Annotated in this window: 95 protein-coding genes, 1 tRNA gene and 4 pseudogenes (2 of these 100 cut by a window edge); 28 read left to right on the top strand and 72 right to left on the bottom strand. The window is 62.2% G+C overall.

What is annotated here, in order from left to right; translation table 11 throughout:
• The 3 genes in view from ACVIYL_RS24435 to ACVIYL_RS24425 are tightly spaced (at most 50 nt apart) and all read right to left on the bottom strand, a layout consistent with a single transcriptional unit that may run on beyond the window.
• On the bottom strand, window positions 1–1138 hold the 5' portion of the coding sequence (locus ACVIYL_RS24435; RefSeq protein ID WP_456780074.1) for an aldehyde dehydrogenase family protein. The gene continues 248 nt to the left of window position 1, outside the view; 1138 of the gene's 1386 nt are visible here — the first part of the coding sequence; it begins with the start codon at window positions 1136–1138; its stop codon lies off the left edge, out of view.
• Between the two features lie 34 nt (window positions 1139–1172).
• Window positions 1173–2540, bottom strand: coding sequence for a glutamine synthetase family protein (locus ACVIYL_RS24430; RefSeq protein ID WP_456780073.1), 1368 nt, complete (start codon window positions 2538–2540; stop codon window positions 1173–1175).
• A 50-nt stretch (window positions 2541–2590) separates the two neighbouring features.
• A complete protein-coding gene (locus ACVIYL_RS24425; RefSeq protein WP_456780072.1) occupies window positions 2591–3934 on the bottom strand; it encodes an aspartate aminotransferase family protein in 1344 nt (447 codons plus the stop codon).
• Between the two features lie 352 nt (window positions 3935–4286).
• On the opposite strand from ACVIYL_RS24425, the gene ACVIYL_RS24420 reads away from it, so the two are divergent.
• The 3 genes from ACVIYL_RS24420 (at window position 4287) to ACVIYL_RS24410 (ending at window position 7012) form a co-directional block, all read left to right on the top strand.
• On the top strand, window positions 4287–5108 hold the full coding sequence (locus ACVIYL_RS24420) for a DeoR/GlpR family DNA-binding transcription regulator (RefSeq protein ID WP_092083044.1): 822 nt from the start codon (window positions 4287–4289) through the stop codon (window positions 5106–5108).
• A 13-nt stretch (window positions 5109–5121) separates the two neighbouring features.
• Window positions 5122–6153, top strand: a complete 1032-nt coding sequence (locus ACVIYL_RS24415; protein ID WP_253607666.1) for a helix-turn-helix domain-containing protein — start codon at window positions 5122–5124, stop codon at window positions 6151–6153.
• 67 nt (window positions 6154–6220) lie between these two features.
• A complete protein-coding gene (locus ACVIYL_RS24410) occupies window positions 6221–7012 on the top strand; it encodes an inositol monophosphatase family protein (RefSeq protein ID WP_456780071.1) in 792 nt (263 codons plus the stop codon).
• A gap of 26 nt (window positions 7013–7038) precedes the next feature.
• On the opposite strand, the gene ACVIYL_RS24405 is transcribed toward ACVIYL_RS24410, so the two are convergent.
• Window positions 7039–7995, bottom strand: a complete 957-nt coding sequence (locus ACVIYL_RS24405) for a phosphotransferase (protein WP_456780070.1) — start codon at window positions 7993–7995, stop codon at window positions 7039–7041.
• Window positions 7992–8948: a phosphotransferase family protein gene (locus tag ACVIYL_RS24400; RefSeq protein ID WP_063790183.1), complete on the bottom strand. Its 957-nt coding sequence runs from the start codon at window positions 8946–8948 to the stop codon at window positions 7992–7994. The genes ACVIYL_RS24405 and ACVIYL_RS24400 overlap by 4 nt, the downstream gene beginning before the upstream one ends.
• A 201-nt stretch (window positions 8949–9149) precedes the next feature.
• On the opposite strand from ACVIYL_RS24400, the gene ACVIYL_RS24395 reads away from it, so the two are divergent.
• The gene (locus ACVIYL_RS24395; protein ID WP_456780069.1) at window positions 9150–10556 is read left to right on the top strand and encodes an amidase; all 1407 of its coding nucleotides are present in this window, start codon (window positions 9150–9152) and stop codon (window positions 10554–10556) included.
• 4 nt (window positions 10557–10560) lie between these two features.
• Here ACVIYL_RS24395 and ACVIYL_RS24390 read toward each other — a convergent pair whose 3' ends face one another.
• From ACVIYL_RS24390 to ACVIYL_RS24375, 4 genes are all read right to left on the bottom strand, one after another.
• Window positions 10561–12381 carry an ABC transporter ATP-binding protein gene (locus ACVIYL_RS24390; protein ID WP_229158481.1) on the bottom strand — a complete coding sequence of 607 codons (1821 nt, stop codon included), beginning with the start codon at window positions 12379–12381 and terminating at the stop codon, window positions 10561–10563.
• 1 nt (window position 12382) lies between these two features.
• A complete protein-coding gene (locus tag ACVIYL_RS24385) occupies window positions 12383–13300 on the bottom strand; it encodes an ABC transporter permease (RefSeq protein WP_253607664.1) in 918 nt (305 codons plus the stop codon).
• A 2-nt stretch (window positions 13301–13302) separates the two neighbouring features.
• Complete coding sequence (locus ACVIYL_RS24380; RefSeq protein ID WP_092083050.1) at window positions 13303–14283, bottom strand: ABC transporter permease; 981 nt, start codon at window positions 14281–14283, stop codon at window positions 13303–13305.
• Window positions 14284–14383: 100 nt separating this feature from the next.
• Window positions 14384–15946: an ABC transporter substrate-binding protein gene (locus ACVIYL_RS24375; RefSeq protein WP_057020614.1), complete on the bottom strand. Its 1563-nt coding sequence runs from the start codon at window positions 15944–15946 to the stop codon at window positions 14384–14386.
• A gap of 341 nt (window positions 15947–16287) precedes the next feature.
• Between ACVIYL_RS24375 and ACVIYL_RS24370 the strand changes: the two genes are divergently transcribed.
• The 3 genes from ACVIYL_RS24370 (at window position 16288) to ACVIYL_RS24360 (ending at window position 20412) form a co-directional block, all read left to right on the top strand.
• Window positions 16288–17097 carry an HAD-IIA family hydrolase gene (locus ACVIYL_RS24370; RefSeq protein WP_456780068.1) on the top strand — a complete coding sequence of 270 codons (810 nt, stop codon included), beginning with the start codon at window positions 16288–16290 and terminating at the stop codon, window positions 17095–17097.
• Window positions 17097–18077, top strand: a complete 981-nt coding sequence (locus tag ACVIYL_RS24365; RefSeq protein WP_456780067.1) for a phosphotransferase enzyme family protein — start codon at window positions 17097–17099, stop codon at window positions 18075–18077. The genes ACVIYL_RS24370 and ACVIYL_RS24365 overlap by 1 nt, the downstream gene beginning before the upstream one ends.
• A 175-nt stretch (window positions 18078–18252) precedes the next feature.
• The gene (locus ACVIYL_RS24360; protein ID WP_456780066.1) at window positions 18253–20412 is read left to right on the top strand and encodes a N,N-dimethylformamidase beta subunit family domain-containing protein; all 2160 of its coding nucleotides are present in this window, start codon (window positions 18253–18255) and stop codon (window positions 20410–20412) included.
• A gap of 363 nt (window positions 20413–20775) precedes the next feature.
• Here the strand turns inward: ACVIYL_RS24360 and ACVIYL_RS24355 are convergent, their stop codons facing one another.
• Window positions 20776–21819: a CapA family protein gene (locus ACVIYL_RS24355; protein ID WP_456780065.1), complete on the bottom strand. Its 1044-nt coding sequence runs from the start codon at window positions 21817–21819 to the stop codon at window positions 20776–20778.
• A 52-nt stretch (window positions 21820–21871) separates the two neighbouring features.
• On the bottom strand, window positions 21872–23170 hold the full coding sequence (locus tag ACVIYL_RS24350) for an MFS transporter (RefSeq protein WP_456781883.1): 1299 nt from the start codon (window positions 23168–23170) through the stop codon (window positions 21872–21874).
• Window positions 23171–23429: 259 nt separating this feature from the next.
• On the opposite strand from ACVIYL_RS24350, the gene ACVIYL_RS24345 reads away from it, so the two are divergent.
• Both ACVIYL_RS24345 and ACVIYL_RS24340 read left to right on the top strand, forming a co-directional pair.
• On the top strand, window positions 23430–24323 hold the full coding sequence (locus tag ACVIYL_RS24345; RefSeq protein WP_456780064.1) for a LysR substrate-binding domain-containing protein: 894 nt from the start codon (window positions 23430–23432) through the stop codon (window positions 24321–24323).
• Between the two features lie 917 nt (window positions 24324–25240).
• Entirely contained in the window at window positions 25241–26551 is a 1311-nt protein-coding gene (locus ACVIYL_RS24340) for a patatin-like phospholipase family protein (protein ID WP_456780063.1), read from the top strand.
• Window positions 26552–26619: 68 nt separating this feature from the next.
• Here ACVIYL_RS24340 and ACVIYL_RS24335 read toward each other — a convergent pair whose 3' ends face one another.
• The 4 genes from ACVIYL_RS24335 to nagA form a co-directional block, all read right to left on the bottom strand.
• The gene (locus ACVIYL_RS24335) at window positions 26620–29979 is read right to left on the bottom strand and encodes an adenylate/guanylate cyclase domain-containing protein (protein WP_456780062.1); all 3360 of its coding nucleotides are present in this window, start codon (window positions 29977–29979) and stop codon (window positions 26620–26622) included.
• A 228-nt stretch (window positions 29980–30207) separates the two neighbouring features.
• A complete protein-coding gene (locus ACVIYL_RS24330) occupies window positions 30208–30633 on the bottom strand; it encodes a YybH family protein (RefSeq protein ID WP_253607656.1) in 426 nt (141 codons plus the stop codon).
• Between the two features lie 301 nt (window positions 30634–30934).
• A complete protein-coding gene (locus ACVIYL_RS24325) occupies window positions 30935–31096 on the bottom strand; it encodes a hypothetical protein (protein ID WP_225159615.1) in 162 nt (53 codons plus the stop codon).
• A complete protein-coding gene (gene nagA, locus ACVIYL_RS24320) occupies window positions 31097–32272 on the bottom strand; it encodes an N-acetylglucosamine-6-phosphate deacetylase (RefSeq protein ID WP_456780061.1) in 1176 nt (391 codons plus the stop codon).
• Window positions 32273–32391: 119 nt separating this feature from the next.
• Here nagA and ACVIYL_RS24315 point away from each other — a divergent pair, with 119 nt between their 5' ends.
• From ACVIYL_RS24315 to ACVIYL_RS24305, 3 genes are read left to right on the top strand one after another with little or no spacing between them, the layout of a single operon-like run.
• Entirely contained in the window at window positions 32392–33330 is a 939-nt protein-coding gene (locus tag ACVIYL_RS24315) for a BadF/BadG/BcrA/BcrD ATPase family protein (RefSeq protein WP_076834256.1), read from the top strand.
• Between the two features lie 19 nt (window positions 33331–33349).
• Window positions 33350–34306 (top strand): N-acetylmuramic acid 6-phosphate etherase, encoded by a 957-nt coding sequence (locus ACVIYL_RS24310; protein WP_456780060.1) that lies wholly within the window; start codon window positions 33350–33352, stop codon window positions 34304–34306.
• A gap of 11 nt (window positions 34307–34317) precedes the next feature.
• Window positions 34318–35316: an SIS domain-containing protein gene (locus tag ACVIYL_RS24305; protein ID WP_456780059.1), complete on the top strand. Its 999-nt coding sequence runs from the start codon at window positions 34318–34320 to the stop codon at window positions 35314–35316.
• A 237-nt stretch (window positions 35317–35553) separates the two neighbouring features.
• On the opposite strand, the gene ACVIYL_RS24300 is transcribed toward ACVIYL_RS24305, so the two are convergent.
• The 10 genes from ACVIYL_RS24300 to ACVIYL_RS24255 form a co-directional block, all read right to left on the bottom strand.
• Window positions 35554–35937 carry a hypothetical protein gene (locus tag ACVIYL_RS24300; RefSeq protein ID WP_456780058.1) on the bottom strand — a complete coding sequence of 128 codons (384 nt, stop codon included), beginning with the start codon at window positions 35935–35937 and terminating at the stop codon, window positions 35554–35556.
• 409 nt (window positions 35938–36346) lie between these two features.
• Window positions 36347–38089, bottom strand: coding sequence for a nitrilase-related carbon-nitrogen hydrolase (locus ACVIYL_RS24295; protein ID WP_456780057.1), 1743 nt, complete (start codon window positions 38087–38089; stop codon window positions 36347–36349).
• Between the two features lie 22 nt (window positions 38090–38111).
• The gene (gene urtE, locus ACVIYL_RS24290) at window positions 38112–38810 is read right to left on the bottom strand and encodes an urea ABC transporter ATP-binding subunit UrtE (RefSeq protein WP_092083063.1); all 699 of its coding nucleotides are present in this window, start codon (window positions 38808–38810) and stop codon (window positions 38112–38114) included.
• Window positions 38807–39556 carry an urea ABC transporter ATP-binding protein UrtD gene (gene urtD / locus ACVIYL_RS24285; RefSeq protein WP_253607648.1) on the bottom strand — a complete coding sequence of 250 codons (750 nt, stop codon included), beginning with the start codon at window positions 39554–39556 and terminating at the stop codon, window positions 38807–38809. The genes urtE and urtD overlap by 4 nt, the downstream gene beginning before the upstream one ends.
• Window positions 39557–39558: 2 nt before the next feature.
• Window positions 39559–40716, bottom strand: a complete 1158-nt coding sequence (gene urtC / locus ACVIYL_RS24280; RefSeq protein WP_438073212.1) for an urea ABC transporter permease subunit UrtC — start codon at window positions 40714–40716, stop codon at window positions 39559–39561.
• Window positions 40717–40721: 5 nt separating this feature from the next.
• A complete protein-coding gene (gene urtB, locus ACVIYL_RS24275) occupies window positions 40722–41615 on the bottom strand; it encodes an urea ABC transporter permease subunit UrtB (RefSeq protein ID WP_253607646.1) in 894 nt (297 codons plus the stop codon).
• Between the two features lie 77 nt (window positions 41616–41692).
• Window positions 41693–42943 (bottom strand): transporter substrate-binding domain-containing protein, encoded by a 1251-nt coding sequence (locus ACVIYL_RS24270; protein WP_456780056.1) that lies wholly within the window; start codon window positions 42941–42943, stop codon window positions 41693–41695.
• A gap of 343 nt (window positions 42944–43286) precedes the next feature.
• Window positions 43287–43877 carry an ANTAR domain-containing response regulator gene (locus tag ACVIYL_RS24265; protein WP_092083068.1) on the bottom strand — a complete coding sequence of 197 codons (591 nt, stop codon included), beginning with the start codon at window positions 43875–43877 and terminating at the stop codon, window positions 43287–43289.
• 15 nt (window positions 43878–43892) lie between these two features.
• On the bottom strand, window positions 43893–45044 hold the full coding sequence (locus ACVIYL_RS24260) for a transporter substrate-binding domain-containing protein (protein ID WP_253609930.1): 1152 nt from the start codon (window positions 45042–45044) through the stop codon (window positions 43893–43895).
• 196 nt (window positions 45045–45240) lie between these two features.
• Window positions 45241–46131 (bottom strand): LysR family transcriptional regulator, encoded by an 891-nt coding sequence (locus ACVIYL_RS24255; protein WP_456780055.1) that lies wholly within the window; start codon window positions 46129–46131, stop codon window positions 45241–45243.
• Window positions 46132–46240: 109 nt separating this feature from the next.
• Here ACVIYL_RS24255 and ACVIYL_RS24250 point away from each other — a divergent pair, with 109 nt between their 5' ends.
• Complete coding sequence (locus tag ACVIYL_RS24250) at window positions 46241–47905, top strand: GMC family oxidoreductase (RefSeq protein WP_456780054.1); 1665 nt, start codon at window positions 46241–46243, stop codon at window positions 47903–47905.
• A complete protein-coding gene (locus ACVIYL_RS24245; RefSeq protein WP_456780053.1) occupies window positions 47902–49401 on the top strand; it encodes a CoA-acylating methylmalonate-semialdehyde dehydrogenase in 1500 nt (499 codons plus the stop codon). The genes ACVIYL_RS24250 and ACVIYL_RS24245 overlap by 4 nt, the downstream gene beginning before the upstream one ends.
• Window positions 49402–49974: 573 nt before the next feature.
• On the opposite strand, the gene tenA is transcribed toward ACVIYL_RS24245, so the two are convergent.
• From tenA to ACVIYL_RS24215, 6 genes are all read right to left on the bottom strand, one after another.
• The gene (tenA, locus tag ACVIYL_RS24240) at window positions 49975–50649 is read right to left on the bottom strand and encodes a thiaminase II (RefSeq protein WP_092083090.1); all 675 of its coding nucleotides are present in this window, start codon (window positions 50647–50649) and stop codon (window positions 49975–49977) included.
• A gap of 722 nt (window positions 50650–51371) precedes the next feature.
• Window positions 51372–52154 carry a C13 family peptidase gene (locus ACVIYL_RS24235; RefSeq protein WP_456780052.1) on the bottom strand — a complete coding sequence of 261 codons (783 nt, stop codon included), beginning with the start codon at window positions 52152–52154 and terminating at the stop codon, window positions 51372–51374.
• A gap of 139 nt (window positions 52155–52293) precedes the next feature.
• Complete coding sequence (locus ACVIYL_RS24230) at window positions 52294–53061, bottom strand: DeoR/GlpR family DNA-binding transcription regulator (RefSeq protein ID WP_456780051.1); 768 nt, start codon at window positions 53059–53061, stop codon at window positions 52294–52296.
• A 151-nt stretch (window positions 53062–53212) separates the two neighbouring features.
• Window positions 53213–54211, bottom strand: a complete 999-nt coding sequence (gene pdxA, locus ACVIYL_RS24225) for a 4-hydroxythreonine-4-phosphate dehydrogenase PdxA (RefSeq protein ID WP_456780050.1) — start codon at window positions 54209–54211, stop codon at window positions 53213–53215.
• On the bottom strand, window positions 54208–55515 hold the full coding sequence (locus ACVIYL_RS24220; protein ID WP_456780049.1) for a four-carbon acid sugar kinase family protein: 1308 nt from the start codon (window positions 55513–55515) through the stop codon (window positions 54208–54210). The genes pdxA and ACVIYL_RS24220 overlap by 4 nt, the downstream gene beginning before the upstream one ends.
• 29 nt (window positions 55516–55544) lie before the next feature.
• The gene (locus ACVIYL_RS24215) at window positions 55545–56585 is read right to left on the bottom strand and encodes a 2-keto-3-deoxygluconate permease (RefSeq protein ID WP_225164475.1); all 1041 of its coding nucleotides are present in this window, start codon (window positions 56583–56585) and stop codon (window positions 55545–55547) included.
• 454 nt (window positions 56586–57039) lie between these two features.
• On the opposite strand from ACVIYL_RS24215, the gene ACVIYL_RS24210 reads away from it, so the two are divergent.
• Together ACVIYL_RS24210 and ACVIYL_RS24205 are read left to right on the top strand one after the other, a co-directional pair.
• Complete coding sequence (locus tag ACVIYL_RS24210) at window positions 57040–57507, top strand: hypothetical protein (RefSeq protein ID WP_456780048.1); 468 nt, start codon at window positions 57040–57042, stop codon at window positions 57505–57507.
• Window positions 57504–57743 carry a hypothetical protein gene (locus ACVIYL_RS24205; protein WP_456780047.1) on the top strand — a complete coding sequence of 80 codons (240 nt, stop codon included), beginning with the start codon at window positions 57504–57506 and terminating at the stop codon, window positions 57741–57743. The genes ACVIYL_RS24210 and ACVIYL_RS24205 overlap by 4 nt, the downstream gene beginning before the upstream one ends.
• A gap of 57 nt (window positions 57744–57800) precedes the next feature.
• Here the strand turns inward: ACVIYL_RS24205 and ACVIYL_RS24200 are convergent.
• The 3 genes from ACVIYL_RS24200 to ACVIYL_RS24190 form a co-directional block, all read right to left on the bottom strand.
• Window positions 57801–57890: transfer RNA gene (locus ACVIYL_RS24200), tRNA-Ser, on the bottom strand.
• 238 nt (window positions 57891–58128) lie between these two features.
• Window positions 58129–58764: a hypothetical protein gene (locus ACVIYL_RS24195; RefSeq protein ID WP_456780046.1), complete on the bottom strand. Its 636-nt coding sequence runs from the start codon at window positions 58762–58764 to the stop codon at window positions 58129–58131.
• A gap of 543 nt (window positions 58765–59307) precedes the next feature.
• Window positions 59308–59583 carry a DUF2285 domain-containing protein gene (locus ACVIYL_RS24190; RefSeq protein ID WP_253589667.1) on the bottom strand — a complete coding sequence of 92 codons (276 nt, stop codon included), beginning with the start codon at window positions 59581–59583 and terminating at the stop codon, window positions 59308–59310.
• An 89-nt stretch (window positions 59584–59672) separates the two neighbouring features.
• On the opposite strand from ACVIYL_RS24190, the gene ACVIYL_RS24185 reads away from it, so the two are divergent.
• From ACVIYL_RS24185 to ACVIYL_RS24175, 3 genes are all read left to right on the top strand, one after another.
• Window positions 59673–59906 carry a helix-turn-helix domain-containing protein gene (locus ACVIYL_RS24185; protein WP_253589666.1) on the top strand — a complete coding sequence of 78 codons (234 nt, stop codon included), beginning with the start codon at window positions 59673–59675 and terminating at the stop codon, window positions 59904–59906.
• Window positions 59907–60769: 863 nt separating this feature from the next.
• Window positions 60770–62128, top strand: coding sequence for an integrase arm-type DNA-binding domain-containing protein (locus tag ACVIYL_RS24180; protein ID WP_456780045.1), 1359 nt, complete (start codon window positions 60770–60772; stop codon window positions 62126–62128).
• A gap of 635 nt (window positions 62129–62763) precedes the next feature.
• Window positions 62764–63312 carry a LuxR C-terminal-related transcriptional regulator gene (locus tag ACVIYL_RS24175; RefSeq protein ID WP_456780044.1) on the top strand — a complete coding sequence of 183 codons (549 nt, stop codon included), beginning with the start codon at window positions 62764–62766 and terminating at the stop codon, window positions 63310–63312.
• Here ACVIYL_RS24175 and ACVIYL_RS24170 read toward each other — a convergent pair.
• Window positions 63309–63974, bottom strand: a complete 666-nt coding sequence (locus ACVIYL_RS24170; protein WP_456780043.1) for a hypothetical protein — start codon at window positions 63972–63974, stop codon at window positions 63309–63311. The two genes, ACVIYL_RS24175 and ACVIYL_RS24170, sit on opposite strands and share 4 nt — an antisense overlap.
• Window positions 63967–67668, bottom strand: a complete 3702-nt coding sequence (locus tag ACVIYL_RS24165) for an eCIS core domain-containing protein (RefSeq protein ID WP_456781882.1) — start codon at window positions 67666–67668, stop codon at window positions 63967–63969. The genes ACVIYL_RS24170 and ACVIYL_RS24165 overlap by 8 nt, the downstream gene beginning before the upstream one ends.
• Here ACVIYL_RS24165 and ACVIYL_RS24160 point away from each other — a divergent pair.
• Window positions 67589–67828, top strand: coding sequence for a hypothetical protein (locus tag ACVIYL_RS24160; RefSeq protein ID WP_456781984.1), 240 nt, complete (start codon window positions 67589–67591; stop codon window positions 67826–67828). The genes ACVIYL_RS24165 and ACVIYL_RS24160 overlap by 80 nt on opposite strands.
• Before the next feature lie 319 nt (window positions 67829–68147).
• Here the strand turns inward: ACVIYL_RS24160 and ACVIYL_RS24155 are convergent, their stop codons facing one another.
• The 23 genes and pseudogenes from ACVIYL_RS24155 to ACVIYL_RS24045 all read right to left on the bottom strand — a co-directional run.
• Window positions 68148–68864, bottom strand: coding sequence for a hypothetical protein (locus tag ACVIYL_RS24155; RefSeq protein ID WP_456780042.1), 717 nt, complete (start codon window positions 68862–68864; stop codon window positions 68148–68150).
• Between the two features lie 33 nt (window positions 68865–68897).
• The gene (locus ACVIYL_RS24150) at window positions 68898–70430 is read right to left on the bottom strand and encodes a hypothetical protein (RefSeq protein WP_456780041.1); all 1533 of its coding nucleotides are present in this window, start codon (window positions 70428–70430) and stop codon (window positions 68898–68900) included.
• 19 nt (window positions 70431–70449) lie between these two features.
• On the bottom strand, window positions 70450–72615 hold the full coding sequence (locus ACVIYL_RS24145; RefSeq protein WP_456780040.1) for a phage tail protein: 2166 nt from the start codon (window positions 72613–72615) through the stop codon (window positions 70450–70452).
• Window positions 72612–74501 carry a putative baseplate assembly protein gene (locus ACVIYL_RS24140; protein WP_456780039.1) on the bottom strand — a complete coding sequence of 630 codons (1890 nt, stop codon included), beginning with the start codon at window positions 74499–74501 and terminating at the stop codon, window positions 72612–72614. The genes ACVIYL_RS24145 and ACVIYL_RS24140 overlap by 4 nt, the downstream gene beginning before the upstream one ends.
• A complete protein-coding gene (locus ACVIYL_RS24135; protein ID WP_456780038.1) occupies window positions 74501–79558 on the bottom strand; it encodes a hypothetical protein in 5058 nt (1685 codons plus the stop codon). Before ACVIYL_RS24135 ends, ACVIYL_RS24140 begins: the two co-directional genes overlap by 1 nt.
• Complete coding sequence (locus tag ACVIYL_RS24130) at window positions 79555–79986, bottom strand: GPW/gp25 family protein (RefSeq protein ID WP_456780037.1); 432 nt, start codon at window positions 79984–79986, stop codon at window positions 79555–79557. Before ACVIYL_RS24130 ends, ACVIYL_RS24135 begins: the two co-directional genes overlap by 4 nt.
• Window positions 79987–79994: 8 nt before the next feature.
• Window positions 79995–80291, bottom strand: coding sequence for a PAAR domain-containing protein (locus tag ACVIYL_RS24125; protein WP_456780036.1), 297 nt, complete (start codon window positions 80289–80291; stop codon window positions 79995–79997).
• Window positions 80291–80929: a phage baseplate assembly protein V gene (locus ACVIYL_RS24120; RefSeq protein WP_456780035.1), complete on the bottom strand. Its 639-nt coding sequence runs from the start codon at window positions 80927–80929 to the stop codon at window positions 80291–80293. The genes ACVIYL_RS24125 and ACVIYL_RS24120 overlap by 1 nt, the downstream gene beginning before the upstream one ends.
• A complete protein-coding gene (locus ACVIYL_RS24115; protein WP_456780034.1) occupies window positions 80926–82032 on the bottom strand; it encodes a phage late control D family protein in 1107 nt (368 codons plus the stop codon). Before ACVIYL_RS24115 ends, ACVIYL_RS24120 begins: the two co-directional genes overlap by 4 nt.
• Window positions 82010–82678, bottom strand: coding sequence for a CIS tube protein (locus tag ACVIYL_RS24110; RefSeq protein WP_456780033.1), 669 nt, complete (start codon window positions 82676–82678; stop codon window positions 82010–82012). The genes ACVIYL_RS24115 and ACVIYL_RS24110 overlap by 23 nt, the downstream gene beginning before the upstream one ends.
• Window positions 82679–82687: 9 nt before the next feature.
• Complete coding sequence (locus ACVIYL_RS24105) at window positions 82688–83779, bottom strand: hypothetical protein (RefSeq protein ID WP_456780032.1); 1092 nt, start codon at window positions 83777–83779, stop codon at window positions 82688–82690.
• A 2-nt stretch (window positions 83780–83781) separates the two neighbouring features.
• Window positions 83782–84186, bottom strand: coding sequence for a phage tail protein (locus ACVIYL_RS24100; RefSeq protein ID WP_456780031.1), 405 nt, complete (start codon window positions 84184–84186; stop codon window positions 83782–83784).
• A 23-nt stretch (window positions 84187–84209) separates the two neighbouring features.
• Window positions 84210–84413 (bottom strand): DUF6760 family protein, encoded by a 204-nt coding sequence (locus ACVIYL_RS24095; RefSeq protein ID WP_456781881.1) that lies wholly within the window; start codon window positions 84411–84413, stop codon window positions 84210–84212.
• On the bottom strand, window positions 84389–84796 hold the full coding sequence (locus ACVIYL_RS24090; protein WP_456780030.1) for a hypothetical protein: 408 nt from the start codon (window positions 84794–84796) through the stop codon (window positions 84389–84391). Before ACVIYL_RS24090 ends, ACVIYL_RS24095 begins: the two co-directional genes overlap by 25 nt.
• A gap of 27 nt (window positions 84797–84823) precedes the next feature.
• Window positions 84824–85258 carry a phage tail protein gene (locus tag ACVIYL_RS24085; RefSeq protein ID WP_456780029.1) on the bottom strand — a complete coding sequence of 145 codons (435 nt, stop codon included), beginning with the start codon at window positions 85256–85258 and terminating at the stop codon, window positions 84824–84826.
• Between the two features lie 13 nt (window positions 85259–85271).
• Window positions 85272–86843 (bottom strand): phage tail sheath family protein, encoded by a 1572-nt coding sequence (locus ACVIYL_RS24080; RefSeq protein ID WP_456780028.1) that lies wholly within the window; start codon window positions 86841–86843, stop codon window positions 85272–85274.
• Window positions 86844–86876: 33 nt separating this feature from the next.
• The gene (locus ACVIYL_RS24075) at window positions 86877–87809 is read right to left on the bottom strand and encodes a hypothetical protein (RefSeq protein WP_456780027.1); all 933 of its coding nucleotides are present in this window, start codon (window positions 87807–87809) and stop codon (window positions 86877–86879) included.
• 15 nt (window positions 87810–87824) lie between these two features.
• The gene (locus ACVIYL_RS24070; RefSeq protein ID WP_456780026.1) at window positions 87825–88565 is read right to left on the bottom strand and encodes a hypothetical protein; all 741 of its coding nucleotides are present in this window, start codon (window positions 88563–88565) and stop codon (window positions 87825–87827) included.
• Complete coding sequence (locus ACVIYL_RS24065; protein ID WP_456780025.1) at window positions 88565–89146, bottom strand: Pvc16 family protein; 582 nt, start codon at window positions 89144–89146, stop codon at window positions 88565–88567. The genes ACVIYL_RS24070 and ACVIYL_RS24065 overlap by 1 nt, the downstream gene beginning before the upstream one ends.
• A 7-nt stretch (window positions 89147–89153) precedes the next feature.
• A complete protein-coding gene (locus ACVIYL_RS24060; RefSeq protein ID WP_456780024.1) occupies window positions 89154–91700 on the bottom strand; it encodes an ATP-binding protein in 2547 nt (848 codons plus the stop codon).
• A 286-nt stretch (window positions 91701–91986) separates the two neighbouring features.
• Complete coding sequence (locus ACVIYL_RS24055) at window positions 91987–92814, bottom strand: S8 family serine peptidase (RefSeq protein ID WP_456780023.1); 828 nt, start codon at window positions 92812–92814, stop codon at window positions 91987–91989.
• Between the two features lie 496 nt (window positions 92815–93310).
• Window positions 93311–95100: pseudogene (locus tag ACVIYL_RS24050) on the bottom strand (chloride channel protein).
• Window positions 95101–95534: 434 nt separating this feature from the next.
• Window positions 95535–95763, bottom strand: a pseudogene (locus ACVIYL_RS24045) (type VI secretion protein); the annotation flags it as partial.
• Window positions 95764–96728: 965 nt separating this feature from the next.
• Between ACVIYL_RS24045 and ACVIYL_RS24040 the strand changes: the two are divergent.
• A complete protein-coding gene (locus tag ACVIYL_RS24040; protein ID WP_456780022.1) occupies window positions 96729–96911 on the top strand; it encodes a hypothetical protein in 183 nt (60 codons plus the stop codon).
• Entirely contained in the window at window positions 96908–97219 is a 312-nt protein-coding gene (locus ACVIYL_RS24035; RefSeq protein ID WP_456780021.1) for a hypothetical protein, read from the top strand. Before ACVIYL_RS24040 ends, ACVIYL_RS24035 begins: the two co-directional genes overlap by 4 nt.
• A gap of 130 nt (window positions 97220–97349) precedes the next feature.
• Here ACVIYL_RS24035 and ACVIYL_RS24030 read toward each other — a convergent pair whose 3' ends face one another.
• Both ACVIYL_RS24030 and ACVIYL_RS24025 read right to left on the bottom strand, forming a co-directional pair.
• Entirely contained in the window at window positions 97350–97919 is a 570-nt protein-coding gene (locus tag ACVIYL_RS24030; RefSeq protein ID WP_456780020.1) for a DUF2285 domain-containing protein, read from the bottom strand.
• 369 nt (window positions 97920–98288) lie between these two features.
• The gene (locus ACVIYL_RS24025) at window positions 98289–98561 is read right to left on the bottom strand and encodes a DUF2285 domain-containing protein (RefSeq protein ID WP_456780019.1); all 273 of its coding nucleotides are present in this window, start codon (window positions 98559–98561) and stop codon (window positions 98289–98291) included.
• Between the two features lie 206 nt (window positions 98562–98767).
• Between ACVIYL_RS24025 and ACVIYL_RS24020 the strand changes: the two genes are divergently transcribed.
• Entirely contained in the window at window positions 98768–99016 is a 249-nt protein-coding gene (locus tag ACVIYL_RS24020) for a helix-turn-helix domain-containing protein (RefSeq protein ID WP_456780018.1), read from the top strand.
• 184 nt (window positions 99017–99200) lie between these two features.
• Here ACVIYL_RS24020 and ACVIYL_RS24015 read toward each other — a convergent pair whose 3' ends face one another.
• The 5 genes and pseudogenes from ACVIYL_RS24015 to ACVIYL_RS23995 form a co-directional block, all read right to left on the bottom strand.
• A complete protein-coding gene (locus tag ACVIYL_RS24015; RefSeq protein ID WP_456780017.1) occupies window positions 99201–99512 on the bottom strand; it encodes a DUF736 domain-containing protein in 312 nt (103 codons plus the stop codon).
• A 738-nt stretch (window positions 99513–100250) separates the two neighbouring features.
• Complete coding sequence (locus ACVIYL_RS24010) at window positions 100251–101144, bottom strand: ArdC family protein (protein WP_456780016.1); 894 nt, start codon at window positions 101142–101144, stop codon at window positions 100251–100253.
• A gap of 532 nt (window positions 101145–101676) precedes the next feature.
• Entirely contained in the window at window positions 101677–101865 is a 189-nt protein-coding gene (locus ACVIYL_RS24005; RefSeq protein WP_076830891.1) for a hypothetical protein, read from the bottom strand.
• 70 nt (window positions 101866–101935) lie between these two features.
• On the bottom strand, window positions 101936–102154 hold the full coding sequence (locus tag ACVIYL_RS24000; protein ID WP_143271099.1) for a hypothetical protein: 219 nt from the start codon (window positions 102152–102154) through the stop codon (window positions 101936–101938).
• 193 nt (window positions 102155–102347) lie between these two features.
• Window positions 102348–102593, bottom strand: a pseudogene (locus ACVIYL_RS23995) (cell envelope biogenesis protein TolA); the annotation flags it as partial.
• A 153-nt stretch (window positions 102594–102746) separates the two neighbouring features.
• On the opposite strand from ACVIYL_RS23995, the gene ligD reads away from it, so the two are divergent.
• Window positions 102747–103694 carry a non-homologous end-joining DNA ligase gene (gene ligD / locus ACVIYL_RS23990; protein ID WP_456780015.1) on the top strand — a complete coding sequence of 316 codons (948 nt, stop codon included), beginning with the start codon at window positions 102747–102749 and terminating at the stop codon, window positions 103692–103694.
• Window positions 103695–103770: 76 nt separating this feature from the next.
• On the opposite strand, the gene ACVIYL_RS23985 is transcribed toward ligD, so the two are convergent.
• The 3 genes from ACVIYL_RS23985 to ku all read right to left on the bottom strand — a co-directional run bounded on the left by ACVIYL_RS23985 (window position 103771) and on the right by ku (window position 105949).
• Window positions 103771–104235 (bottom strand): metallophosphoesterase family protein, encoded by a 465-nt coding sequence (locus tag ACVIYL_RS23985; RefSeq protein WP_141340651.1) that lies wholly within the window; start codon window positions 104233–104235, stop codon window positions 103771–103773.
• Window positions 104232–104735 carry an NUDIX domain-containing protein gene (locus ACVIYL_RS23980; protein WP_456780014.1) on the bottom strand — a complete coding sequence of 168 codons (504 nt, stop codon included), beginning with the start codon at window positions 104733–104735 and terminating at the stop codon, window positions 104232–104234. Before ACVIYL_RS23980 ends, ACVIYL_RS23985 begins: the two co-directional genes overlap by 4 nt.
• Window positions 104736–105016: 281 nt before the next feature.
• The gene (gene ku / locus ACVIYL_RS23975) at window positions 105017–105949 is read right to left on the bottom strand and encodes a non-homologous end joining protein Ku (protein ID WP_456780013.1); all 933 of its coding nucleotides are present in this window, start codon (window positions 105947–105949) and stop codon (window positions 105017–105019) included.
• Between the two features lie 145 nt (window positions 105950–106094).
• Between ku and ACVIYL_RS23970 the strand changes: the two genes are divergently transcribed.
• From ACVIYL_RS23970 to ACVIYL_RS23955, 4 genes and pseudogenes are all read left to right on the top strand, one after another.
• Window positions 106095–106490 carry a hypothetical protein gene (locus tag ACVIYL_RS23970; RefSeq protein WP_456780012.1) on the top strand — a complete coding sequence of 132 codons (396 nt, stop codon included), beginning with the start codon at window positions 106095–106097 and terminating at the stop codon, window positions 106488–106490.
• 48 nt (window positions 106491–106538) lie between these two features.
• Window positions 106539–106988 (top strand): annotated as a pseudogene (locus ACVIYL_RS23965) (hypothetical protein).
• 3 nt (window positions 106989–106991) lie between these two features.
• Entirely contained in the window at window positions 106992–107717 is a 726-nt protein-coding gene (locus ACVIYL_RS23960; protein WP_456780011.1) for an SOS response-associated peptidase, read from the top strand.
• 331 nt (window positions 107718–108048) lie between these two features.
• Window positions 108049–108915, top strand: coding sequence for a DUF6615 family protein (locus tag ACVIYL_RS23955; protein WP_456780010.1), 867 nt, complete (start codon window positions 108049–108051; stop codon window positions 108913–108915).
• Window positions 108916–109145: 230 nt separating this feature from the next.
• Here ACVIYL_RS23955 and ACVIYL_RS23950 read toward each other — a convergent pair whose 3' ends face one another.
• The 3 genes from ACVIYL_RS23950 to ACVIYL_RS23940 all read right to left on the bottom strand — a co-directional run.
• Entirely contained in the window at window positions 109146–110012 is an 867-nt protein-coding gene (locus tag ACVIYL_RS23950) for a DUF5677 domain-containing protein (RefSeq protein WP_456780009.1), read from the bottom strand.
• A 185-nt stretch (window positions 110013–110197) separates the two neighbouring features.
• Window positions 110198–110938: a hypothetical protein gene (locus ACVIYL_RS23945; protein WP_456780008.1), complete on the bottom strand. Its 741-nt coding sequence runs from the start codon at window positions 110936–110938 to the stop codon at window positions 110198–110200.
• Window positions 110925–115343: the 3' portion of a hypothetical protein gene (locus ACVIYL_RS23940; RefSeq protein WP_456780007.1), read on the bottom strand. The gene runs 171 nt beyond the window's last position; only the last 4419 of its 4590 coding nucleotides appear in the window; its start codon lies off the right edge, out of view; its stop codon occupies window positions 110925–110927. Before ACVIYL_RS23940 ends, ACVIYL_RS23945 begins: the two co-directional genes overlap by 14 nt.

Raw genomic sequence — 115343 nt, 5'->3', positions numbered from 1 at the left:
CCTCCTGATCGGAGGAGACCTTCATGAGACCGACCGCAGGCCCGAAGCTCTCCTCCATCATCACCTGCATGGAGTGATCGACGCCGACCAGGACCTGAGGCATCAGATAGGCCGTACCGATCTTGTCCGCCGGGAACCGGGCCGGATCGATCAGAGGCTGCGCGCCTTTTGCGACGGCCTCGCCGATGTGGGCGCGGACGGTATCGGCAAAGCGTGTCGCCGCCATCGGGCCGAGCGTCGTGTCCTGCGACAGCGGGTTGCCGAGCCGGTAGCGCGCGGTCAGGCCGGCAAAGGCGTCTACAAAGGAGTCATAGATCCGCTCATGCACGTAAATCCGCTCGATGCCGCAGCAGCATTGGCCGGAGTTGTAGAAGGCGCCGTCCACGAGCTGCTCGACCGCGAAATCGAAATCGGCATCTGGCCGCACATAGGCCGGATCCTTGCCGCCGAGCTCTAGCCCGAGGCTGATGAATGTCCCGGCCGCCGCTCGCTCGACGGCCCGGCCGCCGGCGACCGAACCGGTGAAGTTCACATGGTCGACCGAGCGCGATGAGATCAGCTCACTGGTCATGACATGGTCGAGCGTGAGCGTCCTGAACACCCCCTTGGGCAGGCCGACCCGGTCCAGTGCCGCCTGGAAGCGCTCACCGACCAGCAGGGTCTGCGCGGCATGCTTCAGGATCACGGCGTTGCCGGCCAGCAGCGCCGGCACGATGGTGTTGGCCGCGGTGAGATAGGGATAGTTCCAGGGCGCGATCACCAGCACGATGCCGGCAGGAACGCGCTTGATCATGCGGCGGAAGCCGGGCTGCCCGGTCGGCACGATCGGCGCCAGCGCTTCATCGCTGAGCTCGACCAGCACGCGGACCCGCTCCTCCAGGCTGCGCAGTTCGCCGCCATAGCGCACCGGCCGGCCCATCTGCATCGCGAGCTCCGGAACGATCTCGTCGTTCTGCGCCCGCATCTCGTGCAGGAAGGCGAGCATCATGGCCTTGCGCTCGGCGAGCGATATGCTCGACCATTCCTGCTGCGCTTTCCGTGCTTGCGCGAGAGCCGCGGCGACCTCGGCACCCGTTGCGACGGGCCGCCGGGCAACCTCGCTGCCGTCGACCGGCGAAATGCAGACGATATCGTTCACGTGATGTCACTCGTTTTGGAAGGGAGGATCCGTCTCAAATGATCTCGAAGTAGCGAGCGAGCTCCCAGTCGGTGATGGCCTTGCGGAACTCGCGCTCCTCCCACTGCCGCGTCATCGCGTAGTGATCGACGAAGACGTCACCAAACAGATTGCGCGCCGCCTGCGAGGCGACCAGCCGGTCGGCCGCCTCCGACAACGTGCGCGGAAACGCGCGCTCGGGCGGATGCTTGCGCTCATAGGCGTTGCCGATGATCGGCTCGTCCGGTTCGATCCTGTGCTCGATTCCCCAGAGGCCCGATCCGAGCGCGGCCGCGATCGCCAGATACGGATTGATGTCGGCGGCAGCGACGCGGTACTCGACGCGCTGGCTGGCCGGCTTGCCGGGAATGACGCGCAACGCGCAGGTCCGGTTCTCGATTCCCCAGGTCGCGTCGGTCGGTGCCCAGAAGCCGGGGATCAGGCGCGAGTAGCTGTTCACGGTCGAGGCCACCATCGCGAGCAGCTCCGGAAGCAGCGCCTGCTGGCCGCCGACGAACCAGCGCATGGTGTCGGACATGTCGCCGGGCCTGCCGCTCTGGTGAAACACCGGCTTGCCGTCTCGGTCGCGCAGCGACAGATGCAGATGCCCGGATTGTCCGGGATAGGCGTTCGACCATTTGGCCATGAAGGTGAGCATCTTGCCCTGACGCTCGGCCCAGACCTTGGAGAAGGTCTTGAACAGCACGGCGCGGTCGGCGGCCGCGAGCGCATCGGTGTATTGGATCGCGGCCTCCAGCACGCCGGGTCCGGTCTCGGTGTGCAGGCCTTCGACCGGCATGTCCATCTCGTTGCAGAGCTTGAGCAGCGAGCGATGAAATTCGGACTCGACGGAGGCGCGCAGCATGGAATAGCCGAACCAGCCCGGCGTGAGATTCCTCAAGCCGCGAAAGCCCTTCTCGCGCACGCTGTGCGGCGTCTCGTCGAACACGAAGAACTCGAACTCCGCGGCCACGGACGGCGAGAATCCCATGCCCTCGGCGCGGTCAATGACGCGCCGCAGCAGCCGGCGCGGACACACCCCCGCCGCGGCGCCCTCGAATTCACCGAGGAAGAACAGCATGTTCTCTTCCGTCGGCACATTGCGGCAGGTCGAAGGATCGATGCGCGCGGTCGCGTCGGGAAAGGCCGTATGCCAGCCGGTGAATGCACAATTGTCGTACATCTGGTCGTTGGAGTCCCAGCCGAACACGATGTCACAGAAGCTGAAGCCGGCCTCCAGCGCGCCGACGAACTTGTCGCGCGCGAGATATTTTCCGCGAATGACGCCGTCGAGATCGACGATGCCGAGCTTGACGTGGGAGAGGCCCCGCTCCTCGACAAGGGCCTTCGCCTCGGCGATAGTTCGTACGCTTCTTGCATCCATGATCTTCAAATCTTCGGCTTCTGTGGCATCGCGGGCTATCGGCGATCGCGTCACGACGCGGCCACCTCGCGCAACTCCTCGTCGCACGCGGTGATGAACATGTCGGCGTGGTCCTTGCCGAAGCACAGCGGCGGACGAATCTTGAGCGTGCTGCCGAACGGACCGGCAGCACCGATCAGGATGCCGCGCCGGCGCAGGCGATTGATCAGCAGGCTAGCGAGCTCCGGTGCGGGCTCCTTGCTGTCGCGGTCGCGCACCAGCTCGAGCCCGATGAACAGGCCGGCACCACGAACGTCTCCGATGGTCATGTGGCGATTGCCGATCTCGCGCAATCCATCCATCAGGTGACGGCTGACCTCGCGCGCACTCTGCATCAAGCCCTCGTCCTCGATGACGTCGAGCACGGCAAGGCCTGCGGCCGCGGCCACCGGGTTGCCGCCGAAGGTGTTGAAGTACTTCACTTCCGCGGCAAAGCGATCGAGCAGCGCGGCGCGCATGGCGACGCCTCCCATCGGAAAGCCGTTGCCCATGGGCTTGCCCATCGTGACGATGTCGGGGACGACGCCATGGCGCGCGAAGCCCCACATCGCCGCCCCGGTTCGTCCGAAGCCTGGCTGCACCTCGTCGGCGATGAACAGTCCCTGACGTTCGTGCACGAGCTTCACGGTGGGGGCCAGGAAGCCGGCAGGGTCGGCATAGATGCCATCGCTCGAAAAGATGGTGTCCACCAGCAGCGCAGCAAAGCCGAAGCCGCTTCGCTCGAGATCGGTGATCGCTGCGGCAACGCTGTCGGCAAAGCGCTGGCCGGGATCGCCGACCGGATTGCGATACATCTCGGGTGCGGGAACTGCCCGCACGTGGGGCGGCAGCGGCTGACCGGGACGCGAGGACGGCGAGACATCGGTCACTGCGGCGCTATTGCCGTGATAGGCGGTCTCCGTGACAATGAAGCCCAGCCGCCCGGTTGTCACTTTCGCGACCCGTAGCGCAAGGTCATTCGCCTCGCTGCCGGTGCAAGTCAGGACCAGATGATCGATCCCGCGCGGAAACGTCGCCAGGAGACGCTCCGCATAGCCATCGACGACGTCGTTGAGATAGCGTGTGTGCGTGCTGAGCAGGCCGGCCTGACGGCTTATCGCCTCGACAACGCGCGGATGCGAATGCCCGACCGACGGGACGTTGTTGTAGAGATCGAGATAGCGCCGGCCATCGACGTCGAACATATAGACGCCTTCGGCGCGCGCCATCCTGATCGGCTCCTGATAGAACAGCACCGAGGCTTTTCCGAACGAACGCAGGCGTCGTTGCACCGCCTCGCCGAGCGCTGGGTCGATTGACGACACCCGGCTCTGATCGAAGGCGTTCAACGCCAGAATCGCTTTCTCCTGCTGCATCGCCTGCCTTCCCTTTGGCCCGCGGCCTGCGCGGACCAAAGCCGTCCCCTGCGGCGATCATTCCCCGGCCGTTCCACCGCGACCTTGGATCTATGTGCGAATCCCCACAACTGAAAAGCAGATTGCAGGCAAGAGACACCAGAACGTCAGACATGCGCTCCGCATTCCAAAGCTATACTTCATATGTTTCAGTGTCTTATGTGATCGCCATGATTCCTTTGCGAATTCCATAGGCAGCACGGCGCCCAAAAAATGAGGAATATGCCACACAATTGATGTGGACTCACAACATCACTTGGGGAACGATCATGGCACGGACGCTGGAGAGGTTTGCAGCCGGAGAGACAGCGGAATGACGAGTGACGCCCCTGCTGCGGCCGACAAGCGGCCACGAAAGGCCGACGGCGACCGCCTCTCGAAGCTCGCGCGCCACAAGCACATCATCTCGCAACTCACCGCCGCGCCGACGCTGCGGGCTTCCGAGCTCGCCGCCGTGCTCGGCGTCTCCGGCGAGACCATCCGGCGCGATCTGATGGAGCTTCAGGAGCAGAAGCTCATCAACCGCACCTATGGCGGAGCGTCCCGTCCCTTCGCGCTCGAGCCGGCGCTGACCGATCGCAAGGCGATCATGATCGCCGAGCGCGAGGCGATGGCCGCGGTGATCGCCGACCTGATCCTGCCGAACGAGGTGTTGATGCTCGGCGCCGGCGCGACCACGTTTCACATCGCGCGACGGCTGGCCTCACGCGCGCACGACATCACCGTGATCACCCATGATTACGCCATTGCGGCCGCGCTAGCCGTCAATCCGTCGATCCGCGTGCTCTGCTGTCCCGGCCGCTATCACCCCACCGAAGGTTATGTGTTCGGCACGCAGACGATCGCGAACATCAACAGTTATGAAGCCAACCGCGCCATCGTGAGCGCGACCGGCATCAGCGCGCGCGGCGCGAATGATGCCGACGATGAGGCCGGTGCCATCTATGGCGCGATGGCCAAGCGCGCCGCAGAAGCCATCCTGGTGGCCGATCACGGCAAATTCGACCAGCGTGCGCTCACCGTCTTCGCACATTGGACCGATATCGATCGCCTGGTTACCGATCGGCAGCCAGAGGGAGCTCTGGCAACCGCTCTCCGTGAAGCCGGAACGGAGATCATCGTTGCGCAACCCTGAGAAAGGCCCAGCCATGGCACGCCTGACATCTGTTGCTTCCCGCGAGGAACACACCGGCCTTCATGCTGGCAACGACAAGGGCCCCGGTCCCACGCAGGATTGGCGGACCCGGATCGGACGCCTCGATCTCGAACTCGTCGGGCCGGACCACGCCTTTGCCCGCAACTGGGAACGCGTTGCCTGCATCCACGATGCCGCCTATGTGCTGGTGTTTCCGCAGACAGGATGCGTCGCATTCAGCCAGGACAGCCGCAACGGGATCGCACGTCCCGGCGAATATGTCCTGCTCAGCGAGCTCGCCTTCTACGAATTGTCGTCTGACAAGACCGCGCGCTTCCTGATGTTGCGGATTCCGGCCGCCGAGCTGCGCGGCCGGCTCGTCTCGGTTGAAGATCACATCAGTCGCCGCTTCAAGCCAAACGAACAGATGACGCACCTGCTGGCGGGCATGATCCGCAGCGTGGCCGAACTGTTCGTCGCCTCGCCGCCGCCGAACCCCCAGGCGCTCGCGACCGAAATGATCAGCTTCGTCGCGCTGACCATCGGATCGGAGGATCGCGGCGCCGCAACCGATGTGCGCAACGCGCGCTATCACCTGCGCCGCCGGATCGTCGACTTCATCGAGGGCCATCTCGGTGACCAGTCGTTGTCGCCGAAGAAGATCGCGGCGTCGAGCCGCATCTCGCTCAGTTATTTGTACAGCCTGTTCAACGACAACGAGACCACGGTCAGCCAGTTCGTCCAGACCAAGCGGCTGCAGCGGGCGTATGAAATCCTAGTCGCCGATCCGAAGGGCCGGCGGACCGTCTCGGAGGTCGCCTACGAAGTCGGCTTCAAGAACGTGTCGCATTTCTCCCGCTGCTTCAGCCGGCACTTCAAGGTGGCGCCGCGCGACGTTCGCCAGGCGCCCGTGTCGGCGCCGCAGCCGGCCGCTGGCGTGCGCTCGCCGCAGCCGAGGAGCCCTGCCGCCCGAGTGGCGCGGCGCAACGGATTCGACTCCCCCTATTGGGAGATCGACAAGCAGTCGGTCCACGAGACCGCGTAACGCCCCATCCCAAGGCAAGGCGTCGTGCGTCCCGCGACGTCGGCGCGCCTCCCGCCCGGAGCGACCATTGGACGACATTCAAGACAGATTATCCGCAAGCGAGCTCGCTTCGTTCTTCAACGAGCTTGCCGACGTGGCCGGACGGATCGCCGTGACGCACTTCCGTTCCCGCGTCGATTTCGAGCGCAAGCTGGACCTGACGCCGGTCACGATCGCCGATCGTGCGATCGAAATGGAGCTACGGCAGCTGATCGGTTCGCGCTTCCCCGATCACGGCATCCTCGGCGAGGAGATGGGATCGACGGCCGGGGACCGCTACACGTGGTATCTCGATCCGATCGACGGAACGAAGAGCTTTATCTCCGGCATGCCGCTGTTCGGCACGCTCGTCGCGCTCGCCGACGAGAGAGATGGATCGATCACCGCCGGCATGATCGATATGCCCGCGCTGGCCGAGCGGTGGTACGGCACCCGGCAAGGCACCACCTTCAACGGCAAGCTGGCAAGGGTGAGCCGCACCACGCGACTGGAAGACGCGCAGATCTACACGTCATCGCCGGACTTCTTCACGCCGAGCGACTGGGCCCGCTACGATGCGCTCAGCCAGAAGGCCATGTTCCGGCGATTTGGCGGCGACTGCTACCAATATGGCCTGCTCGCATCCGGCCACTGCGATCTCGTGGTCGAAACCTCCCTCAAGTCGTTCGACTTCATGCCGCTGATTCCGGTGGTCGAGGGCGCTGGCGGCATCGTCCGCGACTGGCAGGGGCGGCCGCTGTCGCCGGAATCCGATGGCCGGATCATCGCGGCCGCGAACGACAGCCTGCTCGAGCAGGCGCTCGCGATCCTCAATCAATAACTGCGGAAGCCCTCCTGTCGCGCGGCTCAGACGAGCCGCAACCAGCCATCCCAGCGGGGATCGTACATCACGTCGCGGGCACGCATGTATTTCCAGACGCCGTACTTCTGATAGTCGAAATCCCAGTCCTTGAGCTTCCTGTTCACGACCGCCCATGACGCCCATTTCAGGTCGGCGAGCGCCCGGTTGAGTATCACGCGCGCGACCATCTGCGGCCGCACCTCGCCCAGATATTGCTCGATCAGGGCCTCCGTCAGATGCTCGTCGAAGAACATCTCGGCGAACAGGACGCCGAGCTCATAGCTACGCTCGTTGTTGGAAGCGAACTCATAGTCGATCAGCTTCATCGGCCTTGGGGCGCCTGATTCCGCCGAGATCAGGAAATTGCCCGGCATCGGATCGTTGAAGCACGGCACGAGATCGAGACCCGACGCCAGGAACGCCGACTTGGCCTGATTGTAGCGATGCATCAGCCAGGGCATGTCCTGCGGGAAATGCGCGCCGAGCTCCCTGCCCTGCTCGATATGTTCCTCGATCATGTCGAAGATGGTCTTGGTCTGGCCGAGCTTCGGGCCGGCATGCAGGCGGCGGTAAAGGTCGAGAACGTCGGCCTGGATGGCGGCATCGCTGAAATCGGCATTGGTGCAGGCGCGATAGCCTTCGAGGAACTCGCTGATCTCGAGCCCGTCCGTGGCGTCGAAAAAGATCACCTCGGGCGCAACGCCCATGGCGTGGGCATTGCGCGCAGCCTCGTTGGCGGTCACGCGATCGATGAACATCTCCGAGCCCTCGCCGGGCACCTTGATGAAGTAGCGCCGTCCATCGCCGGATATCTCGACCAGCCAGTTCTGATTCATGAGGCCGCCGACCAGCGGGGTATAGGCCGCCCCCTTGCCGTGCCATTGCGGCACGCGGGCGATCGCTGCCTCGATATTGCGCTCGTGGACTGTCGCTCCCTCGCCGAGCTTCCTGCGGACAGTCATGCGATCCTCCGAAGCATCTCGCCAAAGCGCGGCTCCCGGACCGTCATGCGGCAACGTACGAAGCGCCAGCTGGCGAACTTGTAAAACTCAAAGGTGTTGCGCGCCGACCGCGCGGCGAGCACGGCGCCGATCAGGCCCCAGCGCAGATCATCCGCCATGCCGTAGATGCGGGCGCGGCTGAATGCGCGCTCGTCGAATCCGCCGGCGTTGCGGCTGAAGGCGTCGCGCGCCTCCGGCTCCTGCGCGAAGGCTTCGACGAGGAAGCTGCCGAGGTCCTCCAGCGGGTCGGCCGTCGTGGCGCGATCCCAATCGATCAGGCGAACCTCGCCGGTGTCGCTGATCAGGATGTTCGAGACATTGCCATCGCCATGGATTGGCACCGGTTTGATGTCGAGTTTCCTCAAGGCATCGGCCGCAAAACGCAGCTCCTTGACCAGCCATTCCGCATCAGACGGCAGTTGCGCCTTCGCGGCCTTTGCCGCCTCGTAGAAATGCTCGATCTCGTCGAAGACTCCCATGCGCCGCGGCAGAGGCGCCCCTGCCTGGAACAGGCGCCGCGCCGCGATGACCGCGTCGACGATCTTCGGCTCCAGCATCCGCTCCAGCGTGCCGACCCGCCAGCCACGGTTGAGATCTTCCATGACCAGAAGTCCCGCGTCCGGATCCGCCGCAAGCACCTTGGGACCGATACCGAGATCGGATGCGCGCCGGGCCGCTTCGAACGCGCAGGCAACGTCGATGTAGAGCTTGGCATCCACATCCATGTTCTTGATGAAGATGCTCTCGCCGCTTCCGTTCCTGGTGGCGCGCCAGGGAGCGCCGTCGACCCCGCGCCAGCTTGGCGAGGCGAGGACCGGAATGGCGGGCTCGATCACGATATCGCCCGTCCCCCATCCCGGGAGCCCGGCAATGTAGTTCCGGACCGTGGCGATTTGCGTTCCAGATTGGCTCATGACGACTTCTGATCTCTCGCGGATGTCGTTCGGCCCGCCTGTCGCGGGCCTCCCGGTTTGATGACAAATTCGATCAAGACAGATGCAAAAGGGATGCCTCGCACTCCACCAAATCATGCCCTTACGGCAGCGGCACTACCCCGACAGGGGCGACTTTCGCTATCCGGACACTGATCCAGAACGCCATTTGTCGAGGCCAAGATGTCTGCTGCGGAACTGATCGGGATGAGCCTTGCGGGGCTGACGGAGGCCTACGCATCGCGCGCATTGTCGCCGGTGGAGGTGTTGCGAACCGTGCTCGGCCATGCCGAGGCGGTCAATCCCGCGATCAATGCGCTGTTCTGCTTCCGTCCGGAGCAAGCCATCGCAAGCGCGCAAGGCTCGGAAGCGCGATGGAAGGCGGGAGCCGCGCTGGGTCCGCTCGACGGCGTCCCCATGACGGTCAAGGACAGCGTCGCCATGATCGGCTGGCCCTATTTTCACGGCATCGGCGCCAACCGTGCCCTGCCGCCGTCCAACTACGATTCGCCGCCGGCGATCGCGCTCCGCGAGGCCGGCGCGGTGATCTTTGCCAAGACCACGATGCCGGATTGCGGCCTGATGGCGTCGGGCATCAGCTCGCTGCACGGCGTTACCCGCAACCCCTGGGGGCTCGCCTGGAATACCGGCGGCTCGTCGGCCGGCGCAGGCGCCTCCGTCGCCGCTGGCGCCGGCTATGTTTCCGTCGGCACGGATATCGCGGGCTCGGTCCGCCTTCCGGCCGCCCATTGCGGACTGGCCGGACTGAAGCCGACCCATGGCCGTGTGCCGCATTTGCCGGCCGACACCATGCGCATGGCAGGCCCGATGGGTCGCAGCGTGGATGATATCGCGCGCCTGCTGACCGTGCTGACGCGGCAGGACGAGCGCGACACCTGGAGCCTGCCCGCCGATGGCGTGCGCTATCACGAGCATCTGAAGCGCGACGTGAAGGGACTGAAGATCGGCGTCCTCACCGACATGGGCTTCGGCATGAAGGCCGAAGCTACGGTTCGCAGCGCGGTCGATGCGGCCGGCAAGCTGCTCGCCGGCGCCGGCGCGATCGTCGAGCCGTTCACCTCTCCGCTCACCGACGACGCCTATGCGCCGATCGACCTGTTCCTCCAGGTGCGCGGCTATCTCGAATATGCATCGCTGCCGCCGCATGGCGACACCGCACGCGACATCAATCCCTACGTTCGCGCATGGTGCCTTGGCGGGGCGAAACATTCGGGCGCCGACCTCTACCGGGCGCTGGGCCGGATCGCCAAGATGAAGGCGGCGCTGCTCGCGGCCTTCGAGGGCTGGGACTATGTCATCGCCCCGACGCTGCCGGTGGTGAATTTCCCGGCCGAGGAGCCCGGCGTGTCGCGTGAGACGCCGCTCGCGCACACGCTGTTCACCGCCATGTTCAACCAGACCTGCCAGCCCGCCTCCACCGTCTGCATGGCATTCGATTCCCGCCATCTACCGATCGGCGTCCAAGTGACCGGGCACCGCTTCGACGATCTCGGCGTGCTGCAGGTGACCAAGGCGCTGGAGGACATGCGCTCGTTCGCGATGGACTGGCCCTTCAAGCCACGGCCCTGAGCGCTCAGGCCGCGGCCTGCGCCGGCTCGCCGTCGAGAAGGTGGCAGGCGGCGAAGCGCCCCGGCGCGTGTTCGACCAGCTTCGGCGTCTCCAGCCGGCAGCGGCCGAACGCCTTCGGGCAGCGCGAGGCAAAGCTGCATCCCGCCGGGATATCGATCGGGCTCGGCGGCTCGCCCTCCAGCAAGAAGTCCGCCGGGTTGAACGGCTTCTCCTCCAGCGTCGGGGCGGCCGAGAGCAATGCCTTGGTGTAGGGATGCTGGGGATCGAAGAACAGCTCGCGGTTGTCGGCGATCTCGACCATCTCACCGAGATACATCACGGCAATGCGCGTGCAGACCCTGCGCACCATTGCAAGATCATGGGAGATGAAGACATAGGTGAGGTCGTTCTTCTCCTGCAGCTTCGAGAACAGGTCGATCAGCCTTGACTGCTCGCGTTGATCCAGCGCGGACAAGGTTTCGTCGAGGATCAGCAGCTTGGGATCGAGGATCAGGGCACGCGCGATCGAGATGCGCTGGCGCTCGCCGGTGGAGAGCGTGTTCGGGAGCTGGTCATAGAGCTCGGCGGCAAGACCGACCTCGGCCATCGCTGCGATGACCCGGCTGCGCAGGTCCGCGCGGGCGACATTGCCGCGGATCAGCAGGCTCTCTTCGATCATGCGGCCGACGGTGGTGCGCGGCGGCAGCGCGTTGTACGGATCCTGCAGCAGCAGCTGGAATTCGCTGCGGGTGCGGATCAGCTCGCGCGGCGACAACGCCCCGAGCGACGTGCCGTTGAGGACGATGCTGCCGTTGTCGGGAACCTCCAGCCAGGCCAGCAGGCGCGTGAGGGTCGACTTGCCGCAGCCGGATTCCCCGACGATGCCGAAATTCTCGCGCGGCATGATGTCGAGCGTTACGCCGCGCACCGCCTGCACGTTGCTGTAGGTATTGAACGTCCCCCGCTTGCGCGCGCGATAGGTCCGAACAACGTGCTCCACCTTCATCAGCGGCACTTCGTCTTGCGCCTTGCGGCGGGCCAGCGGGCCCTCGGTGGTCGCCCACATGCGCGGCACACTGGCAATGGCCTTGCGCGTGTAGTCGGTCTGTGGCGAGGCGAGCAGGCCGGCAAACGCTTGCTGCTCGACGAACCGGCCCTGATGGAGCACGGCCGTGCGGTCGCCGAACTGGCCAAGCGTGGGCAAGGAAGACGACAGATAGATTGTCGCCATCCTGTGGCGCAGGCACAGGTCGTGGAGCAGCGCCACGATCTGTGCCGCGATGGTGACATCGAGCGGCTGGGTAATGTTGTCGGCGATCAGGACGGCGGGCTCGGCGCAGATCGCGTCCACGATCATCGCGCGCTGCATCATGCCGCCGGAAAATTTTGCCGGGTAGTCCCAATAGCGCTCCTTCGGCGATGGAATCCGGACCTCGCCGAGGAGCTGCACGACCCGCTCGCGGCATTCGCGCGGATTCCATTCGGGCCTGACGCTGTGCAGCTTTTCCGCGATCTGGGTCCCGACCGGTATCGTCGGATCGAGCGAGCTTTGCGGCTTGGAGCCGATATAGGCGATGTCGCGGCCGATCCGCACCTCGCGCGCCCCGGCGCCGAGAATGTCGTGGCCGGCGAACGTGACCCGTCCGGAGCGATACGCCAGACTTTCCGGCAGCCAGTTCGCCAATGCGCGGCTGAGCACGGTCTTGCCGGCGCCGCTTTCGCCATAGATGCCGAAGATCTCCGACGTGTTGAGGCGGAAGGAGATGTGATCGAGGATCGGTGCGGCGCCCGGCGCCGAAGCACCGACCGTGAGGTCGTCGACCTCCAGAATGAGCGAGAGATCCATCTCAGAGACCCCCATAGATGCGGTTGCGCGCCTTCTCGAGCGCCGACCCCATCAGGTTGATCGAGGTAAGCGCGATAGCCAGGAACACGCCCGGCGTGGTCGCGATCCACCAGGCATTGATCAGGTATTTGCGGGAGTCGGCGATGATGCTGCCGAAGCTCGGCGTCGGCGGCTGGATGCCAAGCCCCAGGAAGCCGAGGATCGCTTCGAAGATCATCATGCGTGCGACGTCGAGCACGGCGACGAATGCGATCGGCGGCAGGATGTTCGGCGCGGCGAACAGAAACAGGATCCGCCAGTCCCCGGCGCCGAGCACGCGCAGGCCGCGGACATATTCCTTGCCGCGCTCGGTGACCGCGGCGCTGCGCGCCACGCGCGCGTAGAGCGGCCAGCCGGACAGCGCCAGCACGCTTATGATGGTCGGCACCGTCGGCCGCGACACGCCGAGAATGGTGATCGCCAGGATGATCATCGGAATCGACAATTGGGCATCGGTGATCCGCATGATGACGGTGTCCCACCATTTGCCCTTGAAGCCGGCGAACAGGCCAAGGCCGCAGCCGATGACAAAGATGAGCAGGACCGTGACGACGCCGACCAGCAGCGAATAGCGCAGGCCGATCAGGCTGCGCATCAGCATGTCGCGGCCGAGCTGATCCGTGCCCAGCGGATGATCCCAGGTCCATTTGTCACCGAGAAAGACCGGCGACATGAACTTGTCCTTCACCACCATCTTGGTCGCACTGATCGAGGACACCTCGGGATAGATGGCCGAGGCCAGCACCAGCGCCATGAAGATGAAGAAACCGATCTTGAAGCTCGGCATGCGCCAGGCGGCGGCCATGATGCGGCGGTTGACGGAACGGATTGGGGCCGCCGGCAAGGCGGGCTCCTCGGCGATGATCGTGGTGGCCGTCATGCTCAGATCTCCACGCGGGGATCGACCAGATAGGCGACCAAATCCACGATGATATTGATGAAGACAAAGACGGCGCTGGTCGTGATGGCGATGCCCTGGATGACCGGAAAGTCGCGCCCGACGACAGAGACCACGGTCAGATTGCCGAGGCCAGGATAGTCGAAAATGTATTCGATTACGAGAACGCCGCCGATCAGCGTCGAAAGCTGGATCCCGAGCAGGTTGACTAGCGGAACTGCCGCGTTGCGCAGGGCGTGCGAATAGACGATGCGGCGGCGAGACAGGCCGCGCACCCGTGCCTCATCGATGAACGGCGCTTGCATGACCTCGCCGAGCGAGGTCGTCAGCGTGCGGATGATGAAGGGGGCGATCTCCACCGCGAGCACGAAGGCCGGCAGGATGACATAGGAAAATCCCTGGTAACCGAGCGCCGGCAGCAGCTTCAGCTTCACCGACAGAAACAGGATCAGAACGATCGCGAGCCAGAAATTCGGAATCGAGACGAACAGCGACTGCATTCCGAACGCCAACGCATTCTGCCAACGATGCTGGTGCAGCCCGCCCGCGATGCCGATCGGAAACGACAGCAGCAGCGCGAACACGAGCGCCATTCCGCCCAGTTGCAGCGTGAACGGCAGGCGTTCGAGGATGAGATCGATCACCGGCGCCATATCCGACTTGGTCGGGTCAACATACTGCCCGCCGGTCGCGATCATGCCGCTGCGCGGCCGCAAATAGGATTGCCCGAGATCGCCCTGTACCAGCCCGCGCATGTACCGACCATATTGCACGATGATGGGGTCGCGCAGCCCCATCTTGGTCGCGACCTTCTCGACCACGTCGGCCGGCGCCATGCCGCCGACGATCAGGCGCACGGGATCGCCCGGCACCACGCGCAGCAGCGTGAAGATGATCAACGACGTGATGAAGACGATCAGGATGCCCTGCGCGATCCGCTTGACCAGGAATTCCAGGATCAACATCGAGAAGAGCTACCCTTGCAATTCATGAGGACCAGACCCGACCAGTCCGGCCTGCGTTCGCGAACCGGCAGGCCGGGCGTACCCGGCCTGCCGAGCATCATCATGCCAATGTTGCCTTGGTCATGTCCTGCATGCCGTTCGGATAGATGTACAGACCATCCAGCTTCTTGCTGTAGGCATGGATGAAGACCGAGGTGAACAACGCGAGCGCCGGGGCCTTCTTGGCGATGGTCGGCAGCGTCTCGGTCTGCAGGATCTTCTTGCGCTCCTCGATTGTCGTGGCGTTGCGCTCCTTGTCCAGCACCGCGTCGATGTCCTTGTCGACGATGCCGGTGATGCGCTTGGAGGAGGAGTGGAAGTGGGTGCGCAGGACGAGATCCGGCTCGGGCGAGCCGGTGCACCAGCCGCAGTCGATCATGTTGCCCTCACCGCCGCCGGGCTTGTCGTAAAGCAAATTACCCCACGCCGCGACTTCGAGCGTCTGCAGATTGACCTTGAACCCCTGCTCCTGGAGCATGCCGGTAATCAACTCGGCATATTCCTTCGTCTTCGGATAGAAGCCGACCGACGTGTAATAGGTGAGCTCGGGCAGGCCCTGGCCTTTGGGGAAGCCGGCCTCCGCGAGCAGCTTCTGCGCCTTGTCCGGATCGAATTCAGGATAGTCGGCCACCTCGGCATAGCCGAACTTGACCGGCGAGATGTGCGCCTTGGAATAGATGCCGGAGACGCCGAGCACGTCGAGCACCTGCTTGCGGTCGATCGAGTAGCATGCGGCGAGGCGAATGCGCGGATCGTCGAACGGTTTCTTCGAGCAGCGGAAGAACAGGTATTTGTTCTCGACCGAAACCGCCTTGTGGATGCTGAAGCGGGCATCCTTCGAGATGGTCTCGACCTGCTCCTGCTCGAGCCGCTCGATGATGTCGGCCTCGCCGTTCAACAGCGACAGCGTGCGCGTCGTGGTGTCACCGACGAAGTGATACTCGACACCCGGGATCTTCGCTGCGCCGAGGAAGAAGTCGGGATTGGCGGCGAGAACGGTGGTGTCGCCTTTCTGCTCGACATATTTGTAGGGGCCCGTGCCGTTCATGCGCGCCGAGAGCTGCGCCTTATTGGCAACGTCCTTGGCCGACATGATCGGCAGGAAGGACGACAGGTAATAGTAGAGCGTCGCCGGATAGCCCTGCACCTTCGTGTTAATGTGGCAGGTGTAGTCGTCGACGACGTCGACGGTGACGAGACCGGGGTACCACTGCGCCGGACGATCGGGTTGGCAGCCATATTCATAGGTCGCCTTGACGTCGGCCGCTGTGAACGGGGTTCCGTCATGAAATTTGACGCCCTTTCTGAGTTTCACCTCCATCGTATAGGTGTCGATGGGCTTCATCGATTCAGCCAGCTCGAAGATCAGCTCGTCCGGCTTCTCCGGCCGCATCGGCGCCCGCGTCAGGTAGCCGAACACGAAGCCCTCGACGATGAGCTGGCCGAGATTGGTATGGGTGGTTGGGTCCCAGTTGCCGGTCAGCGCTTCCGCGCCGAGAAAGCGCAGTGTCTTGCCTTCGGCGGCAAAGGCGGAATTCACAAGAAAGTCGGGATTGACCCGCCCGAAGCCGAACGCCGCGGCCCCGGCCAATCCCCCTAACATCAAGTCTCTGCGGTTGATCATATGGTAATCCCTCGATGATTTCGGCAACGCTGAAACTGCTCTCGAGGCCGCAAGGCACTCAGCCGTTTCGATCGTCTTGCACAAATCGTGGCTTTCACGCCTGCAAAGCCTAGACCAAAGGCCGCAATCGCCCGATTCCTGCTGCTCCACGATTCCGTTGCTGACACTCCCGGGGCGCCGCAGTCGCGCACGGAGATTTTCCGCTCCCGGAAGCATGGCGCACAACGGCAAGGCAAGGACGCCTTTCCAATGTGCAGCACACAAATCATGGATGCACAGAGCAGCAACGCCATGCAGGCAACCATATGATCACGCTCGCGGAACTGAACGGAATCCCAGCATTGGAACAGCGCATTGCTCCGGCCAACCATCCCATTCGCGGCGTCATCTCGGATCTCGACGGCGTCGCCTATCGCGGCGACACTCCGATCGACGACTCCGTCAAGGCGTTTCGCGGATGGAGCGAGCGGGGCCTGCCCTATGCGTTCGTCACCAACAATTCGACGAAATCCGCCGCGCAATTTGCCGCCAAGCTGAGCCGCATCGGCATTCCGGCCGAACCGTCACAGGTCTTCACGACGATTTCGGCGGTCACGTCCCTGCTCGAACGGCGCTGGCCGCGCACCACGCCCGTGTTTGCGATCGGCGAACGACCACTGCTCGAGGCGATCGAGGACAGTGGCTATCACCTGACCGACGTCGAACCCAAGATCGTCGTGCTCGGATTCGATGCCACGCTCGACTACGCCAAGCTGCGCACCTCGGTCAGGGCCGCACTCGCCGGCGCAACCATCATCGCCACCAATCCCGATGTCCTGACGCCGGTTCATGACGGCTACGATCCCTGCGTCGGCGTGATCACGGCCGCGGTTGCAGCAGCCGTTCCCAATACGAAGCCGATCGTGCTAGGCAAGCCGCAACCGTTCCTGATCGAACAGGCGCTGGCGCATCTCGGCACCGCCCGGCATGAGACCGTCATGGTCGGCGACCAGATCGGCACCGATATCGCAGCAGGAAAGGCCGCCGGCATGCGGTCGATCCTGCTCAACAGCGACGTCCCTTTCAATACGGTGGCGGACGTCGTTCCCGATCGCATCATCGAGAGCCTTCTTGACCTCGCGGACCCCGAGACGGTCGGTTGGCCGCGATGATGACTCCCGGCCTCATCGAGAGCATGCAGGCCTCTCTTGCCGCGAGCCTGCCGCGCTGGGGACTATCATCGCAATCGACGCTCGCCTTTCTCAGCCATTCCGAGAACACCACCTTTCTCGCGCAAGATCCGGCCGCTCGGCAAAAACTCGTGTTGCGCGTGCAGCGGCCCGGCTATCACTCACCTGACGAGATTGCGTCCGAGCTCGCCTGGATCGACGCCGTGATCGCAGACAACGTGGTGCTCACGCCGCGCCCGGTCGCCGATCGGGAGGGACACCTGTTATGCCCCATTCCCCTGAGTGGCGCGACACGACACGTCGTTGCATTCGAATTCCTCAGCGGCAAGGAGCCGGACGCCTCGGACGATCTGGCCACCTGGTTCGGCAAGCTCGGCGCGACCAGCGCGCGGCTTCACGCGCACAGCCGCCGATGGACAATGCCATCAACGTTCCAGCGCAAGGTCTGGGATTTCGATGCCATGCTGGGCCGCCGGCCACTATGGGGTGACTGGCGCGCCGGTCTTGGCCTGCGCGACGATGGCCGCAGGCTACTGCAGAGGGTCGCCGACGAACTTGAACGGCGCGTCGAGGCTTACGGACGGGGCGAGCAGCGGTTTGGCCTCGTTCACGCCGACCTCCGCCTCGCCAACCTGCTCGTCGAAGGCGACCGGCTCGGCGTCATCGACTTCGACGATTGCGGCTTCTCGTGGTTCTTCTATGACTTCGCCGCGGCCGTCAGCTTCATCGAGCACGAGCCGGTGATGGACCTGCTCCAGCAGTCGTGGCTTGCGGGATACCGGACCGTCGCACCGGTCTCGCACGACGACGAGGCCATGCTGCCTGCGTTCGTGATGCTCAGGCGCATGCTGCTGACGGCCTGGCTCGCTTCGCATTCGGACACCGAAACCGCGCGACGCCTGGGTACGGGCTACACCGACGGAACGGTCGCGCTCGGCGACCGGTTCCTGCACGGATCGTGACGCGGACTTTCGGGACCAGCCGCGGCGCGCCTGTCCGTTTCTCCAGTGTTGTTGCTCCCGGACTCCAGAATGCCGCAACAGATGTTTCCCCGCCGGCTTTGATCCGCGAATGATGGGCGCGCTCGGACATTGCGCGTCCGAAGCGGACTTAACCAGCGAGCGTGGGCGGCGTCAGATGGATATCCAGGCTTATTTCGAGGAGTGGTCCTGCGAGCCCGGCGATGTCGTCCGGCTCGCGATCAGCACGCCGCACGCCACCGTCCGCGCAAGCCTCGTGCGACTGGTCTCGGGTCCCGGGCGCGACGAAGCGATCGAGGGCAAGGTGGTCGATTTCTCGTCGGTGCTCGACCGCACCGTTTCCGGCGGCGTGCAATCCACGGTGATCGGCTCACACGCCGAATTTCCGCTTCCCTCACCGATCAACGATGCGGCGATCAGCGTCCATTGCTGGGCATGGCCGACCGTGCCCGAGCGGAGCGCGCCCCAGGCCATCTGGTCGATTGGCGACGTCGCGCTCGTCATCATCTCAGGCGGTCTTGCGCTTCGAATGGGCAGCGCAACGCTCGCAGTCTTGCCGGATGCGATCATCGCCAAACACTGGTATTCGATCCTGACTACCATCGGCGACGGCGAGGTCTGCATCGACCTCAGGCGTCTTGATGCCAAGGTTGGGGCACAACGCACGCTCCGCGCGGCAACCGGCGCGACGGCAAATGCGGCAACGCTCCTGCTCGCGGCGGCCGGCATCGGCCGGTCCGGGTCGCCGCTGGAGCCATATAATGGCAAGATCGACTCGCCAACGCTGCACCTCGCGAAGCCATCCGCCGAGATGATCGCCGCATGGCACGCGGGGAAGACTCCCACGCAGCCGGCATGGGCAGCATGGAAACTCGGCAGGGACTTCGCGTCGGAGACGATTGAGCCGGACGCTGGAGGCGAACAGGGGCACCTTGTCAACGGCGTCGAGCGCGGTGTGACCGGACGCAACTGGGACGGGCGAAGCGACTCCTTCGTCGAAGTTCCCGAGCAGTACTGTGCGCTGCAATTCCACGACGACGACATGGTGGATGCCGGCTGGAGGTATAATCTCGAATTCCGCCTGCCGGAGGACCTTCAAAGCGGAGTCTACGCAGTTCGGCTCGAGGCCGGCGGACGCCGCAATCATTTTCCGCTGTTTGTCAGACCGGTCCTGGGCACCTCGGCACCCGTGCTGTTCCTGGTGCCGACCAACACCTATCTGGCCTATGCGAACGACCACCTGGCTTCGCTCGATTTCTCATCGGTGATGCCTCATGACAAGGTGGTGCCCGAGGACGAACAGTACCTGTTCTCACATCCCGAGCCGGGCCGCTCCTGCTACGATACCCATGCCGACGGAACGCCGGTTCGCTATTCGGGCCGCAGACGACCGCTGTTCAACGTCCGCCCTGGTTTTCCGAACTGGCTAACGGGCTCATACCGTCACTTTCCCGTCGACATGTACATCGTCGAATGGCTGGAGCACCTCGGCATCGAATATCATGTCGCAACCGACGAGGATTTCGAACGTGGCGGCCGCAACCTGGCCGACCGGTACGCGGCGATCGTCACGGGCTCGCACCCGGAATACTGGACACGAACCGGCCTCGATATCCTCGACGGATACCTGCATGACGGCGGACGGGTCATGTATCTTGGCGGCAACGGCTTCTACTGGGTAACGAGCCGGCTCGGTGCAAAGCCCTGGGTCATCGAGGTGCGCCGCGACAACAGCGGCACGCGCTGCTGGGATGCCCCCTATGGCGAACGGACCCATGTTGCGACGACTGAAGCCGGCGGCATCTGGCGCACGCGCGGCCGCGCCCCGAACAAGATGCTAGGCGTGGGCTTCGCATCGGAGGGATGGTCGAAGGGCTGCGGCTATCGGCGTCTGGAGGCGAGCTACAATTCGCCCGCCGCGAAATTGTTCGACGGCATCACTGAGGAAATCGTCGGCGATTACGGCTATGTGCTGGGTGGAGCGGTGGGAGACGAGGTCGACAGGTACGACGTTACGCTCGGAAGTCCCGAGCATGCCTATGTGCTCGGGACTTCGACCGGGCTTGGCAACGAGTATCAGCTCGTCATCGAGGATCTCACTCTTTCGCTCCCGGATCAGGGAGGCGCACAGCGGCCTGACGTGGTGAGATCGGACATGGTCCTGTTTCCGATCGATGGAGGCGGCTGGGTGTTTTCGGTCGGCTCCATCGCCTATGCCGGCGCCCTGGCCTGGAACGGCTGCGACAACGGTCTTTCGCGCCTGACGGCGAATATACTCAGGGCCTTCACCGGCAAGGAGCCGGTGCTCGGAGCATGAGACCGTCAGTGCGACTTCGCCCCTGAAACGAAAGGTCAACGGCCCTCGTTCGGCCACTCATACGTTCTGGTTGCAGGTTTGAGTGCAAGAAGATCAACATCTTACTGGACACTCGTTGTCGCCCAGCGCGGCGACCGCACAGATACGTGCTTCTTTTTCGCGCGCAAGTTCACAAAGACGACGAGCATCGCATGGCGAGTGCGATACGGTGGTACATGGAAGATCCAGGGCTTTTCCGCCCAAGGAGAATGTTTGACAGGCGGCAGGCACTTTCCTCGCAGTCAGGAGCGAGGCCTCTTGCTCCCCTGATTGGATATCGCTCGGCAAAACAACGGCTCGGGGGAGTCAGCAGCCGCGTTAACCTTACATACCCTCAAGCCGCAGGTGAGTGGCCCTCGACAAGACGATTGAGTCTCCGAGTTTCCTGCTCAGCTGCTCGAAACGACCGAGAATGTCCTTGCCCGCGTCGGTGTCTGCACTATGTACGCAGATATCGTTGTGCTCGTTGCGACGGACCGGTAGTAATTCAATTTCGGTGATCTTCTTCCCCGCGATCAAGCACCGCAGCGCCAGACCATCGAGATGACGGCCGCGCATAACGTCCCAGTCGAACGCAAAATTGCCAAGGCTGTAGAAGATCGGTTTACCCTGATAGATTTCGCCGGCCTGGACCACATGCGGATGGTGGCCGAACACCATGTCTGCCCCCACGTCGATGGCGGCTCGGGCTATTTCGCGCTGATATGCGACTGGCTCCTCTTTGGACGACACGCCCCAATGGCATGAAAGGATCACAAGGTCGACCTTGGTCCGCAGAGCGCGGACATCGTCCCGCATGGCCTCGAGTTCGTCGGCGTCTGCGAATGTATGCGTGATCGGCTCAGCACCCGGCATTTCCAGCGCGCGCGGGCCCGGCTCATAGGCGGCGTGGGCCTTGATGGTGGCGCATCCGGGGCTGTTGGCTGACGCGGCGTGATTGCTCGGCCAGAACACTGATGTGTAGCTCAAGAAGCCGAGACGAACCCCGTTCTTCTCGATGATTACCGGCTTCCTGGCCTCGGCCAGCGTTTCGCCAACGCCACAGTGGAGGATCCCCGCCGAATCCAGCGCCTTGACGCTGGCGACGGCGGCGCTCGCGGGATAGGCGACGTTGCTGGCGCAGCTCACGCCGACATAGCCCGCCTTCTTGAGCGCCGGACCTACCTTGGCGCCCGAATGGCGCCAACCCTTCTTGTGCGGGATATCGGGCCGCGCGGGATCGGTCGAGGGCTCGGCAAGCGGGCCTTCCAGCTGTCCGAACAAGACATCGGCCGATGTCAGCATGTCACGCACATTGACGAATGCGCTGAAAGGATCTTCGCGGTTCTGGATGTTGGTATCGCCCAAGATGAGCAGCGTTTGATCCATGTGCAGTTCCTTTTTCGTGAGCTCTGGTGTGGATGTCGGGATTGCGATCAGATCAGGCCGCGCTTTCAGCGGAGCGCGATGTTGTCACCGCCGCTTCGCCATCGCGCGCTGGCGCGATCGATTCCAGGGAGCGCTGGTTGGTTTCGATACCGAACAAGAGAATACCAAGCGCTAACAGCAGATAAAGCGACGCAATGGCGTAGAGCACTGATGGGAGACCATAATTGTCATAGAGCGACACAACCATGTAGGGCGATGCGATGACAGCAATCCGCCCCGTCATTTGGGCGATGCCAGAGCCGCGGAAGCGATATTCGGTTGCAAACAACTCCGGCGTGTAGCCGCCGAGACCGAAGCCGATCATCAGGCTCATGCCGCCCTGCAACAGGAAGCCAAAGATCAGCACCCAGGCGGGGTCGGTCTGCTGCGAATACGCCAGCGCGAACACGCCACACCATAAGGCCGCAAACATGGTGCCGCGACGGCGTCCAATCCAGTCGGAGGTCAGCATGCCGACCAGCGGCCCGAGCGAACTGCCCAGCGCCATGACGGTCGCAAAGCTGAGCGACTTCGTGACACTCAGCCCCTGTTTGACGAAGAAGGTCGGCACCCAATAGGAGAAGCTGTAGGAACCGACCAGGCAGGTGATGCAAACCGCCATCGCGAGCAAGGTGCGGGTGACGACGCCGCGCGAGAACAGGATGGAGATCGGTACCCAGGCCGGCGCAGGCGCGGCCACTGATGTCACCGGCGGGAGAGGCCCCGCCTTCGAGGCCTCAGCTTCGATATCCTGCATGATCTTTTCGGCTTCTTCATAACGGCCGCGCGCTTCGAGCCAGCGCGGCGACTCCGGAAGCTTGCGGCGCAGGAACCAGACCCATAATGCGCCGCAACCGCCGATCAGATACATCGGCCGCCATCCCAGTGCCGGAATGACGAATAGTCCGGTAAAATTCACAGCGAATGTCGATGCCATCGACACCACGCTGATCAGGCCAAGCGCCCATCCGCGCCGTTGCGGCGGCACAAACTCGCTGACCATGCCGTAACCGCAGACATATTCTGCGCCGATCCCTACTCCCATGAAGAAACGCATCGCCATCAGCCAGGTCATCGAGGGCGCGAGCATCGAGAGCAGGCACATGCTGCCGAAAATCAGAAGATTGAACTGATAGGCAAAACGCCGGCCGAACCGGTCACCGACCAACCCCGTCATCAGCGCGCCAATGGCGAGGCCGGCAAAGGTGATGGAAATGTAGTGGGCATTGGTCTCCATGTTCGACCAGCCCTCCTTAACGAGGGCGCCCAACACGCCGGCGGCCATCTGGTTGTCGAAACCGTCGAAGAACATCCCGAGGCCGATCAGGCTGAGAATCCGCCACTGGAATGCGCCCATCGGGAGCCGGTCAAGCCGGCCCGCGGCGTTAACGGGGGTGGTCATAGAAAGCGTTTCTCCCGCAAGTAGCGGCGTTCAGCGCCGCTTATGCGGGCAAAATAAGCGGAATGCTTTGGGCCGAGTATGCTAATTTACTCATCACGACGATGACTTATCTTCAGAGCAACACAGAGAATGCGGCGCGGACGCGATCAGCCCTCAGTGGGAGGCGCTGATGGCCCGAAAATTGCCCCCGCTGAATGCACTTCGCGTCTTCGAGGTCGCCTCCCGCTCCGAGAACTTCACCCACGCCGCCAAAATACTCAACGTCTCGCAGGGCGCCGTCAGCCGGCATATCGCCCAACTCGAAGCCTTCCTTGGCCTGCGCCTGTTCGTCCGTAATCAACGCGACGTCAAGCTGACGACGCAGGGCGAACAGTACGCGCAGGCCATTGCCGAAGCCTTTGATCGCATCGAACTCGCGACCCAGGTCAGCCGCCGGGACAAGCAGAATCGCGTGGTGCGGATACGGCTGTTTCCCACGGTGGCGATGAAATGGCTGGTCAAGCGGCTCGCGCGCTTCCATACCCTTTACCCAAGCATCAATGTGCAGGTCACGATCGCCAACGATCTCGTCGATGTGAGCGCTGGCGAGGTGGACTTCACCATCCAGACTCCCGCCATTCCAAAGCCCGGCGTGCGTTACGACACGCTGTTTCCGATCGAGCTGCTGCCGGTTTGTAGCCCCGCCGAATTCAACAAGCATCCACCCGTGCACGATTCACGAGAGCTGCTCGACCGTACGTTACTTCATTCAATGAAGCGCCCGCACGATTGGCGGATCTGGTTTGAGGCGGCGGACGTCACACCCGGGAGCTTTCGCGAAGGACTGTCGTTCGGCAATTCCTCGCTAGCCTATCAAGCGGCGATCGACGGGCTCGGCATCGCGGTGGCGCATCTGGAACTGGTCCAGGACGATCTCAAAGCGGGGCGACTATTGGCGATCCATCCGCTGGTGGCACGAACCGCCGACAGTTACCACCTCGTCGGCCGCGAAACCGACGTTGGCAGGCCGGAGATTGCTGCATTCCGCGACTGGCTGCTGTCCGAAACCAGGACACAGAATTGACGTTTCTCCATCGGCAAGATCTTGTTCTGCCATTGTCAAATCAGCATCGCTGCGAGCTCGCCGACGGCGCTTGGATCGCCATTTGCCTTGGCGACGCACTTCAGGTGTCACGTTGCTCTAGCTAGGCAGGGATTTCCTCTCGAAATCTCGGCTTATTTTGTTCGTCAGGCCTATACTCGTATCGAGCTGGGCATCTGCCAGAAGCGAAGGCGGCTGGTCCGCGAAGGTTAGGGGGATCTCGCCACGCCTTGGCGCTGATGTTTTATTGCTTCTACATCAATGGCTTGGTGAATGGATCCGGCCGGCCGAGGAATTCGGAATTACCGGGAACAGTCTGGCCAAGGTCTGCGACAGGCTGGACGTGCTTTATCCTCCGCGCGGCCCCTGGGCCAAAGAAGACCCGTCTGTCTGAAGAGATTGAGCCTGCCACGCGGCGCATTCGGCCTGCCCATCGTATAGAGTGGCCTATAGATCCGACGGCCTCATGTGACTGGTGACTACGTCCGCTTTGCTCCTATAGCGACCAAGTTCGTGCGGCAGCGCAATATGTCGCGATGGGCCAGAAGCGGAAGCCACAATTGGACAACATCTCCCCTACTAACATCAGCGATAAATATCTTCCGTGAATTGGTTCACAAATGGGCGGGCCAGACCGCGATACGCTTGCTCGAGCTCTTGGCCGGCGTGCGCCCAGTGCGATCAGCAGGCTCGAGAAGGCGCCGAACCTCGACGTCCACCGTTCCGTCGCACGTATTGTGTTTCGCAACGCTGCGATCAATGAGTTGTCGAGTTGGATTCAACGGCATTCGGTGCGGCCGAAAGCCCGCGGACCCAGCAAACGACCAGTCTTTTAGTTTTACGCGGTTCAGAAACTTGATCAGAGAATAAGCCATGCAAAAAATTTGATGGAGGAACCAATGGTGAAGAGGGCGATTACGCTCGGCGGTGGTGGTCCGGCGGCAGGGCTGCACATTGGAGTTCTGGAAGCTCTTGCCAACGCAGGTATAACCTTTGACGTGTGGGCATTGTCCTGCATCGGCGCCTGGGTTGGGATCGTCTACAATCAGTTTGACAACGTTGACAATAAGGACAGGGCGAAACAGACCCATCTATTCTTCAAGAATGGCGTGTTTCGGGACGACGAAAGCTATAGGCGCTTTCCCATAAACACGGTGTTCGGCCCGGATTGGGAAAGCATCGGCAAGGCTCTGACCAACTTCGTCGCAGATCCCAATACCTATAAGGATTTGTGGGACCCAAACAGGGTCGCGAATGCCTTCAGGGAATCCATGTCGCTCTGGTTCGCTCAACAGCCCGACACGGACGGCGGGAAGAAGTTCACGAGCCCGGATGAGGGAGACGTAAACAGATGGGTTCTTAATCAGGTGCTGGCACCAAATCCTTTCGTTCGTTACCTAACGTCAATGATGTATCTGTCCCAAGTCACCGGCCTCTCCAGGATTAACTATCCACACAGCCAGTTTATGAAGAGCATAAATTTCGACGCGCTGGGAAGACCCGAAAAGCCATTCATATTCCACAACGCCTGGAATCTCGATGAGCATAAACTCGCGTTGTTTTCCAACCGCCCAATGCCCAAGAAGGTCGATGAGAACAAGAAGGTCGACGGGAAAGAGTACAAAGTGCCTATCAGCGCATCCAGCTTATGTGCGTGTTCAGCCCTTCCCTTCGTCGAAGAAACCGTAGAGATCGACGGAGTTACCTACTGCGAAGGAGCACTGGTCGATACGGTCAACTTCGAGAGCTTGCTCCAGGAGCATCATAAGCCGGGCGATGAGCTGGACGAGATATGGGTGAGCAGGATCGTCGATTCAAAGCAAGTCCGCAAACCGGAAAACCTTCACGATGCCCTGGCCAATCTCTGCCAATTGTTCGCAGCGACCGTTGGCGAAGATGATGTCAAGCTCTTCAAATACCACGTGCGGTACGACAAGCCAAAATCCGGAGAGCATCCGTGGAAGGGCACAATCGTCGAGATTCATGTGCCGGGGCACATCAGTTTCAAATGGAACCACAGCAACCTGGACAGCGGGAGAAAGTTGGGAAGGATCGCTGCTGAACAAGCAATCAAGGCATACTACGAAGACGGAAAACGTCCGCCGCATGACGGGCCACATTTCATAAATGAGAATCCTGCGGAAAGCGATGAGGCGGGATGGCGAGAGGTTAAGGAGGCATATCACGAATGTCGAAGGCGGGCTGCGTAACGGCAAGGTAAAGCAGCCTTGAGGCCGACCTGCTGAGCCAAGCTCCAATATCCGCAGTCGAGGCGCAATTACTGCAGTCGGTCGAGTAATGCCTTTGCCTGCTTCAGATCCTGCGTTTCAAGACCCTCGACGAACCAGCCGTAGATGGGCACGAGCTGGTCGAGCGCTTCGCTGGTTCTGCCCTGATCGATCCACAAGTTGGCGAGGTCTACTGCTACTCGAAGTTCAAGGGCCTTGGCGCGTTGGCTTTTTGCAGTTGTCAATGCGTGATCGAGCAGTGATCGTGCATCGGTGCTGGCCTCCGGTGCATCGCGGACGAGCAATACGCGCGCCTTCAATCGATACAGCTCGGCCTCAAATATCCGTTCGCTATTGCGGCCGGTTGTAGCGAGACCCTGCTCAATCAGTTCGAGCGCGGCTTCGCTTTGATGGCTCGACAACAAAGCGGCACTCAGGAGCACATACAGGGCTGTGATGCCAAGCTGATAGCCCGCGCCGCGATATTCGTTCATCGCCGCGCGGATTTCCTCGAGCGCAGCGGACGAAGGATCAAGGAAGGTGGCGCTTATCCCCCGGATGGCGCGAGCCAATCCTCGCCACTGCCGGAATCCGAGTTCTTCCGACAAGGCGAGACAACGATCAGCATAACGGTGTGCCTTTCGGAAGTCACCCCGAAGAGCGTGGAGAATGGATGCATAATAGCATCCATAGGCCTGCGAATGCGGATGACTGATGACGTCGGCACGCTGAAGGGCGGCATTTACACGCGCGAGTGCCGTATCAGCACGGCCCTGCAGCCAGAGCGCCCATGACATCAGAGCCAGGTCGGCCACACCCGCATCCTGGCCGGCAGCACGCGCCGCCAATCTATCATGCTCGCTGCTCGCTTCGAACGCTTCGAAGGCCCGTTCGATCACCTCCTGGGCACCTACGAGATTTCCCATGAAAAGGCGTATCATCCCTTGCCCACGCATCGCGTTGAGCAACGTTGGTCGATCACCCCGACCCTCCGCAAGATCGAGCAACACCGAGATCATTTCCTCGGCGACCGGCAACTCGCCGCGAATGACGCTCGCGGTGGTCAACCAAAACATGATTTGTAGTCGCTCGGGGGGATCTCCGAGCCGCTGGCACAGCTCGCGCGCTCGCGCAAAGGTCGCCACCGCCTGGGGCGAGGCCGGCCCCTGGGTGGCAATGAGGCAGGGCCCGAGCGCGTACTGGAAATCAAGCTCCAGCCGGTCTTTAAGCGCACCGTCGGCCAAATGGGCCGAGACCTCAATGCCTTTGCGCAAGTGTGCGATCGCTTCGAGGTTGGCGGAGCGCATGGCCGCTTTCTTGCCTGCCTGGAGCCAATATTGTCCCGCCTTTTCGAACAATCCCGCCTCGGTAAGGTGGAGTGCGAGAGTCTCGGGTTGAGACTCCACAATTTCCGGGAATCGTTGCTCGAAAGCGTTGGCGACGGCGGCATGCAGCGCTGCGCGTCGGCTCTTCAGAAGTCCCGCTTCGGCAGCGTCCCGCACGAGCGCATGCTTGAAGGTGTAGACCGCCCGGGGTATCTCGCCTCGGCAGAATATCAACTCCGCCTGAACCAACTGGGCAAGCGCCTCCTCAAGCCGTTGCCTTGGCAGCTTGGCGACCACGCTCAGCAGTTCGTACGAGAACTCGCGCCCCACAACGGCGCCGATCTGAGCAACTTCCTTCACGGGGGCCAATCGGTCGAGCCTAGCCATCAGCGATGCGTTCAATGTCGTTGGAATCGCCAACGAGGGTAGCGGACCGCTGACCACGTAATGGTCGTCTCGCTCCTGCAGCAAGCCGGTTTCGAGCACCGCCTTGGTCAGTTCCTCGACGAACAGGGGCACGCCGTCGGTGCGAGCGAGGATTTGGTCCAAGACCTCCTCCGGGAGCGTCTTGCCTGCCGTGACGCGCTCGATCAAGGCCGCCCCGTTGCGCCGGTTCAGACGTGTAAGCGAGACGGTCGTCACATGTGCATGACCAGGCCAGGGCGGCGTGAACTCTGGTCTCGCGGTGATGAGCAGCAGCACTCGGAGTCGTGGTACCTTTTCCAGTGTAATCGTGAGCAGCTCCATCGAAGTCGGGTCCGACCAATGGGCATCCTCAAAGATGATGAACACTGGCTGCCGCGCCGCCAACGCTTCGAGCTGAGCCGAGAATGCCGCCAACGTCATCTCCTTGCGTTTCTGCGGACTGAGCTCGGACAGCTGGTAGCGGTCACTGACCGGTAGCGACAGAAGGTTTGCTAGAGCCGGCACCACACGATCTGCATCGGCGCCAGACCGCAACAGCAGAGCTTCAAGCTTGGCAAACTTCTCCGTCGGCGCTTCGCCTCTTTCGAACCGGGCAGCACGTTCGAGATTGTCGATGAACGGATACAACGCACTGTTGGTATGGTGCGCCGAGCAGAAATGGCGGACCGTAATGTGTGGTTCGGCTTGGAGCCGCTCTTGAAGCGCCAGCGCGATGTGCGACTTACCGATACCTGGCTCACCAGTTAGAACCACTACGCAACCTTCGCCCGAAGAGGCGTGCTGCCAGCGCCGCAACAGCAACTCGATCTCCTCGTCTCGCCCGATCAAGGGCGTCAATCGAGTCCTGTGCTGAGCCTCAAAGCGGCTTTCGACTCCAGTCGTCCCGAGCACCTGCCAGGCAGGTATTGGCTCCGCCCATCCTTTCAGCGCGATGGAGCCGAGATCGCAGTATTCGAAATATCCTTCGGTGAGCTGGCGCGTACTCTCGGAGATCAGCACCGTACCGGGCTCGGCGAACTGCTGCAGACGAGCAGCCAGATTCGGTGTCTCACCGATCACCGCCTGCTCCTTGGCGGCGCCTTCGCCGATCAGATCGCCCACGACGACCATACCGGTAGCGATGCCAACGCGAACCTGCAGCTTGGTGCCGATATCTGTCTGAAGGTTGGCCACGGCATCGACCAGTGACAGCCCCGCACGTGTCGCCTGCTCGGCATCGTCCTCGTGCGCCAGGGGGTAGCCGAAATACGCAAGCACGCCATCCCCCATGTAGCGCGCGATAACGCCCTCACTCCGGGCGATAACCTCAGCGATGCAGGCGTGATAGTCGCCGATTATCGAGCGCAAGTCCTCCGGGTCCAGCCGGGCCGAAAGTGCGGACGAGCCCACCAGATCGCAAAACATGACCGTGATTTGGCGCCGCTCGGCGCCGTCTCGCGGCGCTGGTTTGGCAGCCGCTTGGTCCAATGCAGCGACATCATCCTCAAGTGCCGCAATCGCGCGCAGCATCTTGCGCCGGTGCCCAAGCAGGACGCCGAGGTCCTTGAGGTCCTGCTCCGTGAGATCGCCGACGACCGAGAGGTCGATAGCGTTCTCTGCGAAACGATCGGCGTACTCTCCCAAACCGATCGATGCCAGCCACTCTGCAATACCTGTCATGGTATACCTATGGCCAATAGGGATAAGGGTAGCACATTGCAGAGACCTGCGAAGGCACATCTGCAAATGGAAGCACCGATCGCGAGACATCTCAGCCAGTTTAACACATTGGCTCCGGCGAAAGCTGGGCGCTGCCAAGCGATGCCATGGGGCCCCGATCGCGCGCGCCTTCGACCGTGCATCAGCCAACTCAACGTAAGCGCGAAGCACAGCAATGAACAGAGTTGCCTAGTTGCCCTCGTTCCAGATGTCGGTGGTCAGCTTCCAATCATCGCCGACCTTCTCCCAAACCACGACATACTTTCCAGTCACATCCTTCGGTGTCGGTCCCTTGGTCTTGAGGGCGAACGTCCCAATCTCGCGCGCCGCGGTTGGGCCAAGGGGCTTAACGTCAAGGGTTGCGAGCTTCGGATCGCCAACTTGTTCCGCCATGCTTTTCCACATTGCCTCGATGGCTGATCGGCCGTGAACCATCGCGGTACCTGGCGGGAATGCGGTCGCATCCGTGCTGTAGAGTGACGCAACTCCCGAGAAGTCGCCCTTGTTGAACAATTCAATCCATTTCGCATTGATGGCCTCGATCTCGGCTTTTTGAGCTAACGCCGGTGCGGTAAACGAGATCACGAATGCAATCATCAAGGCTATGCTACGCATGATCATCTCCAAATATGTTCGATGCGAATGCAGGGCGGACGTTGACTTGACAAGAACCGGATGCGTTGAATGAGGTATCCCAGACCGGGTTTGGCGCGCCAGCAATTCCGGGGAATTACCGTCAGCAACATTGACTAACCAGCGCAACGCGCGCCTTATGGTAGCAAGTGACTTCGCGCAATTTCTCACCAATTCTCAAGCCGGATGCTTGGCCAGTGTGAAGCCAATAGCGACGTCGTATCCCCGCTCTGGAATTATGGTGCGCTCGGAGGGCGTTCGCATTTGCTGCGATTGCAACAGCTTACTTGGAAGGATGAAGGGACAAGGCGCATTTTTCCCGGTCAGAGGTGCCTTTCGCACTGCCGTGCAGGTCGGCGAGACTGCGCGCAACCGCGCGAATCTTCGCCGGTGTTTCAAGGCAGGCACCACCATATTTCTGCACGACGATGGGCTGGTTGCGCATCTAACCTCGCTCGGAAGCCTTGTTCGCCTCGCCCATCGAACCAACACCGCCTATCCATGTACCAATGACCTCAAAGTTCGGATTAAAGGCGACAAGATCCGCGCGGTATCCGGGCGCGATCCGTCCAAGCTCGGACCCAAGGCCTAGAAATGCCGCGGGCGTCCGGGAAGCCATGATAAGAGCATCGACAAGGGAGATTCCGATAAGCGCAACAGCGTTGCGCACCGCCTCGATCATGGTGAGGTGAGCGCCCGCGAGCGTGCCATCCCGGTCAGTCAGGCGATTGTCATGCAACGTGATCTCCCTTCCCTGCAGCAGGAATTTCCGGTCGCTCGTGCCCGCCAATGGCATGGCATCGGTAACCAGCATCAATCGATCGCGTCCCTTGCAGCGCAAGGCAACACGCAAGCCGGCACGGTCAACGTGGATGCCGTCGCAGATGATCCCTGCAAACAACCGGTCATCTCCCAGCGCGGCGCCCACCAAGCCCGGCTCTCGGGCGTTCAACTGCGACATGGCATTGAACAGATGGGTCACCCCCGAGACACCGCGATCGACCGCCTGCCCGATTTCGGCTGCGGTGGCGTCGCTGTGGCCGGCCGCGATACGCAATCCGGCGCCGATCAATTCATCGATCATGGACGCGGGCACGCATTCCGGGGCCAAGGTCACCATGGAGCGACCGCGGTCCCCGAAGCTTTTGATGGCGGCGAGATCGCGCCGATCGGGCACGCGTATCTCGGCTTCCGGATGAATGCCCTTGCGAGACCTGTTGAGGGCCGGACCTTCCAGATGAAAGCCGAGCACGCCAGGAATTTCGAGGCACGCCTGAGCTGCTACAGCCAATCGTTGGATGACCTCGCTTCGATCGGTGATGAGGGTTGGCAAACAGCCCGTGGTGCCGGCCTTGCGGTGCGCCTCGACGATGCGGCGAACGCCGGCCTCCGTTGGCTGGTCGTTGAGAAGAACGCCGCCGCCTCCGTTCACCTGAACATCGACGAATCCGGGTGCAAGTATCGCATCTCGGGGAAGGTGGATCGAGGCGCGCGCTTCCTCGGTAATGCCTTCGATCCGCCCCTGCGATATCCTGACCAACCCCGGCCCGCGCATGTCGGCACCGTCAAAGATGTGCTGCGCAGCAATCGAGAAAACCACGGAAGACCCAGCTTGGCCCATAAGTGCTGATCCGAGAATGGCAATCACGGACTCGTGAGGCGAGTCCCGTGCTGTACAGGTCCCTATATGTACACAACGGGCTTCAGGGACCCGGAGCTAAATCCTTGCGTTAACTTCTCATGGAAACAAAAGGTACCACCTATCTCGGCATCGATGGGGGCGGAACCCGCTGCCGCGCCCGGATCGAGGACGAAAACGGCAGGGTACTCGGTGAAGCAAGCTCGGGGCCTGCCACGACCCGGATTGGCTTCGACAGGGCCTGGCGGTCCATCATGGAGGCCACCGAAGCGGCGGCCGCACAGTCCGAACTGACGCGCGAGGATTTCGCGCGGATGCACGCCGGAATTGGCCTCGCCGGCATTGGTCGCCGGGGCGCGGAAGCGGCGCTCAAAGAGATCCCGCATCCCTTTGCGTCCGTTATCTTCATCAGCGATGGCCTAGCTGCCTGTCTCGGCGCCCATAGCGGCGCGGACGGGGCCATCGTGGTGGCCGGCACGGGCTCGGTGGGTGTCGGCCTGATTGGCGGCAGCGAGATCCGCATCGCCGGTTACGGCTTCCCAGTCTCGGACGAAGGCAGCGGCGCCGACATTGGCCTGCAGGTCGTTCGACTGGCGCTGCGGGCCGCGGATCGCCGCGGCGAGCTGACACCATTGCTTGCAGAGGTGCTGGGCGCATTCGATCAAGATCCTTATCAGGCCGTGGCGTGGTCTGAAGAAGCTCGGGCCACCGACTACGCCGCGTTCGCGCCGACCGTGATGCGGCATGCCAATCAGGGCGATCCGGTCGGCCGCCGCATTGTCGAACGCGCGGCCGATGCCATTGGCGATCTGCTTGATCTGTTCCTGGCTAAAGGAATTGACCGGCTCGCGCTGGTGGGCGGGCTCGCGGATGCGATTACGCCCTGGCTAACGCCTGACCTGCGCGCTCGCCTGAGGCGTCCTGACGCCGACGCAGCGGCCGGCGCGTTGCTTGTGGCCCGAGGGCGGCTCGACCTGCGCAAGCTGGACCCGCCCAAGAGAGAAACTGACCATGAACAGGCTTCGAAGTTCCGCGTTTGATGGTGCTTGGATCACCGATATGGCCACCGAAGAAGTCGATCCCAGATTTACCGACCTTGATGCATGGTCGCTGACGTCAGCGATGGAAGCGATGTGGGAGGGCCAGCTTGCGGCGGTCGCCGCGATCGGCCATGCCCTTCCCGCGATCACTGCGGCAGCCGAAGCGGCCAAGACGGTGCTGGGCGACCGCGGACGCATTGTATATGTCGGCGCGGGCACGTCAGGCCGCGTGGCGGTCCAGGACGGCGCCGAGCTGACGCCGACCTTCGCTTGGCCCCGCGAGCGCGTCCGCTTCGTCGTTGCCGGCGGTGACAGCGCGTTCGTCACCAGCATCGAGGGCGCGGAGGACGATGTCGATGATGCAGTCACGCAGATCAGCGCCGCACGACTCACGCCGCACGACGTGGTGATTGCGGTAGCCGCCAGCGGCACAACGCCGTTCACGGTCGCGGCGCTGCAGCAGGCAGCGTCTTTCGATGCAGTAACGATTGGTGTCGCCAACAATCCCGGCACCGCACTGCTGGCATTGGCAAAGTTTCCGATCCTGGTCGAGACCGGCCGAGAGCTGATCGCCGGCTCCACGCGGATGAAGGCGGGCACCGCGCAGAAGGTCGTGCTCAACCTGATCTCCTCGGGGATCATGCTGCGCCTTGGCCGGGTATATCGCGGCATGATGGTGAACATGCCGCCGACCAATGCCAAGCTGAAGCGGCGCGCCGAGGCCATGGTGGCGCAAATCGCGCGCTGTAATCCGTCGCACGCGGCACGCTCGCTCGAGCAGGCCGAGGGAGACATCAAGATTGCAGTCCTTCTGGCGCTCGGTGTCGACAGGGTTGATGCGAAGACCGTTCTGGAGAACTGTGACGGCAACCTTCGGCAAGTGTTTGTCGAGCTTGCCAAGAATCGTGACTCGCATCGTGACCGACTCCCAAAGGGAGCGGCGGGACGCGGCCGAGGCGGAGTGGTTGAGCCGTGACGACATCCGCGATGGCGAGCGAAATCGGGGAAAGCGCGGATGTTGTCGCTAACATTGTTCGCAGCCGACCCGCCTTGCGCGACATCGCACAGCGGATTGGGATTGACTCCGCCCCTTTGTGCGTCGTGTGTGGTCGGGGAAGCTCCGGGCATGCCGGGGTTTTCTTGAGATATCTTGTCGAGACGCGGCTTCGCCTTCCCGTTTCAGCAAGTGCTCCCTCGGTGATCACGGCATTTCGCACACCTTTGATGCTCCGCGATGCGCTGTTCATCGTAATCTCGCAATCGGGGCGCAGCCCGGATCTCGTCGCAGCGACCAGGTCGGCACGAGCCTCGGGCGCACGCACGATTGCCATCGTCAATGCGACGTCGTCGCCGGTGGCTGACGAAGCGGAATTCGTCGTTCCGATCGAAGCCGGCCAAGAACACTCCGTAGCGGCCACGAAGACCGTGATCGGCTCGATGGCCGCCAGTGCCGGACTGGTTGCCGAGCTGGCGCAAGATCGTGCGCTGCGGTCAGCCCTCGACCGGCTGCCCGAGCGCCTGCACCGCGCGCTGGTGCTCGACTGGTCGGAGATTGCCGATGATCTCGTCAAGGCATCAGCTGTGTTTGTGGCGGCTCGGGGCCTGGGCCTGGGCTCGGCGAAGGAGATCGCGCTCAAGCTTTCGGAAATCATGCGCCTGCCCTCGATCGGACTGAGCGCCGCCGAGCTGCAGCATGGGCCACGTGCCGCGCTATCATCGCGCACGCCAGTTGTCATGATGCGCCTCATGGATGAAACGGCGGCCACGGTGGACGCACTGGCAGAGGAATTGCGTGAGCAAAAGATCGCGCTGCATCTCTGCGGCGGACCGCATGGCTCGCTGCCTTGGTTGGTCGAGGATGACCCCGCCACCGACCCGATCACCATGCTCGTTCCGGCCTATCGGATGATCGAGCAGGCGGCATGCGCGCGCGGATTTGACCCGGATCGTCCCCCTCGCCTGAGCAAGATTACCGAGACGTTTTGACTGATCGCTGGCTGGCGACCAAAACGCGAGCAGAAGCGACCGAATGCGCGGCAAAGGCGACGAGGCTGATCGCTATTCTCCCGCTCATAACGGTCTGGTTGCAGGTTCGAGTCCTGCCGGGCCCACCAAGAGGATCAATATCTTACTCGGTTCTCGTTGCCCGTAGCGCGACGACCGCACCAGAAACCGCACCAGATACGTGCACTTTTCGTTCGCGCGCAGGCTCGAGCGCAACAATTATCCGACGGTGTGAGACAGATCGTTTGGGTAGACGGTGAGCGAACCGGGCGTCTTTTGTCGCTCGCCAGTCGGGCACACCTCGAAGAAGCCGCTGATCAAGAGACAGCGAAATCGTGGCTCTTTGCGCTGCCGAAATGCAAGGTCAGCGCATGGTTGCCGGCAGAGCGATGCTTCTGAAAATGCTTGGCTTCCAAGCGAGCAATCGAAGCTACCGTAAGCTCCTGGATTCTCAGTACCAACGCGCAGCTTGAGCAAATTCAGAATGGCGGAATCAAAATCCGCTCGATCATTCAGCGATTTCAATGGGCATTTGGAAAAACTAGCCGGATCCGCAGATGGGTCGCCTATCGCTGCTGGCAGAACAAGTTCGGCCTCGACCATAACGCCGCACCCGGCGTTTGCACGATCGCCGCTACAGGCCAGAGCACCAACACCTGCCCTGAATCGACCGTTTACGGCGGCGTTACGGTTAAGTTCTAGCCACGGCCATCGATGTAGACGACGGCGTCGCGTCGGCCCGCGACGCCGTTCCCGCTCGGCAAGGCACCCACTTCGAGCACGAGTGTCACGACGTCACGCTGGAGCACGGGCGCAACAGCGCACTATCGGCGCTGGATCAGTTAGGGAGACGTCTAGTGCCAACAGTTCTTCATCAACTAACGCCCGAGATTGGGACGTGAGTGTGCATGGCGAGCGGAGCTTTACGCAGAGGAATGTTGACAGACCTCGGGCTTCCGTCGAGCGAAAGCGACATCTGTCGCAGGAAATCGAAAGGATCATTCCCACTTTGCTACTGGTGCCACGTCACAAGTGGCAAGTAGTGATGTGGCAAGCGCATCACAACGAGATCCTTCCGTCGCACGATATTGGTCGGATACGGCGTATCGAGATTGCTCGTATCGATGGTGGCGACGGCGCCCTCTTCCTGATCGAGGATCGCGGTTTCCTGCCGCGGGAAGACGAAATTGTCCGGACCAAACACCGCACTCGCCCCCAGGAAGCCGCGCGGAGGATCGAACACGTTCGCGAACGCCAGATAGATGTTGTTCTCGCCGCCGCGCGTGCGGAACGCATGCCAATGATAGGGATCGGCGCCTTTCGGGATCGGATAGTTGTGCGGGATGGCAGTCCCCGCGTGCGATCCGGTGAAGACGCCCGCGATCGCCGACGGGCAAGCGACGATGTCGCATCCGCGAAGCGCCAGGGAGCGGATGGCCTCGGGATAGAGGGCGTCGTGGCCGATGGCGATGCCGACCCGGCCCAACGCGAGATCAAAGACCTTCCATCTGTCGCCCGCCGTCGCCCATCCCATATCGGCGTTGCCGAGGTGGATCTTGCGATAGCTCCCGGCGAGGCCCTCGGGCCCCGCAAGGACCGCCGCGTTGTAGATGCCATCGCCATCGCGCTCGGCAAGACCGGCAACGATATACGTTCGCAGCTTCATGGCGATCCTGGTCAACGCCTTGACGGCGGGCCCCTCCACTCCCTCGGCGCGCGCGGCCGGATCGGTCAACCCGGTCAATGACAACTCAGGAAACACGATCATGTCGGGTTGGGCAGCTGCGACAAGATCGCGGGCGCGATGTTCGATGGTCGCCAGGTTTGCAGCAACATCGTCTGCCGGCGAAAATTGCACGACCGCGAGCTGCGACAACTTCCCCTTTGGAATGGGCTGGTAGCCGTAGAGCTTGAAAAAGTCTCCCGGATTCCAGGTAAAACTGTTGGTCATCAGCTCCGGGTAGAGCTCCGGGCGCCGTTTCTCGAACACCTTCTCACCGAGCACTTCCCGCTTGCGCGACTTGCCCAGATCGACCTGCGCATAAGCGATGCCGTCCCCGCTATCGATCGACACCGCGACGCGACCATCCGGCTCGATGATGCAGCTACCGCCCGAGAACTGTACCGTACGCTCCAATCCCCAACGGTTTGCCTCGATCACGTAGCATGAGTTCTCGAATGCCCGATTGATCCAGTAAGGCGCAGGCGTGCGCTCCTGCAGCCAGTTCGAGATGTGGCAGATCACGTCGGCGCCCGCGACCGCCTCGATGCGTGCGGTCTCGAAAAAGTGCAGATCCATGCACACAAGCATTCCGATCCGACCGAGCTCGGTATCGAAGACCTGATGCGCGACGTCGCCGTTCGCCGCCCATTTGGGCTCGGCGATATAGGGATGCGATTTGCGATGCCGGCCGACGATCCCGTTCGGTCCGATGAGGACGGCCGTATTGTAGTAGAGCTCGGTCGCAGGATCGACCTCGGGCATCCCGAGCACGATGTAGCAATCATGCTGCTCGCAAATCCGCTGGAAACGGTCGGTCGACGGGCCAGGCACGGTCTCGACGAACGGCTTGACCTCGTCGCGATCGTACCAGCAGTACCCCGTCGTCCCCATCTCGGGCGTGACGATCAGGCGCGCTCCCTCGGCCGCAGCCTCAGCGCAGAGCTTGAGCAGACGCTCGATATTGCGCTCCTTCTCATACATGGTCGGCTCGAACTGAACCGTTGCGGCGCGGTAGCTCGTGGGTGTCGTCATTGATGTACTCCGGAGGATGCCGTCAGACGGCCATGTGCTCGTGAACGAGCGTGTCGGTGAGAGTGGCGATCGGCCCAGACGCCACGATCTGCCCCTTCTCGAGCATCGCGAAGCTGTGAGACGCAAAGCGAACGAAGTCGATGTTCTGCTCGACGAGGACGACGGTGAGCCCCATCTCGCGATTGAGGCGAACGATGATGCGCTCGATCTCCTCGACAATCGACGGCTGGATCCCCTCGTTCGGCTCGTCGAGCAGCAACACCTTCGGGTCGGCTGCGAGCGCGCGGGCGATCGCGAGCTGTTGCTGCTGCCCGCCGGAAAGCAAGCCGCCGGGCCGGTCGAGGTTCTCGATGAGATAGGGAAACAGCTCCCCAATGAAGTCCGGCACCACACGCTTGCCGTCGCGGCGGGCAAAGCAGCCCATCAGGATGTTTTCCCGTATCGTGAAGTCCGCGATGATCTCGCGCCCCTGCGGCACGTAGGCGATCCCGGCGGCGGCCCTCAAATGCGTCGGCCTGGCCGACAGATCCTCGCCATTGAGGACGATCCGCCCGTCGGCGTGATCCGTCAGCGCCATGATTGTCTTCAAAAGCGTCGTCTTGCCGGTGCCGTTCCGGCCCACGACGCTCGTCACCTGTCCCGCCGGAATGGTAAGCGACAAGCCGTGGAGAACGTGGCTACGGCCATAGAAACTGTCGATATTGGAAAGCTGGAGCGTCACGACAACCCCTTTGATCCGAGATAGGCCGCGCGGACCTTCGGGTTCGCTTCGATCTCCGAAATCCCGCCCTCGGCCAGAACGCGACCGAGATGAAGAACGGTGATCCGCTGCGCAATCTCGCGCACGAAGCCCATATCGTGCTCGACCACGAGCATCGTGTGCTGCCCCTTCATGCCGTTGATGATCTCCGCGGTTCGCATCGTTTCCGCTTGCGTCATGCCGGCTGTCGGCTCGTCCAGCAGGATCACTTTTGGGTTCTGAACCATCAGGATTCCGAGCTCGAGCCATTGCGTCTGGCCATGGCTGAGATCGGCCGCGGCAGTATTGATCTGGTCACGGAGCCCGATCAGCTCGATCGCGCGATCGACCTTCTCGCGCGCGATCGCCGGATGGCCGAAACCGAGGTTCGCCATCACGCTGGTGCGTCGGCAACTCGCGACCTGGAGATTCTGCTTCACGGTCAGGTCGCGAAAGACGCTCGGGATCTGAAATTTCCGGCCGACACCTGCACGCGCGATCAGGTGCTCAGGCCAGTTTGTGATCTCGGTATCGTAGACCCAGACGCGCCCTTCCGTGCTCGGTGTCTTTCCGCTGACCAGATCCATCAGCGTGGTCTTCCCGGCCCCGTTCGCGCCGAGCAGAACACGAAGCTCCCCGTCATCGACGGTCAGCGAGACGTTGTCGACCGCCTTGAAGCCACCGAAGTTCACGCCGAGTCCGTCGATCGTGATAGCGACCGCCGACATCCTCAAGCCTCCTTCGTTTCGGTGACAGCCGCGCTGGAGACCGGAACGTGAGCAACACGCGGCTTGCCGCGCGCGACCGCGCCAAGCCGTCCGATCAGACCATGCAGGAGCCCACCGAGACCTCGAGGCAGGAACAGCACGGTCAGCACAAAGACCAGGCCAATGATCGCTTTCCAGGCTCCGACCAGCGTCTCCGTTTCACTGATGCCGGCCTCCATCATATTGATCAGAATTGCTCCGACGCACGCGCCCAGGATCGAGGCACGGCCACCCACGGCCGCCCAAACCACCATCGTGACGGAGAAGGCGAGATCCATGAAGGTCGGCGAGGCAAACTGCGCGACGATCACGTAGAGCATGCCCGCCAGGCCGGCGATCGCCGCCGCCACGCAGAAGAAGAACGTCTGGTAGAGCGAGACATCGAAGCCGAGGTAGCGAACGCGCCGCTGGTCGTCCCGCGCCGCCTGCAACACCAGACCGGCCCGGGTCTCGACGATCAGGCGCGTCGCCACCAGGGTCACGGTCAAGATACTCGCGACCAGCCAGTACGTGCCCTTGCTGTAAGGATCGAACTCGAAGCCGAATATCTCAAGCGAGGCGAGGTCCGTCAGCCCATTGAAGCCACCCGTGACCGGTTGCGCGTCGACCAGCACGAGGCGAACGAGGAGCACCAGGGCCAGCGTAATGATCGAGACAAATGGACCTTCGATCCGCTTGCGGAAGACGATGATGCCGAGCAAGGCCGCCACGACCACGGGCAGCACAATTCCCATCACGAGACCAAAGCCCTGATGCTGGAATGGCAGCCAGAGGAATGATGCCTTGTTGATGCAACACAGCTCGGTCGGCGCACCGGGCTCCGCGTTCCAGAGCATGAAGTCCGGTACCGGTCTGTCCGCCCCCTGTTGCAGGCTGGTCGGACTGGCCAGCTTCAACGACATGGCCAGCATGTACGCGCCGAGCCCGAAGAAGAGCCCCTGCCCGAGATTGAGGATACCGGCATAACCCCACGACAGCGCGATCGCGATGCCGAGCATGCCATAGACGAGGAACTTGGCGATCCGGTTCAGTCCGAATTCGTCAACGAACAGCGGCACCGCGAAAATTGCGGCGATGAACAGCGCGTAGGCGCAAAGTGTCAGCTTGCGATCGAGAGTCATGGAGCTCAGCGCCGTTTGAACGAGAAGAGCCCTTCGGGCTTCAGAACGATGACGAGAATTACGGCTGCGAACACCACGGCACGCGCCAGGATGTCGTTGGTCGCCACGGCGACGAGCGCATTGGTCTCGCCGAGAAGTCCGGACGCCATGATCGTGCCGACGAGGCTTCCAAGCCCGCCGGTGACCACGACCATGAAGCCGTCCACGACCATGCTGGAGCCGAGATCGGGCGAGACCCCCTTGAACCCGGACATCATGACGCCGGCGACACCGGCCAATCCCGAACCGTAAGCGAAGGTCAGCGCATTGACCTTCCTCACGTCGATGCCGCACGCGGCCGCCATTTTCGGGTTGCGGATGATCGCTCGGACCTTCATCCCGAGCGAGGTCCGATACATGATGAACCAGGTCAGCGCCGTGAGCACCACGGTCACAAGCACGATGAAGCCGCGATAGGCGTTGAGTTCGACGCCCGCGATGTTGACCGCCCCCTGAAGTTCAGCAGGCACTGCGACGTTCTGCAGACCGGTCCCCAGTCCGTCGATGTGGATTCCCAGGAACGTCAAACCGAACTCGAGCCGGATCGCCTGCTGAATCAGCATGGAGACTCCCCACGTCGCAAGCAGCGTATCGAGAAGCCGTCCGTAGAGGCGGCTCACCACCAGACGTTCGATGATCCAGCCAAGGGCTGCAGCGGCGAGAAATGCGAGCGGTAACGCCACATAGAAGCTGGTCTTCAACCAGATCCCGGAGAGCACGGCCACGTAGGCCCCCGCCATCACGATCTCGCCATGCGCCATGTTGATGACGCCCATGGCGCCATAGGTGATCGCAAGACCGAGCGCGACCAGCAGTAGAATCGAGCCCAGGCTGAGGCCGATGAAAAGAACGTCGATCATGAGGCGTACCGCAATCCAGCACCTGCCGCTGCGAGGGTCCGTGAGGCGGCGATCGCCTCACGGGTTGAATGATGAGCTCAGATCTTGAGCTTCGACGTATCGAGCCCCTTCGAGGTGCAGAAGAGATTCGATTCGGTTTCGCCATAGGCGAAGTACGGAAGCGGCTTGATCGGATGCGGATAGGCATCGACCACCTTGCTCTGGCCGTCCGCCTGCCACTGCCCGATGCGCGGGGTCAGCCAGCAATGCAGATTGTCGGCGTCGATCGTCACCGTGCCGCCGGGCGCCTCGTAGCTCTCGCCGGCGATGCCGGTCCGGATCCCCTGTGCGCTGAGATCCTTGGTCTTCTCCACCGCCTGCTTCCACAGGAACACCTGGAAATAGGCCGCTTCCAGCGAATGGTAGGTGACCTGCTTCGGATCGTTGACGAACTTGCGGAAACGCTCGATGAAGCTCTTGTTGCCGGGCATGTCGAGCGACATGAAATACGGGAACGAGGTATAGCTGCCGGCGGCGTAATCCGCGCCCATGGCGGCGATCTCGATCTCCGACGTCACCGTCGCGCAAATCGGAATCTCGGCCTGCGAGATGCCCTGGTTCTTGAATTCCCGATAGAATGCGATGATGGAGTCGCCGACGACGTTGGACAGCACCACGTCCGCACCCGACTCCTTGATCTTCTTCACCATGACCGCCCACTCGGAATGGCCGAGCTCGAGATATTCGTCGGCCACCCATTGGGCGCCTGCGGCCTCGATCAGCTTCTTGGAGACCTTGGCCATCTCGCGCGGGTAGATGTAGTTCGAACCGACGATGAAGAACTTCTTCTTGCCCAGGGTCTTCACGATCCACGGGATGTAGTTCGCGAGCTGATGGTTCGGCACGGCGCCGGAATAGATCACGTTGCGCGAGCACTCGAAGCCTTCGTAATGGGTCTGGTAGAACAGCATTGCACCGCGCTTCTCGAAGATCGGCAGCACAGCCTTGCGGCTCGCCGAGGTGTGGCAGCCAAAGACCGTCATGATCTTGTCCTTGACGATCAGCTTGGAGGCCTTTTCGGAGAACGTCTTCGGATCGGACGCGCCGTCCTCGACGACCACCTCGACGGGACGACCAAACACGCCGCCCGCGGCATTGATCTCGGCGACGGCCATCGAGACGCCGTTGGCGAGAAGCTTCTCCGCCACGGCCAGATTGCCTGTTTGCGAATAGAGCGCGCCGACCTTGATCGGTTCGGCGGCAAAGGCACGGCTCGCGATCTGCGGCGCGGCAAGACTGGCCGAGCCGAGTGCGGCGGCTTTCAGAAGATGACGGCGACTTACGTTCATAGAACTTCCCCTGTTTCCAAAAGTCGATGAAAGCGGAAAAACATCCGTCTCCCTTCGTCCCGCGCCGGCGAACTTCCGCCAGCACCCGCCGGGATCAAGGCGAGCGCCATCGGTCGAACAAACATGTCGACGTGACGATCATCTCGAGGTGAATGGGCTGACGGCCTTGTCAGCAGGCAAACAAAAAACCCGCACCATCCTCGGTCAGAGGACTGGGCGGGCTTCATCGCCGCAGTGTAACGCGGCTTGCGCGCTACACACCTAGAACATGGCCTCAAGGATTGAGGGGATGCGCCAGGAACATCTGTTTCAGATGTTGCCGGATACAAGCATCGTTTTTTATCTAACGCAAGAGCGTTTCGGAATTAATGACCGCGTTCGCGATCTCGTCGATCGGAAGACGCTGCGCCATCGCCTCCTGACGCAACTTCGCGTAGGCATCCTGCTCGTTCAAATTGTTTGCCGCCATCAGAATCGCCTTGGCGCGCGCGATCTTCTGATCGCCGAGAACCTTCCTCTTGTACTTGCGCGCTTCCTTCAAAAGGCGTTGCCGCTGCAGCCAGAGATTGCGGGCAATGGCGAGATTGGTGAGCAAGCCAAACGGCTTGATCGGTCGCTCGATCACGGACAACGCCCCGCTCTCGAGCACCATTTGCAGCATCGATGGATTCTCGTAGCTCACAATGGCGAGGATGGTCGGCGGCGGATTCGGCATCGACCTCAGCAATTGCCCGATTTCCTCGCGCGCCTCGTCTTCCATCGAGAGAAAGACGATATCGCATCCCTGCGGCACCGACGGCGGCACCGGCCACAACAGGTTCGCCATGCACCCGATGCGGCGCAGATGCTCGACGAGCCGTTCGCCATCGGCATCGAATGGATGAATCACGGCGACATCGAGATCGCGAAGGTCCTTGAGAAGAGCGACAGACATGGAGTTCGGCCTCGCTCAGTAGGACAGTGCCCATGCACTCCCCGATTCGTGCTGGAAGCGGACTTCCAGCATGAACGGGTCGGGTGCCACCCTCACGCCGGCGTCGTGAACGACGCGATAATTTCCGGTGGCATCGACGCGTGCCACGCGCGGCCATAGATGCGTGTGGTTGGTGTTACCGTCGATCCGGACCGGTCCTTGCGGCGCGTCATACTCCACTTCCCAGAGCGACCGCAGCAGCTCTTCGAGATGATCGCTACGACTGCGCTCCAATGCCGCCGCGAAGAGGTGAACCGAGAAGTAAGCCGCTTCCGCCGGCGCCGTCACCGGCCAATCGTTCCCCACCCGCTTGTGATAGGCCGCAACGAACGCGCGGGCCGCCGGCGTATCGACGGACTGAAAGAATGGCGCCGCCGTGACGTGGCCTTCGGCAACATCGGGCCGCATGAGAACGACGTCGGCCTCGCTGGTCGATTGACTGGCGATCGGAAGCTGCCGGCCGTCAAATCCGGCCTCCTTGAAGGCGGTGTAGAACGGCACGATGCCGGCGCCGACGATGGTGGAGTAGATCACGTCGGGTCTGGTGGCGCGCACCCTGTCGAGGATCTTTGCGATGTGGCCGGCGGTCAGATTGAGCGGCACATACATTTCTTCGACCGAGTGACCTCCGGCACCCGCAAACAGGTCCGCGATGATCCGGTTCGATTCGTAAGGGTAGACGTAATTCGACCCCACCAGAAATACGCGACTGCCGTGGTTCCTGGTGAGATAATCCACCAGCTGAACCGAATTCTGATTGGGAGCTGCGCCGGTATAGATGCAGTGGCGCGAATACTCGAAGCCCTCGTAGAGCGTCGGATAGAACATCAACGCGCTCCGCGCTTCGACGATCGGCAGCATCGCCTTTCGGGTACTCGACATGTGCCCGCCGAAGATGACGCGCACCCGATCCTCGTCGAGCAACTTCACCGTCAGCTCGCGGTAGCGGGACGGTGTCGACGCGGGATCGTAAGCCACCGGCTCGATGCGCCGTCCGCAGACTCCGCCCGCGGCATTGATTTCATCGATCGCAAGAAGCGTAGCCGCCCGCTGCGTGCGCTCGATCGCACCGGTCACTCCGGTCTCAGAAAACAAGACACCGACGCGCCAAGTCTCCATATCCATCAGCGTTCACCCAAAAAAAATGGTCCCCGTCCCCCTTAGCAGAGGTCGAGAACCACACTGTTCGCGTTCAGGGCGATCTCGACCATGCGAGCCGCATCCAAAGTATGTCAGAGGCCGGGACTCGTTGCAATGCAGCAACCGTAAAAACTTCGGCCATGACGAATGCGAGCCGCCGCACGAAATACGACGGGCGTCCAATTCATCGCAGGAAGGACCTGCGGTCGGACCGAACCGCGGCAGCGACCGCCTCGAGCACCACGCGGACGCGGCGAAGTCGACGGGTATCATCGTGGACAGACATCCAGTAGCTGCGCGTTGCCTGGAATTTGTCCCCGAGCAGAACCTTCAACCCCGGTCGCTCGCGAGCGAGATAACGCGGCAGAACGCCGATAGCCGCGCCGCTGACCACCGCGTCGACCTGTGCGATCACACTGCTGGTGCGGATCGTCGGCACGACTTCCACACCGTCACCCAGGTCAAGAAAGTTGAGCTGCTGGGTAAAAAGGAGCTCGGGGATGTACCCGACGAAGACGTGCTTTCTGAGATCCTGCAGTGACCTCGGACGGCCCATCCGCTGGAAGTAGATATCCGAACCATAGAGGTCGAGCGTGTAGTCGGTCAGCTTTTGAGCCGCGACCTGCCCCGCCACCGGCCGGTCAAGCGTGATGGCGATGTCGACCTCGCGTGCCGCCAACGAATAGGTCCGCGGCAAGGCGACCAGTTCGATTTCGAGCTCGGGATGCGCGGCGGACAACAGGAAGATCTTGCTGCCGAGATATCCGGCCCCCAGCCCTTCGGGCGCACCAATCCGAACGCGCCCATTCACCACTGATTGCGCGTCGGCTAACCCCGCGATGTCGCGCAGGATGATCGACTCCAGTTCCTCCGTGATGTCCGCGAGCCGGCGGCCTTGCTCGGTCACCGCCGTCCGCCGCCCCGCCCTTTCGACCAACGGCATCCCGACCGACCGCTCGAGGCGGAGGACACGACGTCCGACCGTTGAATCGTCGATGCCGAGCAGTTTCGCGGCCTCGGACATCCGGCCGCTCCGCGTTACCTGGAGGAAGACTCGCAGATCATCCCAATCCATTCGGGGCTCTCGCATTTTTGCAAATAGAAGTCGCAGTTTCGGGCATTGAGAGCACAAATCCGCCATGCCATCCAGCGGCAACATTGCGCGGAGAGAGAAGAGAGGCCTGATGCGGATCGACGGGGATTTTGACTATGCGGTTGTCGGTGCAGGCACCGCAGGCTGCATCGTCGCAAACCGGCTGTCCGAAGACCCGCGCAACCGCGTCCTTCTGCTCGAAGCAGGCGGGAGGGACAACTGGATCTGGTTTCACATTCCGGTCGGCTATCTGTTTGCCATCGGAAATCCGCGCGCCGACTGGATGTTCAAGACGGACCCGGAGCCGGGATTGAATGGACGCGCGCTGGCCTATCCCCGCGGCAAGGTGATCGGCGGCTCGTCCGCGATCAATGCGATGATCTCGATGCGCGGCCAGGCAGCGGACTACGACGGATGGCGTCAGCTCGGCTTGGAGGGCTGGGGCTGGGATGATGTGCTGCCGGAATTTCGCAATCTCGAAGATCACTTCATGGGCGCGAGCGACCTCCACGGCACGGGAGGCGGCTGGCGGATCGAGCCGCCGCGCGTGTCGTGGCCGGTTCTCGACGCCGTGGCGACGGCCGCCGAGGACATGGGCATTTCGCGCAGCCTGGATTTCAACACCGGTGACAACGAGGGCGCCGGCTACTTCCACGTCAACCAGAAGCGCGGACGACGATGGTCCTCTGCGCGAGGCTTTTTGAAGCCGGCCTTGAGCCGACCAAACCTCCGCCTCGAGACCAATGTCTGCGTGGACAGGCTCCGTATCGAAAACCGCCGCGTGACCGGCCTGCGTCTGGTCCGAGACGGTCAATCCGTCGATGTCGCTGCCAAGCGGGAAGTCATCCTGTGTGCCGGCGCGCTCGGCTCCGTGCAGATCCTGCATCGCTCCGGCGTAGGACCCGCCGACTGGCTCCGCCCGTTGGGTATCGAGATTGCGCTTGATGGTCCGGGCATCGGACACAACCTGCAGGATCATCTTCAGCAGCGCGCGATCTACAAGGTCAGCGGCATTCGCACATTGAACGAAACGTACCATTCGCTTGGCCGCCGCGCCCTCATGGGACTCGACTACATCTTCCGCCGACGCGGCCCGCTCACCATGGCGCCTTCACAGCTCGGCATCTTCACCCGATCGAGCCCCACGCATGAGAGAGCCAATATCCAGTTTCACATCCAGCCTCTCTCGCTCGACAAGTTCGGCGAACCGCTGCACCGCTTTCCTGCGATCACGGTCGCCGCCTGCAATCTTCGGCCGACATCACGGGGCACGGTCCGGATCGAGTCCAGCAGCCCCAATGCCCCGCCACGCATCGCGCCAAATTATCTTGCTACGTCCGAGGACCGGCTCGTCGCGGCGGATGCCATTCGGGTCACCCGCACGCTGATGCGCCAGCCGGCGCTCGCTCGTTACGCACCCGAGGAATTTCTGCCCGGCCCGTACGTCGCCGACGATGACGTGTCACTCGCACACGCTGCCGGCGACATTGGCACGACCATCTTCCATCCGGTCGGCACCATCAAGATGGGGCCCGAGGCGGATCCGCTGTCACCGCTTGACGCGCGCCTTCGCATGCGAGGCATCGACGGGCTCCGGGTCATCGACGCCTCGATCATGCCCACCATCACATCGGGAAATACCAACACCCCAACCGCAATGATCGCGCGCAAGGGCGCCAGCATGGTGCTCGACGACGCGCATCGGTCCCGCATCGCCCAGCCGCCATTCGTTTCATCGAGGAGACTCCGCAAATGACCCATCCCGTTCCGCATTTCATCAATGGCGCCCCGGTCACGTCTTTGCACGGCCGTGCCGCGCCGATCTACAATCCTGCGACAGGCGAGCAATCCGGGACCGTGCCGCTTGCCGGCGCCGACGAGGTCGCTTCGGCGGTCGCGGCCGCACGGACCGCCTTTCCCGACTGGGCCAAGTCTCCGCCGCTGCGGCGCGCGCGCATCCTCAATCGTTTCCTCCGTATCCTCGAGGACCGGCTCGATGAGCTCGCGGCCGTGATCACGTCAGAGCATGGCAAGGTTTTTTCCGACGCAAAGGGGGAAGTACAGCGCGGAATGGAAGTCGTGGAGTTTGCCACCGGCGCGCCACAGCTTTTGAAGGGCGAGATCACCGAGAACGTCGGCACGCGCGTCGACAGTCATTCGTTGCGCCAGCCGCTCGGGGTCGTCGCGGGCATCACGCCGTTCAATTTCCCGGCGATGGTTCCGATGTGGATGTTTCCGGTGGCACTTGCCTGCGGCAACACATTCATCCTGAAACCCTCCGAGAAGGTTCCCTCCGCGTCCATCCTCCTGGCGCAATGGTTGAAAGAGGCCGGGCTGCCGGACGGCGTGTTCAACGTCGTTCACGGCGACAAACAAGCGGTCGACGCGCTGTTGACGCATCCTGATGTCGCAGCGGTGAGCTTCGTTGGCTCGACACCTGTCGCACGATCGATCCACGAAACTGCAACTCTGCACGGAAAGCGCTGCCAGGCCCTGGGCGGTGCCAAGAACCATATGATCATCATGCCGGATGCCGACATGGACCAGGCTGTCGACGCGCTCATGGGCGCGGCCTATGGCTCGGCCGGCGAACGCTGCATGGCGATTTCGGTTGCGGTCCCTGTCGGCGAGACGACGGCAAAGACCTTGATCGAAAAGCTCGTACCCCGGATTCATGCGTTGAACATCGGTCCAGGCATGGACCCGGAGAGCGAGATGGGCCCGCTTGTCAGCCAGCAACATCGCGACAAGGTACGAGGCTACATTGATGCCGGCGTCGCCGAAGGTGCGACGCTGCTGGTGGATGGTCGTGAATTTCGCCGCCAGGGTTACGAGAAAGGCTACTTCGCCGGCGGCACACTGTTCGATCGCGTCACATCCGATATGACGATCTACCGCGAAGAGATATTCGGACCAGTCCTAGCGGTCGTACGCGCCTCGTCTTATGACGAGGCCGCCGCCCTGATCAACGCGCACCAGTTCGGCAATGGCACCGCGATCTTTACGCGCGACGGCGACGCGGCACGCGAGTTTGCCAACCAGATCCAGGTCGGGATGGTCGGCATCAATGTGCCGATTCCTGTTCCGATGGCTTTCCATTCATTTGGTGGCTGGAAAGCCTCCCTGTTCGGCGATCACCACATGCACGGACCAGAAGGCGTGCGGTTCTATACCAGGTTGAAGACAATTACGACGCGCTGGCCGACCGGTATTCGCAGTGGCGCGGAGTACGTGATGCCAAGGTTGGGATGAAGGGCAAGCGGCCAAATAGCGCGGCAACCAAGACGTGAGCTACAGGCACCTGATGTGGGCATCACCGTTGATCGACTAGCAGCAGCTGAAGGTTCATAGCCAACATTGGCGCGTCGTCAGGAAGTTCACAGGTGGGGGTATCGGTCGTGCGGTACTCGTCCGCTAAGTACCCTCGTTGTCGGACACCCGCTTTTGGCGGACCGATGGATGCTCCGGTCGCCGTTGTCGGGATGCACCGTGGTGTGGCGATGCCACGAAAGGTGATGGTCGGCACTTGAGGCCTGCCATCCGCGATTGATTTTGATTCAGCTCCCCGTGGCCGATTCGGCGCCGGATCCGATGACGCGAACGTCATCGGAGACAGGTCGGAGCGTTCGCATTTGCTACGATTTCAAAGCGTTGCAAAGCCGAGCCGCACTGCAAAGTGCACTTCGGAACCACCCGTGCTCTTCAGCGTGGCCAAGTGTCCAAAATGATCAAAGAGAGCCCAGTTGAGACCAAATCTGCGGATAGCTTTGCCAACAAATTTGAACCGATGACCTTCAGGTTATAAGCCTGACAATTTCCGAAGCGCTATTCGACACGCTGGCCCGCGCGCCAGCCCATCTCCCAGAAGTCTGCCTCGAGACGAGTAGCTTCCTTGAAGATCGCAATCAGCTCTGCCTCGCGGGCCGGGGTGGCGTAGAGATCAGCGAGACGTTCCAAGTGTGCTCCCGCTTTCGCCGCGACCTCTTGGTATGGCGCACCAGCGTACTCGGCAATCCACACGCGATAGGGGTTCGTCGCAGCGTTCGCATCGGGTTGTGCAGCCAGCCGCTTCGCGATCTCCGCGTACCCGATCACGCATGGGGCCAGCGCCACCTTGAGTGCCAGCAGATCGCCGCGCATTCCAGCATCCAGCACGTAGCGAGTATAGGCTAGCATCTCGGCCGCCGGAGGGGTCTGTTCAAGGTCGCTTGGGGACAGACCCCAACCGGCACAGAGTGTCACATGAAGGTTCATCTCGACATCAAGGATGGCCGAAAGACCGGCCGCTGCTTCACGCATGTCGGCAAGCTTGGGCGATTTGTAGACCGAGAGCGCGTAGGCGCGCGCGAACTCGATGAGGAACAAGTAATCCTGAGCAAGATAATAACGAAATGCCGGTTCGGCGAGCGAGCCGTCTGCCAATCCGTTCGTGAAGGGATGCTCGGTGTAGGCGCGCCACTCAGCAGATGCCTCTGTCTTTAGACGCTCCCAGAAACTCACGTTATGTTTCGCCTGGCTTGTCATGAACCGCTTTTGATTACTTCCCATAGCCTGCATTATGAGGCTGACCTTGGCCGGCCGCGGCGATCTGCCGGCACGCTACCGTATGGAGGTCGCTTGCCGTCGATCGCTGGGCTTGAGTGTGTTCTCACGTTATCACCTACAGAACGCAACGTCCTGGTCCAAGATTCGACTACAGACAATCCGCACCAGTTTCGCGCCAATAACAACCCGCACGAAGGGTGGCGAACGTGGTCGAATTCGACGAAAAGGCAGAAAACTTAACAGCGGCGACGATTGTCCCACCGCTCATAACGGTCTGGTTGCAGGTTCGAGTCCTGCCGGGTCCACCAATGAGATCAATAGCTTACTTCGTTCTCGTTGCCCGCAGCGCGACGACCGCACCAGAAACCGCACCAGATACGTGCTGTTTTCGTTCACACCAAAGTTCGCAACGGCGTCAGGTAAGCTCACCTGCTGATGAGTGGACGCGACAGTGCCATCCACGATCCTCGCCTTCGGCCGACGGAGAGGCACCGACAGAAGCAGTCTCTCCCTTTGGCGGTGAAGTCGGCTATCTCCGGCAAAGCGGAAGTCAGCCATAACGCCAATCAAGTCCGCTAAGGGGCCCAGTAGCAGACATGCGGCGCGATGCGGTGACCAGATCAACATGGACGAGGTGGACGGCACCCACAGGCGCCGGCCGCAAACGCGGCCGGTCCTCAAGGACGCGCAATGAGCAACGGCTGCACGTTTGCGCCGCCTGCCATCAGGGGATTCGACGGCTCGAAGCGAGCGCGCAGTTCTCGCTGCTGGACGAGCGAGCGTGCAACGACAAAGGCGTTCTTCAGGCTTCTGGCTTGCCGGAGTGCGACATTGAAAAAGGCGTTGCCGAAGTAGGTCCACTTGGCTTTGTCCCGACAGCCGAACGATGAATGGTCGGCATCGGCCGCGGTGATGACCAACGTATCGGGGTTCGCGAGACGAGGGATAAAGACCCCGGAATAACAGGCAGAGATGACCACCACCTTGTATCGCATGCCGGTCCGCGCCAGCATGGCGGCGAGATGGGGCGGCGTGAGCGTTTGCGTAAGCCGCCCGGCTTTGATTGCAAGCCCGTCGGGGGAGCCGTGCGAGGTGAGAATCAAGAACAGAACATCATTCTCGGCGTCCATCCCATTGGCCGCCGCCTGCAAGGACTTAGCCAGGCCTTCAATCGTTGCACCTCCGCCTTTCTTCGAATTGAATTGCACGTTGACTGGGCCGCTCCCGAAACGACCCGCTACGACCTGTGCTGCGCCGGTCGCCTCGCGTCTAAACACGCCCTGATCGCCGAAAAGGCCGAACGACACCACGCTCACCTTGCGAGCGTCCTCAACGGCGTGCACCGGCGAAGCCAACGGCGCGACGGTCAAAACAAAAGCGACGAGCGGCGCGCCAAGCCGGCTGATCCAAGAGCCGATCCAAGTGCCGTTCCAAGAACCACTCCAAGACTTGCACGCCATGGCGAACCTCGTTTGGTGATCGCCACCTAGCATATGGCGATTCAAGTTGACGGCATTGCGCCCCGGTTCAGCGATTCCTTGCGCAACCCCGCCTCGGTCGATATTTTTCTCCGATCACGCGAAAAATTGCGATGCCGGCTCAGCGAACGCCGGCAACGATCACGCGCGCTCCCGCGTCGGCGAGACGCTTGCACTGCTCCTCAGATGCGCCGACATCAGTCACCAGAGTCCAGCGCGGCGGCAGCGGCGCCCAGGCCATCTGTTCGGCGCGGCCGAGCTTGCTGGCGTCGGCGAGAACGATGACTTCCTTCGACTGCTGCATCATCAGCGACTTCAGTGCGACCTGTTCGAGATCCGCTTCGCACAGGCCACGGCCATTCACCACGCCGTCGGCGCTCATGACGGCGCGGTCCGCGGTCATGCGGCGCAGCGCCTCATTGGCGAGCGGCCCCATGGTGCTCATGCTGGTGGTGCGCAGCGCGCCGCCCAGCACCACAAGCTCTATGCTCGGAGCCTTGGCGAAGAAGGGCAGCAGCGCAAGATTGTTGGTGATGATGCGCAGCCGCCGATGCTGCAGCAGTCGGCCGAAGGCTGCGACCGTCGAGCCGGCATCCAGAATCAGTGTGTCGCCATCCTCGATCAGATCGATCGCCGCGCGCGCGATCGCCTGCTTCTGTTTGCCCTGAATCGCGAGGCGCTGCTCGAGCGTCGTCTCGTTCGCGTGGGCGGTGAGAATGGCGCCGCCATAGGTGCGGCGCACGGCATTGTTCTTGGAAAGATGCTGCAAGTCGCGCCGCACGGTGGAAGCGGAGACGTCGAAGCGCCGCGCGAGATCGTCGACATCGATCTCTCCCGCGTTCAGTGCTTCCAACAGACGAGCGTGACGCTCCTTGCTGCGCATCGACATCGAACCTCAGCCCCCGGATTCATTGCCGTCAGCCGAGCTCGACCGTATCGGCTTCGCGGCACGGCCGATGGATACCACGATGCATCGGCCGCGCAATGTCAGCGCTTAACGCGCATCTCGCTCCTCATCCTGAGGAGCCCGCGCAGCCCCCTCAAGCCGCCTTCTTCGGCGCGAGATCGACCGCCTGCCGCAGCGCTTCGATCAGGCTGCGCTCGTCGGCGATGCCCTTGCCCGCGATGTCGAAGGCGGTCCCGTGATCGACCGAGGTGCGGATCACCGGCAGACCAACAGTGATGTTCACGCCGGCTTCCAGCCCCAGCACCTTGATGGGTCCATGGCCCTGATCGTGATACATCGCGACCACCATGTCGTAGTCGCCGCGGCCGGCCAGGAAGAACAGCGTGTCGGCAGGCAGGGGGCCGTGCACGTCCCAGCCCTTGCGCTGACAGGCTTCCACGGCCGGCGCGATCTTCGCGGCTTCCTCGCCGCGACCGAACAACCCGTTCTCGCCGGCATGCGGATTGATGGCGCAGACGCCGATCTTCGGATTGGCGACGCCGGCGCGTACCAGCACGTCATGCCCGCGTGCGATGACACGCTCGACGAGGCCGGGCTCGATCTTCTCGATCGCATCGAGCAGGCCGATATGCGTGGTCACGTGAATGACGCGGAGTTTCGGCGACACCAGCATCATCGATACTTCCGGCGTGCCGGTCAGATGCGCCAGGAGCTCGGTATGGCCGGGATATTTGTGGCCGGCCGCATGCAGCGCTTCCTTGGAAAGCGGCGCGGTGCAGATGCCCTGCGCGAGCCCTGCCTGCACCACCTGCACGGCTTTCTCGATGTAGCGATATGCCGCCTCACCTGCCGTCGCCGACACCTTGCCGAACGGCAGATCGTCCGGCACCAGCTTCAGGTCAACGCACTGCACGGCCTTCGACGCAAAATTCGCCTGCTTCGCGTCGCTCAACGCATCGACCTCAAGCGGCACGCCGACGATCTGACCGGCCTTGCGCAGACGGTTGGAGTCGCCGATCACCAGCGCATTGCAGATCGCCTGCACCTGCGGCTGCGCCAGCGCCTTCATGATCACCTCGGGCCCGATACCGGCCGGATCTCCCATGGTGATCGCAATGGTCGGACGAGTCATATGAAACTTCCTCTGGTTCGGACGGCGCGAAGCCGCTCGCTGATGCGGATGAGGCTGTTCTCGTCACCGAACGCGCCCGCTTTGGTGGCGATCGGAACAGACAATCGGCCAAGAGTAAGGCCGAGCGACACGCCCGGCTCGATTTCGTCGGCAAGACGGATGCCGTTGACGCCGAAGCGCGACAGCATCGCCGCGGCGGTTTCGCCGCCGGTCGCAGCGAAGGCGCCGATCGCGGGTGCGACGGCCTCAAGAGCGTCGGCGAGCCCCTTGGCGAGCTGCGGGCCGAGCGACATGTCGGGGTGATCATCCATCATGATCTCAACCAGTGTATCGCCGCCGCCGGCAAGTCGTTTCATCACGTCCGCGGCGAGCGCCGCCCGGCCGGCACCATCGTTGAGCAGCGTTTCCGGCGCGACCGGGAAATGCGCCACGGTGCCGGTCGCCTCCAGCTCGCGCGCGGCGGCGCGAGATGCGCCGGCGAGCGAGCCCACCACGATCAGGGTGCCGGATGCGCTCGTCGGAATGCGCAGCGGCTCGACGCCATGGCTCACTTCGAGGCCGGCCAGCGCATGCGCGAGGCCGGCGCTGCCGATGAAGAAGGTTGCGGGCGATGCATGCAGGCTCGCCTCCGCGATCAAACGCAGATCGTGTTCAGTCTCGGCGTCACAGGCCGCGACCACGTCGCCCTCCCAGGCGAGCCTCGCGAACGTGGCTTTGAGATCGCCACCGCGCACGGCAGCGAGCTTGACCTTCTCACCGCGAACGCCCGCGGTCGCGAGAACGTCGACAAGATCGGCATTCGGGTAGGTGTGGTCGCGGTGCCAGACCTCGGCCTCCTCGAGGGGGCGGCCTCTGACCAGGATACGCCCGTCGATGGTGGTCCGGCCGGTGGCCGGAAAGGCCGGCGCGAACACGCCAAAGGCCGGACCCGACCGTGACTTGAGATGCGCAAGCGCGGCGGCAGTCTCCGCTGCAGGTTGCCCCCGCAGCGTCGAGTCAATCTTCTTGAAAAGAATACGTCCGCCTTCGCAAAGGCGCGCCAGCACATCGGCATGGCGGGCTGCAGCGGCCCCGGCCGAAAGGCCTCGACTCGCGGCATCGTAGGCCAGGACGGGCAGCTGGTAGCCCGACGCGTCGGTCACCTCACCCCACGTCACCGCAGCTGCACGCCCCCTTCTGCCGAAGGCGATCGCACAGTCCGCGGCACCGGTGAGATCGTCAGCGACGATCAGCCAGCTTTGGCTTGACGCGTTTTCTTGACGCGAACCGGTATCCACTTCGCTCGAAAACGCTTTAGGGGCCATCTTCAGCGACCTGCTTCAGTGACTTTGCCTCAGTGACTTGCCTCAGTGACAACCGAGCGCGCCGCGGGGGGCATCTTGCCGGCAGAAGCCACGTTGTTCTCTTCTGCAGGCTCCTCGACGTCGCGACCAACAACGCGGGCTGTCCAGGCGGTGACGATCGGCACGAGGATAGCGGTAACCACGACGCACGCCGCGACGAGGATAGTCGCTGGCCGCGCCGCGTCCGCATAGGCTGGATTCGCCGCGGCGACAATCGCCGGGACGGCCGCCGCATTACCGGCCGTCGAGGCCGCCGCAACACCCGCGACACCATTCCCGCCAGTGATGCGATCGGCGAGGAACAGCGGGATGCCGGTCACAACCACCACGGCCACTCCCATGCCGAGGCCGAGCAGGCCGGCCTGCCAAACCTTCGACAGATCGAGGCCGGCGCCGAGCGCGAAGGCGAAGAACGGGATCATCACAGGCACCGCGCGGCTCAGGAAGTCGCGCATCTCTCTGTCGAGATTGCCGATGATCATACCCACCACCAGAGGCAGGATAGCGCCCACAAGGGTCTGCCATGGAAATGCCGAGAGGCCGGCGACGCCCAAAGTGATCATAGTGAGGAAAGGACCGCTCTCCAGCGACATGACAGTATAGGCGCCGACGTCACGCGGACGTCCATATTGGCCCATCAACGCCATATAGAGACCGCCATTGGTGTCGTTCATGGCGGCAACGATCGCGAGCGTCGAGACACCCGCGAACATGCCAGCTGCGACCGGTGTCTCTCCCAAAATGCGGCCGAAGATCAGGCCGAGGACAACGGCCACGCCAACCTTCACGATCAGCAGGGTGCCGCCCTTCTTCACAATGTAGGGGGTCGCGCGGAAGTCGATGCTCGCGCCCATGCAAACGTAGAACACGGCGAGAATTGTCAGCGCGCCAGAGAACAGTGCGCCGGTGAAGGAGCCAAAAAACTTCGGGGTATCGGGAAAGAAGGTGGCAATAAGCGCCCCGACCAACAGAGGGACCACCATCATCCCGCCCGGCACGCTCTCGATCGCCCGCTTAATTGGAACCTGCATTTCTGTTGTCCTCCCGCACACCGCGCACTTCCGATCATTTTGCGCGTTTTGCTATAAAAACGAGCAAACGGTGGCCGTATATGCTCATATCGCGCAGTATTCAAGACCTATTGCGCATTTTGCGCATAACTGACCCGATCATTCGCTCCGTCAGATGCGATTGATTTTGCTCGCGGGAGAATGCCAGGGAATTGGGTCATGAGAGGTTGGGCATGGTGCTCATCGCGCAGATGCTCGAAACGCTTACTTGGGGCAACACCCACCGAAGCCCCGACCGTCGCATGCTTCGGCCGCAAGGGTGCCCGGCCGGGCCCTCGCCCGCAGGCGGGACACCGCCTCGGCCAGCGGAACGTCGGCCTGTAAGTCGTCGCGCTCGCGCAGGCTCTCTTCGGGCGCTAGTACGAAACCTCCCAAGACCGCTCTGAGATTGCCTCGGTATTGCAGGCGAAAGCCGTTGCGCAACGGCCGATGGGCCTACTTCTTCGAGCCTCCAACGTGGGCACGTGCGCAAGGGTGTCACGTCAAGGCGAAGGGACTCGGTGAGAACTACAATGCGGCCGTTGAGCGCGCCGAGTACGTTCTTCTGCCGGCCTTCGACAGCTGGCGGTCTCACGGGCTGACGGAGTGGTTGCAGCGCGAGGAGCATGTCGTCGGAGCTTTTGAGATTTCGCACTACCGCCCCAAGGAGCGGCCCAATAGCGTGAAGATCGTGCATCCGAAGAACGGCGAGGAAGCCTGGTGGCCGCTTTTCGATGATCGGGGCGAATCACTTTTCCCCGAACTGATGGCCGAGCTCGATGCCATCAAGCAGGTCACGGTTTCGGGTCTGGTCTTCAGGCGCGATCACGCGCACCGCAAGTCGCGTACTCCGCCACCGTGGATACTGAGCGCACGGACCTCCGCTACCTGCGCAGCGTCGTGAAGGACATTGTCGCCGCGGCCGGCATTCGATCCGAGCTTTCATTCACCTCGTTCCGCCACGGTGGCTTCACCGAGGGTGCCGACAGCGACCTGACCGACGCGGAACTGCGCGCAGCCGGCCGCCACAGGTCTGCACGGCAATTGCCGATCTATGCAAAGCGGACCCGTAAACAGCTGATCTCGGGGACCCGGAAGCGCCGCGAGAAGCGAACAAAAGCAGCCGGTTTGTCGGAATAGACGCGGCCGTTTGTCGGAATGACAACTACGAGGGCTAACCTAAGCTATTGAAAAGCTTGGTGGGCGCACCAGGGCTCGAACCTGGGACCCGCTGATTAAGAGTCAACCATGGATTGAGAACAATCAATGACTTGCCGGTCGCATCCCCGGGCTTGTCCGACCGAAAATGGGCATCCGTCGCACGGTCATAATCGTTCGTTGCATTGCCTGTTAACCCTCGTGGCGGGTGCAGGAGAAGTCGCGATCGTGCCGCGCGGCGCCTTGGTTTCGATCCTGCGGTTTGCGGGTAGGAAGAGCCCAACTTCCTGCCGGAAGCCGGGCTCTGGAGTATCTGGCAGGCGATCGGGCTCAAGGCACGTTTTGCCGTTACGCAGTCCCCGAACTGTTAGTTGGCCCCATTGCTTGGGAACAGCACCTTGTAGGGAATTCCCAACTCATCCACCTCATCGAATTCATGGACGGACAGATAGGGACTGCCGCCTTTCAGAAGCTTTTTCACTTCGGAACGACCGAAGGTGATCCTGTCGAGAAAGCTGCGGATTGCCCTAACCGATTGGTTCGCCCGCTCTACGCTTTCTTTGACGTGGGATTCACGCCGAGCTTTGATCGCAACCGCGAGATCAATGTCGCCCAAATCCGCCTTATCGGTGAGATAGCTGCCAAATACGCGCACCCCAGTAACCTTGTGCGTGAGCTCGTCGCGTTCATTGATGCTAACCACGCGAACCAGAAAGGATTGGAGTAAGGCTTCGGCCTTCTCTCTCGAAATACGCGAGATGAACCTCGCATTGCATAGCTGCATCCCAAGAGGTGCAACTAGATAGCGCGTTTTGTCTTCCTCGTGACGTGTCACATAGCCCGCCCTGACCAGGGCCTCTTCGATTTCCTGCTTCCGGCCGCCATTGACCTTGAACTGCTCTCCAATGGCCTCAGCGGGAAAGCTTACCTCGTGAAACCTGAGAAAGTCCCGCAACTTGATCAAGCGAACTCCAGCAAGCGTCTCGTTCTTCCCCACCTGCATTATTGATCTCTCATGATTTGAAGATTTGCGCCTACATACACGATGCACAGAAGAGTGGTTAACAGCCACGCATCCTTATTCGCGTCCGACAACGCGGTAGACACTTGCTCGGCTGATCCTGACGCGACTCGCGATTGGCTCGCGCCTAGAGCATGTTCTTTTGCCGGAATCGAGATTCCCAGAGACGATTTCTGATTCAAACTCCACGCTGGGGAACGGCGGCCAGCATGGATGATGCGACCCTATTCGGAAGACCTCCGCGAACTCGCTCTGGCGAGGGCTACCGCCGTGCCAATGGCATTCGACGCATACCTGTTCGCAACCGTCAATGACCATCTGAAGCGGGTTGTCACTGGGGCCGCCTGTCGAACTCAGGCTTTGCGTCCTCCGATATGCAGCAGCCAACAAGGATTGCGGCGCAATAGTTACAAACGACCGCGTAGTGGGAAGTCCCTAGTTTGACACCACGTGGTGCCTCCGGATCACCACACATTGGCTGGGGGATACGATTTCTATATCCGCGCTTGAATCGACGGATTTCTTCTAATTCGACCCTACACCACGTAAGACACGTCCCCGTTCCGTCATCCATTTAGCGCGCGAGAGATGGCTCTGGTATGCGTTGTGCGCGCGGTCCGCCTCACGCTCCGGATTGATATGTAGGACGATTCGGGCCACGTCCCGCCAGTCCGCCCCCTCACCCTCGGCCTGCAGAAGGCGAATGTAAGTCACAACGTGCTGCTCATCGTAGAATGTCGGCGCCGGCTCAGTGGGAGCCAGGTCAGCCACATCAGGATCGAGCGGCGGTGTCTCCTGCATAATCCCTTCCAATAGCCGCGCCCCCAAGGCTGCGAGCTTGAATACTATAGTCTGTAGTCCTTTAGTGTTCAAGGCAACACTGTGAGGGTGTGAAAAGCCCCAATCTGGCCTTCGGAAAAATCATTGCTGGCCTAAGGCTTTCTGCTCGCCTTTCGCAGGAAGAGCTGGCCGATCGGGCGACTATTCATCGGACGTATGTGAGTCAGATCGAACGAGGGCTGAAATCCCCCACGATCGTCACGCTCTTTCGCTTGGCGAAAGCACTTGACACGACCCCCAGCAAGATTCTGAAGCAACTCGAAATTGACATTGGCGCGGCGTGACCATGCGAACGTCTACATCCGTGTCGCGGCTAGGCTGTCCCGCCTTCGGACAATGTGCGGAAGGTCAGAACCTCGGTACCGATCCTCCACATCGTGGACGCCGTCGCAGACGCGCTCGCGGACCGAGGGCTGGTGGGCGCTACGATAGGTGTGATGGCGGGAGACGGCACGCTCCATGCCGGCATGTACCACGAGCGCCTCGCCAAACGAGGATATTCCTGCCTGATACCAGATGCGAAGGCGTAGCGCGACGGTGGCTTCTGGTGCTGCCACAAGCGTGGGGGGATCAGGGAAGATCGTAGGTTGGCAGGAAACAGTGGGAACGCGTAGCGGGGGAGCGAATCGAACGCCCGACCCGAACGGTCCGGTTCTGGTTTTGCAGCAAGCCGTACCCTGCGGCGACGGGCCAGCAGATTGTCCGTTTTGCTCGCCCTAATATCCTATTCTACGACGAGCACATTATCGACCTATACCATCCGATCTGCGCGCTGTATCGAATGGGGTGAAGATACAGAGACAAAGGGAAAGTCGCGTAGCAATGCGGTCGCGCGACGGCCGTCCACAAAAAACGTCGCACGAGACTCGTTTTGGTCTCGACCGCCATCTCGCGAAGGTACTGGAAAAGAAGGCCTTTTCCTTGGTGGGCGCACCAGGGCTCGAACCTGGGACCCGCTGATTAAGAGTTCAAAACCGGCGCCTCTCTGCGATTTCTGAATCTGCGCCACACTACGATGAAGTCGAGAAAGGTCTTTTATTTATAGAGACTTGTCGCATAGCTTCGCAGCCCAGCGAACCCTGACCTTCAAACACCTCAGTTCGCCAAAACCGTTTGAAAACCGTTTTAGCAGTTCACGTCGACCCTCATGACCGACATTCGCATTGCTCTCAGCGACAAGGCCATCGCTCAGCTGCCGACTCCTGAAGATGGCTGGTATTTGGCTCGCGACACCGAGTTGAAAGGCTTCTTCGTGGTTGTCGGGAGGCGAAAAAGGACCTTCACTGTTCAAGGTGATCTCAGACAACGAGGAAAGCGGGCCTCCTCCATCAGAGTATCGATTGGTGACGCCAGCGAGTTGACGACCAGGGCAGCCCGCGCGATTGCCAAGGAGTATCTTGCTCAGATCAGCAAGGGACAGCACCCGAATGCGAGGGAGAACGGAAACTCCGAACAAGCCGCGACCGATGGGAATGGTGCTGTAGGGGCCGCTACCCTGGAGCAGGCTTGGCAACGCTACCTGGAAGCCCACTTGGTCCGAAAAGGCCGTAGCGAGAAAACGATCAGCGGGTATCGCGATCACGTTGAGCGTCTCTTTTCGGAATGGCTGAAGACCCCTTTGCTGGATCTCGCGAATGATCCTGCTCGCGTCGCCAAAAAGCATGATCAGCTTACTAAGGAGAACGGTCCCTACATCGCGAATGGCAGCATGCGGACGCTGCGGGCCATCTACAATCACGCTCGGAAGACCAATCGATCGCTGCCACGTGACAATCCCGCAGATGCAGTCGATTGGAATCAGGAGGAGCGCAGGAACACTGGTATGGGCACCGGTGATTTGAAAGGATGGTTCTTAGAGCTGGCTAGTCTGGACAATCCGATCCGGCGCGAATTCCATCTTCTCACATTACTCTGTGGCTCCAGACCCACCGCATTGCAGCAGGCCAAGCCCGAACACATCAATTTTCGAGGGCGAACGCTCCACATCCCAAAGCCCAAGGGAGGCAGTAAGCGAGCGTTCGACATCCCGCTATCTCGGGAAATGATCCTGAGCCTCACCAGGGTGCTTCGTTTCGGCAGGCAAATGCATCCTTCTCAGGCGCAAAAATGGCTATTCCCAGCTGACAGCGCTTCAGGGCACTTAGCGGAAACAAAGGAAGATCGAGATATTCTATCAAAATGGGGCAACGACCTTCGTCAAACATTTCGGACGATTGCCACCGCTGCCGGTGTTTCTGAGTTCGATGCCAAGCTCCTCATGAACCATTCTATCCCTGGTGTGAACGCTGGCTATGTCACTCGGCACAAGCTGGTTGAAGACCACCTGCGCAGCCAACAACAAGCTATCAGCACCGTCGTGTTTACCGCACTGGGTAAGTCGCTTACAGAAGAGGAAGTCCTGATCAATTGGCTTGGCCACGGAGCCAGCCGAAGAGCCGTGACGCAATTCCGATTGGAGCCAAACACTCTGGGCGAGGAGCAAGAAAGAACTCGCCAGGCCGCATGACTTCGAGCTGGCCGCCGGCGGCGTATCTGGTGACCGGATTGCACCCTTTCCAAACACGTACTAAGGACCTGCGCCTACCGGCGCTTTGTACGTAACGAACTCAAGCAGACGCCGAATGGCGGAATCAAAATCCGTTTGATTATCTAATGATTTCAACTCGCATTTGGAAAAAATGGGCGAAAGACGCTTCCAGCAATATCAATAGCTTGGCTCCCGTTTCCAAATGAGATCGTTTTTTCCAGGGCTGCGACGGCGGAAGGCAGTGCTGCCAAACTTGAGCTTCTGCCGCGCGGGACGCTCCGCCGATCGTCGCGGCGGCTAGTGATGAAACAATTGCGATGCCGTCGATGTCTGGCTCGAATAGCGAAACGGCGTGGACGATATGCTGGCGGCCCCGTTGCCCGGCTTGGTCCCTAGCTGCTCGGTCGATCGCGCGATCACTTCAGATACCAGCACCAACTGCCATACACCCCTAGATTGCTGTTGCATTGACCTCAGGAGAAAGGCTAAAATCGCCAATACAGCGCGTTACGGGGTATTTTCGTATGCAAGCTGTTATTTTGACACCAATTAAATTGCTCGGTGACGGTTTAGCCAGATGCCTTGCGGACACTTCCGATATTTCAATTGTCTTTGTGACCGACAAGATCGCGGAGTTGAATCAGATTCTGGCGTCCCAGACCATTGACACCGTTTTGGTCGATATGACGCAGAATATCGATCTGGACGACATTCGGGCGATTGCCATTTCGGCGCCCGACGTCGTGCTGATTGCGCTCGGCCTCAAGGAACAGCGTCAGGACGTCATCCGCTGCGGCCGGGCCGGATTTTCCGCGTATATCGCGCGCGACGCGAGCGTCGAGGACGTCGCCAAGGCCATGCGGGACGCCGTGTTCGGCCGCCTGGTGTGCCCGGCCGAAATTTCGAGCGGCCTGTTGCGCGCGCTGTTTCGGGGCGATGCCCAGCCTGCCGCCCCGGCCGAGGACCCTCCCCTGACCCGCCGCGAGACCGACGTGCTCCAGCTCATCGGCCGCGGGCACACCAACAAGGAGATCGCGCGTTCACTCAATCTGAGTGTCGCCACCGTGAAGCACCACGTGCACAACGTACTCGAGAAGCTGAAGCTGCCTCGCCGCGCGCACGCCATGCGCCATGTTCGCGAGCGTCCCTGGCTCGCGTCTTAGGGTATACGGCCCGCATTTCGCAGACGCTGCCGCAGATCAGTACAATCCTCCTCGAACGCCGACTCGAGGAAATCCAACCCGCGCTCCAACGCTGCAACCTCGAACGGCTGCAGGCTCTTGTCTTTGCAGTAGAGGTATTGCCAGTAGAATACGCCCTTGGTTCTTGCGACTTCCTTTAGATAGGTGTCGCAAGTCAGTTCAGACTGAAAGAGTTCCTTTTCGTTGAAAATGAGAACATTGTCGTCCAGCCTGCCATCGATAACGCGAAGCAATGCGTGAATTGGTCCGCCATTCAGGGCGTACCAATCCAGCAGGCGCGTGTTTTTAAGTTGCAGAGATCCGAAGGTCATGTCCTGGAAGATTGGCGGCAGGGTATTCTTGGGTCCGAAGAGGAGGGGCGTCTGCAAGAAGAACTCGCCGTAAACGACGTTGTCTGCATCCGCCTTCGAATGCCAGTACAATCGGAGTTCCCCGCCGATCTGCAATAGTCCCAGAACACAGGCGCTGTAGACGATGCGATCGCCTGCAATCATCTCCTTGAGTGTTTCCAGCTGCCCTTCCTCCACAAGCCGGTCGTCGCTCTGTACGACCTCGACGGCACTGTCCTTGCGGACTCGTGTGATTTGAGCAGCGATTTCACGTAGAACTGTCATCTCAATCAAACCTGATCCGTTTTCCTATGGCCGCATCGCGGAACGCTTCGATGCCTGCCTTGAACTCGTCGGTACGCTCAACGTTCTGCTTCACACGCGCCGCGACGAGCCGCAACTGGAAGTCCGCGATGTTACCAAAGTTGACCTTTCCCTTCACGTCGAGGGCTTCGCGCACGAACCACTCCTTCGCTCCGGTTGCGGCAACGAGCTGGGAGAGGCTGCCTGTATTGACGCTAGGTGCACGGCCAGAGAACTCGTCGCTCGGCGGACCGATCGTGGTTGTCACGTTCAGAACGGGCGTCGGATCCCCAATCCAATTGCCTGACTTATCGGGATAGTAGAGACCCGCCGCAAACCGCATACTGGACGCAAACTTATCCGCCGCATAGCTGTTGACATTGGCGGGATCGGTATACCCGCCGTGGAAGGCCAGCGCACTGACATTGACCCAAACCACATTGTTCTTTCTGGTCTTGGGATTCTCCTTTCGCACCATGGCTTCCAAGTTTGTCTCGAAGCCGCGAACAATCGCTCCCGAATTGACGTTAACCGGAGCCGGGACCCAGTTGTCGGGTGTGCCAGGCCCGCCGACCTGATGCGTAATCATATGCATGCGCTTCCAGAACCCTTTGCTCTGCGTCAGACCTCCGGCCACGATTGTATTCCATTCCGGCGTTGTTCCGGAGGGGTCGGATCCAGTTGTGACGTTGCGCGTCGAGACCTTCCTGAGACTTGCCAGTCGCGGCGCTTTGAAGACTGGCGTTTCTTGCTTGTCGGGCAGATCACCGTACTGCGCGCCTACGAGCTGCATCATGGAGGTGCTAAGTTTGGTGATGTTAGCGGCGAGGTCGCCGGCGCGCTGCTGGTCGGCCGGCTTGTCAATCAGCGGCTTGATGGTTCGATCATAGTGGTCAAGTGCCTGCTCCGCTTTCGTTTTGAGCGGGTGGTCCGGGTCAATGAAGTTGCGTTTGAGATAGGACTCGATCGGCTCGGGAACGGACGCGACCATCAACCGGGCCGAATTTTCTCCGCCGGTGAAGTAGATCGCATGCGGCTTGCCGTCGGCGCCGGTAAAGTCGCGCCGTTCATTCCACCAGTTCTTCACCGCCGCGACGCCCGCCTTGACCGCTCCGACCAGCTTCTCCAGCGCCGACCTCAGCTTGTCGATCACCCACAGGATGGCGTTGTCGACCTTCTCGCGAAGCTTGTCGACGATACCGCGAATGGTGGCGCCCACGTCACTGAGCCCGACCTGATCGGCGAGGAAGCCGATGACGACCGGCATGCCGCGTTGCATGATCTGCGCGAAGGCTCCGCCAACCTTTGCAAAATTGCCGGCTGCGATATCGAGCACGTGGTCGAGCGTCTGGTTGGCCATGTCGAGAATGCGACGCGACCAGCGCACCGCGGTAAGCATTCCGCGATAGATGCGGCGTACAATATCGACGAGTTCCGAAAGTCCGGCCGACGCGGCGGCGGCGGCGGCCATGATGGCCACTTCCTCGGCGACCTTGCGGGCCACCCATTCGGCAAGGCCGGAGAGGATAGTCGCGCCGAAATCCCTGGCCTGGTTGACCATGCCGCGCGCGTTCTCCGCCGGAGTCTTGGTGGTGTCGATGGCCTTGTCCACCCAGGCAATGACGCCCGCAGCCCGGCTGATTACGCTGCGGATACCGTCGATCGTCTTCGCGGCGATACCCCTCTTCTTCATCAGATCGAAGATGTGTTCCGAGGAAATCCCCAGAACGCTCAGCACGAAGTCGAACAGTTGCCGCGGTTCCTTCCAGTCGGTGGGAATGACAATGTTCTTTTCCTTGATCTCGCCGAGCAGCCAGCCCTGCAGTCCGATCTTGAGGTTCTCGACCTTGTTGTCCCACAGTATCTTGAAGCCGTAACCGAGCGAGACGATCGCGTTCTTGATGAAAGCAAGCGGCTGCTTGACCACGACGTCCCACGCCGCGAGCGCCTTCCTGGCTACGGTCATCAGCAGATCCGGCGGCAGGTTAAGGACGCGCAGGATCAGGAAGAACGTCGCCCTTACCGCCCCCATCAGGTCGTGATCGTGGAAGACCAGCTTGATGATCTTGCCGACGTCCGCTTTTGTCTCCTGCCAGGCGTCGTTGTTCTGCACCAGTTCCTGGAAGATCTCGATCTGCCGAAGGATGATGGGGCCGAGGAAATCCACGATCGGATCGCGCACGCAGGCCGGCATCCGGTTCCAGATCGCTTCTCCGAGCAGCACGGGCAGGCCCCAGATGTCGATCACGACATCGGCCACCCGGCCGAGGAATCGGAGTACGCCTTCGAGCAGGTTCTGCAACCGACCGAGCGCGCCCTGAAGCCAGACGGCGAGTTGCGCCAGTTGGCCGTTGGCCCAGGCCGCGAGCGCATTGACCTGGCTCGCGATCCACTGCACCGCGGACACCGCGAACGAGAGGATCGAGCCGCCCAATCCGGCGACCGCCCCGGCCATTGCCGCCGCAAGGTGGTTGAGCGCGCCACTGATCGACCGCGCCATGTTTGTGAAGGTGGCGCTTAACCGGCCGATGGCACCAAGCAGCGGCGGAATCAGCGTCTGCTCCAGATAGATCCGTGCCGTGGCGATAATGTTGCCCTTGCCCCAATTGGCGGCAATCCAGCGGATGCCTTGCACCGCTCCCCCAATGGCGCCGCCGAGAGCGAGGATCGGGCCGGCCGGCGACAGTGCGAGCGCAACCTCGCCAACCGCCGCTGCCACCGTCGTGATCTGCTTGTTGAAAGGCGCGAGCTGGACCTTGATCGAATCCCAGGCCGTGGCGAGCCTGGCCTGCACCCATTGCAACAGACCCGCTTCGCCCTCCGGCCCCTCGCCGATCCCCAGCTTGTTCTTGAACCAGCCCCAGGCCTGCGCGTAGACCGAGCGGATTGCACTGGTGTTATCCCACAGCCACCTCGCGACATCCGATACCAGTTGCGCGATGGCCTTGATCTCCGCCCACTTCTCGGCGGCATATTCCTTGATCCAATTCCAGATCGGGGCACCCAGCTTGTCCCAGACCGCGCTCAGGAAATTCCTGATCGCAGCGACGATCGGCTGCAACGTCGCGACAACAGGCGTAATCAGCCGCTCGGCGGCCTTATCGATCCTGTCGGCGGCCTCACGGATCGGACCGCAGTCATTTTTGGCAATCTGCCCTGCGGCATTCTGAAGACTCGTGACCAGCGGCGCAAATTGCGCGGCCAGTCCCTGGCCAGCGCCGGCGATGACATTCACCGGTGCCATCAGGGTCGTGAACATGCCCTGCACCGCCGACATCGCCTTGTCCTTGAGCCAGTCGATGAGGCCGCCCGGCCCGCGGCTGACGATCGGCACCAGCGAGGGCGCGACATAACCCACGGCCTTCAACGCAAGATCGCCCGGGTTCGGCAGGGCTTTGGCGGCAACTTCGCCGGCGGCGCTGGTGAGGCGGTCCCAGGTCGAGGGATCACCCTCCTCGCGCTGGATACTGCGTTGTGCGACGGCGCCCTGCTGCACCGTGTGGGTCAGTTCATGCGCGATCAGTTCGCGGCCTTCCGACCGGTCCGGCTGGTACTGACCTCGACCAAAAAAGATATGGCTGCCTACCGTGAAAGCCTTGGCGTCCATGCCGGCACTGAGTCTGGCAGCCTGCTCGTCGGTATGGACGCGGACCTGCGAGAAATTCGAGCCGAAACGCGGCTCCATGAAGCTGCGCACCGCCGGCGCAAGCGGCGTGCCGCCGCCCATGCTACCCGCGATCTCCGAGGTTACGCTCGGCGACGCAATCGATCCAGCGATCGCTGCCGCCGGTGTCGACCCCGGCGCGAGCGCGGCTTGCGTGGGAGCGGATGCACGCTGGACCTGAGGACTCTCGCCTGACGGAACCGGGACCGGGTTCGACGTGCGCATGACCGCCGCAGCCGTCGCGGTGGCTTCGCGCTCGGCTGCATCCTGAGGCGACGAAATTCGGAGGCCGGTGGTCGGCGAGGAGGAAGCGGGCGCCTCGACCGTGCTGCCGCGCGCCATCAGCGCCAGCATGCCCTGGTTACCAAGCCTGCTCTGCAGCGTCTGAACCGGAGAAGCGATGGCGGCGCGCTGAACAGCCACCGGCGGCCGCCGATCGGGCGTCGATGCCTGTTTCTGCAGCGCGTGCTCCGTCGCCATGCCCTTCAGTTCCCGAAGTTCTAACCAGGCTCCCGCGGCCCCGTTTCACCGGAATTATTTGAAGTGGTATTAACCTTCTTCGTCTCGGGCGGACATGGAGTCTGCAGTGCCGGACGAATCTTGCGCACCTGTGAATCATCGGTCGTGACCTTCAGCGTCACGCCATCCTCGGCCTTGCCAAGGACGATCTTGCCAATAAGTATGCAATCGCTGCAGTGACAGTCACAGCCGCAACCGCAGTCATCGACCTTGTGGCCGCCGCAACGACACACATCGTCAGGCGGGTCCTTGTCCATGCGAAGCTCAATTCTGTATCCATCCTGCAGGCGCGTCTTAAACTGCTTGGGATCGTCTTCGTCCGGACAGCAGGCGACGTCGCGCGAACGGCAGGACTGGCTGGTGTGACAAGCGACAACCCAGATATGGGGTGGAAATGGCTCGCATTCCGGATCGAATTCGAGTGAGACATCCTTGGGCACCTCAATGGGATTGCCGGAGCAATCGAGGCCCAGGCCGCGGTCGATCTTGATGGCGATCTTTCTGTTGTTACAGCTCGGTTCCGCCTTGACTTCGAGCCCGCAGATCACGCCACAGCCGAACAACGAGCGAAACAGCAGCCGCGTCAGATTGCGGGTGTAGTCGACGGCGGCGGTAAGGTCCTCGTCCTCGAGCAGCAGGCCCGGGCTGTAAGCCGGCCGAACCAGCGTCGAGATTCCGTTCAATGAAAGATCTTTCATGATTTCACCCTCAGATTTGGCAGGACGATTCCGTTAATCGGTGTCGCTTCTGTCTCTCGGCATCCGTTTGACGGCAAAGCGTGAAATGAAGGTGCCGCCAGGCGTGCCGTTGCCAGTCGGCGTCGCCGCAAGACCGCGTGGGTTCGCGTCGACCGTGAGGCCCTCGCAGTCTTCAAGCAGATCGCCGCGTACCTCGAACTCGACCAAAAAATCGTTCTCGCGCAGCTCCGACTCGCCGTCCTCCTTGATCTCGTCATTGACCCATCTGCGCCGCACCTCGACCACAAACTGGTCGGTCAGCGGACCGTCCGGATCGCCACGGGACGGCGTTGAATCGAGGTGGACGACCGGAATGGTGCGGGTCCGACCCCAGCCGGTGCCACCCTCCGACGTAATAACCCGTATGACGACGGCGTCGGTACGGATGGATTCCCGCTTCACCTGGCCAGAGAACGTGACGATAAACCTTGTCCTGTAACCCGTAAAAAAGCCGGTCCTCTCGTCGCCGCGCCGAACCTCGCGATCGAAGCAGAACATGGACTGGAACTCGCTCCAGAGGACGGGATTTTTTCGCCCCCTGCGATGCCAAGCTTCCCAACTGATCTCGCTGATGTGAGTGAGATCGCATCCCCGCACGAGATCAAACAGCAGATCGTTGTTCTTGACGAGCCGCCGCGGTCCGCTGCCATCGTCGACGACAATGCCGATCGGGAGACAGTGCTCCTTGGGGGGCTCAGCCGTAACACACGCAAGGTCGACCCATTCATGCAGTGCAATCTCATACTTTCCCCAGCAGTGAAGGTGTGAGTCGTTCCCGCTCACCTTGCGATCGCTGATCCATCGGCTGAGCCGTGCGTGTGGCCCGCGAACATCGCCCTTGCAGGCATCGCTCAAACAATGGTCACAGCCATCGCCGGGGCAGGCGCTTTCACCGCAAGGACATGTCCTGTCCTTCAACTCGCGCAGCGAGAACACCGCTGTCTCGTGCACATGGGCCCGCTCCGGACGGCTGCAACCGCAGAAGCGCGGGGCGACGACGCCACCGGCTTTCTCCTCGGCATAATGAACGGCGAGGATGTAACGCCCCTTCGTGAGCTTGCTCAGATCGCTGAAGCACCACTGACCGTTTTCCCCAACGGCGAGCACGAAGGTATTCGTGGCGTCGAGCTTGCATCCCAAAGCATGAACTATTTCCCGCCCCAATCGATCGAAGGCAATGCCGTCACCGACTTCGAGCGGATAAGCTGTCCGATCATCCGCGGATGCGGCCGCGGGCGCGCTAGCCGCGGCGACGGCCTCCGACACGGGCTGTGCAGCTATCCTGTCACCCTCCTGCACCTCAGTCGCGGGCGCGTCGGACTCGGCGTTGGCAGGCAGCGGTGTCTCGGGGCGCGGCCGATCCGGCTGCGACAGCGCGAATCCCTGCACCACGCCCCAGCCCAGCACCGCACGGTTGATCAGCCGTCGCCGATCGATCAGATAGTCCTGCTCCAACAGGAATTCTTCTGCCTGCATCCGCTTGCCGCGGAAGAACCGGTTGCGCGTCCCATCGGTAGTGTCATGCATGACGACGTCTCCTTATCGACTAGTGCAGCCGCAAATCTGTTTCAAAACCCGAATTCGTGATCCGTCCGCGATATCCGCCAAGGACGACCTGCCCGATGACGCTATTTTCGCCGAGCTGACCCGGATGCTCGCCGTCGAGCACCAGGATATCGCCGTCCGTCTCGAACATCGCCGCCGGTCGCACGTGCCAGGCGACTGCAATCCTCACACCAAGCGGCACGAACCGTTCGAGGATGGCCGGCAGTAGCGGCGCGAGAACCCGCGTCACGCCGGCCGGCGCGGTCAGCGAAATCCTGATCGTCGGAACGATCGCCCCGAGCGGGCTGCAATCAACCGGCTGACAGGAGAGACGGATCGATCCAAGTTTCGCTCCACGCCCAAGCACCGATTGCGCGACGCTACGGCCCGCAAGCAGGGCCGGGATGGCGGCACCCTTTTGATTCCGGCCGCCAAGCCGCAGCGCCTGATACTCGACCGTTACGTCCACAACGCCAACGATCGCATTGTCGCCAACAAGGCATTTCAGCAGCACAATCAGGCCCGCGCGGGTGCCGCGCTGAGCGATCAGTTCGCTGGCGCTTCGAAGCAGACGGCGTTTGCTGTCAGCAGGCAGGGCATCATGCCAGGGCAGATCGAACCAACGGCCGAGATAGTCGAGCCAGCACTCGGGGGCGTGGCCAGCATCGAGCTGTCGACCGATGCCATCAATGGCCGCGTCGATGTTCTGGGTCGTCGCCTCCAGCACGCCAACAAGCCGGCGCAACACACCGGCCGGATCGTGCTTGGGACCATTGAACATGGCCGGCAGGCGCTCCATCAGCGAAATCTCGGGGTAGAGCACGCGCAATGCCGTCAGCCGTGGCGGCGGGGCCGAAGCCGGAACGTCGAGCCGCAACCGCAGCCAGAGCCATTGATCCTGGGTCCCGAACAGCGGAACGGCGATCGCGCCCTCTGAACCGGCCGGACCCAGCACCGTGAAGCTGCGTTTCCTGGCGTCATCTTCGTCGCCGCCCAGGAGTTGCCAGATCAGCTCCTGTCGACGGGCAACCGTGAGGTCGGTGTCCTCAGAGACAGCGTCCACCGCGCGCGCCAGGTTTGGATCATCAGTGCTGGCGTAGCTCACCTCAAGGGCTGCGCCCCTGGGCAGATCCATCGTCAACTCGGCGCGCGACCAGCCCCGCCGCTCGCCACCTGCGGGAGACGTCAGCATCGGCGTGATCAGCCATGCGGTCGTTGCCGCTGCTTCTTCGGCCCCGTCGCCCAGGCGCCATAGCCCGCTGTCCGTTGCAAACCACACCGTCGCGCGGCCGAGGGCGAAGTCGATATCAGATTCGACCTCGTGGCTGAACAGATCCGTAAACGGCGGGTGCAGCAATTCGCCCGAGCTGTCGAGCATGATGAATTGCCATTTGCCGTCGCCGTCAACGCCGCCAAGGCCGACCCGCTCATGGCCGTCTGTCGCCAGACGGAGCGCGGTCCATCCCGGCACGATCTGTTCGACCGGCAGATGGCGCCTGACCGTACCGTCGCCGGTTTCGACGAACGACAGTGTCTTTGCTTGCTTCGAGAGCAGGACAATCGTCGCCCCGCGTTCGAGCGTGCCGATCTGATCCGGTGCGACACAAATATCCGGCACCGCAGGGCTGTCAGCGACACAGTCCTGACAATCGAAATGCAGGAGCGCATGTCCGTCGGCGGTGGCGGCGAGGAGCCAAACTCCCTCCCGCCCGTCGGTCGCGATATCGACAATAGCGATGCAAGCAGGCTGGTCCGGAGCTCGAAGTTCGTGCAGATCGACCGTAAGATCGCTCTGGAAGCTTTCGCGATCATAGCGCCGCAGCGTTCGTGCCTCGAAGGCCCACAACCAATGACGGTCGAGCACGATGCGCGGGCTTGCTTCGATAATATGGTCGATCCAGCTGGGGCCATGCGTGACGCCCAATTCGTCTTTCCATCCGAGCGCGCCGGCCTGCGCACACGCAGGAGACGCCGCGAACCGCCAGAGCGGATTGTCATAGGGGTCGACCGCGACGGTCGAAAGCGCCACCGTTGTCCCGGACGGAAACGCGTGGGGCCCGAGCGGCCGCAGCGGGACCAGCCCATCGCCACCGGCGAGGAAGCCGCGCCCCAAGCACAGCTTCCAGTGCTCACGCCTCGAGAAACGATAGACCTTCTGCGCGCTCATGCCGAAGATCTCCCTGGCTGGTCGAAGGTCAGGTCGCCTGGGGTCAGGACGAGACGGGGCAGCTCTTGCGGCGCGAGCGAAATCTTGTCCGTCCCGGCCCTTCCCGATCGGGACAGGGCGACCTCACCCACTCTGGTCACGCCGGGCAGTCGGCGTAACCAGGCCTTGACCGCAAGCGCGGTGACGTCGCGACCAAACGCCCAGGCCCGGTCGGGAATTTGTGGATTGGTCGCCGCAAGGTTCTCCGCCAACAGGTCCTCGGCTGTGGCCCTGACCGCTGCCACGTTGGCGGTACGAGCGACCGCCAGCCGCGCCGTGATGCGGACGTCGACGTAGCGGGGCGCGATGACACAGAGGCGTTGACCGAGCGGCACGCGCGGCGCAAGCCGCATGCGGATGGTCTCAAGCCACGCAGCGGATTCGGGCGCTGCTCCGCCTTCGGCATCGCGCGCCCCCACGACGAGCAAGACACGTGTGCCGCGTGGCTCCCGTCTGTCGGGTGGAAGTTCGATCGCGCGAGCGACCCCAAGTCCGGCAAGCATTATGGCCGCCTGTGCGAGATCCTCGGCCGTGACGTAAGGTTGCCTTCTGACGCGATGCTCGATCGCCTGGACTTGCAGCTGGTCGAGCGTATCGGCGTCACGGCCCCCGCTGCATGGCTCTCCATTCTCGCCGCACCTGCCGGCAAGGTCCTTGAATCTAAGGGTCCAACCGACGCCTGCCGGCAGGTTGCCGGCGGCTCCGGCGCATGTGAAGTAGTCGACGGCAAGGGTTGCGTATGCCGGCAGTACCCTGCCGTTGACCCCGTTGCCGAACTGAATCAATCCCGCTGCCGGATCAAACGTAAAGTGCTGGTCCGTGGGAGAGCTGTTCTCGAAATCGGCCACTCGCGTCCAGCCAGGCTCGCCGCCGGATCCAGGCGTCGTCACGCTGAAGAACGGAGTATCGATCCAGCCACCTTCGCGCAGCGAATAGACCTGATCCGGAAGCCCGGTGCCGATGCCGGCGGCTTCCTCAATCTGCGCGACGCGCTGGAGCGCCGATATGACATTGGCGGCTATCCGGCGCAGCCTGGGCGGCCGCACCAAACCGCCCGCAGCGGCACGAAGGACGATCTCGAAACCCTTGCCCCTCTGCTGCTGGCGCGGCATCGCCAACATGAGCACGCCGCTCGTCAACATCCCTCCGGTCGTATCGCGGATGATGTCCAACACCTGTTCGCCGTTGTCGTCTCGCAACGCCACCCGCAAACGGGATGGACCAGGCTCGGCTTTGGCGCTCGACTTCCTCTGCGTCTCGACGCCAAGCACCAGCACCGCTTCTTCGTTGGTCGGAACGTTCAGCCTGCCGATGAAGCCGAGCACCAGGCTGTCGCCTTCGCTCGGAGCGGGGCCAAACGGCAGGAACGTTGCGCCGTTATTGCGATTGATCCGCGTCTGGTCGGCCACCCGGCCATCGGCGAAATGAGTCGTGACCTTGACGAGCCGTGCGCCGGTGATGAATTGGGCCATATCAGTGACGAAAGCGGGCGCATCCGGGTAGTCGGGGACCATCCGCGCTCCGGCATCGATCGTTTTATCGTCGAAACGACCTGCACCCGGCGGTTGCGGTTCGCGCTCGGCCGGCCAGATCAGGGCCGTCGCCGAAGCGGGCCTGCGCAGCGAGATGCCGAGCATTTTCGCGTAAGCTACCCGCTCGTCGCGCCGCAGTCGCGACAGAGCATAGATCTGCGCTTCTGCCTCGAAGGCCAGAAGCTCGATCAGCATGATGCCGGGATCATGAACGTTGTGATCCGTCCAATCCGGCGCGAGACCCGGAATCGACGATCGGCCGTCCTCGAGCAGCCGTTCAAAATCGATATCGTCGAGATTGAGTCGGAGGTCCATCAGCCGGCGCCTCCTTGGTCGACCTCGGTGATCACCGAGACACCGTCAGCGCCGACGGCAAACAGCTCGGTGGGACGCAAGACGCGTCTATTGCCGGCCGCGAGTGTGATCTCGATCTTCTCGACGTCGACGAGGTTCTCGATGCCCGAAAGACGCGCGGCGATGTCCGCTTCATCCGGGATCATCCCCAGAGGCCAGCCGGAGCTATCCAACCCGCCGATTGCAGGGTCGAGCAGGCTCAGCACCCGCTTGATTGCCTCGGCCGTCACCGAACCGCCCAACGCGAGATCGCTGACGATGAGCCGAAGGGAGATCCGGCCCTCGACGATCACCGGCTTGTCGACGATGAGCGCGCCAGGCACGGAGAATTCCGGTGGCGTTCGCTCGCGGAGGTAAGCCGCCAGTTCGCGCCGCGCTGCGTTCGTCGGCACGGGCGCGCTGCCGCGCATGATCTGCACGACCCGCACGCCGGTGGCGGTTCGCAGCGCCTTGACCTGGGCAATGTCCGGCGACGATTGCAGCGCCAGCTGCTCGATATCGCCGAGGGTCAGGGCGCGATCGCGCATCCGCAGGTTAGCCGGCGCAAACCGCAGCGCCGCCTCCGCGCCTTGCGGGCTCGAGCCGCCCGCGGCGCCCTCCGGCGCAATGGTCGCCTCGACGCCGCTGATCGGCGTGATCAGGTTGAGTTGGCCCCAGGCCGTAACCCGGTTCGCCGCAGCTCCGCCGAGGCGCTGATACGTGACTGCAACGATATTGTCGCGGCCGATCGGCGGAATGCGGCCATGCCTGCCGTCACCAAAAACGATTTCGCCAGTCGACGCATCGAGATCGAAGACGCGCGCGGTCCCGTCGGCAGCGGCGAGGATATCTTCCGTCCAGCGAACCCAGGCGCCCTGCCATGGCCCCACCTTGGTCTTGACCCTGTCCGGATCCGACTTGTTTAGCTCAACGATATCCTCCTCGCCGAGCGGCTCCCGTATCCTGAGTTCAAGAGAGCCATTGATCACGGGCGGGCGGGCGACAGACACTTTCAGACCGGGCGAGCCGTCCGACGAGCCGAGAATCTCCAGCTTCTGCGTTTCGGCGGCGCGCGCGAAGGCCGCATTGAGATAAACGGCGCGAATCTGCGGCCGCCATCGCGTTGCTTCGAAGCCAGCCCTCGGCTTCAGCCGCAGCCAGTGCAGCGACCTGCCGAAATAGCTCGCCTCCAGCAGCGGCTTCGGCAACGACAGCGTCAGCACACCGCTCTCACTCAACCCCCGCGTCCCGTCTTTTACGGCGATGGGCGCGAAGATCCCGTCGGCGAACGCCTCGACCGCCAGCGGAAAGGCACCATCGTCGGTAGCATCGTTGACGAGGAAAAGGAGCGCGAGCGAGTCACCCTGGAGCGGCGCGTCGAAGCCGAGATAGATAGCGCGGTCGGTTTCGGCGTCGGCGTCGGCGGGGCCGGCACCGGTGCCGGCATGGTCGTCGCAGCCACAATCGGCGGATGCCGCTCCCGTGCTCGTGGCGATACGCACGCTCCCGCGCGGCAGGGCGTTCTTGAGCGGCGTAAAGATCTGCACCTCTGCGTTCGGACTTGCGTTGGCGGCGGTCTGATCAAGATATCCGCCGCTGTCCTGGGTCAGCACCGCGTCCGGCAACAACTTCGTGCAGAGTTCATAGCTTGCCCTGATCGAAGTCAGATATGGCGCCCGAATGCCGCTGGCATCGCGCGTGACGGTTTGCGGCTCGCCGACTATCGCCGGGCTCAGCGTTACGGCCTCCTGGCCATAGTCGCCGCCAATCAGACGCGCGCGAATCCAGTAATTGTTGCGGCCGACCACGTCGCTGGGTTTCAGATCGTCGGGAACGTCGAAGATGATGTCTCCGGACGACACCAGGTAACCGGTCGTATCCGTCGTCACCACGATCTTCCACCAGCTCTGCCCGTTCCAATACTCCCACGAGAGTTCCGGGCTGCGCGGCCGTGGCGGAGCGTAGGTAGTCTGGCTCGCGGATTTGCTGACCAGGTCGACCGTTACTACTTCCGGCGTGCCGGAATCGACAACGTCCGACAAAATCACAGTTGTCATCCCGTCGATCGCATACTCTATTTTGTACGGCTTGTTATCGATCAATGCAGTCGTCGTCTGATCGAGTGGGAAGTCCTGCGCTTCCGGAAACGTCAATGCCGAGTGCGGCGTCGCACTGAAGATTTTTTCGTGATCCTCTGATTGCAGCGGCATCACGTTGCGATAGCTGACGTGCTTATTTGTGCTTGCGGGCAGATTCGTGGTGAGCGTCGCGATCTTCGTGGCCTCGTCGTACGTCGCGATTTGAACGACGCGCTGTGTTGGCTGACCCGTCCCCCAGAACACAAACAGGAAGCCGTCTTTGGCAGCGACATTTTCATCCGGATGAAGCGTCAGCTGACCTGGCTCACCTGGCTGCTCTGCGCTATTCCAGGTTGCTTCCCGTTCCTCGGTCAGGGCACGGTAGACCGCAATATCGGTGGCATTTGGTTGCGCTACGCTTTCATCAACCAGGAAGAACGTGTGCCGCGCGCCGACATCGAACGCCTTTGCCCCGACCATTTTTCGCCGCTGAGGGGCGTTCGGCGTCAGGTCGATCAACAGGTTGTCCTGTCCTCCCCATTCCCCTCGCGCATTCACAAGCAGCCCCACCATCACCCTTGTGCCGGGAATTTCACGCTCGGGGAACAATTGCGCGAGCGCAAGCGATCCGCCCGCCTCCGGCACGACATACTTCCCGAGATGTTGGACCGGTGCTCCGTATTGGCCGGTGTTGTCGGCGCTGCGCGATCCTTCGATCGGGACCGTCCCTTCGAGACCCTTCCAGATCATCGGACAAACGTTGTTACCCTTCTTGCCGAAGAAGATGACCGCCGGATCTTCCGCGAGACCCGGAACCGCACGGACCGCACCGAAGCTGCGACCCACAAGCTGGCACTTGGCTTCGCGCAGGCGCCCCGTACCGTCTGCATCGACCGCAACCGCCCACTGCTCAACGTGTTCGTCTTTGGTCCCTTCCTTGACCTTTTTGGCACGCGCAGCGAACACCATCTCGGGGCCACCGCGAACCAGCGCCATCGGATACACGGTCGTGTCGATCTTTTCCGGGTACAGAATGTTCCAGCTCGGGGATGCGCCATCGGGGACGCGAAATCGCAGCAACGCGCCATCGGTGGTGACCGCAACGAGACCGAGGCTCGCTTTTTGAGAGCCATTTTTTTCCGCGGGGTCAATGAAGGCAGCCAGTCGCGCGATTTTGGCGCCGTCAGGCGGAGGCGGAGCTACCTTGGACCATGCCGCGTCATTAGGCGCGTCGCGCTTGTAGATGGTGCCGCCGGCCACGGCATATGCGATCACCGAATTGCCGATCTCGGAAAGCGCGAGAACGGTGTCGGTGACGTTTGCTTGCGGATCCGGCGTACCCAGCAGCTTCCAGGGATCGGTGCCGCGCGGAGCAGCCGAATTCCAGAGCCAGACTTCGTTCGCCGCGGCGGCGCTGACATACGCCGTGGTGCCAATAGCCGCCGCGCCCGGTCGAAGGCCGATGGTCAGGCTGATGGGCTGACCCTTGGTGTCCCGCGGCAATGTCGGCGCAACGAAATCTGGAACGCCGGCGGCGACGGCGGTTGCGACGTCATCGATCGTGATGATTCGCAGACGGCCGTCGCCGCCGATGCCAGCCACGAGGCTCTTGGTGTCGAGAAGCGTGACTGAGATGATCGGAGCGGAAAAGCTTTCTCCGGCCTCGATGTGAATGGTGACCGTCGCCTTCGCCTTCGAGAACGCTTCCTTGCAACCGAGGTAGAATGAATCGAACAGGCGCGGTTCGCGGCCGAGCGGGTAGAAAGCCGTTGCGAACACCAGCGGCGAAGTGTTGGCGATGCCTTCTAGTTCGATCGGCTCCGCCTCGCCGGATTTTTCGAGCTTGCTCTTGAGTGTGTCGGAGAGCTCGCAGTTCAGCTGCAGGTGGAGGCTGCGCACCCGCTCCTGCATCGGCTGATTGGGTTTGGGAGGCTGGGGTCTTTCGGGAGGCTGGGGCTTGGCGCGGAGCCAGCGGGACGGCTTGCCGCCGATCTCACGCGGCTCGATCGAGCCTGCCGGCTTCCACAGCAATATTCGTCCGGCGACCTTCTCCTGATCCAGTTTGACCCAATCGACTTTATCCCCCTTGTCTTCTTTCCCCCAATAGGACCATTGGCAGGTCTGCTTCGTCGGTCCGCCGGTGATCTCGATAAAGGCCGCGGTCTTGATGTCGAGCCCGGTTTCAGACCCAAAATAGAAAGCATGCTGCTGCTGGTCCCGCTCGTTCGTTCCAAATGGATCGAAAGCTGTCAGCCGTTCGAACACGATACCGGCGGGAGCATCCGGCGGCGCGGAAGATGTTTCGGTGATCCCGAGCCCAGGTTCGATGGTCACCAACCCATCCTTGGCCCCGACCACGCGATAGCGGTTTTGCGCCTCGTCCTTGATCCAGTCGCCGGCTTCCAATCCGGTCGGCGGATCGAGCTGGATTTCCGGCGATCCACCGGCCGCGGCGGCGGCAAGCCGCCACTCGTTCGGTCTCGGCTTGGGCGCCTCCCAGGGCGACAGCCCCTCGAACGGCCCGAAGAAGCGATCCGAAGCGGGGTCGGCGGCCAACACCGCCGCCAGCGAACCCGGAACGATGCGCAACTGCTGCTCGGTCTCGAAGATCACCGGCTCCCCGCCGGCATCGGCTTGCACCTGGATCGGCGGCTCGGCCAGCACGGCTTCGGACCTGGCGGCCATGCGGAACGCCAGCGGAATACGCGCGGCGCGGCCCGGTGTTCCGCGGACATTCAGCCAATGCAGAAAGCCGCGGAAGCTCTTTTCCGCCAGACGATCGAGCCGTTGCGTGACCTGCGACTCCAGTTTCGCCGCAATCTTGAGCACGGCTGCGCCGGGGTCGCCGGCCTCCTTCAGCGCGCTCCACTCGGGCAACCAAAGGCGCGCACGGTCGAGCAGCTCCTTCTCGAAATTGAGGCGGCGGCGCTTGTCGTAGCTGGGCAGCGGCGGGAGGGTCATTGACGACGCACCTCCGCCTGGCTCGCGCCACCTTCGCGGAAGTAGAAGGGAAAGACATAGTTGCCGATCTGGTTGGTCTGCCGCACCCGGTATTCGAGCTCGACCAGCAGCAGGCCCTCGAGGGCGTAGGGTGGCTTCGCGACGACGCGGATCGGATCGATCCTCGCCTCGTATTTGATCAACGACTCGCGCACCTCGGTCTCGACCCTGGTGAGCATCGCAACGTCCATCACGTCGTAGACAAGTTCGTGGATGCCGCAGCCGAAATCGGGCCGCATCACCCGTTCGCCGCGTTGCGTCCTCAGGATGATCTCGATCGCCTGTTTGATGTCGTCCTCGTAGGCAACGAGCTGCAGTGTCCCGGTCCTGGGATCGATCGCGATCGGGGTATTCCAGCCCCGTCCCATCCAGTCCTTTTGCTCGTTCATCACGCCCCTCATCCGATCAAGACCGTCGGCAGACCCTGGGCGATCGGATTCGGACCGCCCGCCTCGACCACGACGTCACCGACGCGCGCCGCCGGCGCGCCGCCGATCAGCACTGTCGCGCTGCCCATGGAGACCATGCCGCCGACATGCGGCTGCGGGCCGTTGGACAGCGGGCAGAGATGCATGTCCGTTCCGGCGCGCCACGCGGGCATGCCGCCGATCAGCACGGTCGGACAGCCGGGCCCGGGCGCAAGGCCGGTCCCATGCGAGGTAAGATCACCTGAACGTGCTGCCGGCTGTCCCATCAGTTGATCTTCACGATTGAGCCCTGGACGGTAAGCAGCGCACCGGCGGTGAGCTTCATCTCACCGGTGGCCGCGATCTCGATCTTTGGTGCTTTCAGCGAGAGGCTGGCGGCGGATTCGATGCTGATCGATCCGCTGCTGGTCTTGATGACCAGCTTGTTGCCCTTTCCGTCGTCGAGCTTGATGCCGTCGTCGTCCAACTCGAGCTTCTTGCCGTCGTTGAGTTCAAGCCGCACCAGACCCTTGCTGCCATCGTCGAAGGTCAGCTTGTGGCCTTTGCGACTCTTGACCATGCGAATGTCGTTCTTGCCGTCGGCATTGTTTGTCGGCGACTTGTCGACGCCGTTCCAGAGTGAGCCGACTACGTAAGGAAAACGCACGTCGCCACGCTCGAACGCGACGAGTACCTCGTCGTCAACTTCGGGAAGGAAGTACGTTCCGCGGTCCCGGCCACCCATCGGCAGGGCAACACGCGCCCAGTAGCTGTCGCGGGGACGACTGTGCCAGGGATAACTGACTCTGACCCGCGCCTGCCCGCTGTCATCCTTGTTCTGTCGAACGATCGCCACCGCGACGCCTTTGGCGGAACCGCCGGCTTCAAGCGTGGTCTCCTGCGGAAACGGCTCGATCATGTTCATAGCGAGGTCTCCTTGACCTTGAACCGCGTCCGGTAGCCGTTGCTGTCGATCTTGTGGATGGTCTGCTGGATGTAATAGGTTTTCGAAAAGGGGACGCCGAGATTGCCAATGGCGACGTTGCGATCGGGCAAGAGGTCCGGCAGGCCGATGCTTTCGGCCTCGCCGGTCAGAAACCGCTTGGCGTGATCGTTGAGCACCGCCTCGGCACGGCGCCGCGCTTCGGCTTCGGTGAACACCGGCTGGCGCAGTTGCAGCACCGCCCCCTTGCCGATCGCCGTCTGCAGCGCTGCGCCACCGCTCGTACGGGTTCCCTCGCTACCCGATTCCTCGCCGGCGACCGCCTTGCCGACGATCGCCTTCTTGCTCTGCGGGTCCCAGCCATAGACTTCGACCGAGGAGACCTGTGCTGCGAGGTTCGCCTCCGGCTTGAAGCTCAGCAGACTCTCGCCCCAGCGCAGCGAAACGACACCGGCCTGCCGGTCCTTCGGCGGCGCGAAGCTCAACAATCCTGTCGGCGGGTCGATGAAGAACTCGTAGTGATTGCGGGCGGCGAGCTTCTTGATGAACTCCACGTCGCTTTCCTGGTTCTGCTCGATCTGGGCGTGCTGTTCCTTGGTCGGCTCGACCCTGGTGCTGAGGTTGTGCTCACGCGCCAGCAGGTTCACGACGTCGCTGTCGCTCACCTTGGCCCAGCTCTGCGAGCGCTTGCCGAGCGTCATCGAGAACATATTGTCGTAGCCGGCAACGTTGAGTTCGGGCGTGCCGTTCTCGGCAAAGCTCGTCGAAATCTCCGTGACGACCCCCCTGATCATCGGCGTGAGCTTGCCGTGGTCGCCATAGCCCAGTGCGATCTCCACCGCGGCGCCGAATTTGAGGAGCTCGAGCACGGACTTGCCGTAGCCGCTCAGGAACGCCCGCCGCTCGAGGTCATAGGTTTCGACCACGGTGAAACTGAAGCGCCCGGCGCCGCCCAGCGTCAGATCGACCTCGACCTGGCTGACGCCGATGGCGAGGTCCTGCGTCAGCACCTGCCCTCCGACCTTCACCACGAAGGCCGGAACGTAGAATGCGCCATTGCGGTCAGATGCTTCGGCGAATTCCATCTCTCTGCTCCAGTGGCGGAACCTTTACCCATTGTCCGGAAACGACGTCGCGCGGGTCATCGAGATCGTTGGCCCCTGCAATCACCCGCCAGCTGGTGACGTCGCTGTATTCGCGCGACGCCAGCAGCCAGAGGCTGTCGCGCCCGACGATGACGCGGCGCTTGCTCTTGTCGGCTGACTGAAGACGCGGCTTCGTGACGAGTTCGCCGAGCGTCTTGTATTCCTTGAAACTCATGCTCACTGTCGCGCGCACCGGCTGGCCGTCGGGCTGAAACATCGCAAGCTTGCGGGACAATTTCTCGATGATCGCCTTAAAGCTCAGCTTGCCCCAGACGAAGCGGACGATCGGTGGCGCATGCTGGTCGTTGTCGATCTCGAGCAGGCCCGCCAGCTTGTCGAGACGCTCCCTTACGCTGCTTCCGTCCGCCGGCTTGTCGGTATAGTCGTCGAGGAATAGCTCCATCGAAAGGACATCCGCTTCACCGTTGATGAAGTGGATCAGCGGGCCGCTGAGACCGGGGACGGATGTCGACTTGTAGGCGTTGGATCGCTCGATCGTGTACTCGGAAGGATTGAACAGGACTCGCAGCTGCTTCCCCGCAAGCGAGCCCGAAAGGATGTCGATGGTTGCCTTCTCCAAAGCCATCATCCGCTCCTAAAGTCCGCGTCGTTCGCGCTCGATGCGCAGGCGCTGATCGATCCGGCGCATCACGTCGTCGGCGAGCCGGCCGGCGAAGACCGGATCGATCGCGGCGGCCGCGTCGCGCCTGGGTTGGTTTGCTGAGGCAGGCACGGCCGGAATGTTCCGCGCCGCCTGTTGCGTGATCGCGTTGGCCGGCAACGCCGCGGCAACCGGGCCTGACGTGTGATGGGCGTTCGTTGCGGGCAGCGGGTGGCCCGCCTGGCCGGAATGCTTGCGCCAGACCAGTGAGACTTGCCGCGGGCGAAGGTCGATGGAAACTTCGCTGCTCCTCTCGACCTGTCGGGGCCGCAACTGCGGACCAAAAGCGCGCAACTGCCGCTCAGCCGGCCGCGGTGCACGCCGCTGGCTTGTTTCGCTGAATTCTGCGGCAGCGGGTACCGGGAGATTGGAAACTGTCGCGGGTGTCAGCGGAATCGATCCGGCCGCAATCGAGCGTCGCCTTGATCGCGTCAAGCGCAGGGTAACTCCGCCGTTGCCTGGCAATGGCGAAATCGCCGCGGAGTCCTTCCCTGATTTGTGAACGATCAGGACCTCCCGTATCCCGCTCAAGCGTTCGCGCAACGTCCGCAACGGGGTGGCCCGGCGCTCGGCCAAAGGAGAAGGCCGCGCCACGATCGACGGCTTCGCAAGCACCCGGTGGTGGATAATCTGGTTGCGCCATACGGGGCGGAACGGCTCAGTCCGGTGCGATGGCGTCGGCAAACTGGGACCCGGCGGTTGGTAATTTGACGCGGAAACCCCGGACGGCGCCCGGATCTCGCGCAGCACGGTGACGGACGGCGGAGCAACGGCCGGAAGCTGCCGCACAAGGCCGGTCGCGAGGTCGGTCCTGATCCGCTCAACAGAAATCTCCCGCCGCACTCCGTTGCAGACAAATTGAAGCGGTGCGCGCCTCCGGCGCCAGAACAGCGAGAGCGGAATCGCACGCCATGGCCGATTGCCGGTGCGCCCTGCAATCAGCTGCACCATTGCGAACCAGGCACGGCGATTGGCCAATGGCCTGCGGCCTGTCCAGATCCTGGCGACAATCATCCGGCCGACCATCGTCAGTTCCCCCTTCGGAAGCCGCGATGGGCGAGTTCGATGGTTTCGACCAGGATTTGGGAACTTGCGGCATCAAGGTCGGTGCCCGACCACTTGACCGGAATGGCGCCGTCCACCAGCCACCGCCATTTCTCGGCGTCCGCCGGATCCCGCAGCACGATGGTGATCGCACGGCGCTTGATATCGCCCTCGACGGCAGCGTCGTGCCAATTCCACATGTAGTCGTCGGCGAGACCGCGCTCGAGGATCAGGTTGCCGTAAGTCGTCTGGTTGACGAACTTGTGCTCGTAGTCGTTGACCCCGCCCTCGCGATAGGTATCGACCTTGATTTCGCGTGCAATACCTTTCACGCGGCTAAACCCGCCGCGCTGGATGCCGTCGATCTCGACGAGAAACTTGAAGTTCATGAACGGGTCGGTACGCATTGCATTCAAAGATTCTCAAAGGGATTGGCCGGCGCGCCGTCCAGGTCCCGGTTGATGTTGGAGATCGAACGGCACCACTGCCGTCGCTCCGCGTGCTCAAGGCCCATCAGCTCGGACGAGCCCCAGTGGAAGTGGTAGGCGATAAAGGCCATCTCCTCGCGCAGCTGCTGCGCGGGATAGGCCTTTAGGCTTCCCCCACGGTCTGGAATCCTTTTGTCGATGTGTTGCGCTCCATGGCTGCAGCGCTGACCACGACTTCCGGATTCCGGATCGCGTCGGGGTCATCGCCGCCGTTGATCTGTTCGTAGAGGCGCTGCAGGTAGTTGAGGTCGGATGCGTACAAGCCCTCGATCACCCTTGTGTCGACCGAAGCGAGATCGCCGAGCCGGGTGATAACCCGAGCCAGCACGATGATGGCAAGGTAGGCCTCGTTCTGCTGCACCCGCGGATCGCGCAACGGCAGAATCTCGTCGGCCGCAGTCGCGAGCCGCATGACGCCGCGCCGGTGCAGGATGCCGGTCGAGTCGAGGAAGCCCTTTGGCAACGTGAACTCTATTTCAGTCTGAAAGCTTTCGTTCGGTCGTACGCTCATGGTCTATTCTCCGCTTCGCTGCGTCCCCTATTGGACGCGCTCGATGCCTTCGTTGACGAGTTCAATCGACTCGATCATCACCTCGTTGCCCTTGCCGTTGAGCCCGCTGACCGTGTACTTCGACGGCCAGGCGTCGGTAACGACGAAGCGGGCCTTGTCGACCCCCGCCTCATCCTGGACGATGATCGCCACCTGCTTGCGATTTGCCTGGATTTGCCCGGCGACGATGGCGTCGTGCCAGCTTTCGAGCTCCGTCGAGTCCGTCATGCCCCATTTCAGCGTCACGTTGCCGAACTTGGTCAGTCCGCTCAGCTTGCGGACGTAGTTCGGCTCGTTGCCGTCGCGATAGTCGATGACGTCACTTGCGGTTTCGCCGATCGCGACTTCGCTGAAATTGGCCTGCGTGATGCCGCCAATCTCCAGTCGAAAGCGGAAGTTTCGTAGGGGGTCCTTGCGTGCCATGGCTTATCCTTCCTCACCGCTGGGCTTCGGCAGTTTGCTGGAATACACGGAAGATCACGAACTCGGCCGGACGGACCGGCGCGATGCCGATTTCGCAGATCAGCCGGCCGTTGAGGATGTCGTCCTGCGACATCGTGGTGCGGTCGCAGGTAATGAAGAATGCCTCGTCTTCGGTCCTGCCGAGCAACGCGCCGGCCCGCCACTGCGCGCGCAGGAAGATTCGCAGCGTGTCCTTGACGCGCGCCCACAGCCGATCGTCGTTCGGCTCGAATACCACCCACTGGGTGCCTTCGTAGATCGAGCGTTCGAGGAAAATGAACAGTCGTCTCACGGAGACGTATTTCCAGAGCGCATTCGATGAGATCGTGCGCGCGCCCCATACGCGGATCCCACGTCCGGGGAATCGGCGAATGGCATTCACCCCGCGGGGATTGAGTGTCTGTTGCATGATTTCGTTGATGTCGAAGCGAAGATCGACCGCGCCACGGACGGTTTCATTGGCAGGCGCCTTGAACACACCGCGTTCGGTATCGGTCCTCGAGTAGATGCCGAGGGCGTAACCGCCCGGCGGCACGAACTTCATAGCACCGCTCTGTGGATCAGCGATCTTGATCCAGGGATAATAGAATGCGGCGTACGAACTGTCGGCGAGAGTAGTTCGCGGATCAAGCGCGTTGAAATCGCTGATATCGCGAGCCGAGTCGATGACGGCAAAGCGGAAGCGATTGAGCTCGCAATGGGTAATAATTTCGCCCGCAATGAGGTCCGGATCGTTCGGATGGTACGGCGCATGGACAAGAGCAACTTCGCGATAGGGGTCGAGGCTCAACGCATTCAATCCCTGCGGCTCATCCCGCTGACCAGGAACCGGATTACCCTTGAAATCATCGACGCCGAGAGCTTCCGGATCATCCTCTCCGCCATCGTCGAGCATTGCCCCGTCGGTCGGGTCGGGAATGGACGTATCGTCGTTGTCGGGTCCGGTGAGCGTGACAAGCGCTGAATTGTCGACTACTCGCTTTGAGTAGAAGTCGGGCGACGTCGGATCGGCGACGAGGTCGTCGAAGTCCTCAACAACTGTCGGCCGCGGAAACTTGGCACGATTGGCTTGATCGAAGGGATCGAAGGGATCAAAACCGTCCGGCAAGGTCGCCCAGTAGGCAACCTGAATGCGGAAACCCACGGGCACCATTGCGCCGTCGACCTTCTTCGTCGTTGAGCTTTCCTTTACCCTGACCCAGACGCGCTTGCCCCATGACCCCGCGCCGACCGCAGCGACCTCGAACGCTCCCAGTTGAAGCTTCGCCCGGGTGGCGTTCTGGCCCACAACCCGGCAGACAAACATCCGAAGCCCACCGTTCTCGAAAAAGCCATTGACCGCGTAAGGCATGTAGCGATCACGGTTACCGAACACGTCGCCGAACCAGCGCTTGTAGTCGCCATAGCTGGTGATAGCGCGCGGCTTGGTGGGCCCGCGCTCGGTCTCGCCGATAAATGCCGCGGTGCTGGTCGGAACCCCCTCGATCGGACGGGGGCCGCGTTCGATTTCCTCGATGAATACGCCTGGGGCTAGATATTCTGGCATCGTCATTTCTCCTGGATACGGGAATGCTGCCGGCTAGCAGGGTTTTGGTGGTACCGACTTGCGGAGGCACTCGGCGATGAGGTCGGGGAGCGCTTTCTTCCGGTCGGCGATGCGTTTCACCGAGGCGGCGCGATCATCGGGCCAGCCGTCATAGGTCTTTTGCGTCTTAGCCGCCTCGACTTTCATTGTCTTGAAGCGCTCGAAGGCGCAGTCGAGTTCGTGGCCATACTCATTCGGATCAACAAGCCAGGGCAGCGGTCGTGGCGCCGGCGCGGGCTTATCCTTGTCCTTGCCGTGGTGCACGGCCAGGGTCTCGGGATCATCCTGGTCCCGTTCGCCGTCGCCGACCGGCACATGCGGGCCGCAGAGGTTGGTGGGCGATTGGTTCTCGGCGAAGTCGAGGTCCGACTTCAGCGGCGCGAGGGCCACGTGCGCCGGCAGGACCGAGAACCAGAAGGGATAGATGGCGGTGGCGGGTGCATCGCCGCAGAGGAGCTTCTGGACGTCGGCGATGCCTTTCTCACCGGTTCCGAGCGCCGCGTCGATCTTGGCGCCGTTCGCAGTCAGCGTGTCGAGGTAAGTCTTGGCTTGCTCGAGCGCGACATTGGTTGCGTCGCGAATTCGCTCGTTGGCACCCTTGGCCGCGTCATCGCGCCTTGCGAGATCCGCCTCGAGCGCTGCGAGGCCGTCGAGCCGGGGGCAGACGCAGTGACGGACCAGCTCATTCCATTTGGGGAACTGGCTTTTCAGCGAGGTGTGCAACAGTTTGATCTTCTCGTTCTGCTCACACCAGCGCTTTTTCCTTCCCTTGTAGAGCTTCTCGTACTCCTGGACCGCCTTGTTTTTCTTGTCGACGAGGGCGTCGAGCTCCTTCTTGAGTGGTGGCAGTTGTAGAGCCTCGTAGTCGGCGATCTGCTTGTCGACCGCCGTCTTCTGCTCGTCGATCGGTTTGCAATTTTCCATCACATTTCCCCTCTCTCTTCAGTTCACGGGCCAGCGGAGCGTGACGTCGCGGTTGAACAGTTGGCCAACGGGAATGCTCGCCACCGCGGGTTTACCCACGACGACCGAACTCCATTCACCGGGCACGTCCCATGGCGGGACGTCCTTGCGTGTAATCCGCAGGGCCACCGGCAGTCGGCCATCATCGACGTCCGAGAACTCGGGAGCGGCAAGTCGCAGATACACCGCAAATTCACCGAACGCGTCGGTCAGCGTGTCGCCGGGTGACGGCTCACCGTTGGTGCCCGGCGCGGGGCCCTTCCACGGGCCGCCGACGCGAGCAAATTGCACCAGCGCGCCCTTGATCGCCCGGGCATTGTTTCCCGTTCCCTCCCGGAGCGAGCCGCGAACCGCAGTGACTCCGGCACCGAACGGATAGGCTGCCGTCGGACGAAGCACGACGGTGAAGAGACGCTTGCTTGCGGGAATCGGATCGTCGGGCCGCGGTGTGGCAACGATCGACCGCTCGAAGGGCAGCGGATTTGGTTTGTCGTCCGGACCAACCCTGACCCGGACCGGCCAGGCGTTATTTGGCTCAGTCCAGACAAATTTGCCTGACCGGTTGACGAGCGGACGCCCGTTGATCACTTCATCATTGCCGTCCAGTGGTTCGACCTTGATGCGCTCGTAGATCGTCGCGCCGGAAACACCGTCGATCACTTCGACCGCAAACAGGACCCGTCGTGTGGGTGGTGCGATTTTTTCGAGTTCGGTCAGCATCAGCCGCGCTCCACAACCGGCACGGGACGCGGCAGATATTTTTCATGCACCACCGGCGTTCCGGTCACACGTTCCGTGGCGGGATCGATCCAGACCGGGGTCGCGAGGTAGACGACCGATGTGCGGTAGTTGATCGCCGGAAACAGCGCCCAAATACGTCCCATCTCTTCACTTGAAACGAAGTCGAGCGAGAGGTGGACGAGTTCGCCCTGTACCAGGAGACCGAAGCGTCCGGCGGGACCGTTGAGTGCCTGGAGCGCCTTGCCAAGCAACTGCACGCCGTCCCAATCGGGACCGGGCCTGACGGCGGGATTGGGGCACAGCAGGTAGTGAACGTCGAGCGGCAACGACTCGTCATAGATGACGTCCGGACCGTTCGCATTCTTCGGCGGAGCCCGGTGTTCGACGTTACGCAATTCAGCGTTGACCATCGCGCGCAAAGGAAACAGAACGAGCGACTTGGGCCCCTGCTTATCGTCATCGGAGGCGTCGGGCGGACCGTGGTAGACCGTCACGCCCGACGCTCCCTCGATCCGCTTCGCGATCTCGACTCCAACACGCTGGATGGCGTCTCCCTGCATCGGTTCCTCACGCCACCTGCCTGAGACCTTGCCGGCGCAGCGCTGCCAGGTCGTCCAGCTCGCGCGCCGCCGTCGTCATTCCGATCTTGAGAAGTTCGGCCCGGGTCGCACCAAGGATGTGGGCCATCGTGATTTCGGGCGAGTGATCGGCCGCCGCGGCGAACGCCGCGCGCAACGCGATTTGCCGGATGTTGCCGCCGGTCAGTTCAACGCGACGCGCCAGAAATCCGAAATCGACATCGGCGCCGACGGGGGCCGAACCCGGAAGACATTTGCGCCAGATCTGCTCACGTCCCTGGACATCGGGCTTGGGAAACTCGACGACGAAACGGAAACGGCGCTGGAAAGCCTGGTCGATGTTCTGGCGGAAATTGGTGGTCAGGATGACGAGCCCGGAATAGGCCTCGATCCGCTGCAGCAGGTAGGCAACGTCTATATTGGCATAGCGGTCGTGCGCATCCTTGATTTCGCTGCGCTTGCCAAGAATGGCGTCCGCTTCGTCACAGACCAGCACCGCGTGCGAGCGCTCGGCGTCGTTGAAGAGCATGTCGACATTCTTGGCCGTCTCACCGATGAACTTGCTTTCGAGCAGCGAGAGGTCGGCCTGATAGACGTCGGTGTCGAGCGCCCGCGCGACGGCCTGCGCAGCCGTGGTTTTGCCGGTTCCGCTCGGGCCGTGAAACAGCGCGGCGATGCCCCTTCCCTGCGGCAAGGTTGCACCAAAGCCCCAGTCGTTCATCACCTTTGGTGCGTGGACGACATTGTTGACCAGTTCACGCAGTTGCTCGTGCCACTCGGCGGGCAACACAATGTCGTCGAGCGCGAAGGTCGGCACGATGCGCTTGGCGAAACGCGGCATGTCGGGGCTGGATATATGCCGGCAGGCGGCCGCGACCCGCGCGTATTGGGATGGCGCGGGCAGTCCCGCGGCGCCCTGCAGCGCGGCAAGCCGAACGGCATCCTCGATGACGCCCGGAGGCTGCGGAAAAGCATGCGCCAGCCGCATGCAAGCCTCGTCCGTCAGCGACAATTCCGATTGCAGGGCCGCGGTCCTGAACGTCGCCGCTATCGCCGGCGGCAGCGGTGCGTCGCGCTCCAGCACCGCCACGACCCTGTCGTGGAGCAGGCTGGCGAAACGCCGCGCATCGTCGGTGATCAGGGCAATACCCTGCGACAGGTCTTTCAGCATCGATGCGAGCATCGCCACGGCGGCCTCGCAAGTGACCCGGGAGTCGCCGTCGCGCACATCGATGACCGGGCTGGCGCCGAGCAATGTCGCTGCCCGAGCGAGGCGCGCGGCGGTCCCGACCGCTTCGCTGTCAGGCAGATTGGCGAAGGTCGCGAGCGAAACGCGGAGCAGCGGCGGACCTCCAAGCTGTACGGCAAGCTCGGCAATCGCGCGCCAGCCATCGGCATCGGCGCCACTGAGGATCACCCATCGGCCCCGATTTGCATCGGATGCGAGTGCCCCCGCAAGCTGCCCGGCAAGACCCTGGTCGAACGCCTCGCCGAGCAGTCTTGCACCGCGCCACGGTGCGCTTTCCAGGACCGTGCGAACCGCCGGATCGTGAAGAAGCGCGCCAGCATCGCCGAGCAGCCAACCGGCCAATGCGGAGTCCAATCGCATGACTTCGTCAGCCCGCGGCAACTGCGCGCCGCAATCGAGCAATTGCCAACGCGTCAACTTTCCGGCCTGGGTAAGCGTGGCGCGCACGACGCTCGACTCTCCGAGGATCTTGCAAGCGAGTCCGAGTGACGGACCGCGGCGACTGAGATCGTCGTTGAGAATCCCGAAGGCTGCCTGATACTTGGCGTCGAGATCGGGTGCGAGGCAGAGCAACAGCACCTTGAGTTCAAGCGCCGACAGGGAAAGCCGCCGATGAAGCCGCACCAGGGGCTCATCGTCGTTGCCGGCCGAGACCAGAGCGACCAGCAGGCGTTCGGCTGCTCGACGCGCCTCCTCGCTCTCTTCGACACGGGGTTCCGGCGCGAGCAGATGCTTCAGCGAGGCGGGGTGGCGCACCAGGCCCGCCACGTCTCCGGCAGCGGGCGGAAAGCGCTCCTGATAGTGCAACAGGACCGCATCGATCCAGGCCACCGCAAGCTTCATCAGTTCGCTGTTCGCCGGCATCGGCACGAAACCGAATTCGCTTTCAAGCCGGGCCGATGGCCGCGGCACCGCCTGAAAGGCAAATTCGCGGGGCGTGCCGGTCTTGCGGTTGCGCGCAAGCGTCGTGAGCGTCGACAGCAATTGATCGACGCCGACGCTTCTGAGGTCGAAGCGAATCGAATCCGATCCGATGACGATATACGAGACGACGATTCCGGGATGCCGGGCCAGCTGGTCGTCAAGAACGACGGATCCCATATCGCCGACGATGATCAGGACATCGATGGGATCCAATGACGCGCTTAACACCTTCCCGATCATGGAAAGGTCGAAGACGTCACCGCCAACAAGTTCAAACTCGGGCGACTTCGTGAGCGCGTCTGAAATCAATCCTGCAAGAAGGTCACTGCGCGATTGGGCGAGGGCTACGCGGATCGCGTTCATGTAAAAACCGGTGGCCTATGAAAACTCCGACAGAATGCGGGGCAGGCCAGCCGGTTTGTATCCTCCTTGCCGGTGGGCAATTGGGCCGTTGAACCGCTTCGTCCCGCCGATCATTTCCCGATCTAACGGGTGTCCCGGCTATCGACCGTTTCTGGATCAAACGAGCCAGTTAGGATCGGGAGCGCAAGGAAGCGCACCTGCGGCAGTTGATGGTTTGCCGACGATCGCAGCAGTGGTCTGTCGAAGGACAGCGATCCGGCTTGGCCTGCGGCGGCTGCCGAACGATTCAAAATCCGGGCGACGCCCGCACCGACGGATTGTCAAACCCGGCATTGCCAGCCGTGAAGACCATGATGACGCGCCGTTGCGCGGCCTCGGCAGCGGCATCGAGCCAAGTCTTCTTCCCGACATAGCCCATGTAGGCGTTGAGCACGCCTTGCCTGGTACTGTAGTCGTCCTCATCAGGCGGGTTGCCCCAGCTTGAGTTAATGACCCTGACGCCGGCGGTGACCAGGTTGCCGTAGGCCCCCTTGAAATAATTGTAGTCCTCGTTCGGGCCGTAAATCATCTCGTCGGTGCCGCCTGTGTTCGACACATGAAGCTCACCGTCAAACGCCACGCCGTGCATTTCCTTGCCGTCGCGCGATGCGGCGATCGTTCCGGAGACATGCGTTCCGTGTGAGTCATTCACACCATCGATCCAGCTGCCTGTATCGGAATAGGAATCACCCTGCTTGAACGCGCCGTCGGTCGGGCCATAGCGAAACCCATCCGCCCCATATTGGCCCTGGTTCGATAGCACGTGAATCCTGGGATTCTGGAATTTCGGATGGGAGCTGAGGATGCCAGAATCGACAACGCCGATCAGGATACCCCTACCGGTGATGCGATTGGCGTAGGCATATTGAGCATTCATCGCCTTGAGTCCCCAGTCGCCGTTGAATTCAGGCGTCATCCAGCTCTTGGCTGCGACCTCAAGATCGCTGGTCGTCGTGCTGTTGGCGTTTAGGTAGGGCTGTTGAGCATATGCCTGCTGCGCCAGAGCCACCGCACAGATAGAAACGCCGCCGAGCCACAAGGCGCGCTTGATGAAATTGCTGAGATTGTCGGACATCGGATACCCCCTTTGTGTTCGATTTGCCTTGGGACGCGTCAAAAAGCACGGACGCGTCCGGGACTGCACCCGTTAGGGCCGCAGCAACGCGGAAGGCCGCGACACAGCGCGATTTAGTACGGCGTGAGGGAGTGCCATCCCGGACAAATCGGGGTCGATGCGACCAATTTGGGGTCGATCAATATCGTCGACGTTTTTCGCAAGGAAAGAGCCGCAAGCCTGAGGAAATCGTGGCTGGTTTGTTGCACCAAGGCGTACCCGCTCAGGATCAACGCGGCAAAGGATCGGGGGACACCACACAGCGAGGGACAGGTTCGCAGCGCCTGCCAGCCCGAGATCGAGAAACTCTGTGATGGTCAGGAGCGAAGAGCCGGCCGTTGCCTGCGAAGCCAGAAGCCACTCGGCAAGCTGATCTGAGCACCAAGGCAAGTCCGGGACCAGTTACGAGGCTTTCCTACTCGGCCTGCTGCCGGTCCGGTGGTCCCTTCCCGGCTGTTCACACTGCCCCGAGCACGCCTCCGGTTGCCCGGTCGATCTCTTCGAGATAGCGACGGCGCGTGAGCGACTCGGGCAAATAGCCGATCACCTTGCGGCTGTCGGCGGATTCGACCACGGCCAGAAGATCAGCCTCAGCCTTGTCGAACACGGCCATCGCGGTCTTCACGTTCATCTCGGGCAGCAGCACGTCGTCGAAATAGCGCGCGAGCTCCACCACCTGGATGTCGTCCGCGATGGTACCGAGCTCGACGGAACAAAGTTCTGGAAGCGGCACCAGTCCGCAATATTCGTCGGCGCCGTTGACGACCACGATCGCCTGCAGCGAGCTCAAGGGAACTCGCGGCGGCAGGCCGCGATGGTCGAGGTCGATGGCGCCTTGGCGACGTCGCTGCGCATCATCCGCTCCACCGACAGGTTGCGCAGCCAGCCGACGTCGTTGGCACTTCGGATGGTCTCCCCGCGCAGGTGCAGGCGCCAGGTCGAGAACGAATGGCCGAACATGAAGCGGACGCAGATGCTGGTGACGATGCAGCCAGCCAGCACGACGGCGGTGACGTCGACGCTGCGTGTCAACTCCAGCACCAGGAACGACATCGTCAGCGGACCGCCGACGATGGCGACGCCGAGCGTCGCCATGCCCGTGAGCATGCCGACCAGGGGATCAATTCCGAGCTTCGGGCTCGCGAGGATCACCAGCGCGGCGAACAATTTTCCAATCAGGCTGCCGACGAACAGCGAGGCGAAGAAGAGACCGCCGCGGAAGCCGGAGGCGAGCGAGATCATGCACGCGGCAAGCTTCAGCACGATGATCGTCGCAATGAGGCCCGCCGCCATCTCGTGGTGCATATCGAGCACCATCGCGCCGTGGCCGGCGGCGAGCACCTGCGGCGTGACGAGCGCCAGCGCGCCGACGCAAATTCCGCCGATCGCCGGCCTGATCCAGAGCGGAAGCCAGGATTGTGTGAACATGCGCTCGAACAGAACGAAGCTTCGCATCACCAGAATTCCGACACCACCGGCGATCAACGCCAGCACGATCAGGGCGAGGTATTGCTCGACGCTGACCGTGCCGACGCGCGGAACTTCCAGCAAATAGGGTGAGCCGCCGAACCATTGCGCGGCGAGCGCGCCCGACAGCGACGCGGCGAGAATGGGGGCTGCACTCGCCACCGAGTAAACGCCGACGATCAGCTCATAGGCATAGAACGCGCCGGTGATCGGGGCGCCGAACGCCGCCGCGATCGCGGCGGCCGCGCCGCAGCCGACGATCAGGCGGAGGTCGGCGCGCCGCAAATTGAGGAACTGGCCGAGCAGGGAGGCGACGCCCGAGCCGATCTGGGTATAGCCCGCCTCGAGCCCGACCGACGCGCCGCAGCCGTTGGAGATCAGGGTCTGGCTCGAGACCACCACGCTGTCGCGGAGCGAGAGATGTCCGCCGCGCAGCGCGTTGGCCTCGATCGGGTCGACCGCGCTCGATATCTTCAGGCGCCGCCGCGACCACTCCATGATCCCGAGCGCGAGCCCTCCGACCGCGGGGGCGCTCAGCGCCGCCCACGGGTTGATATGGTCATGGGCGCTGAGGCGGACGTCGACCGGGATCCCGTAGATCAGGACGTGGGCGATCTGGGCGACCTCGCTCATCAGCGTGACAATGGCACCCGCCATGAAGCCTACCAGGAGCGCCAGCGGGATCAGGTAGAATTCGTTGCGACGCAAAAGCGCGCGCACCCGAACCAACAATTTGTTGGTTGCTCTTCGCAGGACAATGTGGCGGATCGCCAACACCATTCGGCTCTTGTAAGGTCCTACCAGAGAAAGCTCAGCGGACCGGATGTGCGATGCCCATCGGGCTTCAGGCTGCTCAGCGAATCTGGACGGGTCAATGAGAATCAGAATTGCCCCTTCTGCGTGCAATTGCTGATGGACCTATAAGCTGGTACTCGAGACCGCCCCCTGATGCCATACGGCCGAGCCAACAGCATCCTCCGCGAACTGCTGCTGCCGGGGAAGGAGTTGATCGGCCGGGCGATCGTCCTGACAGACGGTAAGGCAGGCGCCCTCATCGCCTCTGGGTCCGGTGATCGATCAACAGGTTGCTAGCCAGCCCGAGCCGCCAAGGAGATCCTTCGCCACCTGGCCCGTCAGCTCGCGGGCGAAGAACTAGAGGCCCGCCATGGCTGCCGCGTCCTGGGCGACACGATGAAACGGAAGTGCGGCGCGCGGTGACGGACGACGCGGGTCTTGATCACGACGAGGCACGAGCGCCCCGTCAACAGGGTGGTTGGCCTGCACGCTGGCGATCCGGCCGCGCCCGAAGCGTGACCGGTTGCCAGTAATAATGCGGTCCGAACGGGGCACCTGCTCGCCGGCCCTCTGCGCCGCCGCAATCGCCTGCGCAATAAAGGGCCGCGCTCGCTGTGGCGTGGATGAGCAGATGCCGCCGGGCCGGATACGAAACTCACATCCTCAGCCATCGCCAACCTCGGCAATGTTTATTAGATCGTGGAGTGTCAGTGACTTGCGTGCAGCGTGCACATTGCTGCCCAGGCGAGCACCTTGTGCGGCAGGCGGAAAACTCCAAACAACACAACGAACCGACCGAGGCGCAATGTGCGCCCTTTTATCTCGCCATCACTCGGTCGTCTTTAAGCGTGCGGTTCCCTGCACGACTCTTCCATAGTGTGTTCTCGTTCCATTTCGGGTTCTCTGCTGCAGTGGAGGATCTCTGATGGCGCCTCGTCGTTCGTGGGCAAAGGCAAACAACCCCTACTGGTCGTCGCACGTTGAGAGCTGTACCGGAGCAACCAGGATGCGAAGGAATATTGCGGCCGGCGCAAGCTTTCGATGGCGATATTTGAGCGTCGGGTGCACCATCTGGTGAGTCCGGAAGATCTGCGAAAACGTGCGGAAAAGCTGCGGGATTTGCACCAAGCGACCGCAGAGCGTCAGCGCAAGAAGTGGCAGCCGAAGCGACGCAAGAGGCACGCGCTATCGCTACAGCGTGCGCACGAACTGTGATCCGATCGCGCTCCGAGCGTTCTGGAGCATGCAGGTCGAGGCGATGAACTGGAGCGGCATCGGGCATGCCAAGTTTGCCGCGGCGCTCGGTCTTCCGCCCATTCGTTGCGGATCTGGCGCGATCGTCTCGAAGACTCCAGCGACGAGATGGACTGGCGAATGTTGCTTCGTCCGGGTGCCCGGGCTCAAATAAGCAGCGCTGCTAACTGCGCGCGACGCAGATGCCGCTTGACGCCGGAAGCGGTGGACGGGCAGTCGAATGGGCGTCGGTTCTGCCGTGCAGTAGACGGAGAAGCCCGGCGTCAGCGTGGTGCACGTTTGCCACCGCCATGGCGTCGCCCCCAGCATTGTGTTCAGCGGGTCGAGCTCGGCCTGGCAAGGTACCGCGGCTTGCGACGGTGACGCTCGTCGACGGCGCGGCCGATGATCTGCCAGCGGTTGCTGTCTTGCGCGATCTGGTGCAGCTGTCCGACGGCATGACTGCGATCGAGCTGGCCGATGGACCGCGCGTCTTTGCGCCGGCCGACAACACTTCGGCTGCGGTGATGCGGCAGCTCGCCGCAAAGGAGGCAGCATCATGATCGTCGTTCCGGCTGGCGTGAAAGTATACCTGACGCTCGGCCGCACCGACATGCCCAATGGACTGGCGATCCAACGGAATTCACCTCGGGAGCGATTGAACGCGAGCTTCAACTCCCAACAAGCTCGCGAAATTGGTGACATGGGCTCGCGTTTCCGCCGGCAACGAACCGCTCGCAAGATGTCTCTCGTAACGCGTTGGTCCCCGCATGGACGCTGCAAACGTGCCCGGCACGCCACATCGGTCGCGAAAGCTCAGGTAGATGCACTGTACCAGCCAGATAGACCGACCATCGGAACGGGCATTTGAGAGCTCCAGGGTGACTGCGCACTGAGGATGGCAGCGTCGGCGTGCGTGTTGTGATCCTAGAGGGAGCGCGATCTCGGAGTAGGAGCCGAAGTTTGAGAAGGACGATTTTCGATACTCCAGGCGGGCCGTGCTATTTGCCTGTGCGCCCGCGTCGCAGAATTTGGCGATAACCGCCGCGCCCCAGTGCGAGGCCGGTTTGCACCAGACGGACAGTCCGATTGCGCAGATCGTGTGTTTTCCAGGCACGGTCCGAGATACGCTTGCTGCCGAACAACGCTTCAGCGATGCTGCGATACGTGCCGCCGTCCCCACGCGCATCGAGCGCGCGAAGAGCCGCGCTCAACCGTTCGCGTCGCTGTTTGGATAACTCGTGAAAGGCAGGACCCGGCGCACGCTCGCTCATGGCTCGCCACAGCCGTCGCGCAGCGTACGCCCGCGCGGCGAAGTCGCCGTCGAACGACAACGTGGCCACGTAGTGGGTAGCAACGGCTAGCGCTTCTCTTGACCAGACACGGTGGTCGACCGCGCCAATGCGCAGCACCGCATGCCAGCCGTCGGCGGCGCGGCGAACCCGGCCAGCCGCGAGATCGATCGACGGCTGAGACGCTGCGTCACTGCTAATGGGCGACGCGGTCGTTGCGATCGGAACGACGGTCGGCAGAACCTCGGGTGCCCAAAAGATCGTCCGTTGCTTGAACAATCTCTCCGGGTCATGGGCGAAAGCAGATACCGCGTCTCCTCCTGAATACGGATGTCACTTCGCCACCTGGGCTGCCGCCGACCATCGCTTCATAGTCGCGCCGGTGTCCGCGCTACGACGAAGACATTCCCGAGCGATGTCGGAGATCTCTGCGTCCTGAAGGCTCTAGCAGAATTCCAGCAGCCGTCAGTCGAACCCAGGTATTGCTTCCACCCGCATGCACGCAGCCAACAAGAATTGCGGTGCAACAATTGTGAACGAGCCAGTTGTAGGATGCCCTTAGTTTGGCAACACGTGATGCTTCTCGATGACCACGTTTTTGGCTGGAGAAGACGATTTCCAAGCCAGCGCGTTGGTCGACAAACTCTTCTAACTTGCCTCCGCACCGCGCAAGAGACGGCCCCCTTCGGTCATCCACTTAGCGCGCGCAAGGTGACTCTGGTATGCGTTGCGCGCGCGGTCAGGGTCAACCTCGGGGTCGATATGCAACACGATTCGAACGACTTCTCTCCAGTCGGCGCCTTCACTTTCGGCCTGCAGCAGACGCAAATACGTGATGGCATGCTGACGGTCATAGGATGTAGCGGTTTGATCGCTGGGTGCAGCGTCCGCTACATCGGGGTTGAGCGGCGGTTTGGACATCGGAGGCTACGCCTTACGAGGAAGAGACATGGGATGTGCGGTGTTCAAATAAGCATCTTTGGCATGCCACGTGCTCTCGACGTCGTCGAAAGTGCACTTTCTGACTCGGGAACTCGGGCAGCCTAGTTACCTCTGCGTTTAGGTCGAAAATACACCTTATTGCATCTATAAATACCCTATTACTGGCGAATTTGCTAGAGCTGGCAATGGTGATCTGCATGATCACCGCAAGACAGATTAGGGCGGCCAGAGCCCTTCTAGGTTGGACCCAGCAGGACTTGGCAGACAAAGCGATCGTTGCCATTAACGCGATCGCACGGATTGAGAGGGGAAGTTCGGACCCTCGTGCGAGCACCACCAATGCAATCGAGGCTGCGCTTAGGAAAGCCGGGATTGAATTTATTTCCGCTGACTTAAAAGGCGAAGGGGTCCGACTTCGAAGTCCCAAGCCCTAATTTACTCTTGGTATCAGAAGGAGCCGACGGTCTTCGCCGCTTGGCTGCTCGATCTAAGGACGAGCATCATTGCGCAGTTACTGTCACGAACTGATGGAAGAAAAATGCTCTTTTCGCTTCCTTCAGAGCGCGCAAGAAGCGCAAAAAGCCCCGCCTCCGGGGAGGCGGGGCTGATCGCCAGCGATCAGTCGCCGCTGCGGCGCGACCAGATCAGGGTAAAGCCCTCGTTGCCGTCGACCTTCACCAGCGAGGCGTAGATCGGGGCCGGGAAGCTCGGATCGTCGAGCTTGACCGAGAGGTATTCGCGATCGCTGTCGCGGGCGGTCTTCTTCCAGGCGGCGCCGAACTCGGTCACACCGGCGAAGATGCGGTAGTCGGGCGCCTTGTCGTTGTCCTTCTCGGATGCGGCGAAACGTGCCTTGATGTTCAGCGTCAGCGTCTTGATCGAGCCGACGTAGCCGTTGTCCGAAGCGGTGAAGGTGCCGATGGTAGCCATGGTAGTCTCCGTTTGTTGCTCGGGCCGCGCCCATCGCAGCCTCGATAGCGATCCTTGGCCCGGGGAGCGATCGGCCCGCAGCCTTCAGGCCCGCAGCGCAGCGAAGGACGGCGACAAGCCCGCTTTTTTGTCTCTCGCGAGGAATGCCGCCCCTTCGCGGCAGGGGAAAAAAGCAGGCGCAGCCGTTGCGGGAAGGCGATCGAGGCCTTGGCCGCCCCTCGGGCCTGATCAGCCCATTCGAGGTTGCGTTGGACGCGCCATGAACGAACCGACGGAGACCACCGTGGCGGCCGACACCAGCGCAGTACAAGGACTTGAGCCAAATCGATCGGGCACATGCTGACATTTGGTGTATCAACAGCTAGGAGACGTATGCCGGCAAACACCAGCGTCCCTCGTCGCAGTCCCGCGTGCCGAGGCGAAGCTACGCCTGGAGCGATGCGACAGACCGCAATCTCAATGCTCCAGGCATTACACGAGCAGCGCGTTCGGCCTTCTCGCTCGATGCTGAATGACGAGCACGACATAACGATCCCTTGGCGGCCGCAGACGGCGTAGATCAAGGTGATCGAGGTCTCGATCATGACGGGGCCTCCAAGCAGCGGTCGCCGCCGCTGTACGCAAACTAGATCGGCCGCGCGCCGGTCAGGCGCGCGGCCGAAATTTTGGCACTTGCCGGGGGACGCTCGCGCGGCTCCGCTACGTAGTCCGGTCATGTCTGCATCGAGACGCCGCGGCTCAGGCCGCGGCGGAATTTTCTGTCTGCAACGCGTGAAGATAATCCGCCGCGTGCTGCGCATGCGATGAGGCGGTGAAGATGGCGCGCTTGTCGTTCTTCAGGACCTTGATCCAGGAGGCTATATAGGCGGCGTGGTCCTCCCTCACCTCCGGCGTGAGGCCCAGATCGGCAGACAGGAAGGCCGCACCCAGTTCGGCGACCAGTTCTTCCACCGCATAGCCTTCATCCCCAAAACGTTTGCGGCCGAAGTCACGATTCAACCGGCTTTCATGGCCTGTCCAGTGCGTGCATTCATGCGCAAGCGTTGCGTAGTAGCTGATCGCATCGCGGAAGAAGTCGATGCAGGGCATATGAATGTTGTCGGTCGAGGGAACATAGCAGGCGCGGCTGCCGCCATGGACGATATTGGCTCCGGTTGCCGCAAAGAACGCGTCGGCGTGGGTGGTGCGCTGAATGGGGGCGGTCGGCTGCTCTGGCTGGCCGTAGTAGTGCGACGGAAGCCCGCCGATCTGCTCGACATTGAAGACCGTGTAGCCCTTCATGAAGGGGATCGCGCGTCCGGCCTCGTCGCCTGTTTCGGACTTGGTCTCTTTTCGAATGATCCTGTCAGCATAAACGACAAGCGTCCCGGTCTCCCCTTTGCGGACTTTGCCGTCAAGCGTGCTGGCCTGCTTGTAAGTCATCCAGATGGGTGCGGTGTAACCGTTCGCGACGGCCGCCGACCACAGCATGAGAATGTTGATGCCATTGTAAGGAATGCCGTTGCCGCGCAGAGGTCGCGAGATGCGCCCCGTGCCATGTTCCGCTTTCCACGGCTGGTGCCAAGGCCTTACGCCTTGCTCTAGCTTCTGAACGATCTGATCCGTGATCTTCTGGTAAACGTCGGCTTTCATGAGCTTCTCCTAGTTTGCCGGTCGCGCATGCAACCGGAACTAGGCCAGCGCCAATGAGCGGGGGGTGGCCGTCACAGGCCGGAAAACGAGCGGGGCTGGTGCGGGCCGGAGCCGAGCGAAGCGAGGCGACTACACGGCCCGCCGTTTTCCGCCCCCATTCTTCATGGGGACTTGGCCTTCACGGCCTGGGGGCCGCAGGCCCCAGAACATACCGACGAGAGTGGTGAGGCCTCGTGGGCAACGTCTGAAAATGAGAACGCGCTAGGTGATGTCGTACCAGACCACCCGCTTCAAAAGCATGGCGGTCGCGCCGTGCGAGCCTAGCTTTCTCGAAAAACTATGGAAGTAATCGACAAGAGTCTGCTCGCAAGCGCAAGGCTCCCGCAGATAGGCAAAGCTCAAGAATGCACGACAGCCACAACCGCGAGCCGCATTGGCCCCGTACCGCCTCGAAGCTTCGTGCCGCCGCTTACTGCAGCGTAAGGCCGTAAGCTGGCGGAGCGCGTCAACGACGCGCTCCCTCTTCTATTCGTTACCGCTGATGTCCGAGCCCGATCCCGAGATGTAGCGCCTTCTGGCGCAGCGCGCCGACAGTGCGCTTGGTGATCTTGGCTATTTTAACGACCGGAGTGCGTGCCTTCGAGTGCGCCTTCAATTCCTTGACATCGGCCTTGGTCCATTCGCGACGCTTGGCACGTTTCTTTGTTGCTTTCTTCGCCATGACAGCTCCTTAGATTTAGGAGCGGCTTGTAACACAGCTTCTTAGCGAAACAATGTCTGGTCATCGGCATTCAAGATGGATCATCGTTGAGCGTCCAACTTTTCCTGTCTGGCGCCCCTCTCGCCGACAGGTAGCGCCCATTGCTCATTAAGCAGCCAACAAAACGGATGTCCGCAGACGGTTTGCTCTCGACAACGTCCTCAGACTTTCGCGATGTGTGCAGCAGGGATGCAAATTCTTCGTCCGAGATTTCGCAGTCGGGGTATTTCTCGCGGTCGAAGAACGCCACTCCAGCTTCGACGAAGTCGACCGCAGTATGGCCCCGACCTTCGGACAGGATGGCAGGTAAGACTCCTTGATGGAAGAGTCGACGTGCGGCCGATTAGCTATTCGACACGCTCGAAAGCTATGGCGTGTTTGTCACTCGGGGCGGCGAACTTGACAACTGGCTGACTAGTTTGACGGTCGCTGGCAAGAAGACGATCCGTGGGCAGCTCGGCACGTTCCTTGAAAGATCCGTCGGATCCGACCGGGCGCCTGAGCACGACGCCAGGCTTTTCCATGGTTGCGGCGATGACGTCCGGATCCTCGCTTTCCTTCGCCGCGCCCTGATGAAAGAGATTGCTGTCTGCGCCCCACGCTTCCAGAGCCGCTTTCATGGAAGGAGCGGCTATCGCCAGATCGAAGAAGCCCAGCGAAGTCTGGTAGGTTCTCAGTTTTCTGGCCATCGGTCTGATCAGACCTTCCCGTTCGATAGTTAACGTCGCGCACCCTGCGATATGCCGCGGCGTCTGACGGAACATGCCATGGCTTTCAGCGTTCCCTCATTCTTGAAGGACGTCCGTGCCTTACACAACACGCTCTGAAGGATTGGCCATTGAATGAGCCGGACGTCGACCCTGCCCAAACGCCTACAGCCGATGCTCGCTACGCTCACCGACGCGCCGTTCGACGACCCCGGCTGGGTTTTCGAGGATAAGTACGATGGCTTCCGGATGATCGCGGAAATCCGCCGGGGCAAGGTTGCGCTCTACAGCCGCAACGGCAAGATCATCAGCCGCAGCTATATCGAGGTCGCCAAAGCGCTGGAGGGCGTGAAGGGCGACGCCGTGATCGATGGCGAGCTCGTGGCGATCGGAAGGGACGGCGTTTCGCATTTCCAGCTGCTGCAGAACGCGCTGCGTCATGAAGCGAAGCTCCTGTATTGTGCCTTCGATCTCATGTTTCAGAACGCAATTGACTTGCGCAAACAGCCTCTTCTCGAGCGCAAGGAGCGGCTGAAAGCGATCCTGCCGAGCCACCGGCTGATCGCCTTCAGCCGTCACCGCAAAGCGAACGGCACGAAATTCTTCGCCGAGGCCGAGCGGAAGCGTCTGGAAGGCGTTATGGCGAAGCGCGCCGACAGCGCGTATGGGTCCGGAAGCCGGACGGCGGATTGGCTGAAGATCAAGACAGCAAAGCGGCAGGAAGTGGTGATCGCGGGATTCACAGCGCCTAAGCGCACCAGACCGTTCTTCGGCGCCCTGGTCCTCGCCGTGCGGGAAGACGACACATGGCGCTATATCGGTCATGTCGGCACTGGCTTCAGCCACAAGGTCCTGGAAGACCTCCATGCCAAGCTCGTGAAGCTGACGACCCCTAAATCACCCTTCCCTGCCAAAGTGAAGGACGAGGCTGCCACGACCTGGGTCAAACCCTCGTTGGTTGCCGAGGTCAAATTCGCGGAGTGGACGAGCAAGGGCGAACTGCGCCAGCCCGTCTATCTCGGGCTCAGGTCCGACAAGCGGGCGAAGGAGGTCGTGCGCGAGCGAGAACGTCCGCGCAAATAGCGCTTCCCCCCGGGGGCGTAGCCCGGCAAACGGAAGGATTGACGCACTCGCCTCCTCCGGCCCTCCGCGGTGGCACTCAGTCGCCTTCAAGGTCGTGGATTTCCGGTCGCATGCCGTCTGGCGTGAGTTCGAGCGTCGCAAACGTGATCGGCAGCTTGAAACGCCGAGGTCCCGCGCTGCCGGGATTCAGGTAGAGAATGCCACCGACCGTGTCGATCTTCGGCACGTGGGAATGCCCGGAGACGATGACGTCGATGCCGCCACCGGGATCGGCCTTCAGCGTCTTCAGGTCGTGCAGAACGTAGATCGACTTTCCCGCCAGGCGCACAAGGTTCGTGTCGGGGTAGTCGCGAGCCAACTCGCCACTGTCCACGTTTCCACGAATGGCCGTGACAGGCGCAATCCGGCGAAGCGCGTCGACGATCTCGGGGCGCCCGATGTCGCCGGCATGGATGATGTGATCGACGCCCGTCAGGCCTCGTTCCGCCTCGGGCCTCAACAGGCCGTGCGTGTCCGAAATGATTCCGATCCTGAACATCATTTCCCGGCGCTCTCAACTGCGATTGCCAAAAGACGATCGAGAAACTCTACCTGGGCGGACAGCATCTTGGTCCGCGCGAGCTCGATATCAAACCATTCCGCCCGGTCGACTTCGGGAAAGCTCTGCCGTCGACCGCTTCGAGGCGGCCATTCGATATCGAAGGTATTGCTGGTCAGCGCTGCCGGATCAAAGTTGCCCTCGCCGGCGAATGCGATGACGCGCTTGCCTCCTCGCTGTCGGACTTCCCCCAGCGCCTGGAGTGGACCAATCGAAGCGCTCGGGCCGAGTTCTTCGGAAAATTCGCATCGAGCGACGTTCTCCGGAGCATCATTGGCATCGATTTCGCCCTTGGGAATGGACCAGGCGCCATCATCCTTCTTACGCCAGAACGGACCGCCGGGATGAACGAGCAGTACCTCGAGCCCACGAACGCCCTTGCGGTATGCGAGAATGCCCGCGCTCGAGGTCGATCTCCTGGAAGTCTTTTTCACCGCAACCATATCGCTCCTACTTTGCAGAGCAATCGAGAGCCGGCGAGCCGTCGTCCCGCCATACCGGACCGCGCTCGCCGAGCGCCTGCTTAGCCTCGTCCGCGGTCCTATGCACCGTTACTTCGGCCTCGCGGTCGGCCGCCTTCCTGGCGTCGCGCACCGACCCGCCGGGCCGCCCTTGGACGGCCGACGAGATGATCTCGCGTGACCTCGTTGAGACGCCATTTGCAAGAGCCTGCCGCGGACGACGAAGGAGTGGCCGTCCGGCGTCACCGGATGCTTCACGACACCTAAGCCGACTTCCGCTGCGGCTTGGCCGCCGGCTTCTTCGCCACGGCCTCTTTCGCCGGCTTCTTGCCTGCGATCGGCATCAGCATTTCCTTCTGCCCGGCCGCTGCCTTGCGCGGCTTCTTGGCTGTCTTCTTCGGCGCCTCTGTCGCGGCCGCGCCCTCTCTTCCGATGCTCTTGCGCAGCGCGTCCATCAGGTCCACGACGTTCTCACCGCGAGGACGCGCTTTCGCGGTGATGGGCTTGCCGGCGCGCTTCTGATTGATGAGATCGATGAGGGCGGTTTCGTACTGGTCTTCGAACTTGTCCGGTTCGAAATGGCCCGCCTTCTGATTGACGATGTGCTTGGCGAGATCAAGCATGTCCTTGGTGACTTTGACGTCCTGGATGTCGTCGAAATACTCTTCGGCGGAGCGGACTTCGTAAGGGTAGCGCAACAGCGTACCCATCAGACCCTTGTCGAGCGGTTCGAGCGCGATGATGTGCTCGCGATTGGTCAGCACCACACGGCCGATCGCGACCTTGTTCATCTCGCGGATGGTTTCCCGAATGACGGCGAAGGCATCGTGCCCGACTTTACCGTCAGGACGCAGGTAGTAGGGCCGAATGAGATATCGCGGGTCGATCTCGCTCCGATCGACAAACTCATCGATCTCGATAGTTCGCGTTGATTCCAGGGCAACGTTCTCAAGCTCCTCCTTCGTCACCTCTATGTAGGTATCGGTGTCGACCTTGTAGCCCTTGACGATGTCCTCGTTGTCGACCTCCTCGCCGGTGTCGGCGTCGACCTTGGCGTACTTGATCCGATGGCCGGTCTTTCGATTCAGCTGGTTGAATGAGACCTTTTCGGAGTCCGAGGTGGCCGGATAAAGCGCGACCGGACAGGTGACGAGGGAAAGACGCAGGAAGCCTTTCCAGTTAGCGCGGGGGGCCATGCCGGCGGAACTCCGATACTGATACCGGATTCAAGACGAACGACCCGGCTTGGTTCCGACATCGCGACCCGTCCCAAAGGAGGATTTTTCTCAGCTGCTGCTAGGTCGGACTCGACATTTGTTCTTGCTATGTTCTAATTCGGACATGACCGACCGACCCGCGAGCTGGCGCATGCCGAACCCGAAGCAAATGGAAAAACTGACCGCTGAAGCCGACCGTAGACGAGCGCCGTCCGCTGCGGGTCCAGATGCTCCGCTCCCGGCCGAATATTGGGAATCGGTCCTCAAAGACCCTCGCGCCGGCCCGGCCGTGGCCCAGGCTCGACAGCGACGCCTCTCGGAAATTAAGGGCCACGTGCTGCGCGTCTCCTGCCGCCGCTGCGAGCGGACCGTCGAAATCCAGACCGCCGATGCGGTCCGACTGTATGGCGCCAACGCCGTCTGGAAGGACGTGGCGCAGCGGTTGCTTGACAACACCTGCCAGCAGCGCACCGGCCGGCATGAAGAAGACGGGTGCTGGCCAGCGTTCGAGACGCCATAGTCGCTCTGTGGATTTGCCGATCCGATCTCTTTGCGCCTGGATCTCCGGATGGCCCCGAAGTATCACCCTACGCCCCTGTCGGGCGGCGATCGCAAGGCTCTGGCAAAGGAGCTCGGCAAGGCGCGCGCAATGGCTAACATCCTGGCTACCCAATCGGCGGAGATGCGGGCCAAAGGCGAGGCGATGATCCAGCAAGCCGATAGGCTGCTTTGCGAAAGCTGGAACGAGAGAATGTGGAGTGATGGCGAACCGATCGATCCCTCGCCGACCATCGATCAGGCCGTGAACGGAGGCTTCCCCTAGCTGGAGATCAAGTGCGCGCGCTGCAAGACGCCGAGCGACGTGGATCTCGCGGAGATCAAGCACCCGCCGACCACCTTCGTGCACGATCTCGCCAGCCGGCTGCGCTGCCGTAAATGCGCCAAGGCGGGCCGGCGTCCATCCGCGACTCTGTTACAGTTGACGTGGCAGCCGCGCCACCCTCGAACCGAATCCTGAGCGATGTGCAATCTTTATTCGATCACGACCAACCAAGCTGCCATTAGCGCGCTGTTCCGCGTCGTGAACCGATACGTTGGCAATCTGGCGCCGATGCCCGGCGTGTTTCCCGACTACAAGGCGCCGATCGTGCGGAACGGAGCCGAGGGCCGCGAGCTCGCTACCGCGCGCTGGGGAATGCCGTCATCTCAGCAGGCCCTCATGGACGCCACGAAGAAACGAGCCGAAAAACTGCAGGCCAAGGGCAAGACGGTGGATTTCAAGGAACTGCTACGGATGGAGCCTGACAGCGGCACGACCAACATCCGCAACGTGACGAGCAAGCACTGGACTCGTTGGCTCGGCGTCGAAAACCGCTGCGTGGTGCCGTTCAACTCATTCAGCGAGTTCAACAAGGCCGAGGGCGGTGATATCTGGTTCGCGCTCGATGAGACCCGTCCCCTAGCCTGCTTCGCCGGCATCTGGACCAACTGGACGTCAGTCCGGAAGGTCAAGGAAGGCGAGACCACCAACGACCTCTACGCGTTTCTCACGACGGAGCCGAACGCAGAGGTCGGCGCCATCCATCCGAAGGCGATGCCGGTGATCCTGACGACACCGGACGAAGTCGATACCTGGATGACCGCCCCTCCAGACGAGGCCCTGGAACTACAGCGGCCGCTGCGGGATGGATCGCTCCGGGTCGTCGCCCGCGGCGTAAAGGAAGACCTGTCCGGGTCGGTGGATTGACCGGGCAGGCCGCCGTCAGCGACAAGACCATTCATGTCGGTCGCCTTCTACGCAGGTTAGAGGATCACTCGCGATCCACGAATCGCTCATTTCTAACATCCTCGAACCCGTAGCCATCGCGCCGGCGCATGAAAGGAAAGGCCAGCGGGGGTTGTGTCGCGGGTCCGCATAACCGAGGATAGCTGGGGCCGAACCGATACGAATTGGGAGATGGGCTCCTACTACGGCACGCGTGTCCCCACCTCGCCAAGGATTTTCAATAGCCTAGTGATGCTTGGCAGGGGCTCCGCCTTGGCGCAGCAGCCGCCGTATCAAATGATTGGTAGAAGCAATGTCGATAACATCACCGCTGAGCGTCAAAGGTGCGCTCCAATCCGACCCGCTCTGCGCAACGTTCATGCGCATGGCTGAGAAGATCTGGACAACACTCCAACAGGCCCGCGCCCTGGGAATTAACCGTGGAGAGGAAACAGTCACGGACGACCTGTTGCTGGATGTTCAAACTTCCCATCCTGCCGAGGTCGCAACTTTCCAATTCAACAAGTGGGAGGAAGGGCAGACCGGCGCCGACTGGGAATGGTGGCTAACGGATGGTCGTGCTTGGCTCGGGCTCTTAGTGCAGGCGAAGATCCTACATGCGAAGTCCAATCTCTATTCCAAGATCAAGCACAAGGTCAGGGGACGGCCGCAGATCGATATCTTGATCGAGCAAGCCGGTCGCAAGGGCATTCCCGCGCTTTACTTTTTCTACAACCATACCCACCTGTCGTTTCCACCGCTCACATGGAAATGCGGGTCCACCGACGAAGAGATACAGCAGCTGGGCTGCACTGTTGCAGACGCTTTCGCTATTAGGCCATTGGTTCGGCCTGGTGGCGTTGGTATCACCTCGCTTGACCCAGTTACCATGCCCTTGCGGTGCATGATTTGTTGCCGCGGGCGCGTCCTGCCGCCGGACGATACGCTGCCCAACCGCGCCGAGAGCATCGTTCGGGAACTGCAACGCCTCGGTAATTCAGGTGACTATCGGGCCAGCCCGCTTCCCCTGCTGAGGCACGATCCTCCTTCCTACGTGAGGCAGCTCCTGGCCGCCCCCCAAGATGAACGACACGCGGTCATTGACCGTTTACGGGCCGAGGTTGGACCGATCGGGTCACTCGTAATTTTGAAGGAGCGACGCGACTCTGCCCCAGGGTAGGTCCGCCAGTCGCCAGATAGCGGGCCCACCACGAGCTTTGGCGCCGAGAAAACGTCTGTCTTCTCTGGAAATTCGCGTCGATGAAAAACCAAGGCAAACGTGCCAGCAACCGACCAAGGTATCTGCCCGCAAGGCAGCGATATCGCACGCAATAAGCCTGGCGCACGGTGCGCCGAGATCACGCGGCCGTGCGCTAGCAGCCGCGGCACGCGAGTTCGCTGCGCTGATCGCTAGGTCCCTTGGCCGGGATACTCGATTCGGAACCAGTCTTCTGCTGCCTTGCGGAAAGGTGCCCGTGCTTCGTCCATCGCGGCTCTTACTTCTGCAAGTTGGGACTTATCGGCGGCCACGAATCGATAGCCGACCGCGAGCCGCAAGAACAAGAGCTCCAGGAGGTCCGACAACAGGCGTGCCTCGTGAGCAAGGTGAACCGCCTCGCGGCGCTCATCGGACCGCCGGTCGCGCTCAAGCACGATCGCGACGCCCACCATGTCGGCATGATGGACGTGGCTAGCCATCGAATAGCCGTGGGCAAGAGCACCGAGATCACCGAAATAGGGATCGCCCGAGCGGGAGAGTTCTCCAATGAGCCCGGTAAATCCCCAGCGCGTTTCCAAGCTGCGACGGGCCGCCTTGTCGTAGCGGCCGGAGAGCTCGGCAAGCTCGCTATCCGGTAACAGCAGGTCTCGAATGGGAAGCCACTGCTGCGCATCTGGATCGGGAACGGCGGCAAGAACGGTTTCCACTTTTCGATGCTTCTTGAGCAACGCGATATCGAAGAGATTATCGGCGTACTCAGTGTGTCGCGCCGCGAACTCCTGCCGCGATTGCAAAAGATACGCGAACTTTAGCGAGGCCTCGACCACTGACCTAGCCAGGACCTCCGCATCCCAGAGCTGGCCGTAGGCGCAAAGCAAGAACGCGCTTTCTGTAGCACGGGCTGCCGCGGTCAGCAGGAAAGAAATCGTTTCTCGCTCGTGGGGCTGCCAGCCAGTATAGGTCGATACCGGTGCCATCCTCGGTAACAGGCGTCGCGTAGCCATCAGCGTCCGCTCGGCCCATTCGCGCTGGACCGCGTACAAGTCCTCGCTATTCATCACCGACTCTCTGCCGACGAGGTCACGTCGTGCGTTGCGCTGACGTTGAACCAGCTTCCAAGGGCCGCCAGCTCCGAACTTGCATGCCCTGCCGAATCCCGTACGGTGACTAGAACAATTCCTAAGCGCCACCGCAACATGTCATGCTGTCGCCGCCAGGCGGACGATTAGACTGCAGGCACTGCTCACGGCCGCTTGCTGCGGGGGCGGCCTTTCAATTTCGACGACAGCTGGGCGGCTTTTGCGAAGTTGCACCGGTGCTGCAAGATGCACGTCTCGCACTGGGGGGATCGCGCGGTGCATTGAAGGGCCGCAAAATCGAGAATAGCCCAGTTCACAATGGCAGGTTTGCGCGAGCGAACGAGGAGGCGCGCCAATGCCTGCAGGCGCAGGTCGTAGCGAATATCCACCAGTCGGCGTGGCTCGAACACGCGATCGAGGATCCGGGCCATGTTCGCGTCAAGAAGGGGCTCGGGCCGCTCGTGCGCGAAGAGTAGCACCGCGCTTGCGACGTATTGGCCAACAGCGGGTAGCGCTTCGATCTCGTCCCGCGAGCCCGGGAAGTGGCCTCCGCGTCTTACCATTTCGCGCGCGAGGGCCTTCAGGGCGATCGCTCGGCGCCTCCACAGGCCGATCGGACGAAGCGCCGTCTCAAGCGATTCATCCGGCGCGGCATCGATTTCAGCCCAGCTACCAAACCGCACGAAGAAAGCGTCGAAGAAGCGACCGACTGTCGCTGCTTGGGTTCGCTGCAGGAGCACCTCAGCAACGACTTGTTGGTAGAGGCTAGCCCCTGGCGAGCGCCACGCAAAATGGCGCCCTTTCACCTCGGACCACGCCAGCAGCCGCCGTCGGCACCAGCGCGCTTTCTCCAGCACGTCCTTATCGAACACGATAATCGGCGTAGCCGCGTTAGCCGCGCTCACTGGGCTCCGTGAAGATCCGGCTCGTGCCGCCATGCTGCGTTATCCGTGGACGCACCTGCACCAATCGAGGGCGCGCGAAAAGATTTCGTTGCGACGGGGTTGATTGCACGTAGCACGTTCCCGGCGCGAGCTGTTGTAGTGGGATGTCCTGGAATTCTGGGGCAAATCGCACGAGATCGTTGATGTTGTCGCGTGTCCCAAGGCTAAAGACAAACCTGGTCGTGATGAAGCGGCGGATCTGCAGGGGAATTGACCCGACGTCCTGCGTCGCAAACACGTAGGAAGTCCCCTCGTGCCGCATCAGGCGTATCCGTGCCTCGATCTTCTCGCCGAAGGCCTCGCTCATGTACTCGTGCGCCTCGTCGAAGACGACGAGCTTGTTGAAGCCGCCCTGCACGCGGCTGATGTAGTTCGAGCAGACGAGGAAGAAGCGCAAGGCATCTTCCTTGTTGAAGAGCGGTTGCCTCAGGTCGAAGATCACGGCGCGACCCGGGCGCAGGATCTGGTCGAAGCGAAGTCCCCGGTGGGGCGAAAGGTACCTGCGAACGAACTCGAGCCTAAGCTGCGCCGCGGCTTGGCTGGACCGGTTCAAGGTATTCGAAATGCTTCGCTCCAGGCTGTCCAGGCTCACGTCGCCAGCGGCCTGCAAGTCCATCAGCGTATTCCTGATCGCGCGAGCGAACACGGCGTTGCTGCCGGGTTCACCCATCAGCAGCTCCCAGTCCTCGACACCGAGCGTCGACGGGTCGAAGAAGAGCTCGGAGGCAGGCAAGCCGCCGTATTCCGCGACGCGTTCATCAGTGAGCTGGCCGGGCAGGCAAAGAATGTGGATGTCGTCGACAGATCTCGGTGATGCCTGGTAAAGCTGCTGCAGGCGCTCCCGGTCGGCCGGATCGGGATTCGGAACTGCCAGCGAGCTTAGCTCGAAGCGATCGGCAGAGTGCCGACGGTAGTTGAAGATGACGACGGACAAGGGCGAGGGCAGCGAGTTAATGCCGGCGATCGGGACGAGGGCCGATTCAACGAGCGTGCCAAGCAAGTAGCTCTTGCCAGACCCCATGTAACCAAACACGCCCATCGCCTTGGGATGGTCGAGGTCGAGAGCCACCGGCTCGTTGCCGCCAACAAGATTTCCCAGCAGCGCGTAGCGCGTGGCTGGCTCGCTCCAGCCAACGTAGGCAGCCGGCGGAGCTAAGCTTGCAACGTTGACAGTTGGCGAGGCGGCTTGTTCGTCGACGGCGCTCTCGGTGACTGCGGCCTCCGGAGGAGCGGCACCGGGCGGCGGCGAGGCGGATTCCTCCGCTGTATCTTCGACCGGCCTTGTCTCTCCATTGCCGGGCCCGGGCAAGGGCGGCGTTCCTCCTTCGTTACCGCCATCCTGTCCCGGCCCGCTCGTTCGGCCAGTCCCAAGACCAAGCATCGCTAGCAGTGCCGGGGTGATGTCGGTTTCTGCGGCCGGGGGAATCGTTGCTCGCTGGGCAAGTAGCGCGCGCATCGCTGCGTCGATCTCGATCCTCAGTGCAGCATCGTCCGGTCCAGGAGAAGTGCCGGGCCACCAGGTGCCGGGTACCGCGGCAGGATCGATGAAGGCCTCGTAGCTTTCATCCGCACCGCGGCGCACGATGCAAGCGGAGCCGCTGGTCGTGATGGATCCTGGCGCAAACCAGAGCAACATCGCCGCGCCGGCATCGACGACAAACCGCCCATTGACCACGTGGCGCAAAATCGACGCCCTAGTCGCGGGGTCGAGGGGTTCGTCAGCAAAGCTGAGCGCGAGATCCAGGAGGGCAGCGCAAGCTTGTCGTCGAGCCGCGGTGGCGGCTGGATCGGCGGCCAGCGCAGGTCCCGTGCCCAGTGCCCTTGCCATCGCACGGACAAGCGCCGCCGCGTCCTTGAGCTGCTCCCTTGCACGGCGTAACTCTGGGTCGGAATCGGGGGGAATCGGCTCCGGTTGCGCGGGCCTGCCATGATGTTTCACCTCGATCGGCACGATGCCGATGCGCACGGCGCCATCCTCGACAGTTACCTTGAAAACGAGGAGATCGGCCCTGCGCTTGGGCTGCTCGCCGGCGATACTGGCAAGGATCGGCGCAACCGGGTCGATGGGCAGCAGGCCGGCAAACGTATTTGCTCCTAGCGTCACCCACTGCTGCGGCTGCGGATGCCCGGCCGGTGGAAGTAATGCTCTCGTCGCGTAAAAATGACCCGCTGCCGCGCTTTCCTGCGTGCCGCCCGCGGCTTGTAGCGAGGCGAGGCCGATACCGCGGCGGCCGAGCTCTGCGACCATCTCTTGGGCCTGGGTCTCCGATAGGCCTTGGCGACCGGCGAGGGCCTTCACGAGCGAGCTCGGGATGCGAGCAACAACGTAGTGAGCACGTTTCGCAAGTGCATCTCGATCGGACTGGTTCCCCGGGAGCCATGACGGACGCCACTCCCACAGCATTCGATCGGCGCTTCCGCCGGCCCTAATTGTGCTCGAGAGCAGTGCAGGATCGATGTTCAGCGTTCCAAGCACCTCCCACCGGGCATTGCTTCCAATGCCGAGCGCGCTTGCCTGGGGCGCTACGCGCAGGGCAGCAGGACCGGTTGGCAACACGTGCTCGATGTTGGCAAGCAACCGGGCAAGCCCGAGCAGGTCATCGCCCGGCTGGGCCGCGTACTGCTGGTCAAGCACTTGGCCCCTGATGAAGGGGACGGTGAAGCGACGAAGCGGCAAGGGTCCTAGCACCCCCGTCGCGATCGAGTTGACCGCGCCCATGTGGGCGCTGGCATTCTCGATGAGGGCAATGTCCGACGCTGGAACGGTGGACGCGCTATAGCGCCGCCACTCGAAGGGCCGCTCGCTCCCGTCGGTGCCACGCTGGGCAAGCAGGCGGTCCCGCGCCGGTGGATTACCTTGCCTGTTGCTCGAGTCCCATATTCTCGTTGCGCCGCCTAGCAGCGACACACCGCGTAGTGTCGCTCCTCCCACCGCGCTGACGAGGGCCTCGTCGATTTCCCTCGCGCGCGGCGCGGTCGAGATCGACCTAACGTCGATCTCGAGCGAGCCCAGGTAGGGGTGTATGGCCAGATAATCGGTAATGGCCTGGCTGACGACCTTCTCGTTGATGCCGCTCGGGCCGCCCCACGGAAGCTCCAGGCCCACCGCCAGCCTCGGCACGCGCACGAGGCCATCATTCCCGAGGATTCCGAGTGCACTCCACGTCGCGAAGTCTGCATCTTCCCCTGGATCAAGGGGCACCGCGACCATGGGTACCGGCTGCCCCGTCACTGACAGCGTTGTCCCGGTGAGCGGCAAGTTCCAGCCCTCGGCGAGGCCTAGGAGCGCGGCGTCAACGCCAGATCCCTGCGCAAGGCGGGCCACGGAAAACGCCCACGCCAACCGCGCAGGATGCAGCGGTGAAAGAAAGATGGCCTGAACCTGGCCGAGGCTCGCGCTTTGAGCATCGTCGACGACAATAATTGAAAACGGGTAGCTGGCCCAGAACGCGTCGGCCGGCGAGAGCGACTTTGCGTGCTCGACGAGATCGCTATGGGCTTCGACAAGCGCGCGAACGGCGGGCCCAGGCAAGTCACCGGGGTTGACTGCCGATAACCATATCTCCTCCCCGCCCTGTTGCACGCCGAGGTGACCAAGGACGACGCGCGACGCCGCGATGAACTTGGTCCAGGCTGCGCCAACTGCAAGCGCGGCGCTCGGCCCGTTATCCACGCCGGGCAGGTGGAAGCCCGCGGGTAATGTCGCGAGGAACGTCGGGGCAGCACCGGCTATGTTTTGCGGCCATTCAGCAACCACGTGCGAAGTGCCGAGCACGTATTGAAACAGGCTTTCGGGCAGGCCACCGGTCGAACCACGCACGGCGCTAACGAGGCTTCCTTGGAAGCGGCCGAGAACGCTGGTGCGCGCACCAGAAGATGGAGGCCTTCGGCCAGGTCCAGCCCCGGTAATTGCCGCGACGAGCCCGGACGTGACCGCCTTGGCGCGTTGCTTCACCTTGACGACGGCAATTGGTCCAGCGGCCGAGCTCGTGACCTGGTCACCTTCGTCGATCCGCGCAACGACCTGCTTCAGTCCGGTGCCGGCAACAGGGTCTAGGTTGCGAGCCTCGACATCGACGCTGCCCTCAGTCGCGAACGAGCCAGAGTCATCGATCCTGCCATCGTAAGAAGCGAGCGTATACGAGCCCTCTCGCTGCAGCAGCAGGTCGGGCGTAGCGCTAGCGTCCCATGAAGCGCCGCCAGCTCCACTGCGCGTGAACGTATCTCCACGGTCAGGCGCGACGGCGAGCTTGGAGCGACTTGCCTCGTATGCAACGAGCGTGGGCGAGAAGCACGATGGAACGACAATCTCGATCGAGTGGTCGAGCTTCCGCGGCTGACCCCAAGCCGTGCCGTTCCAATCCTG

It is taken from the genome of Bradyrhizobium sp. USDA 3315 (assembly GCF_054056795.1).
Note: the sequence above shows the minus strand (reverse complement) of the source record. Positions and strands in the feature narration are given on the sequence as shown.

Bases quoted from the DNA above. Each gene is read 5' to 3' on its own strand.
- ACVIYL_RS24430 (WP_456780073.1), bottom strand. From the start codon at position 2,540: ATGGATGCAAGAAGCGTACGAACTATCGCCGAGGCGAAGGCCCTTGTC.
- ACVIYL_RS24425 (WP_456780072.1), bottom strand. From the start codon at position 3,934: ATGCAGCAGGAGAAAGCGATTCTGGCGTTGAACGCCTTCGATCAGAGC.
- ACVIYL_RS24420 (WP_092083044.1), top strand. From the start codon at position 4,287: ATGACGAGTGACGCCCCTGCTGCGGCCGACAAGCGGCCACGAAAGGCC.
- ACVIYL_RS24415 (WP_253607666.1), top strand. From the start codon at position 5,122: ATGGCACGCCTGACATCTGTTGCTTCCCGCGAGGAACACACCGGCCTT.
- ACVIYL_RS24405 (WP_456780070.1), bottom strand. From the start codon at position 7,995: ATGACTGTCCGCAGGAAGCTCGGCGAGGGAGCGACAGTCCACGAGCGC.
- ACVIYL_RS24400 (WP_063790183.1), bottom strand. From the start codon at position 8,948: ATGAGCCAATCTGGAACGCAAATCGCCACGGTCCGGAACTACATTGCC.
- ACVIYL_RS24395 (WP_456780069.1), top strand. From the start codon at position 9,150: ATGTCTGCTGCGGAACTGATCGGGATGAGCCTTGCGGGGCTGACGGAG.
- ACVIYL_RS24390 (WP_229158481.1), bottom strand. From the start codon at position 12,381: ATGGATCTCTCGCTCATTCTGGAGGTCGACGACCTCACGGTCGGTGCT.
- ACVIYL_RS24385 (WP_253607664.1), bottom strand. From the start codon at position 13,300: ATGACGGCCACCACGATCATCGCCGAGGAGCCCGCCTTGCCGGCGGCC.
- ACVIYL_RS24380 (WP_092083050.1), bottom strand. From the start codon at position 14,283: ATGTTGATCCTGGAATTCCTGGTCAAGCGGATCGCGCAGGGCATCCTG.
- ACVIYL_RS24375 (WP_057020614.1), bottom strand. From the start codon at position 15,946: ATGATCAACCGCAGAGACTTGATGTTAGGGGGATTGGCCGGGGCCGCG.
- ACVIYL_RS24365 (WP_456780067.1), top strand. From the start codon at position 17,097: ATGACTCCCGGCCTCATCGAGAGCATGCAGGCCTCTCTTGCCGCGAGC.
- ACVIYL_RS24360 (WP_456780066.1), top strand. From the start codon at position 18,253: ATGGATATCCAGGCTTATTTCGAGGAGTGGTCCTGCGAGCCCGGCGAT.
- ACVIYL_RS24355 (WP_456780065.1), bottom strand. From the start codon at position 21,819: ATGGATCAAACGCTGCTCATCTTGGGCGATACCAACATCCAGAACCGC.
- ACVIYL_RS24350 (WP_456781883.1), bottom strand. From the start codon at position 23,170: ATGTTCTTCGACGGTTTCGACAACCAGATGGCCGCCGGCGTGTTGGGC.
- ACVIYL_RS24345 (WP_456780064.1), top strand. From the start codon at position 23,430: ATGGCCCGAAAATTGCCCCCGCTGAATGCACTTCGCGTCTTCGAGGTC.
- ACVIYL_RS24340 (WP_456780063.1), top strand. From the start codon at position 25,241: ATGGTGAAGAGGGCGATTACGCTCGGCGGTGGTGGTCCGGCGGCAGGG.
- ACVIYL_RS24335 (WP_456780062.1), bottom strand. From the start codon at position 29,979: ATGACAGGTATTGCAGAGTGGCTGGCATCGATCGGTTTGGGAGAGTAC.
- ACVIYL_RS24330 (WP_253607656.1), bottom strand. From the start codon at position 30,633: ATGCGTAGCATAGCCTTGATGATTGCATTCGTGATCTCGTTTACCGCA.
- ACVIYL_RS24325 (WP_225159615.1), bottom strand. From the start codon at position 31,096: ATGCGCAACCAGCCCATCGTCGTGCAGAAATATGGTGGTGCCTGCCTT.
- nagA (WP_456780061.1), bottom strand. From the start codon at position 32,272: ATGGGCCAAGCTGGGTCTTCCGTGGTTTTCTCGATTGCTGCGCAGCAC.
- ACVIYL_RS24315 (WP_076834256.1), top strand. From the start codon at position 32,392: ATGGAAACAAAAGGTACCACCTATCTCGGCATCGATGGGGGCGGAACC.
- ACVIYL_RS24310 (WP_456780060.1), top strand. From the start codon at position 33,350: ATGGCCACCGAAGAAGTCGATCCCAGATTTACCGACCTTGATGCATGG.
- ACVIYL_RS24305 (WP_456780059.1), top strand. From the start codon at position 34,318: ATGGCGAGCGAAATCGGGGAAAGCGCGGATGTTGTCGCTAACATTGTT.
- ACVIYL_RS24300 (WP_456780058.1), bottom strand. From the start codon at position 35,937: ATGGTCGAGGCCGAACTTGTTCTGCCAGCAGCGATAGGCGACCCATCT.
- ACVIYL_RS24295 (WP_456780057.1), bottom strand. From the start codon at position 38,089: ATGACGACACCCACGAGCTACCGCGCCGCAACGGTTCAGTTCGAGCCG.
- urtD (WP_253607648.1), bottom strand. From the start codon at position 39,556: ATGTCGGCGGTCGCTATCACGATCGACGGACTCGGCGTGAACTTCGGT.
- urtC (WP_438073212.1), bottom strand. From the start codon at position 40,716: ATGACTCTCGATCGCAAGCTGACACTTTGCGCCTACGCGCTGTTCATC.
- urtB (WP_253607646.1), bottom strand. From the start codon at position 41,615: ATGATCGACGTTCTTTTCATCGGCCTCAGCCTGGGCTCGATTCTACTG.
- ACVIYL_RS24270 (WP_456780056.1), bottom strand. From the start codon at position 42,943: ATGAACGTAAGTCGCCGTCATCTTCTGAAAGCCGCCGCACTCGGCTCG.
- ACVIYL_RS24265 (WP_092083068.1), bottom strand. From the start codon at position 43,877: ATGTCTGTCGCTCTTCTCAAGGACCTTCGCGATCTCGATGTCGCCGTG.
- ACVIYL_RS24255 (WP_456780055.1), bottom strand. From the start codon at position 46,131: ATGGATTGGGATGATCTGCGAGTCTTCCTCCAGGTAACGCGGAGCGGC.
- ACVIYL_RS24250 (WP_456780054.1), top strand. From the start codon at position 46,241: ATGCGGATCGACGGGGATTTTGACTATGCGGTTGTCGGTGCAGGCACC.
- ACVIYL_RS24245 (WP_456780053.1), top strand. From the start codon at position 47,902: ATGACCCATCCCGTTCCGCATTTCATCAATGGCGCCCCGGTCACGTCT.
- ACVIYL_RS24235 (WP_456780052.1), bottom strand. From the start codon at position 52,154: ATGGCGTGCAAGTCTTGGAGTGGTTCTTGGAACGGCACTTGGATCGGC.
- ACVIYL_RS24230 (WP_456780051.1), bottom strand. From the start codon at position 53,061: ATGTCGATGCGCAGCAAGGAGCGTCACGCTCGTCTGTTGGAAGCACTG.
- pdxA (WP_456780050.1), bottom strand. From the start codon at position 54,211: ATGACTCGTCCGACCATTGCGATCACCATGGGAGATCCGGCCGGTATC.
- ACVIYL_RS24220 (WP_456780049.1), bottom strand. From the start codon at position 55,515: ATGGCCCCTAAAGCGTTTTCGAGCGAAGTGGATACCGGTTCGCGTCAA.
- ACVIYL_RS24215 (WP_225164475.1), bottom strand. From the start codon at position 56,585: ATGCAGGTTCCAATTAAGCGGGCGATCGAGAGCGTGCCGGGCGGGATG.
- ACVIYL_RS24195 (WP_456780046.1), bottom strand. From the start codon at position 58,764: ATGCAGGTGGGGAAGAACGAGACGCTTGCTGGAGTTCGCTTGATCAAG.
- ACVIYL_RS24190 (WP_253589667.1), bottom strand. From the start codon at position 59,583: ATGCAGGAGACACCGCCGCTCGATCCTGATGTGGCTGACCTGGCTCCC.
- ACVIYL_RS24180 (WP_456780045.1), top strand. From the start codon at position 60,770: ATGACCGACATTCGCATTGCTCTCAGCGACAAGGCCATCGCTCAGCTG.
- ACVIYL_RS24160 (WP_456781984.1), top strand. From the start codon at position 67,589: ATGCCGGCACTGAGTCTGGCAGCCTGCTCGTCGGTATGGACGCGGACC.
- ACVIYL_RS24165 (WP_456781882.1), bottom strand. From the start codon at position 67,668: ATGGAGCCGCGTTTCGGCTCGAATTTCTCGCAGGTCCGCGTCCATACC.
- ACVIYL_RS24155 (WP_456780042.1), bottom strand. From the start codon at position 68,864: ATGAAAGATCTTTCATTGAACGGAATCTCGACGCTGGTTCGGCCGGCT.
- ACVIYL_RS24150 (WP_456780041.1), bottom strand. From the start codon at position 70,430: ATGCATGACACTACCGATGGGACGCGCAACCGGTTCTTCCGCGGCAAG.
- ACVIYL_RS24145 (WP_456780040.1), bottom strand. From the start codon at position 72,615: ATGAGCGCGCAGAAGGTCTATCGTTTCTCGAGGCGTGAGCACTGGAAG.
- ACVIYL_RS24140 (WP_456780039.1), bottom strand. From the start codon at position 74,501: ATGGACCTCCGACTCAATCTCGACGATATCGATTTTGAACGGCTGCTC.
- ACVIYL_RS24135 (WP_456780038.1), bottom strand. From the start codon at position 79,558: ATGACCCTCCCGCCGCTGCCCAGCTACGACAAGCGCCGCCGCCTCAAT.
- ACVIYL_RS24130 (WP_456780037.1), bottom strand. From the start codon at position 79,986: ATGAACGAGCAAAAGGACTGGATGGGACGGGGCTGGAATACCCCGATC.
- ACVIYL_RS24125 (WP_456780036.1), bottom strand. From the start codon at position 80,291: ATGGGACAGCCGGCAGCACGTTCAGGTGATCTTACCTCGCATGGGACC.
- ACVIYL_RS24120 (WP_456780035.1), bottom strand. From the start codon at position 80,929: ATGAACATGATCGAGCCGTTTCCGCAGGAGACCACGCTTGAAGCCGGC.
- ACVIYL_RS24115 (WP_456780034.1), bottom strand. From the start codon at position 82,032: ATGGAATTCGCCGAAGCATCTGACCGCAATGGCGCATTCTACGTTCCG.
- ACVIYL_RS24110 (WP_456780033.1), bottom strand. From the start codon at position 82,678: ATGGCTTTGGAGAAGGCAACCATCGACATCCTTTCGGGCTCGCTTGCG.
- ACVIYL_RS24105 (WP_456780032.1), bottom strand. From the start codon at position 83,779: ATGGTCGGCCGGATGATTGTCGCCAGGATCTGGACAGGCCGCAGGCCA.
- ACVIYL_RS24100 (WP_456780031.1), bottom strand. From the start codon at position 84,186: ATGAACTTCAAGTTTCTCGTCGAGATCGACGGCATCCAGCGCGGCGGG.
- ACVIYL_RS24090 (WP_456780030.1), bottom strand. From the start codon at position 84,796: ATGAGCGTACGACCGAACGAAAGCTTTCAGACTGAAATAGAGTTCACG.
- ACVIYL_RS24085 (WP_456780029.1), bottom strand. From the start codon at position 85,258: ATGGCACGCAAGGACCCCCTACGAAACTTCCGCTTTCGACTGGAGATT.
- ACVIYL_RS24080 (WP_456780028.1), bottom strand. From the start codon at position 86,843: ATGCCAGAATATCTAGCCCCAGGCGTATTCATCGAGGAAATCGAACGC.
- ACVIYL_RS24070 (WP_456780026.1), bottom strand. From the start codon at position 88,565: ATGCTGACCGAACTCGAAAAAATCGCACCACCCACACGACGGGTCCTG.
- ACVIYL_RS24065 (WP_456780025.1), bottom strand. From the start codon at position 89,146: ATGCAGGGAGACGCCATCCAGCGTGTTGGAGTCGAGATCGCGAAGCGG.
- ACVIYL_RS24060 (WP_456780024.1), bottom strand. From the start codon at position 91,700: ATGAACGCGATCCGCGTAGCCCTCGCCCAATCGCGCAGTGACCTTCTT.
- ACVIYL_RS24055 (WP_456780023.1), bottom strand. From the start codon at position 92,814: ATGTCCGACAATCTCAGCAATTTCATCAAGCGCGCCTTGTGGCTCGGC.
- ACVIYL_RS24035 (WP_456780021.1), top strand. From the start codon at position 96,908: ATGATCGTCGTTCCGGCTGGCGTGAAAGTATACCTGACGCTCGGCCGC.
- ACVIYL_RS24025 (WP_456780019.1), bottom strand. From the start codon at position 98,561: ATGTCCAAACCGCCGCTCAACCCCGATGTAGCGGACGCTGCACCCAGC.
- ACVIYL_RS24020 (WP_456780018.1), top strand. From the start codon at position 98,768: ATGGTGATCTGCATGATCACCGCAAGACAGATTAGGGCGGCCAGAGCC.
- ACVIYL_RS24015 (WP_456780017.1), bottom strand. From the start codon at position 99,512: ATGGCTACCATCGGCACCTTCACCGCTTCGGACAACGGCTACGTCGGC.
- ACVIYL_RS24010 (WP_456780016.1), bottom strand. From the start codon at position 101,144: ATGAAAGCCGACGTTTACCAGAAGATCACGGATCAGATCGTTCAGAAG.
- ACVIYL_RS24005 (WP_076830891.1), bottom strand. From the start codon at position 101,865: ATGGCGAAGAAAGCAACAAAGAAACGTGCCAAGCGTCGCGAATGGACC.
- ligD (WP_456780015.1), top strand. From the start codon at position 102,747: ATGAGCCGGACGTCGACCCTGCCCAAACGCCTACAGCCGATGCTCGCT.
- ACVIYL_RS23985 (WP_141340651.1), bottom strand. From the start codon at position 104,235: ATGATGTTCAGGATCGGAATCATTTCGGACACGCACGGCCTGTTGAGG.
- ACVIYL_RS23980 (WP_456780014.1), bottom strand. From the start codon at position 104,735: ATGGTTGCGGTGAAAAAGACTTCCAGGAGATCGACCTCGAGCGCGGGC.
- ku (WP_456780013.1), bottom strand. From the start codon at position 105,949: ATGGCCCCCCGCGCTAACTGGAAAGGCTTCCTGCGTCTTTCCCTCGTC.
- ACVIYL_RS23970 (WP_456780012.1), top strand. From the start codon at position 106,095: ATGACCGACCGACCCGCGAGCTGGCGCATGCCGAACCCGAAGCAAATG.
- ACVIYL_RS23960 (WP_456780011.1), top strand. From the start codon at position 106,992: ATGTGCAATCTTTATTCGATCACGACCAACCAAGCTGCCATTAGCGCG.
- ACVIYL_RS23955 (WP_456780010.1), top strand. From the start codon at position 108,049: ATGTCGATAACATCACCGCTGAGCGTCAAAGGTGCGCTCCAATCCGAC.
- ACVIYL_RS23950 (WP_456780009.1), bottom strand. From the start codon at position 110,012: ATGAATAGCGAGGACTTGTACGCGGTCCAGCGCGAATGGGCCGAGCGG.